Origin of the sequence: Thalassospira xianhensis MCCC 1A02616, assembly GCF_003326475.1 — a bacterium.
Taxonomy (GTDB): domain Bacteria; phylum Pseudomonadota; class Alphaproteobacteria; order Rhodospirillales; family Thalassospiraceae; genus Thalassospira; species Thalassospira xianhensis.
Genome location: NZ_JPWA01000017.1, coordinates 1 through 95,311, shown reverse-complemented (window position 1 = coordinate 95,311; position 95,311 = coordinate 1). Strand labels below are relative to the sequence as shown.

Annotated in this window: 92 protein-coding genes; 42 read left to right on the top strand and 50 right to left on the bottom strand. The window is 55.9% G+C overall.

Annotation, left to right across the window (positions count from 1 at the left end; translation table 11 throughout):
* The 6 genes from TH5_RS14875 to TH5_RS14850 all read left to right on the top strand — a co-directional run.
* Window positions 1-844, top strand: an 844-nt coding sequence (locus TH5_RS14875; RefSeq protein WP_114122473.1) for an Ldh family oxidoreductase, incomplete at its 5' end; no start/stop codon positions are given.
* A 302-nt stretch (window positions 845-1,146) separates the two neighbouring features.
* On the top strand, window positions 1,147-1,986 hold the full coding sequence (phnC, locus tag TH5_RS14870; RefSeq protein WP_097051398.1) for a phosphonate ABC transporter ATP-binding protein: 840 nt from the start codon (window positions 1,147-1,149) through the stop codon (window positions 1,984-1,986).
* A gap of 72 nt (window positions 1,987-2,058) precedes the next feature.
* Window positions 2,059-3,075 carry a phosphonate ABC transporter substrate-binding protein gene (phnD, locus tag TH5_RS14865; RefSeq protein ID WP_114122472.1) on the top strand — a complete coding sequence of 339 codons (1,017 nt, stop codon included), beginning with the start codon at window positions 2,059-2,061 and terminating at the stop codon, window positions 3,073-3,075.
* A 66-nt stretch (window positions 3,076-3,141) separates the two neighbouring features.
* On the top strand, window positions 3,142-3,954 hold the full coding sequence (gene phnE, locus TH5_RS14860) for a phosphonate ABC transporter, permease protein PhnE (RefSeq protein ID WP_062953156.1): 813 nt from the start codon (window positions 3,142-3,144) through the stop codon (window positions 3,952-3,954).
* Window positions 3,955-3,957: 3 nt separating this feature from the next.
* Window positions 3,958-4,605: an LbetaH domain-containing protein gene (locus tag TH5_RS14855; protein ID WP_114122471.1), complete on the top strand. Its 648-nt coding sequence runs from the start codon at window positions 3,958-3,960 to the stop codon at window positions 4,603-4,605.
* A 22-nt stretch (window positions 4,606-4,627) separates the two neighbouring features.
* A complete protein-coding gene (locus TH5_RS14850; protein WP_114122470.1) occupies window positions 4,628-5,323 on the top strand; it encodes a DUF1045 domain-containing protein in 696 nt (231 codons plus the stop codon).
* 61 nt (window positions 5,324-5,384) lie between these two features.
* Here the strand turns inward: TH5_RS14850 and phnN are convergent, their stop codons facing one another.
* The 8 genes from phnN to phnG are packed head-to-tail and all read right to left on the bottom strand — an operon-like array spanning window position 5,385 to window position 11,812.
* Window positions 5,385-6,011, bottom strand: coding sequence for a phosphonate metabolism protein/1,5-bisphosphokinase (PRPP-forming) PhnN (phnN, locus tag TH5_RS14845; protein ID WP_114122469.1), 627 nt, complete (start codon window positions 6,009-6,011; stop codon window positions 5,385-5,387).
* On the bottom strand, window positions 6,008-7,150 hold the full coding sequence (locus TH5_RS14840) for an alpha-D-ribose 1-methylphosphonate 5-triphosphate diphosphatase (RefSeq protein ID WP_114122468.1): 1,143 nt from the start codon (window positions 7,148-7,150) through the stop codon (window positions 6,008-6,010). The genes phnN and TH5_RS14840 overlap by 4 nt, the downstream gene beginning before the upstream one ends.
* A complete protein-coding gene (gene phnL / locus TH5_RS14835; RefSeq protein ID WP_114111155.1) occupies window positions 7,143-7,847 on the bottom strand; it encodes a phosphonate C-P lyase system protein PhnL in 705 nt (234 codons plus the stop codon). The genes TH5_RS14840 and phnL overlap by 8 nt, the downstream gene beginning before the upstream one ends.
* Window positions 7,848-7,857: 10 nt before the next feature.
* Entirely contained in the window at window positions 7,858-8,640 is a 783-nt protein-coding gene (phnK, locus tag TH5_RS14830) for a phosphonate C-P lyase system protein PhnK (protein ID WP_114122467.1), read from the bottom strand.
* Window positions 8,640-9,569 (bottom strand): alpha-D-ribose 1-methylphosphonate 5-phosphate C-P-lyase PhnJ, encoded by a 930-nt coding sequence (locus tag TH5_RS14825; protein ID WP_114122466.1) that lies wholly within the window; start codon window positions 9,567-9,569, stop codon window positions 8,640-8,642. The genes phnK and TH5_RS14825 overlap by 1 nt, the downstream gene beginning before the upstream one ends.
* Before the next feature lie 5 nt (window positions 9,570-9,574).
* Entirely contained in the window at window positions 9,575-10,717 is a 1,143-nt protein-coding gene (locus TH5_RS14820) for a carbon-phosphorus lyase complex subunit (protein ID WP_114122465.1), read from the bottom strand.
* Between the two features lies 1 nt (window position 10,718).
* Complete coding sequence (gene phnH, locus TH5_RS14815; protein WP_114122464.1) at window positions 10,719-11,327, bottom strand: phosphonate C-P lyase system protein PhnH; 609 nt, start codon at window positions 11,325-11,327, stop codon at window positions 10,719-10,721.
* On the bottom strand, window positions 11,324-11,812 hold the full coding sequence (gene phnG / locus TH5_RS14810; protein ID WP_062959386.1) for a phosphonate C-P lyase system protein PhnG: 489 nt from the start codon (window positions 11,810-11,812) through the stop codon (window positions 11,324-11,326). The genes phnH and phnG overlap by 4 nt, the downstream gene beginning before the upstream one ends.
* A 132-nt stretch (window positions 11,813-11,944) precedes the next feature.
* On the opposite strand from phnG, the gene phnF reads away from it, so the two are divergent.
* Window positions 11,945-12,658: a phosphonate metabolism transcriptional regulator PhnF gene (gene phnF, locus TH5_RS14805; protein WP_244204929.1), complete on the top strand. Its 714-nt coding sequence runs from the start codon at window positions 11,945-11,947 to the stop codon at window positions 12,656-12,658.
* A 5-nt stretch (window positions 12,659-12,663) separates the two neighbouring features.
* Here phnF and TH5_RS14800 read toward each other — a convergent pair whose 3' ends face one another.
* A complete protein-coding gene (locus TH5_RS14800) occupies window positions 12,664-14,883 on the bottom strand; it encodes a methyltransferase domain-containing protein (protein ID WP_114122462.1) in 2,220 nt (739 codons plus the stop codon).
* Between the two features lie 75 nt (window positions 14,884-14,958).
* A complete protein-coding gene (locus tag TH5_RS14795; RefSeq protein ID WP_062953168.1) occupies window positions 14,959-15,594 on the bottom strand; it encodes a trimeric intracellular cation channel family protein in 636 nt (211 codons plus the stop codon).
* 276 nt (window positions 15,595-15,870) lie between these two features.
* On the opposite strand from TH5_RS14795, the gene TH5_RS14790 reads away from it, so the two are divergent.
* Together TH5_RS14790 and map are read left to right on the top strand one after the other, a co-directional pair.
* Window positions 15,871-17,538 carry a sensor domain-containing diguanylate cyclase gene (locus tag TH5_RS14790; protein WP_114122482.1) on the top strand — a complete coding sequence of 556 codons (1,668 nt, stop codon included), beginning with the start codon at window positions 15,871-15,873 and terminating at the stop codon, window positions 17,536-17,538.
* Between the two features lie 65 nt (window positions 17,539-17,603).
* The gene (map, locus tag TH5_RS14785; RefSeq protein WP_114122461.1) at window positions 17,604-18,353 is read left to right on the top strand and encodes a type I methionyl aminopeptidase; all 750 of its coding nucleotides are present in this window, start codon (window positions 17,604-17,606) and stop codon (window positions 18,351-18,353) included.
* Window positions 18,354-18,444: 91 nt separating this feature from the next.
* Here map and TH5_RS14780 read toward each other — a convergent pair whose 3' ends face one another.
* Window positions 18,445-20,637, bottom strand: coding sequence for a malate synthase G (locus TH5_RS14780; RefSeq protein WP_114122460.1), 2,193 nt, complete (start codon window positions 20,635-20,637; stop codon window positions 18,445-18,447).
* Window positions 20,638-20,834: 197 nt separating this feature from the next.
* A complete protein-coding gene (locus TH5_RS14775; RefSeq protein WP_114122459.1) occupies window positions 20,835-22,199 on the bottom strand; it encodes an MFS transporter in 1,365 nt (454 codons plus the stop codon).
* Window positions 22,200-22,643: 444 nt separating this feature from the next.
* Here TH5_RS14775 and TH5_RS14770 point away from each other — a divergent pair, with 444 nt between their 5' ends.
* Together TH5_RS14770 and TH5_RS14765 are read left to right on the top strand one after the other, a co-directional pair.
* Window positions 22,644-23,606: a TAXI family TRAP transporter solute-binding subunit gene (locus tag TH5_RS14770; protein ID WP_114111314.1), complete on the top strand. Its 963-nt coding sequence runs from the start codon at window positions 22,644-22,646 to the stop codon at window positions 23,604-23,606.
* 21 nt (window positions 23,607-23,627) lie between these two features.
* Window positions 23,628-25,451, top strand: coding sequence for a TRAP transporter permease (locus TH5_RS14765; protein WP_244204928.1), 1,824 nt, complete (start codon window positions 23,628-23,630; stop codon window positions 25,449-25,451).
* A 58-nt stretch (window positions 25,452-25,509) separates the two neighbouring features.
* On the opposite strand, the gene TH5_RS14760 is transcribed toward TH5_RS14765, so the two are convergent.
* From TH5_RS14760 to TH5_RS14750, 3 genes are all read right to left on the bottom strand, one after another.
* Window positions 25,510-25,692, bottom strand: coding sequence for a PLD nuclease N-terminal domain-containing protein (locus TH5_RS14760; protein ID WP_062953175.1), 183 nt, complete (start codon window positions 25,690-25,692; stop codon window positions 25,510-25,512).
* Between the two features lie 120 nt (window positions 25,693-25,812).
* Window positions 25,813-26,997, bottom strand: a complete 1,185-nt coding sequence (locus tag TH5_RS14755) for a BaiN/RdsA family NAD(P)/FAD-dependent oxidoreductase (RefSeq protein WP_114122480.1) — start codon at window positions 26,995-26,997, stop codon at window positions 25,813-25,815.
* A gap of 69 nt (window positions 26,998-27,066) precedes the next feature.
* Window positions 27,067-28,167: a GGDEF domain-containing protein gene (locus tag TH5_RS14750; protein WP_114122458.1), complete on the bottom strand. Its 1,101-nt coding sequence runs from the start codon at window positions 28,165-28,167 to the stop codon at window positions 27,067-27,069.
* A gap of 160 nt (window positions 28,168-28,327) precedes the next feature.
* Here TH5_RS14750 and TH5_RS14745 point away from each other — a divergent pair, with 160 nt between their 5' ends.
* Window positions 28,328-29,278, top strand: a complete 951-nt coding sequence (locus TH5_RS14745) for a TPR end-of-group domain-containing protein (protein WP_114122457.1) — start codon at window positions 28,328-28,330, stop codon at window positions 29,276-29,278.
* 87 nt (window positions 29,279-29,365) lie between these two features.
* Here TH5_RS14745 and TH5_RS14740 read toward each other — a convergent pair whose 3' ends face one another.
* Entirely contained in the window at window positions 29,366-30,040 is a 675-nt protein-coding gene (locus TH5_RS14740; protein WP_114122456.1) for a D-lyxose/D-mannose family sugar isomerase, read from the bottom strand.
* Between TH5_RS14740 and TH5_RS25635 the strand changes: the two genes are divergently transcribed.
* From TH5_RS25635 to TH5_RS14725, 4 genes are all read left to right on the top strand, one after another.
* Window positions 30,014-30,268: a hypothetical protein gene (locus tag TH5_RS25635; protein ID WP_167443561.1), complete on the top strand. Its 255-nt coding sequence runs from the start codon at window positions 30,014-30,016 to the stop codon at window positions 30,266-30,268. The genes TH5_RS14740 and TH5_RS25635 overlap by 27 nt on opposite strands.
* Before the next feature lie 16 nt (window positions 30,269-30,284).
* Window positions 30,285-31,019, top strand: a complete 735-nt coding sequence (locus tag TH5_RS14735; protein ID WP_114122479.1) for an SIMPL domain-containing protein — start codon at window positions 30,285-30,287, stop codon at window positions 31,017-31,019.
* A 71-nt stretch (window positions 31,020-31,090) separates the two neighbouring features.
* Window positions 31,091-31,816, top strand: a complete 726-nt coding sequence (locus TH5_RS14730) for an rRNA large subunit pseudouridine synthase E (RefSeq protein ID WP_208638455.1) — start codon at window positions 31,091-31,093, stop codon at window positions 31,814-31,816.
* A gap of 5 nt (window positions 31,817-31,821) precedes the next feature.
* Window positions 31,822-32,709 carry a 23S rRNA (adenine(2030)-N(6))-methyltransferase RlmJ gene (locus TH5_RS14725; RefSeq protein WP_114122455.1) on the top strand — a complete coding sequence of 296 codons (888 nt, stop codon included), beginning with the start codon at window positions 31,822-31,824 and terminating at the stop codon, window positions 32,707-32,709.
* Between the two features lie 89 nt (window positions 32,710-32,798).
* Here the strand turns inward: TH5_RS14725 and TH5_RS14720 are convergent, their stop codons facing one another.
* Entirely contained in the window at window positions 32,799-33,503 is a 705-nt protein-coding gene (locus tag TH5_RS14720; RefSeq protein ID WP_114122454.1) for a ChrR family anti-sigma-E factor, read from the bottom strand.
* The gene (locus TH5_RS14715; protein WP_244204927.1) at window positions 33,500-34,090 is read right to left on the bottom strand and encodes a sigma-70 family RNA polymerase sigma factor; all 591 of its coding nucleotides are present in this window, start codon (window positions 34,088-34,090) and stop codon (window positions 33,500-33,502) included. The genes TH5_RS14720 and TH5_RS14715 overlap by 4 nt, the downstream gene beginning before the upstream one ends.
* A gap of 211 nt (window positions 34,091-34,301) precedes the next feature.
* Between TH5_RS14715 and TH5_RS14710 the strand changes: the two genes are divergently transcribed.
* From TH5_RS14710 to TH5_RS14690, 5 genes are read left to right on the top strand one after another with little or no spacing between them, the layout of a single operon-like run.
* On the top strand, window positions 34,302-35,645 hold the full coding sequence (locus TH5_RS14710) for an NAD(P)/FAD-dependent oxidoreductase (RefSeq protein ID WP_114122452.1): 1,344 nt from the start codon (window positions 34,302-34,304) through the stop codon (window positions 35,643-35,645).
* Entirely contained in the window at window positions 35,642-36,463 is an 822-nt protein-coding gene (locus TH5_RS14705; protein WP_114122451.1) for a DUF1365 domain-containing protein, read from the top strand. The genes TH5_RS14710 and TH5_RS14705 overlap by 4 nt, the downstream gene beginning before the upstream one ends.
* A 7-nt stretch (window positions 36,464-36,470) precedes the next feature.
* A complete protein-coding gene (locus TH5_RS14700; RefSeq protein ID WP_114122450.1) occupies window positions 36,471-37,748 on the top strand; it encodes an SAM-dependent methyltransferase in 1,278 nt (425 codons plus the stop codon).
* Window positions 37,735-39,075: an MFS transporter gene (locus TH5_RS14695; RefSeq protein ID WP_114122449.1), complete on the top strand. Its 1,341-nt coding sequence runs from the start codon at window positions 37,735-37,737 to the stop codon at window positions 39,073-39,075. The genes TH5_RS14700 and TH5_RS14695 overlap by 14 nt, the downstream gene beginning before the upstream one ends.
* A gap of 28 nt (window positions 39,076-39,103) precedes the next feature.
* Entirely contained in the window at window positions 39,104-39,652 is a 549-nt protein-coding gene (locus TH5_RS14690) for a DUF3833 domain-containing protein (protein WP_114122448.1), read from the top strand.
* On the opposite strand, the gene TH5_RS14685 is transcribed toward TH5_RS14690, so the two are convergent.
* The 3 genes from TH5_RS14685 to TH5_RS14675 are packed head-to-tail and all read right to left on the bottom strand — an operon-like array spanning window position 39,615 to window position 41,603.
* Window positions 39,615-40,061 carry a nuclear transport factor 2 family protein gene (locus TH5_RS14685; protein ID WP_114122447.1) on the bottom strand — a complete coding sequence of 149 codons (447 nt, stop codon included), beginning with the start codon at window positions 40,059-40,061 and terminating at the stop codon, window positions 39,615-39,617. The two genes, TH5_RS14690 and TH5_RS14685, sit on opposite strands and share 38 nt — an antisense overlap.
* Window positions 40,054-40,830 (bottom strand): SDR family NAD(P)-dependent oxidoreductase, encoded by a 777-nt coding sequence (locus tag TH5_RS14680; RefSeq protein ID WP_114122446.1) that lies wholly within the window; start codon window positions 40,828-40,830, stop codon window positions 40,054-40,056. The genes TH5_RS14685 and TH5_RS14680 overlap by 8 nt, the downstream gene beginning before the upstream one ends.
* On the bottom strand, window positions 40,827-41,603 hold the full coding sequence (locus tag TH5_RS14675) for a DUF6134 family protein (protein ID WP_114122445.1): 777 nt from the start codon (window positions 41,601-41,603) through the stop codon (window positions 40,827-40,829). Before TH5_RS14675 ends, TH5_RS14680 begins: the two co-directional genes overlap by 4 nt.
* A gap of 189 nt (window positions 41,604-41,792) precedes the next feature.
* Between TH5_RS14675 and TH5_RS14670 the strand changes: the two genes are divergently transcribed.
* Window positions 41,793-42,602 carry an RluA family pseudouridine synthase gene (locus tag TH5_RS14670; protein ID WP_114122444.1) on the top strand — a complete coding sequence of 270 codons (810 nt, stop codon included), beginning with the start codon at window positions 41,793-41,795 and terminating at the stop codon, window positions 42,600-42,602.
* Here TH5_RS14670 and TH5_RS14665 read toward each other — a convergent pair.
* The 10 genes from TH5_RS14665 to TH5_RS14615 all read right to left on the bottom strand — a co-directional run bounded on the left by TH5_RS14665 (window position 42,528) and on the right by TH5_RS14615 (window position 57,192).
* Window positions 42,528-43,454, bottom strand: coding sequence for an AEC family transporter (locus TH5_RS14665; RefSeq protein ID WP_114122443.1), 927 nt, complete (start codon window positions 43,452-43,454; stop codon window positions 42,528-42,530). The genes TH5_RS14670 and TH5_RS14665 overlap by 75 nt on opposite strands.
* 66 nt (window positions 43,455-43,520) lie before the next feature.
* A complete protein-coding gene (locus tag TH5_RS14660; protein WP_007089211.1) occupies window positions 43,521-43,967 on the bottom strand; it encodes a methylglyoxal synthase in 447 nt (148 codons plus the stop codon).
* Between the two features lie 1,308 nt (window positions 43,968-45,275).
* Window positions 45,276-46,682: a dihydrolipoyl dehydrogenase gene (gene lpdA, locus TH5_RS14650; RefSeq protein ID WP_114122441.1), complete on the bottom strand. Its 1,407-nt coding sequence runs from the start codon at window positions 46,680-46,682 to the stop codon at window positions 45,276-45,278.
* Window positions 46,683-46,706: 24 nt separating this feature from the next.
* On the bottom strand, window positions 46,707-47,999 hold the full coding sequence (gene odhB / locus TH5_RS14645; RefSeq protein ID WP_114122440.1) for a 2-oxoglutarate dehydrogenase complex dihydrolipoyllysine-residue succinyltransferase: 1,293 nt from the start codon (window positions 47,997-47,999) through the stop codon (window positions 46,707-46,709).
* A gap of 104 nt (window positions 48,000-48,103) precedes the next feature.
* Window positions 48,104-51,016 carry a 2-oxoglutarate dehydrogenase E1 component gene (locus TH5_RS14640; RefSeq protein WP_114122439.1) on the bottom strand — a complete coding sequence of 971 codons (2,913 nt, stop codon included), beginning with the start codon at window positions 51,014-51,016 and terminating at the stop codon, window positions 48,104-48,106.
* Window positions 51,017-51,085: 69 nt separating this feature from the next.
* Window positions 51,086-51,961 carry a succinate--CoA ligase subunit alpha gene (gene sucD / locus TH5_RS14635; protein WP_097051357.1) on the bottom strand — a complete coding sequence of 292 codons (876 nt, stop codon included), beginning with the start codon at window positions 51,959-51,961 and terminating at the stop codon, window positions 51,086-51,088.
* 2 nt (window positions 51,962-51,963) lie between these two features.
* Window positions 51,964-53,193, bottom strand: coding sequence for an ADP-forming succinate--CoA ligase subunit beta (gene sucC / locus TH5_RS14630; RefSeq protein WP_258547382.1), 1,230 nt, complete (start codon window positions 53,191-53,193; stop codon window positions 51,964-51,966).
* A 137-nt stretch (window positions 53,194-53,330) separates the two neighbouring features.
* Complete coding sequence (mdh, locus tag TH5_RS14625; protein WP_007089203.1) at window positions 53,331-54,281, bottom strand: malate dehydrogenase; 951 nt, start codon at window positions 54,279-54,281, stop codon at window positions 53,331-53,333.
* A gap of 572 nt (window positions 54,282-54,853) precedes the next feature.
* Window positions 54,854-55,978, bottom strand: a complete 1,125-nt coding sequence (gene zapE / locus TH5_RS14620) for a cell division protein ZapE (RefSeq protein WP_114122438.1) — start codon at window positions 55,976-55,978, stop codon at window positions 54,854-54,856.
* 137 nt (window positions 55,979-56,115) lie between these two features.
* Complete coding sequence (locus TH5_RS14615) at window positions 56,116-57,192, bottom strand: LacI family DNA-binding transcriptional regulator (protein ID WP_084716590.1); 1,077 nt, start codon at window positions 57,190-57,192, stop codon at window positions 56,116-56,118.
* A 168-nt stretch (window positions 57,193-57,360) separates the two neighbouring features.
* Between TH5_RS14615 and TH5_RS14610 the strand changes: the two genes are divergently transcribed.
* From TH5_RS14610 to TH5_RS14585, 6 genes are all read left to right on the top strand, one after another.
* Entirely contained in the window at window positions 57,361-58,380 is a 1,020-nt protein-coding gene (locus tag TH5_RS14610; RefSeq protein ID WP_114122437.1) for a sugar ABC transporter substrate-binding protein, read from the top strand.
* Window positions 58,381-58,495: 115 nt separating this feature from the next.
* Window positions 58,496-59,461 carry an ABC transporter permease gene (locus TH5_RS14605; protein WP_037990454.1) on the top strand — a complete coding sequence of 322 codons (966 nt, stop codon included), beginning with the start codon at window positions 58,496-58,498 and terminating at the stop codon, window positions 59,459-59,461.
* A gap of 17 nt (window positions 59,462-59,478) precedes the next feature.
* The gene (locus TH5_RS14600; RefSeq protein ID WP_022731365.1) at window positions 59,479-60,255 is read left to right on the top strand and encodes an ATP-binding cassette domain-containing protein; all 777 of its coding nucleotides are present in this window, start codon (window positions 59,479-59,481) and stop codon (window positions 60,253-60,255) included.
* A complete protein-coding gene (locus TH5_RS14595) occupies window positions 60,255-61,229 on the top strand; it encodes an ABC transporter permease (protein WP_114122436.1) in 975 nt (324 codons plus the stop codon). Before TH5_RS14600 ends, TH5_RS14595 begins: the two co-directional genes overlap by 1 nt.
* Before the next feature lie 23 nt (window positions 61,230-61,252).
* Complete coding sequence (gene iolG / locus TH5_RS14590; protein WP_208638454.1) at window positions 61,253-62,251, top strand: inositol 2-dehydrogenase; 999 nt, start codon at window positions 61,253-61,255, stop codon at window positions 62,249-62,251.
* Between the two features lie 14 nt (window positions 62,252-62,265).
* Window positions 62,266-63,228 carry a sugar phosphate isomerase/epimerase family protein gene (locus tag TH5_RS14585; protein ID WP_114122435.1) on the top strand — a complete coding sequence of 321 codons (963 nt, stop codon included), beginning with the start codon at window positions 62,266-62,268 and terminating at the stop codon, window positions 63,226-63,228.
* A gap of 137 nt (window positions 63,229-63,365) precedes the next feature.
* On the opposite strand, the gene TH5_RS14580 is transcribed toward TH5_RS14585, so the two are convergent.
* Window positions 63,366-64,355 (bottom strand): CorA family divalent cation transporter, encoded by a 990-nt coding sequence (locus tag TH5_RS14580; protein WP_114122476.1) that lies wholly within the window; start codon window positions 64,353-64,355, stop codon window positions 63,366-63,368.
* 223 nt (window positions 64,356-64,578) lie between these two features.
* Between TH5_RS14580 and TH5_RS14575 the strand changes: the two genes are divergently transcribed.
* Complete coding sequence (locus TH5_RS14575; protein WP_114122434.1) at window positions 64,579-67,125, top strand: mechanosensitive ion channel domain-containing protein; 2,547 nt, start codon at window positions 64,579-64,581, stop codon at window positions 67,123-67,125.
* A 137-nt stretch (window positions 67,126-67,262) separates the two neighbouring features.
* Here the strand turns inward: TH5_RS14575 and TH5_RS14570 are convergent, their stop codons facing one another.
* The 3 genes from TH5_RS14570 to TH5_RS14560 form a co-directional block, all read right to left on the bottom strand.
* Window positions 67,263-67,691: a hypothetical protein gene (locus TH5_RS14570; protein ID WP_114122433.1), complete on the bottom strand. Its 429-nt coding sequence runs from the start codon at window positions 67,689-67,691 to the stop codon at window positions 67,263-67,265.
* Between the two features lie 74 nt (window positions 67,692-67,765).
* Window positions 67,766-69,043, bottom strand: coding sequence for a hypothetical protein (locus TH5_RS14565; RefSeq protein WP_114122432.1), 1,278 nt, complete (start codon window positions 69,041-69,043; stop codon window positions 67,766-67,768).
* Window positions 69,044-69,047: 4 nt separating this feature from the next.
* Window positions 69,048-69,896, bottom strand: a complete 849-nt coding sequence (locus tag TH5_RS14560) for a CsgG/HfaB family protein (protein ID WP_114122431.1) — start codon at window positions 69,894-69,896, stop codon at window positions 69,048-69,050.
* 286 nt (window positions 69,897-70,182) lie between these two features.
* Between TH5_RS14560 and TH5_RS14555 the strand changes: the two genes are divergently transcribed.
* Entirely contained in the window at window positions 70,183-70,833 is a 651-nt protein-coding gene (locus TH5_RS14555) for a helix-turn-helix transcriptional regulator (RefSeq protein WP_114122430.1), read from the top strand.
* A 263-nt stretch (window positions 70,834-71,096) separates the two neighbouring features.
* The gene (locus tag TH5_RS14545; protein WP_114122428.1) at window positions 71,097-71,621 is read left to right on the top strand and encodes a hypothetical protein; all 525 of its coding nucleotides are present in this window, start codon (window positions 71,097-71,099) and stop codon (window positions 71,619-71,621) included.
* A gap of 36 nt (window positions 71,622-71,657) precedes the next feature.
* On the opposite strand, the gene TH5_RS26010 is transcribed toward TH5_RS14545, so the two are convergent.
* From TH5_RS26010 to nadA, 3 genes are all read right to left on the bottom strand, one after another.
* On the bottom strand, window positions 71,658-72,329 hold the full coding sequence (locus TH5_RS26010) for a response regulator transcription factor (protein ID WP_244204926.1): 672 nt from the start codon (window positions 72,327-72,329) through the stop codon (window positions 71,658-71,660).
* Between the two features lie 848 nt (window positions 72,330-73,177).
* The gene (nadC, locus tag TH5_RS14535) at window positions 73,178-74,017 is read right to left on the bottom strand and encodes a carboxylating nicotinate-nucleotide diphosphorylase (RefSeq protein ID WP_114122427.1); all 840 of its coding nucleotides are present in this window, start codon (window positions 74,015-74,017) and stop codon (window positions 73,178-73,180) included.
* Between the two features lie 79 nt (window positions 74,018-74,096).
* On the bottom strand, window positions 74,097-75,119 hold the full coding sequence (gene nadA / locus TH5_RS14530; RefSeq protein ID WP_114122426.1) for a quinolinate synthase NadA: 1,023 nt from the start codon (window positions 75,117-75,119) through the stop codon (window positions 74,097-74,099).
* Between the two features lie 242 nt (window positions 75,120-75,361).
* On the opposite strand from nadA, the gene TH5_RS14525 reads away from it, so the two are divergent.
* The 3 genes from TH5_RS14525 (at window position 75,362) to TH5_RS14515 (ending at window position 77,225) form a co-directional block, all read left to right on the top strand.
* Window positions 75,362-76,201 carry a c-type cytochrome gene (locus TH5_RS14525; RefSeq protein WP_114122425.1) on the top strand — a complete coding sequence of 280 codons (840 nt, stop codon included), beginning with the start codon at window positions 75,362-75,364 and terminating at the stop codon, window positions 76,199-76,201.
* Between the two features lie 122 nt (window positions 76,202-76,323).
* Window positions 76,324-76,548, top strand: coding sequence for a hypothetical protein (locus TH5_RS14520; protein ID WP_114122424.1), 225 nt, complete (start codon window positions 76,324-76,326; stop codon window positions 76,546-76,548).
* Between the two features lie 350 nt (window positions 76,549-76,898).
* Window positions 76,899-77,225, top strand: a complete 327-nt coding sequence (locus tag TH5_RS14515; protein ID WP_114122423.1) for a hypothetical protein — start codon at window positions 76,899-76,901, stop codon at window positions 77,223-77,225.
* A 48-nt stretch (window positions 77,226-77,273) separates the two neighbouring features.
* Here the strand turns inward: TH5_RS14515 and TH5_RS14510 are convergent, their stop codons facing one another.
* The 8 genes from TH5_RS14510 to fsa form a co-directional block, all read right to left on the bottom strand.
* Complete coding sequence (locus TH5_RS14510) at window positions 77,274-78,662, bottom strand: glutamine synthetase family protein (RefSeq protein WP_114122422.1); 1,389 nt, start codon at window positions 78,660-78,662, stop codon at window positions 77,274-77,276.
* 44 nt (window positions 78,663-78,706) lie between these two features.
* The gene (locus tag TH5_RS14505) at window positions 78,707-79,540 is read right to left on the bottom strand and encodes an isocitrate lyase/PEP mutase family protein (protein WP_114122421.1); all 834 of its coding nucleotides are present in this window, start codon (window positions 79,538-79,540) and stop codon (window positions 78,707-78,709) included.
* 18 nt (window positions 79,541-79,558) lie between these two features.
* Entirely contained in the window at window positions 79,559-80,050 is a 492-nt protein-coding gene (locus tag TH5_RS14500) for a class I SAM-dependent methyltransferase (RefSeq protein ID WP_062953208.1), read from the bottom strand.
* Between the two features lie 97 nt (window positions 80,051-80,147).
* The gene (locus tag TH5_RS14495; protein ID WP_114122420.1) at window positions 80,148-80,753 is read right to left on the bottom strand and encodes a glutathione S-transferase; all 606 of its coding nucleotides are present in this window, start codon (window positions 80,751-80,753) and stop codon (window positions 80,148-80,150) included.
* Between the two features lie 108 nt (window positions 80,754-80,861).
* Window positions 80,862-81,155, bottom strand: a complete 294-nt coding sequence (locus TH5_RS14490; RefSeq protein WP_114122419.1) for a YrhK family protein — start codon at window positions 81,153-81,155, stop codon at window positions 80,862-80,864.
* A gap of 80 nt (window positions 81,156-81,235) precedes the next feature.
* Window positions 81,236-82,198: a tyrosine recombinase XerC gene (locus TH5_RS14485; protein ID WP_114122418.1), complete on the bottom strand. Its 963-nt coding sequence runs from the start codon at window positions 82,196-82,198 to the stop codon at window positions 81,236-81,238.
* A complete protein-coding gene (locus TH5_RS14480) occupies window positions 82,177-82,866 on the bottom strand; it encodes a DUF484 family protein (protein WP_114122417.1) in 690 nt (229 codons plus the stop codon). The genes TH5_RS14485 and TH5_RS14480 overlap by 22 nt, the downstream gene beginning before the upstream one ends.
* A gap of 114 nt (window positions 82,867-82,980) precedes the next feature.
* Window positions 82,981-83,637 carry a fructose-6-phosphate aldolase gene (gene fsa / locus TH5_RS14475; protein ID WP_037990470.1) on the bottom strand — a complete coding sequence of 219 codons (657 nt, stop codon included), beginning with the start codon at window positions 83,635-83,637 and terminating at the stop codon, window positions 82,981-82,983.
* 186 nt (window positions 83,638-83,823) lie between these two features.
* Here fsa and TH5_RS14470 point away from each other — a divergent pair, with 186 nt between their 5' ends.
* Window positions 83,824-86,064, top strand: a complete 2,241-nt coding sequence (locus tag TH5_RS14470; RefSeq protein ID WP_114122416.1) for a primosomal protein N' — start codon at window positions 83,824-83,826, stop codon at window positions 86,062-86,064.
* Between the two features lie 2 nt (window positions 86,065-86,066).
* On the opposite strand, the gene TH5_RS14465 is transcribed toward TH5_RS14470, so the two are convergent.
* The gene (locus TH5_RS14465) at window positions 86,067-86,882 is read right to left on the bottom strand and encodes a substrate-binding periplasmic protein (protein ID WP_244204925.1); all 816 of its coding nucleotides are present in this window, start codon (window positions 86,880-86,882) and stop codon (window positions 86,067-86,069) included.
* A gap of 96 nt (window positions 86,883-86,978) precedes the next feature.
* On the opposite strand from TH5_RS14465, the gene TH5_RS14460 reads away from it, so the two are divergent.
* Window positions 86,979-87,299 (top strand): pyrophosphohydrolase domain-containing protein, encoded by a 321-nt coding sequence (locus tag TH5_RS14460; protein ID WP_208638453.1) that lies wholly within the window; start codon window positions 86,979-86,981, stop codon window positions 87,297-87,299.
* Between the two features lie 20 nt (window positions 87,300-87,319).
* Entirely contained in the window at window positions 87,320-87,958 is a 639-nt protein-coding gene (locus TH5_RS14455) for a glutathione S-transferase family protein (protein WP_114122414.1), read from the top strand.
* Window positions 87,959-88,000: 42 nt separating this feature from the next.
* On the opposite strand, the gene TH5_RS14450 is transcribed toward TH5_RS14455, so the two are convergent.
* On the bottom strand, window positions 88,001-88,477 hold the full coding sequence (locus TH5_RS14450) for a hypothetical protein (RefSeq protein WP_114122413.1): 477 nt from the start codon (window positions 88,475-88,477) through the stop codon (window positions 88,001-88,003).
* Window positions 88,478-88,903: 426 nt separating this feature from the next.
* Here TH5_RS14450 and TH5_RS14440 point away from each other — a divergent pair, with 426 nt between their 5' ends.
* From TH5_RS14440 to atpC, 5 genes are read left to right on the top strand one after another with little or no spacing between them, the layout of a single operon-like run.
* A complete protein-coding gene (locus TH5_RS14440; RefSeq protein WP_114122411.1) occupies window positions 88,904-89,461 on the top strand; it encodes a F0F1 ATP synthase subunit delta in 558 nt (185 codons plus the stop codon).
* Entirely contained in the window at window positions 89,461-90,993 is a 1,533-nt protein-coding gene (atpA, locus tag TH5_RS14435; RefSeq protein ID WP_114111192.1) for a F0F1 ATP synthase subunit alpha, read from the top strand. Before TH5_RS14440 ends, atpA begins: the two co-directional genes overlap by 1 nt.
* Before the next feature lie 30 nt (window positions 90,994-91,023).
* A complete protein-coding gene (locus TH5_RS14430) occupies window positions 91,024-91,914 on the top strand; it encodes a F0F1 ATP synthase subunit gamma (protein WP_062953218.1) in 891 nt (296 codons plus the stop codon).
* A gap of 51 nt (window positions 91,915-91,965) precedes the next feature.
* Window positions 91,966-93,384: a F0F1 ATP synthase subunit beta gene (gene atpD, locus TH5_RS14425; protein ID WP_062953219.1), complete on the top strand. Its 1,419-nt coding sequence runs from the start codon at window positions 91,966-91,968 to the stop codon at window positions 93,382-93,384.
* A 42-nt stretch (window positions 93,385-93,426) separates the two neighbouring features.
* On the top strand, window positions 93,427-93,831 hold the full coding sequence (gene atpC, locus TH5_RS14420; RefSeq protein WP_062953220.1) for an ATP synthase F1 subunit epsilon: 405 nt from the start codon (window positions 93,427-93,429) through the stop codon (window positions 93,829-93,831).
* 283 nt (window positions 93,832-94,114) lie between these two features.
* Here atpC and TH5_RS14415 read toward each other — a convergent pair whose 3' ends face one another.
* Together TH5_RS14415 and TH5_RS14410 are read right to left on the bottom strand one after the other, a co-directional pair.
* On the bottom strand, window positions 94,115-94,561 hold the full coding sequence (locus TH5_RS14415) for a response regulator (RefSeq protein ID WP_062953221.1): 447 nt from the start codon (window positions 94,559-94,561) through the stop codon (window positions 94,115-94,117).
* Window positions 94,562-94,908: 347 nt separating this feature from the next.
* The coding region (locus TH5_RS14410) for a tetratricopeptide repeat protein (protein WP_147250109.1) at window positions 94,909-95,311 on the bottom strand (403 nt) is incomplete at its 5' end.

The window sequence follows — 95,311 nt, the reverse complement described above, 5'->3', positions numbered from 1 at the left end:
GGCCTATGCCGCGCAGGCCCGCGCAGGCAAGGTGGACGGGCATGCCAAGCCGGTGGCCGATCAGCCGTTTCCGGCCGTGTTGCGGATTGATGCGCAGTTCGGCTTTGCCTATCCGGCCCTTGATCTGATGATCGAACGATTGCCCGATATCGCGCGTGCGCAGGGGATTGCGGTGGCGGCAATCCACAAATCGCACCATGCCGGGGTGATGGGCCTTACCGTGGAAAAACTGGCCGAGGCGGGGCTGGCGGCGATGATGTTTGCTAATGCGCCAGCGGCAATGGCGCCGTGGGGTGGGCGCCGCCCGATGTTTGGCACCAACCCGATTGCCTTTGCCACCCCGATTGGCGATGGCGATCCGATCGTGATTGATCTGGCACTGTCGAAGGTTGCGCGTGGCAAGATCATGGCCGCAAAACAGAAGGGCGTTCCGATCCCCGATGACTGGGCATTGGATGCAGACGGCAATCCGACAACCGATGCGGTCAAGGCGCTTGAAGGCACGATGGTTCCGGCAGGCGGGGTCAAGGGTGCGGCGCTTGCCATGATGGTTGAAATGCTGGCCGCCGGATTGACCGGCGCACAATTCGGGCATCAGTCATCGTCGCTGTTTGATGACAAGGGCGCGCCACCGGCACTGGGGCAGATGGTGATTGCCATTGATCCGGTTGCGGTCGGCGGGGCGGGAATCATTGATCATTTGCGTTATATTGCAGATGAAATCGCGCTGGAGGAAACCGTGCGATTGCCGGGGCGGCGTGGGCAGAATGCCCGCCGGGATGCGGAAATTCAGGGGCTGGATATCGAAGATGATGTCATCGCCGCGATTGAGGCGATCAAGTAAAACCATCCGCGATCAGGCGCAATACAAGGCCCCGGCAGTTTCTTTCTGTCGGGGTTTTTCGTTTTTTGGCCCGTTCATATCTATATTTGTGAACGCGGTCACAAGTAATAATTGAATTATTACATTGTTATTTCTTGGCGGACCGGTTTTTCATTTGATAGATATCTTGATGTATAGACAAGTTTGATTGTTGTCGGTGAAATGAAGGCGTCGTAATCATCGAACTGTAACATCACCGTCACCATAGAGTCGCGGATTGTGCGTAGCTTCTTGACCAGCGAAACACAAGCAGGCGGACTTTAATGCTGGTCGTAGATATATCCGGACTGAACAAAAGCTTCTCGCGCGATAAACGGGCATTGAACAATGTCAGTTTACAGGTCCGCGAGGGCGAGATGGTCGCGCTGATCGGTGCGTCCGGTTCGGGCAAATCCACCCTTATCCGTCATATTGCCGGTTTGCTGCGCGGGGATCGCGATGGCGGCAAGATCGAAGTATTTGGCGAAGTCATCCAGCAGAACGGTCGTATTGCACGGGGCGCACGTAAAGTGCGCGCCGATATCGGCGTTGTGTTCCAGCAATTCAATCTGGTCAGCCGCCTGACGGTTCTGACCAATGTTCTGACCGGGATGCTGGGCCGTGTGCCGGCATGGCGCGGGTCGTTATGCCTGTTTACCAAGGCTGAGCGCATGCGGGCGATGACGGCGTTGAAACGTGTCGGCATTGACGGGCATGCAACGAAAAAGGCGCGCAATCTTTCGGGCGGGCAGCAGCAGCGTGCGGCGATTGCGCGCACGATTACACAGGGCGCGCGTCTTATTCTGGCCGACGAGCCGATTGCGTCCCTTGATCCGGCGTCATCGCGCAAGGTGATGAATACGCTGGATCGGGTGAACCGCGAAGACAATGTCACGGTCATCGTGTCGCTGCATCAGGTCGATTATGCCCGCGATTATTGCGCACGCACCATTGCGATGCGCGATGGCGCGGTCGTGTTTGACGGGCCATCCACCGAACTGACGCCGGAGTTCCTGCGCGAACTTTACGGCGAATATTCTTCCGAGCTTTTCGCGTCTGCCCCGGATGACGTTCCGGCCAAGAGCAGGGTCGCGGAGAAGGATCTGGCTTTCGTTTCAAGCTAGATCAGGACGATTTCTCTCTGCCTTACCTCTTTTTATTTCACCTCTACCAACCAACCTGACGGGGGACTTCCCATGATCCGTAAAACAATTGCATCCGCAGCCCTTGCTGCCAGCATGCTGGCTTCGGGCTTTGCCCATGCCGATGTCGAATTCAAGCCGCTTGAAAAAGACCCGGAAACCATCGTGTTCGGCTTTATCTCGACTGAATCCAGCTCGAACCTGAAAGCCCAGTGGCAGCCGTTGATCGAGGATATGGAAGAAGCCCTTGGCAAGGATGTCGAAGCGTTCTTCGCACCAGATTATGCCGGCATCATCGAAGGCATGCGTTTTGGCAAGGTTCACGTTGGCTGGTTCGGTAACAAGTCGGCCATGGAAGCCGTTGACCGCGCGGGTGGCGAAGTTTTCGTCCAGACGTCGAAAAGCGACGGGTCGAACGGCTATTATTCCCACATCATCACCCAGGCCGATAACGACAAGCTCAACACGCTTGCCGACATGCTGAAATGCGATGGTTCGCTCAATTTCGGTATCGGTGATCCGAACTCGACCTCGGGCTTCCTGGTTCCGACCTATTACGTCTTTGCGCAGAACGGCGTTGATCCGAAGAACTGCTTCAAGACCGTTCGCAATGCCAACCACGAAACCAACCTGATGGCGACCGCCAATAATCAGGTTGATGTTGCTGCCAACAACTCCGAACAGCTTGCCCGCACCCAGATGGTCAAGCCGGAAATCACCGACAAGGTCAAGGTTATCTGGACCTCGCCGCTGATCCCGTCTGATCCGATGGTTTATCGCAAGGATATGTCGCGCGAACTGAAATCCGAAATCAAGGCGTTCTTCCTTGGTTACGGCCGTTTGGGCGATGTTGAAGAAGCCAACAAGGTTCTTGGCGGCATTCAGGATGGCATGGGCAAGTTCATGGAAAGCAGCAATGCGCAGCTTTACCCGATCCGTCAGCTTGAACTGTATAAAAACAAGCTGAAAATCGAGAACACCGCCGAACTGTCCGCCGACGAGAAAGCAAAACGCGTTTCCGAAATCGACAAGCAGCTCGCAGAACTCGATATCCTGGTTTCTTACGAGTAACCGGCATCCGAACGGGGAGCCCGATATCAGGGCTCCCCGTTTGTTTTTATTTCCCGGGAAAAGCACATGAACAGCAGCCTTTCGACATCGGCGGTAACCGCCGCAGAACTTCCGCCGCGCGATCTGAAACGTTCAGGCGCAAGTTTCCTTCTTTGGGCGTTCATTCTGGCCATTCTGGCCCTGTCCTGGGAGGGGGCCGACATGCGGCCCATGGCCCTGATTGAAAACAGTGGCAACATGGTCGATTTCGCGGACGGGTTTTTCCCGCCGGATTTCCTGATGTGGAAAACCTATGTCAGCGAAATGTGGATCACGATCCAGATTGCGATCTGGGGCACGGCGCTTGCGATTGTCTGTTCGATCCCGTTTGGCATTCTGTGTTCTGAAAATATCGTTCCGTTCTGGGTTTACCAGCCGGTGCGCCGCCTGATGGATTCCTTCCGTGCGATCAATGAAATGGTTTTTGCCATGCTGTTTGTGGTTGCGGTTGGTCTTGGTCCGTTTGCCGGTGTGCTTGCGCTTTGGATCCATACCACCGGCGTTTTGGCAAAGCTGTTTTCAGAAGCCGTCGAGGCGATTGATCCTGAACCGGTCGAAGGTATCCGGGCCACCGGTGCCAACGGGTTGCAGGAGGTCATCTTTGGGGTGATCCCGCAGGTTCTTCCGCTTTGGATTTCGTATTCGCTGTACCGGTTTGAAAGCAACGTGCGTTCGGCAACCGTTCTTGGCATTGTTGGTGCGGGTGGCATTGGCATGGTTTTGTGGGAATATATCCGCGCATTTTATTACGCGGAAACCGCCGCGGTCATGATCATCATCATCCTGTCGGTCAGCCTGCTTGATGTGATTTCGCAGCGTCTGCGCAAACTGGTGACCTGATCCATGACGTTCAAGATTACGCAGGCCAAGCCGGCAATGAAACACTTGTCGGAGGCCCCGACGATTGATCAGAGTGCGGTTGTTGTTGATTGCGAATTTGGTGTCTGGACCGAAGTTGGTGCGCGCACCAGCATCCGCGAAAGCGTGATGGGTGATTATTCCTATGTCGTCAATGACAGCGAGATCATCTATTCCGACATCGGCAAATTCGTAAATATCGCCGCTCATACACGGATCAATCCGGGGCAGCACCCGATGGACCGGGCATCGATGCATCATTTCCAGTACCGGTCGAGTGCCTATGAGCTTGGCGATGATGATCCGGCGTTTTTTGACTGGCGCCGCGAAAAGCGGGTGAAGCTTGATCATGATGTCTGGATCGGGCATGGCGCGATTGTTCAGGGCGGGGTTACCATCGGGATCGGGTCGGTTGTCGGTTCGGGTGCGGTGGTGACCAAGGATGTGCCGCCCTACACCATCGTCACGGGTATTCCGGCCACGCCATTGCGCCCGCGATTTGACGCGGAAATTGTCGATGCGCTGCTTCGTATTTGCTGGTGGGACTGGGATCATGCAACATTGGCAGACCGGCTTGACGATTTTCGTCGTTTGCCGGTGCGGGATTTCTGTCTGAAATACGATCTGCGATAAATCGAAAGCCAGTCGAGGCCACATGACCGACTATCAGCGTTATGCTGTTTACTATGCACCGAAAGCCGACAGTGATCTGGCGGCTTTTGGCAATGCCTGGCTGGGGCGTGATCCGGTGACCGGGCGGGAAATGGACCGCCCGGCTGCCATCGGCCTTGCCGATGGCGAGGTCGCGGCGATAACCGTTTCCCCGTCGCGATACGGGTTTCATGGCACCCTGAAACCGCCCTTTGCCTTAAAGGACGGGCAGACGCGCGATCAGCTTGAAAAGGCGATTGCCGACTATTGTGCGACGGCGTCTTCGGTGACGTGTGGCCCGCTTTTGCTGAAATCGATTGGCAGTTTTATCGCCCTGATCCCGACTGCGCCGACCGATCAGCTTGGTGCGCTGGCGTCTGGTCTTGTGCGCGGGCTTGACGGTTTCCGGCAACCCGAAGACGAAGCCGCGATGAATAAGCGCCGCGCATCGGGGCTGAGTGACCGGCAGGAAGAATATCTGGTCCGGTGGGGATATCCCTATGTGATGGAAGAATTCCGTTTTCACCTGACGCTGACAGACAAGCTTGACCCGGACCGGATGATGCGGGTGCGTGATGCGGTGGCCCCGATTGTTGCACCGTTGTGCGAGGCACCATTTACGATCAGCGATGTCTGTCTTTTTGGTGATCCGGGGGATGGAAAGCCGTTTGATTTGTTGCGGCGCTTTGCGCTTGGATGACGGGTGATTGCACCTTGGGAAATAAAAAAATGCTGCAGTGTTTTGCTGCAGCATTTTTTGTTCAGACTACCCGGTTGCCGGGTGCTTGGTCCGTGTGTGCCGGGCGGTGGAAAATGGCATCGATGAAGCGGCCAATACCGGTTTCAAGGTCATTGTCATTTTCTACGGCGATCACGTTGGGACCATCGACCTGATAGGCCGATGCGCGCCGCAGGCGTTGTTCGATATCGTCGGAACTTTCACGGCCACGGGCCACAAGGCGTTGGCGAAGGGCATCTTCGTGCGCCCGGATGCTGATGACCCGGACGTGATCAGAACCCAGAAGATCGCGGGCATCGTCAATCACGCTGCGTGATGTGTTGACGACAACGATTTTGCCGTTGGCGACGTCGTTTCGCACATGATTGGGAATGCCGTAGCAAAGATTGTGCGCCCGCCAGCTCAGCAGGAAGGCACCCTGCTTTGCCATGGATGCAAAATCCTCGGCGCGGACCGGAATATGGATTTCGCCAACCGACCCGGCCGGACGGGTAATGCAGCGACGGGGAAACAGGATGGTTTCATCGTCACGCAAACGCGCCCGTGCCGCATCCAATAGGGTATCCTTGCCGACCCCACTGGGGCCGACGACAAGAATCAGTAATCCATTTTCCGAAGCGCCATGATGGATGTCATGGCGCGCGGTCATGACACGCGGCTTCCCAGACGCCACACACCGCGCACAATCGGATGATGCGGCGAATGATGGACCCGGATCAGATCGCCGCGTTTGCCAACCGCAATTTCGCCCCGGTCATCAAGGCCGACCTGTTTTGCCGGGGTCAGGGTCGCGGTGCGGACCGCACGCGGCAGGTCATAGGCATCGAAATCATCGAACAGTTTCATCACGCCGTGCAGCAGACTGTGCGGGACATAGTCGCTTGAAATAATGTCGAGATAGCCGTGCTTTGCCAGATCGCCCGCGGCGACATTGCCGCTGTGTGATCCGCCGCGCACAAGGTTTGGCCCGCCCATCATCACGCCAAGACCGCCTTCGTGTGATGCCTTGGCAGCCGCCAGTGTCGTCGGGAATTCGGCCACCGTCATTTTATCGGCGACGGCTTCGGCGACATGTTCCTCGGTTGCGTCATCGTGGCTTGCCAGCGCCAGATTTTTTTGGTGGGCAAGTTCGACGACGTGACGGCGATGTTTGACGGAATAAAGTTCGGAATCACGTTTGCGGCTGGCGACGAATTTGCGCATTTCCTCGTCCGAGAGGCCGTATTTGCCCTGATAATAGGTGTAATAGGCATCCAGGCTGACGAATTGGCGTTGGCCCGGCGTGTGATCCATCACCGAGAGCATCTTGACCAGAGGCAGATCAACCAGATTATCGAGCGCCTCGACCAGCCCGCCATAAGACGTTTCACAGCGCAGATGCAGTTTGTGATCTGCACGCAAAAGGTTGTTCTCAAGCGCATGCTGAAGGGCGGTCACCGATTCAACCAGTCGTTCGATCCGTTCTGATCCGTCTGAGACGTCGCCGACAGAGATGGCATCAAAGACCGTCGTGATGCCAGCACTGGCGACCTGATTGTCGTGCGCAATCACGGCGGCGGTGGCAGGCCAGCGGGTTTTGGGACGCGGGGTCAGGTGTTTTTCGAGATTGTCGGTATGCAGTTCGACCAGTCCGGGCATCAGGTAATCGCCGCCCATGTCTTCGGCACCGGGCAGATTGGACGGGCGACCCGAGATGTCGGTGATCAGTCCGTCCCTGATCTGAACGGCACCCTCGATGACATCATTTGCCAGGACAATTTTGGCATTGGTAAAAATCTGTTCAGTCATTGGCCCCAACTTTAAACGAAGTCACATCAAATGATCCCGTGCAGACCGCATCGCGGGTTTCGTGATCATGGAAAATACCGGCAATGGCGGCACCGCGTGCCTTGGCTTCTTCAATCAATGCCAGAACCGTGGCACGATTTTGGGTGTCAAGCGATGCAGTCGGTTCATCAAGCAGCATGATCGGATAATCGGCGATAAAACCGCGCGCGATATTCACGCGCTGCTGTTCGCCCCCGGAAAAGGTCAGGGGTGAAAGTTGCCACAGACGTTCGGGGATGCGCAAGCGGGTCAAAAGATCGCGGGCCTTTTCCATCGCCGTTTCACGCGCCGTGCCCAGCGCGATTAGCGGTTCGGCAACAATTTCCAGTGTCGGTACGCGCGGAATGACGCGCAGGAACTGGCTGACATAGCCCATGGTGCGTTTGCGCATATCAAGGATGGCATGCGGGCTTGCGGTGGTGATATCAAGCCAGTCGCCATCGTGCAGCACGCTGATCGAGCCGCTTGAACAGGTGTAATTCGCATAGAGCATGCGCATGAAGGTACTTTTTCCCGATCCGGATTCACCGGTCAGCGCAATGCATTCACCGGCATTGAGGCGGAATTCGACCCCTTCGAAAACCGGGATCGTAACGCTGCCCTGAGTATGCAGGGTAAAGCCCTTGGCGACGTTTTTGGCGTGAAGCATTTCAGACATTTCAATCGCCCTAGTTTTGCAGGATGGAAGAAACAAGCAGCTGCGTATAGGCGTGTTGCGGATCGTCGAGCACCTGATCGGTCAGGCCGCTTTCGATCACTTCGCCGCGCTGCATGACCATCAGGCGATGCGATAACAGGCGGGCGACCGCCAGATCGTGGGTGACGATGATCACCGCCAGATTAAGGTCGTGAACCAGCCCGCGCAGCAGATCGAGCAGGCGGGCCTGAACCGAGACGTCCAGACCACCCGTGGGTTCGTCCATGAAAACGAGACGCGGGCTGGTTACGAGGTTGCGGGCGATCTGCAGGCGTTGCTGCATGCCACCCGAAAAGGTTGAGGGCAGATCATCAAGGCGTTCGGTGGCAATTTCGACCTTGTCAAGCCAGTTTTCGGCGGCATTCCGGATGTTGCCGTAATGACGGTCACCGACGGCCATCAGGCGTTCGCCGATATTGGCCCCGGCACTGACATTCATGCGCAATCCGTCGCGGGCATTCTGGTGGACAAACGCCCAGTCGGTGCGCATCAGCAGTCGACGTTGCGCTTCGGACATCTGATAGATGTCACGGATGCCATCAATGCGGGTATGGTATTCGACTGTGCCCTTGGTCGGTTCCTGCTGGGCGGAAATGCTGCGCAGCAAAGTTGATTTGCCAGAGCCGGATTCACCAACGATGCCAAGCACTTCGCCGGGGCGGAGCTCGAAACTTACATTGCGGCAGCCGACCCGGTCACCATACATCATGGTCAGGTCGGAAACGCGCAGAAGCGGTTCATGTGAACGGGTCATTATTCTGCGGCCTTTCCGTTGCTGTGGCTGGTGCCAAGGGGCTGGTCATGATGTTGCGGGCCGCGATGGCCGGCGTCCTGCCGTTCGCTGCAATAATCGGTGTCCGAGCAGACAAACATCCGGTTGCCTTTGTCATCGAGGATGACTTCGTCAAGGTAGCTGTCGGTTGCGCCGCACATGCCGCATTCGTCCTTCCAGCTTTGCACCTCGAACGGGTGATCTTCAAAATCGAGGCTTTTGACCTTGGTGTAAGGCGGCAGGGCATAGATGCGCTTTTCACGACCGGCGCCGAAAAGCTGCAGAGCGGCCATCATGTCCATTTTCGGATTGTCGAATTTCGGTGTCGGTGACGGATCCATGACATAGCGATCATCAACCATCACCGGATAGGCATAGGTGGTGGCGATATGGCCGTGACGCGAAATGTCCTCATAAAGCTTCACATGCATCAGCCCGTATTCTTCGAGCGCGTGCATCTTGCGCGTTTCGGTTTCGCGCGGTTCGAGGAAGCGAAGTGGTTCGGGGATCGGCACCTGATAGACAAGGATCTGGTCTTCGCGCAGTTCCTTTTCGGGAATGCGGTGGCGGGTCTGGATGATTGATGCCTCGGCGGTTTTTTCCGTGGTCGCGACATTGGCGGTCTTGGCAAAGAACTGCCGGATCGACACGGCATTGGTGGTGTCGTCCGCGCCCTGATCAATAACTTTCAGCGTATCGTCCGGGCCAATCACGGCGGCCGTGACCTGCACCCCGCCGGTACCCCAGCCATAGGGCATCGGCATTTCGCGGCCGGCAAACGGCACCTGATATCCGGGGATGGCAACGGCCTTTAGCAACGCGCGCCGGATCATGCGTTTGGTTTGTTCATCAAGATAGGCAAAATTATAGGCCGAAGATGCTTCTAGCGGATTATTTACGGTCTGTTCCATATTGGTTACTCCGCGGCTTCGGGTTGTGATCTGGCGTTTTCGGCATCTGCTGCGTCCGCCTTTGCCAGACGTTCCAGCACTTCGGCACGCATGCGCCGGACAAGTTCAAGCTCGCCCTGGAAATCGACATAGTGGGGCAGCTTGATATGTTCGACAAAGCCGGTTGCCTGCACATTGTCGCTATGTTCCATGACGAATTCCTCGTCCTGGGCCGGGCCCATGACCTGTTCGCCCATTTCGCGCGCACGCATGGCGCGATCCACCAGCGCCATCGAAATCGCCTTGCGTTCGTTCTGACCGAAGACAAGCCCGTAGCCACGGGTGAATTGCGGCAGTTTGGTTTTCGATCCCTTGAATTTGTTCACCGTTTCGCATTCGGTCAGTTCGATATCGCCGATATCGATGGCAAAGCCGAGTTCTTCGGGTTCGATTTCGACCGCAACGCTGCCATAGCGGATTTCACCGACAAAGGCGTGGCTGTTGGCGTAGCCGCGCTGGGTGGAATAACCCAGTGCCAGAACAAAACCTTCGTCGCCGCGGGCCAGATTTTGCAGGCGAAGATCACGGTCGGCGGGGAATTTGACGGCTTCGCGCGTCAGATCGGCGACCGGGGCGTCATCATTGGTCGGGTTGGGTTCATCCTGTATCAGGCCCTCGTAATTCAGAAGGTCATCGAGAACACGCGGCATGGTTTCATCTACTGGGTGATCGGCGGTGTGGGCGGTTGCCGGTTCCTCGCCATTGGCCATCAGGGTGAAATCAAGCAGGCGGTGGGTGTAATCAAATGTCGGGCCGAGAATCTGCCCGCCCGGCAAATCCTTGAAGGTTGCCGAAATGCGGCGTGCGATATCCATTTCGGCGGTTTTGACCGGTTTGGAAAAGGCAAAGCGCGGCAATGTCGTGCGATAGGCGCGCATTAGGAAGATCGCCTCGATCAGGTCGCCGCGGCCCTGCTTGATGGCAAGGGCGGCCAGATCGCGGTCATAAAGCGATCCTTCGGCCATGACGCGGGTGACGGACAGGGATAATTGCTGTTCGATCTGGCTGGTTTCAATTTCGGCAACGTCCCTGTCGCCACGGCGTTTTTCGGCCAGAAGCCGGTGGGCATTGTTGATGGCGCGTTCACCACCTTTGACGGCTACATACATTTTATCTGACCTCGATCCGGGTGGTGCGCGGAAGGGCGGCGATTTTGCGATCCGCGGCAAAGATGACATCGACACCGCAGGGGAACAGATGATGGTTTTCCGCGCGCCATGTGTGGAAGGCGGCGGGCAAGCCGGGCACGGAAAGGTTCTGGCTTTCCTTGATGCCGGGGCCGCGCAGGATCATGTCGGCCTTGTCCGATATGTCTTCGACCTGAAGGATCAGGGTTGCCGACTGATCGGGATATTCGGCATTGCCAAGCGCCAGATCGGTGATGAAGGCGAGATCCCCATCAAGGCGGGCGACGGCAAAATCGGCAGCGGATGATGTTCCGGTGATCGGGCTGCCGCAATGGAATTTCAGGTGGGCATTGGCAGCATTCGATGCGCAATCGGGGGAGAGCCAGATTGTCGTATCCATATCGGCCATTGCCAGCAGGAACGCGGTTGCGGATTTGTTCAGCCCGGTCGGTGCCGGGACATCAAGCGGCAGATCGTAAATGCGGCCGGGATGGGCCATGGCATCGAGAATGGTGCGGAAAACGGCATTGGACTCAAAGGCAGCATTTTCAAAACCGCGCAGCAATTCGGGGGCCCGGGGTTGCGGGATCATTCGTCTTCTCCTCGGACAAGGGTAAAGAAATCGACCTTGGTGGCGGCGACCTTGCGGGCGTTTTCGCGTTTTGCTTCGGCCTGCTGGTGGGCCAGCATGTCGATGAAATCGGATGCGGTGTCGTCGCGCTGCATGATCGCATCAAACAGGGCGGCATATTGCGCCTGTATCCGGTCGCGTCCCTTGACATAGGCATGGCCGACCGTGCCATCGGACAGGGTAACTGCGCAGCGTGTGACGGTCATTTCGCCAAGGTTGAAGCGCTGCCCGGCGCCACCAGCGCGGCCACGCACCATGACCATGCCGATTTGCGGTTCGCGCAGGTGGCTCCATTGCACATCGGCAAAATGATCGTGCCATTCCTGTTCCAGAATTGCGCGGTCTGTGCGTGCCAGTACCGCCATCCAGCGTTGGCGGGCCTGTGTGGCGGGATCGATGATTGATCCCTGGTCTGATCCGGATTGCGGGGCGGGTTGCGCCGTCATCTGTATGATCCTTCTATGCGGGTATCGACAAATTCAAAATTTGTCTAGACGTCTATACATATTCACGTTATAAGACGATTACGCGCGCTTGGCAAAGGTCTTGCGGTGAAAGTTTTGTGAATGGGGATTTCGATGGATTGGGAAGCCGGGCTATCTATCTGGAAGCAAATCGAAAAACAGCTTCTTGCCGATATTGCCAGCGGGGTCTTTGCCCCCGGCGACAAAATGCCGACCGAGATGGAACTGGTCCGCAGATTCGGCGTGAATCGGCATACAGTGCGACGTGCGATGTCAGCACTTGTCGATGCCAATGTCGTGCGTGTCGAACAGGGGCGGGGCGCTTTTGTTCAGGAACAGATCCTCGATTATCCGCTTGGCAGCAAGACACGCTTTTCCCAGATCGTGTCGGGACGTCATCGTTTGCCCGACAAACGATTGATTTCGTCTGAAGTCCTGAAAGCCAGTGCGACCATCGCCCAGTTTCTGGATGTCAAACCGGGAACGCGGGTTGTCGAACTGTTTTCAGTATCCGAGGCCGATGGCATTCCGCTGGCGGTGGCGACAAGCTACCTTCCGGTGGCGCGGTTCGAGGGGATTGTCGAGATATTTACCCAAACAAAATCCCTGACAGAGGCGTTCAAGCATTTCGGGATTGATGATTACAGCCGAAAAACCACCCGCATCAGCGCCCAGTTGCCATCATCACGGGTTGCCAGCCTGCTGAAACAGGCCAAGAATCGGCCGGTGATATCCACGGAAAGTGTCGATGTCGATGCGGCGGGGGTGCCGATTGAATACGGGATCACCGCCTTTTCAAGCGACCGGGTGCAGCTGATTGTCGAGTAGCCTGCTTAGCTTTTGGGTTTACGGCACCAGAACTGATACATGTTGGTAAAGGTGTTGGGGAATTCGTGTTCGAATTTGTTCCACGGAACAAGGCGTTCATTGCCCTTGAACTTGCTATTGATTTCGGTGCGTTTAGCGGTGAAATGATGTTGCGGGCGGAGTTCAAAATCGATGAATTCCAGACCCAGCTCATCAAGGCATTCCCGGATTTGCAATAGGGTGAAACGGTGCTCCTGCACGTGGAATATCAGATCGCGACAGGCACTCAGACTATAGAAATCCGACCGAATGCCCGGCTTGAAGGCAAGTTCTTCATCGCCTGATAGAATATCCTGTCGGCATTGCCGGATGTCGTCCGCACCCGTGCCATAGCCCTTTTGGGCGATATAGTCCCGCGCAGCCACGATGTCCTGACGTGCCAGTTCGCTGTATAGGCCGATGCGCATGAGCCCGCCGGGCCGTAAAATACGTTCCAGAACGCGCCAGCCTGCCATCGGGTCATCCATGTGATGGAGCACGCCCGAACATTCGACAACGTCGAATGTCCTGTCCATGTTTTCCAGTTGCAGGATATCGGCCTGCCCGAATTCGATATTGCGAATGCCAAGATTTTCGGTTTGGCGTTGCGCATAAGCAAGGCTGGCAAGGCTGAGATCCACGGCAAGCACACGCACGTCAGAAAACCGGGTCGCGGTATGCAGGCTGTGCTGTCCGGTGCCGCAACCGGCAACAAGAATTTCCGGCTTTTCAGGTGTTACGTAGTCCCCCAGATCCATCAGCAACGGATTGCTGCGCAGCAAGTCGCCAACAGGGCGACCTGTTTTGCTGATACCGGCGTGAATCCAGCGCGGATACGGGTTTTCCTCGTATTGGGCGCGGACAATTTGCGAAACCTTGTCCTCGATACCGGTCAGGTTGGGGATTTTCTTGCGCAGTTCGCGTTCCTGCAGCGGTTCGTCACGCTGGCGACGGATGACATCGCGCATCTCGTCGGGCCAGGTCGCCGTTTCAAGATCGGTGGCCCAGTCATAATCGATAAGTGCGCGATAGCAGCACAGAACAGCAACTTCTTCCGGTGCGGGATTTTTACCTGCGGCCAGATTGTCCTTGATGGCCTGCTCGCGTTTTATCAGCGCAGCCCGTTCATCCTGATCAAGGATATAGACATATTCATTGTTAAAGCATTGTGCTGCCAGTGTTGCGAGAAATGGCAGGTGATCGGCAAGTTTTGCGGGGGGATCAAGCAGCAGGGCCCGCCGGATGGCCGTCAGGGCAAATTCGAATTGTGCATTGGAAAATGGCACAATATTTAACAGTCGCAGGAAAAGAGGTTCGGCATTCAAACGTTCAAGGTCGTCGGGGTCAACCCGGTCAGGACGGCTTTGCCGGTCTTCGTAGCGCTCGATGATTGCCCGAAACTCGTCCTTGAGCATCAATACCGACATAACGGGCACAGCAAGACCGCCCGGTGTGATCTCGTCCGAGACGAGCATCTCCAGAAGAGTCTCTTCAAGCTCTTGATTACCCGATTTGAGTTGGCAGCCCTCCAGCGTATTGGCAAATGAAAAGAAATGCCGGTTTTCGCTTTTGTCGAGCCGTCGCGCATTTGTGTGATGGCGGATGGCATCCTCCACCCGGCCAAGGAGTTTCAGGGCAATCCCGGTGTCGGTCTGCAAATCGGCATCGTGGGGATTAAGCTGTAATGCAGCCTTGTAGTGATTGAGGGCTTCGGTCGGTTTGCTTTGCCTCGACAGCGCATTTCCCAACCCCTTGTGTGATGCGAAATGGGTGGGGTTGTGTTTCAGGGCAATCTTGTAATGTTCGATTGCCTCGGCAAAACCTTCCCGGTTGCCGAGAAGGGCTGCAAGGTTGCTGTGCGCCTCTGTATAGGACGGATTGATCCGGATTGAGGTGCGATAATGTTCTTCTGCCGCTTTGGGATCGTTTGCTGCCGCCAGCGAAACGGCGAGATTGTTATGCACCACCGGATTGTTGGCAGCACCCTTTAACGATTTGCGCATCAATTCGATGGCTTTGCGATGGTTGCCCTTTTGATGGTGGCAAAGGCCCATCAGGTGCAGGGCTTCGGGCTGGTTGGGGATCATCTTCAGGATTTTTTGATAAAGAATGATCGCATCGGAAACGCGTCCGGCACGCTGATGGTTCAGTCCCATCTGCAGAACCTGCTCCAGTGTCAGATTGCTTGTGCCATTACCCTTTGCCATCGTTGCTCCGTTCCCCCGAAGTGAATTTCATACTGATCCTTGCCGCATTCTGGCGCGGCAAGCGTTTGTATGACGTTAATATTCCCGCCCAGGACGGGCCTTGTAAACCGGGAAACTCAGTTTGAAGCGTATGGCGCTGGCGCGCAGGGCGAAGGAGCACAGGAACGCGATCAGGGCGACCGGGGCACGGGGAAGTGACAGGATATCGGTGCCGATCACATAGATTGAGGCGCCGAGAAGCGCGCAGGTGATATAGATTTCCGGGCGCAGGATCAGCGGGATTTCGTTACACACCACATCACGCACCATGCCACCAAATGTGGCCGTGATGGTGCCAAGGATGATGGCAACCAATGGTGACACGCCCAGGTTAAGACCGATTGCCGCCCCCGTCACGCCAAACATCGCAAGACCAAGCGCATCAAGCCAGATCAGCGCGACATAACGCCGTTCGACAAGATGGGCGGTGAAATAGGTGAAGACTGCACTGCCGATACAGGTAATTACCCAGGCCGGATCGCGGATCCAGAAAACCGGTGTGGCGCCGGTGATCACGTCGCGCACCGTTCCCCCGCCAATGCCGGTAAAAGTCGCAATCAAAACGAAGCCGACAATATCCATCTGTCGGCGGGATGCCTCCAGCGCGCCGGTTACGGCGAAAACGGCAACGCCGGTCAGTTCAAGCCAGTAGATGATTTGCGTAATGGTCATAATATCGTTTCATCACTGTTTCGATTGCGGATCAAGTCTGGTGTAACGTTTGCGCGCCCGGCTTAAAAGAGTTTTGGAACTGCCGATTTTTCAATATGTTGGAAATTACCCGGCCAAACGGAAGGACATCATGAAAAATGTTTTTATGGTCGGGCTTAAAATGGTCTGTGCGACATCTTATATGCAGCACAAGATAAGCCGTTTCGATTAAAATAGCGGCATATAAATAGGACAGCCATCAAACGTGCTGCCCGATGGGAAGTGTGAGGATTGAAGGTGAAAAGCCTTTCGCGGGTGGGTATTCGTATCCAGATCGCGCTGGCCACGGCGGTGCTTGTCGCCGCTTTGGCAGGCGTCATGAGTTATGTTGTCGGCAAAAGATCGGCAGAAGATCTGACAAGTCAGATCGGTGCTGGAGTTTCCGATCTTGCCCTGCAAATGGCCGACGAACTCGACCGGACGATGTGGACCCATCGCGGTGAAGTTGCGGTTCTGAGTACCCTTCGCGCCCTTCGCAACCTTGACGACATCGAACAGGCCAGCGCGCTGATCAACCGGTTGCAACATGAATTGCCGATTTTCACCTGGATCGGGGTTCTTGACGCGGGCGGTACCGTAGTGGCCGCAACCGGGGATATTCTGGTCGGCAAGGATATTTCCGCGCGTCCCGTCTATGAATTTGGCAGCAAGGGGATGTTCATCGGGGATGTTCATGATGCCAAGCTGCTGGCCGAAAAATTTCCAAGCCCCACCGGCGAGCCAATCCAGTTTGTCGATATCGCTGTTCCCCTGCTGAACGATGCCGGAAATCTCAATGGTGTTCTGGCAACACATCTGAGCTGGGAATGGGCGGACACGGTGCGGCGTAACCTGTTTGCCGGGCAGGGCCTGCATCGCAATGTCGATATTTTTGTCATCGGCGCGAACGGGACGATCCTTCTGGCGCCAGATTTCGCGATGACCGGGCAGAAGCTTGAACTTCAACTGGAGAAAGGGTCGCACAGGTCAGACATTGGATGGGAAATCGCGAAATGGCCGGATGGCCATGATTATCTGACCGGTTTTGCCCCGGCAGACGGGCATTTCGACTATCCGGGGCTTGGCTGGTCGGTGCTGGTCCGTCAGCCGATAGAAGCCGCCCTGATAACCGTTCACGATTTGCAGTCCGATATTCTGGCCCTTGGCCTTAGTCTTGCCGTGCTGTTTAGTGTTTTTGCCTGGTGGGGGGCAGGTTTCATCGTCGGCCCGCTGGTCACGATCGCGAATGCTGCAGGAGAGCTTAAACGTGGCGAGATCGAGAGCCTGCCGCAGGTTTCCGGTGCGCGTGAAATCAACACGCTGTCAAACAGCCTGAACAGTCTGGTCGCCAAGCTGACCGAGAAGGATAGGGCGCTGGGCAAGATGAAGCATATTGCGCATCACGATCCGCTGACCGGGCTTGGCAACCGTCTGGCACTGGACGTTTATTTCGAACATGCCCAGGCACAGGCCAAGCGACAGCACAGTCAGCTTGGCGTTCTTGCGCTTGATCTGGATGATTTCAAACCGGTCAATGACCGGCTGGGACATGCGGCGGGGGATGAGGTCCTGTGTGAGGTTGCGCGCCGGCTGCGCCGCTGTGTGCGCGGTGGGGATCTGGTTGCCCGCACGGGCGGGGACGAGATGGTCATTGTTTCGCATCTGGGTGAGAACGGTGTGTCCGAAGCCCGCGCATTGGCCGAAAGAATCCTTAGTGACATTTTGATGCCGTTCATCACCGGCGGAAACCGGATATCGATCAATATCAGTATCGGTATTGCCGTTTATCCCGATCATGACACCCGCCCGGAGAGACTGTTGGAGCAGGCCGATCAGGCGCTTTATGTTGCCAAAAGCAAGGGCAAGCATCGCTATGTGATTTATGGCGATGAAAACCGTCAGCAGAATTCCGGCTCACGCGCCTGAAATCGGGTCAGATATGACCATCCAATGGCTTGACTTGGCGGGGATTGCTAAGCATTAAGCAATCCATGACCATTTCATCAGAAACCGAACTTGAACATCTGCGCCGTATCGGACGCATCTGTGCGCGTGCGCGTGACGTGATGGGGGCTGCGGCCGTTGCCGGAATGACCACCGCCGAACTGGATGCCATTGGCCGCAAGGTCCTTGAAGATGCCGGGGCGGTTTCCGCACCCGAAAGCGAATATGACTTCCCCGGTGCGACCTGCATCAGTGTGAATGAAGAAGTCGCACACGGCATTCCTGGTGACCGGGTTCTGGCGGATGGGGACCTTGTGAATATCGATGTTTCCGCGTCGCTTGATGGCTATTTTTCCGATACGGGTGCCAGCTTTATCGTCGGCACCCCGCGCCCCGAAATCGTAAAGCTGTGCGACGATGGCAAAAAGGCAATGTGGGCGGGGATCAAAGTCGTGCGCGACAAGGCTCCGATCCGTGAAATCGGCCTTAGGATCGAGAACTTTGCCCGGAAGGGCGGCTACAGCCTGATTAAAAATCTGGCCAGCCACGGGATCGGCAAATCATTGCACGAAGCACCGGAAACCATCCCGACATGGGATGATCCGCGCGAACGCCGGTCGTTGAAAAAAGGTCAGGTCATCACGATCGAGCCGTTCCTGTCGCGAGGTGCCAACTGGGCGCTTGATGGGGATGATGGCTGGACGCTCTATGCTGATACCGGCGCACCCACCGTGCAGTATGAGCATACGCTGGTGGTGACCCAGAATGGCTATGAAATCATGACATTGGGCGGATAAGCCGACCGATTCATATTGCGCATCATGATCGATATGAAAAAGGCCGCCCGACATGTTTCGGGCGGCCTTTTTCGTGCGCTATTGGTGGCTTTTATGCCCCGTATTTCGCCTTTGCTTCGCGGCGACGGGCATGCAGGACCGGCTCGGTATAGCCATTGGGCTGTTCGCGGCCTTTGAACACCAGATCACATGCGGCGGCAAAGGCAACACTGTCATCAAAGTTCGGTGCCATGTTGCGATATTCCGGATCGCCTTCGTTCTGTTTGTCAACGACGGCGGCCATGCGTTTCATGGTTTCCATCACCTGATCCTTGGTGCAAAGACCGTGATGGAGCCAGTTGGCGATATGCTGGCTGGAGATACGCAATGTTGCGCGGTCTTCCATCAGGCCGACATCATTGATATCGGGCACCTTGGAACAGCCAACCCCGGCATCGATCCAGCGGACAACATAGCCAAGGATACCCTGTGCGTTGTTATCGAGTTCTTCCTGGATTTCGCTTGGCATCGGTTTGATATCGCCAAGGCGCGGGATCGAGAGGATGTCATCAAGGCTGGCGCGTTCGCGTTTGCCGACTTCGTCCTGTACGGCACGGACATCAATCTGATGGTAATGCATCGCATGCAGGGTTGCCGCGGTGGGGGATGGAACCCATGCGCAGTTTGCCCCGGCCTTCGGATGGCCGATTTTTGCGGTCATCATTTCGGCCATGCGATCAGGTTTGGCCCACATGCCCTTGCCGATCTGGGCAATGCCCTTCATGCCGCATTCAAGGCCGACATCAACGTTCCAGTTTTCATAGGCCGAAATCCAGTACTGGTCTTTCATCGCTTCCTTGCGAACGACCGGGCCTGCTTCCATGCTGGTATGGATTTCATCACCGGTGCGGTCAAGGAACCCGGTATTGATGAAAACAACACGATCCTGGGCCGCGCGGATGCATTCCTTGAGGTTCACCGTGGTGCGGCGTTCCTCGTCCATGATGCCGACCTTAAGGGTATTTTCCGGCAGGCCGATTTCACGTTCGACAAAGGCAAACAGATCATTGGTCAACGCGACTTCTTCGGGGCCGTGCATTTTCGGCTTCACGATATAAACACTGCCATGGCGCGAGTTTGAAACGCTGCTGTTGCCATCAATATCGTGCTTGGCGATCAGGCTGGTAAACATCGCATCAAGGAAGCCTTCGGGGACTTCGTTGCCATTGGCGTCAAGCACCGCATCGCTTGTCATCAGGTGGCCGACATTGCGCACCAGCATCAGGCTGCGTCCCGGCAGAACAACGTCATTGCCATCAAAGCCCTGATAGGAACGATCCGGGTTGAGGCGGCGGGTAACGGTTTTGCCACCCTTTTCAAAGCTTTCTTCCAGCGTGCCTTTCATCAGGCCAAGCCAGTTGCGATAGACGACAACCTTGTCTTCGGCATCGACGGCGGCAACGGAATCCTCGCAATCCTGAATGGTGGTCAGGGCGGATTCCATGATCACATCGCAAACACCCGCCGCATGGCTTTTGCCAATCGGGTGTGATGGATCGATCCGGATTTCAAGATGCAGACCGTGATTGCGCAGAAGGACTTCGGAAAGGGCGCCGTCTTTTTCGTTATAGCCGATGAATTGCGATGGCTGTGCCAGCGATGTTTCGCTGCCGTCTGACAGGGTTACCGCCAAAGTCCACCATCCAGACCCGTCTTCGCGGACTTCGTATTTGGCGGCGTCTGCATGTTTGCCATTGGCTAGCGGTACTGCCTGATCAAGGAATTTTGCGGCGTAGGCCACAACGGCAGCCCCGCGCTTGGCATTAAAACCTTTGGTCTTTTCCTTGCCATCGGCATCGTCGATGACATCCGTGCCATAGAGCGCGTCATACAGGCTGCCCCAGCGGGCATTGGCCGCGTTGAGCGCGTAGCGCGCATTCATCACCGGCACGACAAGCTGCGGACCGGCGACGCGGGCGATTTCCGGATCGACATTGGTGGTCGAGATATAGAAATCGTCGCCTTCCGGCAGAAGATAGCCGATTTCCTTGAGGAATTCCTTGTAGGCCAGCGGATCGCGGGCCTGATCCTGCCGGGACAGGTGCCATTCGTCGATTTTGGCCTGCAATTCATCGCGCTTGGCCAGAAGCGAACGGTTCCGGGGGCCAAGCTCGTTTACGAGCTTTTCGAACGATGCCCAGAACTGATCGGAGGAGACACCGGTGCCCGGGGTGATTTCGTTGGCAACCAGATCATGCAGAACGATTGCAATCTTAAGGCCGCCTTTGGTGATACGTTGGGTCATGTTTCCTCTCGACAGGCTTGAAGTCTTGCGCAAGGCCGGATGTGACCGATGCATATGTTTGTCACAACATATGGGCTGTAAGCGGGCAGGGTCCACAGCCGGTTTCACTTTCGTGGGATGTTTTCCGTATTGTGGAAACGATATCAAAAGTTGCGAAACGATAGATGGCCGGGCGACATTGCGGCAAAGCCGCGGGTTTACTGTCTGCCGGTATTCTGATCGGCTTCCGGTGCCTTTTCCGCAGCTGTTTCTTCTGTGCTGCGAGGGGCGACATCCTCGCCCCTGTCTGCGGCGTGTGAACCGCTTCCGTCTTCTTCCTCGACGATGTCATCGGTGATCGGGGAAAGTTCAAGTGCCATGGGCGTGGTGCGCGGTACCGCAACAAACTGGCCCTGTTCCTCGATCGAGATACGGCGACCGAAACCGGCACGATAGATGGCAAAGCTTGCGACCAGTATGCCGACAATCGCAAACAGAACCGGCATGCCCCAGGGACCAAAATGCCCGATGGCAAGCGATCCGATGATTGGCCCGGTTGCAGCAGACCCGCCATAAATGATCAAAAGGCCACCGGATGCCGAAACGATCTGATCGGGTTGCAGATAGTCATTCACATAGGCGACCGACAGGCCATAAACCGGCATGATGAAGATGCCGATGATAGCACCCCAGACAGTCAGATTCCCGCGGACAAGTTCGGGCGCGACCAGCGGGAACAATCCGCAGATTGCAAGCCCGATCAGCACGGCGATCATGACATACTGGCGGGGAACCATGTCCGACAGACGGCCAATCGGCCACTGCATGATCATCCCGCCCAGAATGACAAAGGCCATGAAGTTCGCGACGTCATTGGTTGCAAGGCCCAGATTGGACGCAAAGATCGGACCGACACCGTAAATCGCACCGGAAAGAACGCCACTGCCGGCTGCGGCGACAAAACCCAGCGGCGAAATGGCGTATAGTTCGCGGAATTTCATGCGCGCGCCACTGACCGCAGCGGGCGGGGGTTGCCGGGTCAGGGCAATCGGCACCAGAGAAAGCGACAGCAGGACCGATGCCACCGTGAACAGTTCGAAGCTGCCAATCGGTGACACGTTCAGCAACAACTGCCCGATGGCAAGACCCGCGAGAGATACGGTCATGTAGGACGCGATCATGCCGCCGCGCGATGTGTTGTCGACCTGTTCGTTCAGCCAGCTTTCAATCACCAGATACAGGGCCGAAATGCACAGGCCCGTCATGGCGCGGAACAGCGACCAGGTAATCGGGTCAACAAACACGGCATGCAAAAGCGTAATCGCTGATCCGGTCGATGCCAGTGCGGCAAAGGTCCGGATATGCCCCACACGGTTGACAAGCCCGGCCCCCCAGATGATCCCGCCGATAAACCCGGCATAATAGGATGCCATGATGATACCGGTATAGATCGGTGCAAAGCCCTCGGACGAGGCGCGCAAAGCCAGCAACGAGGATTGCAGCGAAGCCCCGGTATTGAGCGTGAAGGCTGCAAACAATGTCGCAGACAATGCGATGATCAGTGCGACCGGCGAACGCGGCATCGGATCCTCTGGTGGTAATGGCGCTTGCAGGTGTTACCCTGCGCGATGGTCGGGAACCCTGTCAATCTTTACAAGGCGCTGATCTGAAAGGTCTTGTCGATCCTGTCGGGTGTGTGATGGATCGAACGTTACGGCACATACGATGTTCCGCAGAATTTCACGGATTGCATTAAAGCCGAAGCCCTGCCGCGAACAGTACCGGTTTTGCGCAACTGCCATGTGAAAATGGGGTAAACTTGCACCGGTGAAGGTTACCTTTGATGAATAACCGGCTTGACCTTCGCCCCTTTGATGCGCTCTATGACTTGCAATTGGATACAATTTGCCAAAATCGGCCCGCTTCGGGGCGGGTTTTTGCGTTGATCGCCACTATTGGCCCGATCCGTACCCAAGTTCGGTATTTGCAAACCGACCGGTGCCCGGGTTCTGCAAGGGGAGGAAACCTTGAACATTCTTCGTACAATCGGCGCAATCGCGACCGGTATTGTTGCCCTGTCGGCGGTAAGTGCCGCCCAGGCAGAAACCCGCGTTACTTTCAAATCGGCCAAGGCCGCGTCGTCTTATTATCAGATGGCCGCCCAGTTTGCCGAAGCAATCAAGACCGGTACGGACGGCGAGATCATCGTTACGGTCGAGGAAAGCCAGGGATCGGTTCAGAACGTGATGGAAGCATCGGTTCGCCCGGGCAATTACGTTTTCACAAGCCCGCCGGCACTTGTTGGCCTTGCACAGGCTGGCAAGGGTGCCTTTGAAGGACGTCCGACCGAAAAGTTCAACGAGGTCCGGGCCCTGTTCCCGATTCCATCACTGACCATGCATTTCGTGATGCGTGCAGATGTCGGTGTGACCGACTTCGCCGGGCTTGAAGGCAAGACCATCCTTCTGGGTAAAGGATCGTTCGGGGCGACCGAGGGTGAAAAGTACCTTGAGCTGTTTGGCCTGACTGACAAGGTTAAACTGTCCGAAGCGGAACTTTCGAACGCCGTGGCCGCCCTTAAAAACGGGCAGATTGACGGCTTTGTAACGGCCGGTTCCTGGCCCGCGCCGAACGTGATCGAGGCCGCGGCAGGCACGGATGTGAATATCCTGTCGCTTTCAGATGAGCAGCTTGCGATGACCAAGCGCGATCTGACGGTGATCCCGGCCGGGACCTATAACGGGCAGAAGGATGATATCCGCACGTCTTCCCTGTCGGTGGTTGCCTATGCAACGACCCAGATGGATGATGAAACCGCCTATCAGCTGACCAAGACCTATTGGGATCAGAAATCCGCCATGAGCTCGAACGCGTCATGGTGGAAAGGTGTGACCCAGGAGATGCTTGCCAATATCAAGGGTAAAATCCACCCCGGCGCACTTCGTTATTACGCCGAAGCCGGTTTCCCGGTGCGCGACGATCAGAATTGATTGCCGCATTGAAATAATGTGATGACAGGCCCGGCCGCCACAGCCGGGCCGTTCTTTATCGGACGTATCAGGATTACGATGTCTGCTGTTTCCCGCCCTTTCTGGATTGCGCTTGGCGCGGTATCCATCTTTTTTCATCTTTGGCTGATTTTTTCGGGGCTTGTCCCCAATCTGGTCAGTCGGCCGTTGCATATGGCTTTGGCCCTGCCGTGGGCGTTGGTGTTTGTTGCCAAAACGCCGTGGCAGAAAATCAGCGGGTTGATCCTGACGGTGATCGGGCTTGGGGCGTGTTTGTGGGTGGCGTTCAATCACAGCATGCTGGGCGATCAATACGGGTTTCTGGTCGGGAATTTGCAGATCGCGATATCATTTGCCCTTTTGGTCATCGTTCTTGAAATGGCACGTCGTGCGATTGGATGGCCGTTGCCAAGTGTGGCGGCGATTGCGCTGCTTTATGGGTTCTTTGGCGAATATATCCCCGGTGAATTCGGCCATGGTGGCCTTCCGATTGAAAGCATGCTGGGCACGCTGACCATTGCCGAGGGCGGCCTTTGGGGCAGCCTGACCGGGGTTTCGGTCAGCATCGTTGCGATCTTTGTGATTTTTGGCGCGATCCTGAATGGCGGCGAAGCCGGGCAGGGCTTTATGAATGTGGCTGGTGCGGCCGCAGGTCGGCTGCGCGGTGGGGCGGCCAAGGTTTCGGTGATCTCATCGGCGTTGTTCGGATCCATTTCCGGGTCCGCATCGGCCAATGTGGCGTCCACCGGGGCGATCACGCTTCCGGCCATGACCAAGCTTGGCTATCCCAAAAGACTGGCTGCCGCGGTCGAGGCGGTGGCATCGTCCGGCGGGCAGATCATGCCGCCATTGATGGGGGCAGGGGCGTTTGTCATGGTCGAGCTGACCGGGCGGCCCTATGTCGAGATCATGGTGGCCGCCATTCTGCCAGCGATCCTTTACTTTCTGGCGGTCTGGGTCGGGATCAATGCCTTTGCGCTGCGCTATGATCTTCCGGGCGTGCCGGAAAAAGACCGGCCTGATACGCGTGCGGTGATTGTGACCTCCGCCTTCTTCCTTGTGCCGTTTGCGATCCTGCTTTGGGGCATGTTTGGCGGTGGCTATACGCCGCAATATGCCGCCTGTCTTGCGATGATTGCCGGTGCGGCGTTGCTGTTTTTGGATGGCAATCTGCAATTCAGCCTGGCCCGGACGGGCGAGAGATTTACCGAGGTGTGCCTGAGTGCCGGGCGGCAGGTATCGATGATTGCCGCGATCATTTTGTGTGCATCGATTGTGATCGGTGTTCTGGGCCTGACCGGGCTTGGCGTGAAGATCACGTCGCTTCTGCTGTCCGGGTCCGGCGGGATGCTTTGGCCTGCCTTGCTTCTGACCGCAATTGCGTGTCTGATCCTTGGCATGGAAGTGCCGACCACGGCGGCTTATGTGATCTGCGTTTCGGTGGCAGGGCCCGCCCTGACCGAGCTTGGGCTTGATCCGTTGCAGGCGCATCTGTTCGTGTTCTGGTTTGCCCTGCTGTCGACGATTACCCCGCCGGTTTGCGGGGCGGTGTTCATTGCTGCGGGCATGGTCGAGGAAAACTGGCTTAAGGTTGCCGGAACGGCCATGGCGCTGGGGATTGGCCTTTATATCGTACCGCTTGCGATGATCGCGAACGGGTCACTGATTGATCTTGCGGCCAATCCGGTTTGGGCGATTGCGGCGGCCCTTAAGGTTGCGATCGGTCTGACGGCAATTTCATACGGGATTATCTCGCCGCGACATATTGCGGTTCGCGCAGGGCTTGTCGCGGTTGGATTGCTTGCGATTTTTGTTGTCGGCATATGACGAAAAACGGGCCGACACAAAATGTCGGCCCGTAAAAATTCAAATATCAGGATACGTTTTAAACCCGGCCACTGCGTGGTCCGGCAAAGAACCATATGATCAGGCCAATAACCGGCAGGACGAGAATCAGGATCGTCCAGATGATTTTCGAGCCGGTGCTGGCACCGCTGCCCATGACATTGATGATGGCCCAGATATCGGCAATCAGAATGATCAGTCCGAGAATTCCACCATATTCCATAACCCAACCTCATTTTTCTGTGTCAGCAGACAGGAAGGCTGTCGGCTGTTCTTGAAAATCAAACGATTGGCAAGGGAAGTTGTTCCCGCGGACTATTTTACGACCAAACGGGGAAATTACCTAGACGACTTGTCCAGCCGACCAGCCCGATGACCAGGCCCACTGGAAATTGAAGCCGCCAAGATGACCGGTAACATCGACGACTTCGCCGATGAAATAAAGACCGGGGACATCGCGACATTCCATGGTTTTTGATGACAGGGCGTTGGTATCGACCCCGCCCAATGTGACCTCGGCCGTGCGGTATCCTTCTGATCCTTGCGGCATGACCGACCATTGATTGACATCGGTTGCAAGCAGACGAAGCGCCTTGTCCCCGGTTTCGCCGATCGGGCGATCCAGCCCGTGACGCGCGGTGATCATCTGGGCCAGACGGTTTGGCAGAATGCGAGACAGCACATTATGCACGGCCTGTTTCGGGCTTTCGGCCTTGGCCGATTTCAGAAGATCAAAGGCGTCTTCTTCGGGGTTCAGGTTGACCGTGATGGCGTTACCTTCATCCCAATAGGATGAAATCTGCAGGATGGACGGGCCGCTTAGCCCGCGGTGGGTGAACAGCAATCCTTCGCGGAACTGTTTCTTGTTGCACTGGACAATCGCATCAACCGAAATGCCGGAAAGCTGACCCATATCGGCCCGCATATCTGGATCAAAGGTCAGGGGCACAAGGGCGGCCCTCGTCGGAACGATGTCGATGCCAAACTGACGGGCAATCTGATAGCCAAAGCCGGTTGCGCCGATTTTGGGAATCGAAAGGCCGCCGCAGGCCACGACAAGCGACTGGCAGGTCCATTGCGCACCAGTGCGTGTGGTGACATCGAACCCGGCATCATCGCGGCGGATGATGTTGCTGATTTCGGTGTTCAGGCGCAGCTCGACATTGGCGGCATCACATTCATCGAGCAGCATGTCGATGATCTGGAACGAGGATTCATCGCAGAAGAGCTGACCCAGCGTCTTTTCGTGCCAGGCAATGTCATAACGATTGACCAGATCGATGAAGTCAAACTGCGTATAGCGTTTAAGCGCCGAAACACAGAAACGCTTGTTTTGCGAAATGAAGTTTTCCGGGCTGGCATGCAGATTGGTGAAGTTGCAACGGCCACCCCCGGAAATCCGGATTTTTTCGGCCGGTTTTGCCGAATGATCGACAATTACAACCGAACGGCCGCGTTTCCCGGCTTCGATTGCACACATAAGGCCGGCGGCACCGGCACCAATCACAAGGACATCAATCTTCTTCACGTCGCAGGCCAATCTATCGAAACAAACGACCTGCCTTATACGGGGAAATTGGCACCCTGTCAGTGCCCGTCAGGCGCAACGCTGCTTTTTGGGTTCGGGCGCGGTGATATCCAGCGTCCGGATTACCTTGTTCCCGTCGGTGATCTGGCGTTCGGTCGCGACCCGGTTGCGGCCCTTGGCCTTGGCCAGATAAAGCGCCTGATCGGCCCGTTCGATGAAACGGGCAAGCGGTTCGCCAAATTCAAACGTGCTGACGCCGATTGATACCGTGACCTTGCCCAGTTCCTGATGGCGGGTGCGGCTGATGATGGTGCGGGTTTCGACATTGTGGCGGATATGTTCGGCCAACTGGCGCGCGCAGCCAAGCCCGGTCATCGGCAGGATGACGGCAAATTCCTCGCCACCGTAACGCGCGGCGGTATCCCGGCCCTTGACGTTCTGCTGAAGGGTCTGGGCCATCAGTCGAATGACCTGATCACCGGCCTGATGGCCGTGGGTATCGTTGAATGTCTTGAAATAATCGATATCGATCAGAAGCAGGCTAAGCGGTTTACCGGTTTCCATCGACTGCATGGCGCAATCGCGCAATTGCAGATCAAACGCCTTGCGGTTGGCGATGCCGGTCAGACAATCTGTCATGGCCTCGCGCTTCATGTCTTCGAGGTCGCGGCGCAGTTTGGAAATTTCGGTCGATGTATTATCCAGCCGGGTTTCGAGAATGCGATTTACGCCTTCGATCTCGCGTGTGGCGCCCAGCAGGGTTTTTAACGCCTGTTCCAGATTGGTGAAGTCCTTGTCGCCGATATATTCGCAGAAATGATCAAGCGCCTCGCCATAGGCGCGGGTATCAATCCCGGCATTGCGGACGGTTTCGAGAACCGACGTCAACTGATTGCGCAGATCGTCGGTGATGCGGGTGACGATTTCGCGTTCATTCACGGTGTCAAAAAACCGTGCGAAAAGGTCGCGGCACCGCAATTCATCGAATTCGCGATTGTTGCTGCGCAGGATATCGATCGTTTGCGTAAGATCGGGTTCTTCGCCGGACAGGTAATTGAAAAAGATCGTATAATTGTTCGGATGCGCGATAACACCCAATTCGGACATCATGGCGAGGGCTGCGTTTGACAATTGCTGTGCCCGATCCGGGCTGGTGCCGTATTCGATCATCGATACCTGCGCGACTTTCCAAAAAATGTATGTTTTGGCAGGGGCAATATATCGTTACAGTCCAATCATAACGTTGATTTGGATCATGGTGGTAGCCGGGTTACAAAGGCGCATCAGACAAAAGCGATCCATTAAAAAAGAAACAGGGAAGCAGCAGGAAATGACGTTAAGGTTTGAGCGGATTGTCGCCGGTATCCTCATGACGATGGTGGTGTTCGCCACATCGCCGGTTTCGGCACAGGAGGGCATGGGGGCAGCCCCTGCCACATCTGAAACCTCGTCTGGCGAGACCCTGCCGCCCGTTGATTTCCGTCCGCTTGAAGCGAGTGAGCGCACTAATATGCCGCCGTTGATGGAACGCTATGTTCTGGACGAGCTCAAGGCATTGCGGACCGAAATGCAGGGGATGCGCGCCGAATTGCTGCGCGAGGTCGTCAACCGGCAGCTTGAGGCCATCGACAAGGCAATTTCCTATTCGTCGAACACGGTGACCTATTTCTTCTATTTCGTGGCCGCGGTCGGTGCGCTTCTGACCATGCTGGGCTGGCAGTCTTTGCGCGAGCTTAAATCAAGTGTGCGCAACCTTGCCGATACGGAATTGCGCCGCCTGTCCGAAGAATTTGAAACACGTCTGAGCGCGCTTGAAGACGAGCTGCGCCAGAAAAGCATGGTGATCAACGATCATCAGCAGGAAATCGAAAATACCCAGACCATTCATGCCTTCTGGCTGCAGGCGAACAAGGTGACCAATCCGCGGTCCAAGATCGAGATTTACGACAAGATCCTTGAACTGTCGCCGGGCGATCCGGAAGTCATGGCCTATAAGGCGGATGCCGCCCTTCAGCTGGGTGATCGTGACTGGGCGCTTAGCCTGTGTAACCGGCTCCTGGCCGAGGCGCCGGATAATGCCAACGGTTATTATCAGCGGGCGTGCGCCAATGCAGGGCTGGGTTATCCGGAAGCCGCCCTTGCCGATCTGCAGCGTGCGGTGGCCCTTTCGGATGCGATGCGTCAGCCTGCCTGGACCGAGGTTGAGTTTGAGCCGCTTCGCAATTTGCCGGAATTTGCCGAAATTCTTGGTAATCCCGAGAGTGCTGCGCCCGCGGAATAACGTCGAGGGCATTTCACGCCCCGAGCCAAAAACAAACCCCCGGCAGTGCGGACTGCCGGGGGTTTGCATATCAGTTGATCGGTGACCTTATCCGGCCAGTTCATTCCAAAGCGGATGGATCGGTGCGACATCATTTTCGATTTCACTGAACCGGGCGTCGCAGTCAAAGAAGTAGTTGTCGGCAAGGTCATCATTGACCTGCGATACTTCGCCGACGATCACCGGGCCTTTGCCTTCTTCGCCATAGAAGCGATGCACAAGGGTGCGCGGCAGGGTGACACTTTGGCCGGGTTCGAGCACGACCTTGCCACCGGCCGGAAGGATGTTGAGCTTGCCATCGGTGCGGACATGCACGTCATTGACCATGTCCATTTTGCCATCTTCGGTCAGGTTGGTCAGTTCGATCACCAGATTGCCGCCACCGCGCACAATGATGTCTTCCATTTTGACCTTGTGGTAATGCCACGGGCATTCCTGATTTTCGCCGACAATCATGATTTTTTCGGCATAGGGGACTTCGCCCGGCTGACGCAGGATGCCATTGCGCAGGCAAAACAGGATCAGGCCGCGACGGGCAAAATCACCTTCGCCGTAATCGGTCACGTCCCAGCCCATCTGATGGGCACGGCACCATTTCGCAAGATCAGGCTCGGCATCCCACTGCGCCGGGGAATAATGCCCCCAGGAGGGCAGCTTGAAGGAAATGGACTCGAACAGTTCCTTGGCATGCGTGATGTGAGCATTGATATCGGAACGGCGCATGGACGACCTCGTAAAGCTTTTGCATGTTTGAATGGGTGGCCGCGCGAAGCGCAGGCGTTGCTGGCTTTTAGCATGTTCGGATACGGATTGCGACCCAATTTGAATGCATTCAAATGTCCGGTGTCTGATTTCGCAAACCTGCAAAATGACTGCCCTGATTTTGTCGATTTTGTTCCGTCTGATAAGCTCTTTGAAGCAAAATTTATGCGTCCAGCGGAACAACAATAATCAAGGAAATACGGGCATGTCTTCTTCTTCGGGATTTGGAAAATTCGTTGCCGCAATCGTGGTCAGTGCCGGTATTGCCGGTGCCGGCTGGCTGGTCGGCAAGGGATTGTCCGACATGCGGTCGCTTGACCGGTTCGTGACCGTCAAGGGATTGGCAGAACGCGATGTCGTGGCGGATCGCGCCGTGTGGCCGATTACCTATGTTGCGACCGATGATGTTCTGCAAAACGCGCAGGCCAAGATCGAAAGCGATACGACGGCGCTTCTGGCGTTTCTTGAAACGCATGGCATCACCAAGGACATGACCGAGTTGCAAAGCCTTCAGGTGACGGATCAGCTTGCGCAATCCTATCGTTCCGGTCCGATTGAAAGCCGTTATATCGTCAGTCAGACCATTCAGGTTCGGACTGACAATGTCGATGCCGTTGTTGGGGCAACGCAGGATATCGGCAAGCTGCTTCAGGGCGGGATTGTTCTGGGCGGGCAGGGTTATAACCCCGGCCCGAGTTTCATGTTCACCAAACTTAATGACATCAAACCGGAAATGATTGCCGCCGCAACCGCCAATGCCCGCGATGCGGCACAGCAGTTTGCGACCGATTCAGGTGGCCGTCTGGGCGGCATTCGCCGCGCAACGCAGGGATTGTTCCAAATCCTTCCGGCCGATGGTGCGCCAAACAGCACGGAAAGCCAGCAGATCAATAAAACCGTGCGTGTAGTCACCACCATGGAATATCTGATCGAGGATTGATCGTATTTGGCCGGGCCTGTTGACCGGGCAGGTCGACTTGTCCGGTTGACTTGTTTGGCAAAAATGGTTCTATGCGGCGCATGGCGCAGCTGATCCTTTTTAACAAGCCGTATGGCGTTCTGACCCAGTTTACCGACCGTGAAAACGGTAGGGCGACGCTGGCTGACTATATCGATCTGCCCGGTGTCTATGCCGCCGGGCGGCTGGATCGCGATAGCGAAGGACTGCTGCTTCTGACAGATAACGGGCCGCTGAATGCCCAGATCGCCCACCCGAAATTCAAAAAGCCGAAAACCTATTGGGTTCAGGTCGAGGGCGAGCCGACCGAAGAAGCCCTTGCCGCCCTTCGTGGCGGGGTTGATTTGAAAGACGGCATGACCCGCCCGGCGCGCGCACGCCTGATGGGGGAACCCGAAAATCTTTGGCCGCGTGATCCGCCAGTGCGGTTTCGCAAATCGGTGCCGACCAGCTGGATCGAGCTTAGCATTACCGAAGGTCGCAACCGGCAGGTTCGCCGGATGACGGCCGCGGTTGGCTTTCCGACCCTGCGCCTGATCCGTTATGCGATTGGCGAATGGACACTGGATAATCTGGCACCCGGTGACTGGCAGTCTATCGAGGTCAAGGCACCCGAGCCCGGCCCGGTTCAGGTCAAACCCCTGCCCGGGAACATGCAGGCCAACCGGCGGCCCCGTAACGAGGGTGACGGTAAAAATACATTCCAGTCTGCACGACCGCAAAAGTCGCGCAACCCCAAAAATTTACGCGGCGGCAAGCCCCGCGCACCCAGAGGATAAAGGCAATGCTGAGCTATCTGCACGGCTTTCACGCGGGCAACTTTGCCGATATTCACAAGCATGCTGCGATGCGGATCATCCTTGATTATCTGTGCAAGAAGGAAAAGCCGTTTTGCGTGATCGACACCCATGCCGGGTCAGGCTGGTACGATCTTGGCAGTGCGCAGTCGGCAAAAACCGGTGAATGGAAAAACGGCATCGCCGCCGCACAGAAAAAGGGAAATGCGCCTAAACAGATGCAACCCTTCCTTGATCAGATCGCAGCATTTGATCCGATTGCCAAGGGCCGTGATTACGGGGTGTTCGAGGATGACGACCTTAAGGGGCCGTTTTATCCGGGATCGCCATTTATCATGCGCGAATTGCTGCGCGAGCATGATGAAATGATCCTGATGGAATTGCATCCGCGTGAATATGACCTTCTGGAATACAGCGTTGAGCGTGATCCGCGTATTCACCTGCATAAGCGCGATGGGTATGAGGGACTGGTTGGCATGATGCCACCGGCCATTCGCCGTGGTCTGGTCCTGATGGACCCGAGTTACGACGTCAAACAGGATTATCAGAAGGCGGCAAGTTCGATCAAACGGGCGTGGGAACGGTGGGAAAACGGGATTTTCATGCTGTGGTATCCGATCCTTGAGGCCGGATTTGATGCCGAACTGCGTGAAAACTTTGCCCAGATCAAAGCCAAGGGTGGCGTGCTTTGTGCGGAGCTTTCGACCAATCAGGGCGGGGCAAAGGGACGCATGCGCGGCACGGGACTTATGATCATCAACCCGCCTTATGGATTTGATCAGCAGTTTGATGAAATCGGCCAGTGGCTTTGCGATGCGGTCAAATTGCCCGGTCCGGCAACGCATCGAACCCACTGGCTGGTGCCGTCGCAATAAGCCCGCGGGCGAGACGGGGCAGGATTCAAATTAAAAGGCCGCGGACATCGGTGTGTCCGCGGCCTTTCTGCGTTGGGACGCAGTTTGACTTATATGCCGATGAAGGGCTGCAACAGTTTGGGCAGCAGACGGTTGAACTTCATCGGGGCATCGGTGGCAATCAGGCAGATGCATTCTTCGGCCGTGTCGGCAATCGGCTGATGATCGACATCGTTGCCAAGGTCGGCGACGTCACCGGCACGGAACCGGCCGATTTCATCGATATAGGACCCTTTAAGCAACAGGGTCATTTCATGGCCATGATGCCCGTGATCAGGGATCGACACACCCGGTGCGATTTTCATCAATCGCACGGTGCCTTTGCTTTCGATCGATTTCAGCTGGTAATGCTTTACACCCGGTGCCAGCGACTTCCACGGAATGTCTTCGAGTGAGAGAACATTATCAGGCAAAAGGTTGGCCAAGGGGCGCGGTACCGACGGAATGGCAGACCCGGTGATGCTTTCCCCGACGGCGACGCGCCGCGTGGATGGCATTTCGCGGAAGACGACATTCTCGTTGGCGGTTTCGCGTTCGATCATTGCCATGACATGGTCAAGCGCATGGGCATCCATCGACATGACGTTTGCCGTTTCGAGCGCCGCACCACCAAGGGCCTCGAATTCCGCGACCTTTTCACGGCATTTCGGGCACAGTGTCATATGCGTTGCCACAAGCAATTCCATTGCCTGCGACATCTTGCCACTGGCGTAATCCATCAATGTCTGGTCTGTCGGGTGGTGTTTGATATTCATGATACACCCTCCAATCCACCACGAAGTTTGGTTAAGGCCAATCGCAACCGCGATTTGACGGTGCCCAGCGGAATATCGAGCTGTTCGGCAATTTCGCTGTGCGATAGATCTTCAAAAAACGACAATTCAACTACCACTTTCTGATCGGCGGGCAATTCTTCCATCGCAGATTTGACGAGAACGGCATGTTCATCCCGGTCGACGATTTCGTCGGCAAGCGGGCTATCGTCAATAATCAGCGTCGGATCGGAATCATCCACCTCGATATGTTTGCGTTGCCGGAAACGATCAATACGAAGGTTTCGGGCAATCGTAAAAATCCATGTACTGGCGGCGGCCTTTTGCGGATCAAACAGATGCGCCTTGCGCCAGACCTGCATCATGGCTTCCTGCGCGAGTTCTTCGGCATTTTCGGAATTGCCGCCAAACCGGAACATGTAGGCTTTGACGCGGGGTGCGAAATGGGCAAACAGCTGTGCAAATGCCTCACGGTCCTGCGTCGCCGCAACCGCAACAATCCAGCTGGCACATCGCTTGGCCTCAGCGGGGTCAGCCGGACCGGGCCTTGTTCTTGTCGTGCCGCTCATTTTCGTTTCTGGTCCCCTTCGGGGCCGCGTCATGATCGTGTTCATGGATCATCATACGTCGGCCGGAAAATTTTGGATCAAACGAATTTGTACGTTTTCTGCCAATTACTTACAATTATCAGCATTCGTTGTTATGCAGTGATCCGCAACTTGCTGTCATGCGTAATCATATGTAGTTCAAACAATAACACTGCAAGCAGGCGCGGCACATATGACGCTTCGATCATCGGGGAAACTCAATATAGCTGTTGTTGGGTCGGGTATTTCCGGCCTGTCGGCGGCCTGGTTGCTCAGCCAGTCCCATAATGTCACGCTTTATGAAAAGGATGATCGCCCCGGCGGGCATTCGAACACCGTGGATGCGGGGCAAACACCGGTCGATACCGGTTTCATTGTCTATAACACCCGTTGTTATCCCAATCTTTGTGCCCTGTTTGATCATCTTGGCGTTGAAACGGCGGCGACCGATATGTCCTTTGCCGCCTCGATGGACAGGGGTGGACTGGAGTATGGCGGATCGGATCTGGCATCGTTGATCGCGCAGAAACGCAATATTTTCCGTCCGCGTTTCTGGCGGATGGTGCGCGATATCCTGCGGTTTTATCGCGAAGCGCCGCTTGCGCTTGAAACCGGACAGGCGGAAACGCAAAGCCTTGGCGATTATCTGACGGCCAATCGTTATTCAAAATCCTTTATCAATGATCATCTGCTGCCGATGGGGGCTGCGATCTGGTCCACCCCCGTCGATACGATGATGGATTACCCGTTGGCGGCGTTTGTCCGGTTCTGTCAGAACCACGGGCTTTTGCAGATCAAGGATCGGCCGCAATGGCGCACGGTTGTTGGCGGATCGCGCCAGTATGTCGGCAAGATGATCAAGGGCATTTCCGGTGGTGTGATCCTTGATAGCGCCATTGCCCAGGTCGGACCGAACGGCAAGGGTGGGGTCTTTATCGAAAACCGTTACGGCGAGCGGACGGACTACGATCATGTTGTTCTGGCGTGTCACGGTGATCAGGCGCTTGCGCTTCAGGCCAATCCGGCGCCAGCGGTGCGCGATCTTTTGTCAGCGTTTCAGTATGAACGCAATCTGGCGATCCTGCATGATGATGACAGCCTGATGCCACAGACGCGCAAGGTCTGGTCAAGCTGGAACTACCTTGCCGAGGAGCATGACGGGGAACAGAAAGTCTGTGTGACTTACTGGATGAACCGGTTGCAGCATCTTGACGAAGGCCAGCCGCTTTTTGTGACCCTGAACCCGGCACGCCCGCCGCGCGAGGGCAGTGTCATTCGATCTTTCCTGTATGACCACCCGGTTTTTGATGCCGCGGCGATGGATGCCCAGAAACGGCTTTGGTCGATCCAGGGGCAGGATAACATCTGGTATTGCGGCAGCTATTTTGGCTATGGCTTCCACGAAGACGGCATTCAGTCGGGCCTTGCCGTTGCCGAGATGCTCGGCAATGTCCGGCGGCCGTGGAACGCTGAAAATGAAAGTGGTCGTATTCATCTGGGACCTATCAATATAGCACAAAAAGAAGCAGCCGAATGACAGGCACATGGACATCCGCCCTGTTTGAAGGATCGGTGATGCATCATCGCCTTCGCCCGCGCGACCACAAATTGCGCTATCGGGTGTTTTCCTTTTTGTTCGATCTTGATGAAATCGATGGCTTGGCCGGATCGCTGAAACTGTTCAGCCGCAACCGGTTCAACCTGTTTTCGTTCCATGACCGCGACCATGCGGACCACGATCACCGGGATATCCGCAAACGCATCGAAGATATCCTGAAAAAGCACGATCTGGGAGATTGTACTCATCGCATTGAATTGCTGTGTTATCCGCGCATTCTGGGCTTCGTTTTCAATCCGCTGTCGGTTTATTTCTGCCATCGGTCGGACGGTTCGGTCGGCGCGGTCCTGTATGAGGTTTCCAATACTTTCGGGGACCGGCACAGCTATCTGATCCCGGTGGGTAGCGATGCGATTGATGAAAAAGGCGTGCTGCGGCAAAGCTGTGCGAAGGCGTTTTATGTGTCGCCCTTTATCGATATGCAGGCCGATTATCATTTCCGCATTTGCATGCCAGACGAAAAGGTCGCGGTGGCCATTCGTGAAACCGACAGGGACGGCGCATTTCTGAATGCGGTCTTTGTCGGTGATCGAACCGCCCTTTCTGATCGTAATCTGTTTATGGCTTTTGTTCGCTACCCGCTGATGACGCTTAAGGTGGTGGCGGGCATTCATTACGAGGCGCTGCATCTGTGGCGCAAAGGCATGAAGTTCCATAAACGTCCAAAGCCGCCAGCACATGATGTGACTTACGTGTTCGCAGCCAATAGCCAGACGGCCGAAGCCGCAAAAAGGTAATTAGGAAATGCCGGAACGCAATCGATCTTCTTCGACCATTGTTCGCCCGTTTCGTGACAGGTTCCTGCCCGTTATTGGTGGCATGACCGGAAGTCGCAATGTGCTGAAAATCATGCTGAAACGCATTCTGGCGCATTTGCATTATGGCCGGCTGACGATTGTTTTGCCCGATGGGGACACGTTGCAGTTTACCGGGGAGGAGCAGACCGAAATCCGCGCGGTTCTTCATATTCATGACTGGAAGGCGATCCGCAGGCTTGCGACCGGGGGCGATGTTGCCTTTGCCGAGGCCTATATGGATGGCGCCTGGAGCAGCCCCGATCTGACCAAAGTGATGCGGGTGGCGATGTTAAACGAAAATATCGTTCGCGCCCGGCTGGCAGGTGGCATGATTTCGCGGCTGGTCGCCCGGATCGGGCATCTGCGCAATGCCAATACGGTCGAAGGATCAAAACGCAACATTGCCTATCACTATGACCTTGGAAACCGGTTCTATCAGGAATGGCTTGATCCGGGGATGACCTATTCATCGGGTCTTTATCGTCGCAAGGACATGACACTTGAAGCCGCACAAGATGCGAAATACCGCCGGATTTGCGACCTTGCATCCCTGCAGCCGGGTGAACGGGTTCTGGAAGTCGGATGTGGTTGGGGCGGTTTTGCCGAAATGGCGGCGGGGCAGCATCGTTGCCATGTCACGGGGTTGACGCTTTCGCGTGAACAGCATGCTTTTGCACGCAATCGCTTGTTAACAGTTGGCCTTTCGGATCGTACCAAAATCGAGCTTCGTGATTATCGCCATCAGGACGGCCAGTTCGACAAAATCGTTTCAATCGAGATGTTCGAGGCCGTTGGCGAAGAACACTGGCCGATCTATTTCGATATGATCCGCAAGCGTTTGCGACCGGGCGGCAAGGCCGTTTTTCAAATCATCACCATCGATCATGACCGGTTCGAGGATTACCGCAAGGGTGCCGATTTTATCCAGCGTTACATCTTCCCGGGCGGCTTGCTGCCGTCGCCGGAGGCACTTGGCAAGGCCATCGACAAAGCCGGTCTTTCGCTGCGTCATTCCGAATTTTTCGGCAAATCCTATGCCCGGACACTGGCCGAATGGCAGCGCCGTTTCCAGCATGGCTGGGACAGCATTGCCGAGCAGGGATTTGACATCCGTTTCAAACGGATGTGGGAATATTATCTGTCCTATTGCGAAATCGGATTTGACGAAGGATCAATTGATGTCGGGTTCTTTGTAATCGAACATCCCGAAAATGCCGCAACCTGATCGGGCCCGCAGAACCGCAATTTACTATGCGCTGCCAGCAATGGCGGCCGCGGTGCCGACCATTCCTGCCTATGTCCTGCTGCCCAGTTATTACGGCGATGATCTTGGCCTTGGGCTTGCCCTTACGGGGGCGATCCTTCTGGCGGTGCGGATCATCGATATGCTGACCGATCCGTTGGCCGGGTGGCTTTCGGATTATACGGGACGACGCAAAATATGGGTCGGGTTCGGGGCGGTGATTGCCGGGATCGGGATCTGGATGCTGTTTGTGCCGCCCGATCAGCCGGGTGGCTGGCATCTTTTTGTTTCGGCAAGCACCCTTTTCCTCGGCTGGACGCTTTTTCAGGTGCCCTATCTGGCCTGGGGGGCGGACCTTTCGGGGGATTACCGGGAACGGACATTGATCACGTCCCTTCGTGAAGGGGCGGGGTTGATTGGCATTGTCATTGCCGGGGCAATCCCGGTCGTGATGATGAACGCGACCCGGGCCGAAGAAATCCGGACCCTGGCGTTCATGACGATTATTGCCGGGGCGGTTTTCATTACCCTGCTGATCATCAAGGTCCCCGACAGTGCGACCCGTAACGAGCGGCGTGATATCCCGGATCAGACGGGGATTTCCCTTCGCACCCGGTTTGGCCAGTCACTGCGCAGCTTGCGTCAGAACCGGCTGTTTGTCAGGCTTCTGGCGGCATGGATGATCAATGGTCTTGCCGGTGGATTGCCCGCCGTCTGTTTCCCGCTTTTTGTGCGCTATTACCTGAAGCTTGATACCGATGCCGAAAACGCCCTGATCCTTTTGTATTTTGTTGCAGCCATCGCCGCCATTCCGCTTTGGGTGCTGCTGGCAGGGCGAACCAGCAAACACCGCGTCTGGTGCATGGCGATGATCATGGCGGTTTCGGCGTTTGCGTTTGTGCCGTTTCTGTCGACCGGCGACTGGATCGGGTTTGCGGTGATCTGTGTGGTTACCGGTGCGGCCTTGGGGGCGGACTTGGCGCTGCCACCGGCCATTCAGGCCGATGTCGATGACTGGGACCGGTACCGGTTTCATGCCAGCCGGACCGGTGTTCTGTTTGCGCTTTGGAACATGACCAACAAGCTTGCGATGGCGTTGGCGGCGGGCATTGCCCTGCCGATTTTGGGGGCTTTTGGCCTTACCGATGGGGGCACTGAAAATTCCGCGGCTTTGATCGCACTTGTCATGATCTATGCAGTGCTGCCCATCGTACTGAAAGCAGGAGCAATCGGGATGATGTGGCGTTTTCCATTGGATCGCGTGCATCAGGTTGCCATTCGTCGGCGTCTGGCTCGCCGCACCTTCTGATCCTTGTATCCTTTGCGGGAGAAAGCTGATGCTGCGATCTTTTACGGCGCTTGTGATGGTTTTGATACTTACCGGGTGTGGGTCAATGAAACCGCAGGATTTTGCGCAAAAAGAACCCCGCTTCGATGTATTTGAATACTTCGAAGGCAATAGTCGGGCCTGGGGAATTTTTGAGGACCGGTTCGGAAAACTGCGTCGTCAGTTCACGGTTGATATCACCGGGACCATCGATGATGGCGTTCTGACACTAGAAGAAGATTTTCTGTATGACGATGGTGAACAGGACCGCCGTGTATGGACAATCCGCAAGACCGGTGAGCACAGCCTGAGCGGGGAGGCCGATGATATCATCGGCACGGCCGCGGGCGTGCAGTATGGCAATGCGCTGAACTGGAGCTATGAAATGGACCTGAAGGTCGGTGACGGTAGCTGGCGGGTCAGTTTCGATGACTGGATGTTTTTGCAGGGCGACGGGGTTCTTGTGAACCGGGCACGCGTGCGCAAATGGGGGTTCGAGATCGGCGAGGTGACCCTGTTCTTTACGAAACAGCCATCCGCTCTGCGAGCCGCCGAATAAACCAGCCCAATACCGGGATGCGCGCATAAAAGGCCATGCCGGAATCCCAGTGATCGACATGGGATGAAATGCGCGTGCCATCATCGGAAAATGTCACGGCCGACATGCCGGTGACATCCCAGTTCCCCAGAATCGAAATCCCGGCCGTAAAACGCCAGCGCAGAAAACCGAGATCGTTATCAACCGCGTGATGGGTGACGATGAATTGCGGATTTTCGGTATCGCGAAACATCTTGTCGAGATATGCGCAAACCCGATCCGGGCCGTTGATGGTGTTGAACGGATCGGTAAAGCTGTAATCGGGCGTAACGTGATGATGCAGGTTTTCAACCGTTTTCGGGCCCAGATTGGCAAAGTAATCGCCATAGGCTTTCAGCGTTTCAAGTTTGGCTGATTGCACATCATCCATCGGATTTTCCCATCACTTTACGGATCAGTTTGAAATAAAGCCCATAGGGCAAAATGCGGGCAAGCTTTAGCTGCCGGACAAAGGGCGGCGGGAAGGCGATTTCAAATCCGTTGCCACGCGTGAGGCCCTGATAGACATAGCCCGCGGCCTGTTCCGGTGTTTGCAGATAGGGCATATCAAAATCGTTTTTGTCGGTCAGACGTGTTTTGACAAAGCCCGGATTGATCACCCGAAGATAAACGCCCGTGCCCCCCAATTCCGCATGCAGGGTTTCGCACAGATTGATCAGGGCGGCCTTGGTCGGGCCATAGGCCCCGGCCTTTGGCAGGCCGCGATAACCGGCGACCGAGGCGACAACCGCGATCTCGCCCGAACCGCGTTGACGCATTTTCGGGATCAGGATTTCAAGGCAGTTGACCGTGCCGAAATAATTGACATCGAAATGATCGCGGATGGTTTTGGCCGAAAAATCATCGACCGGCATCGGGGAATAAATCCCGGCGGCCAGAACCACCAGATCGGGCAGGCCAAACCGGTCTTCGATCAGGGCAATTGCATCGCGAACCGCATCGGGTTTAGTCACATCAAGCGGTACGGCATGGATGTTTTTAGACGATGCCGCCTGATCGGACAGCGCATCGGCGGAGCGGGCCGAGGCGATAATCGTCGTGCTTGCATCGGCATCGGATTTTGCGAATTTTTCGACAAGTGCCGCCCCGATCCCGGCGGAGGCACCGACGATCCAGATGGTTCCGAAATGTTTGGTCATCCACGATGGTCCTTTTGGGCATTGTCGGTCTGGCAGCTTGTGCAGCGATAGGTGATTTCAGAGCCATCCCGCGCCTTGAAGCGCAATCCAACCCAGCGACCATCGGCATCGTACCATGCATTGGTTTGCAGCTCGCCGTCATAGGTGAAGTGGGTCGCGTTGATCATGCCGTTGCCAACAGCCAGACGTTCGCCCCCCGTCTGGGATATGGTGACCGCGTTGGGATTGCCGGTCAGGGTGTTGAGAACCTGGGTGGTTTGCAGAACGCCGCAATGCCAGTGATCGGTGGGGAAAATTCCGGGCGGCAGGGACTTCTGACCATCGGGGCCATCGACGACAAGCTGATCGTTTTCGCGCTGTGCTGTGATGCTGGTCTGATCGCCATCATCATCGACCTTGACCGACAGGGTGGATAATTGACCATCCTGCCAGATGCTTTCGGAGCGGTAGCGGAAGCTATAGGCATTGAAGCCCAGGAACGAGATATCGATATTGCTTTGGGCGACGACCTGAAGGCCGTCCTGGCCGCGATTGAAACGCACGATATGCTGCCCGACCGGGGCATCGTTGCGGCGGATCTGAAACACCAGTTCATTGCCGTAACGCGCAATCGGATCGAAGTTTCGGCAGGCCGCACTGCGGTCAAGGCCATCGGATTGTGCGGGGGTAAGGGCCGATAATTCACCGTTCTGCGCGAAGGCCGAACCGGCATTCTGGGCCGCCAGAATGGCAAGGGTGGCAAGCAGATATTTAAAAGGTTTCGGGCGTGGCATGTGATGGCGTACCCTGCTTTTGGCCCCGGCGAACAAAGCGCGTCAAAGCCAGATTGCGAAGAATGAATTCTGTGTTTCCTTACGCAGATGATTGCCGTCTGGATCAGGTTTGGGGGTGGGGCCGGTTGCTGCGCGATTGCAGCATGTGTGGCTTTGCGGTAAAGCAGGGCCAACAATGAAAGGCCGACCATGCCCCATCCGATTGCCGAAGACCTGATCGCAAGCGTTCTGCATCGCGATTCAAACGTCATCGTTCTGAACAAGCCGCCGGGATTGGCGTCGCATGGCGGGCCGAAAACCTATTTTCATGTCGATGCGTATCTGCCCGACCTTAAATTCGGCATTCAGCCCGAGCCGACCCTGGCGCACCGGCTTGACCGCGATACGGCCGGGTGCCTGTTGCTGTGTCGGCATCCGAAATCATCGAAAAAGATCACCCGCCTGTTTACCGAAAAACTGATCGGCAAAACCTATTGGGCGGTGGTGCGCGGTGCGGTTGCCGATGATCACGGCTTTATCGATGCGCCGATTGGCAAGACCAATGATGAAAGCGGCTGGCGGATGCTGGTCCATGAAGACGGGCAGCCATCAAAGACCGAATATCAGGTGCTGGGGCGGGGCAAGGACGAGGATGGTCAGGACATCACCTGGCTTGCCTTGACGCCCCATACGGGCCGCACACACCAGCTTCGCGTGCATCTGGACCATATCGGTCATCCGGTTCTGGGCGATCCGTTTTATGGCCGGGGGGATGAACCGCCCCTGTTCGGGCAGCCGCCGACCTTGATGCTGTTGTCACGTCAGATTGTTGTACCGTTCCATGCCGACCGGGAGCCGGTGGTGGTCGATGCACCGCCGCCGGAGTTAATGCGGCCGGGGCTTTCGGCCTGTGGGTATGCGGGCGACTATGCCCCGCATGCGGCGTCAGTTGATGCTCAGTATGGCGGCGATGGCAGCGACGCTGAAGGCGGACAGGAGAGTTTCGAGGGTGATGATTGAGGCCATGGCCTCCGGATCGCCATTAAGCTGCCGGGCGAGAATATAGGCGTTCCCGGCGCACGGCATCCCGGCATACAGCACCCCCATCGCCAGCACCATGCCCTCCACCCCGGCCAGATGCAGCGCAATGCCGGTGATCAGCGGCAGGATGGTAAGCTTGATCGTGGTTGATAGCGCAATCGCGCCCAATGCCTGTTTGCTGAGGATAAAGCGAAGCCCCGCCCCGACCGACAGCAGGCTGAGCGGCAGGGCGGCGGTTTTGAAAAGGGCCGCGGTATTTTCAATCGGCAGCGGCACGTGAATGTTGCTGATATTAAGCACCGCACCGGCCCCGGCGGCGATGATGATCGGGTTTTGTGCAAGCCCGATCATGATGCGTTTAAAGCTGCCTTTCCCACCCGCAAAGGCATTCAGGACCACGACGCCCAGCATGTTGGTCGCAATCACCATCACCGCGACAAAGACAATCGCCAGTGCCAGGCCTTCGCTGCCATAAAGCGCATCGGCAACGGCAAGCAGCACATAGCTGTTATAGCGAACCGATCCCTGAAAGATCGAGGTAAAGAGCGGTGTGTTGCTGGTAATCAGGGGCCGCAACAGCAGGAGTGCCGCCGCAAGGAAAAGGGTCGCGCCCAAAGTGACCATGACGGCAGTGCCGGCATGCCCGGAACTGAAATCCGCACGGTAAATTTCAACGATCAGAAGCGATGGCAACAGCAGGTAATAGGTCAGCCGATCAATCCCGGCCCAGATGTCAGAACCGGTGATCAGATAACGTTTGAGTGCTGCCCCGACCAGAATGGCGGCGAAGATCGGGAAAATGGCGGCGATCAGGTCATAGGCGAGTTGCATGGGGCGGTCGTATCAGTTTGATGTGGAGTGGGCCAAGCCGGGTGGCAGAGCGGGCCGGGGGGTGTCTCAAACCTTGCGGTTCTGGTATTCGGCAAAAACCTGTTCGGGGGAATGGCCGCGATACTGTTCGCAGATTTCCTCGAATTTCGGGTTGCTGATCAGAAGGTCGGCGGTGCTGCGGTTGCACGCAATCGGCACTTCATACATGTTGGCCAGCCGGATCAGGGCCCGGACATCGACATCGTGGGGTTGGGGCGTCATCGGGTCGGTGAAGAAAAACATTGCCTGCAATTCGCCATGCGCAATCATCGAGCCAAGCTGCTGATCCCCGCCGAACGGGCCGCTTTTAAGGGCCACGATATCAAGATCGGGGAAGCGTTCCTGAAGCACGCGCCCGGTGGTGCCGGTGGCGAAAATCCGGGTGCCGGAAAACTGTGATTTGTGGGTTTCCAGCCAATCGGCCATTTCGCGTTTGCGACGGTCGTGGGCGACAAGTCCGATCGAAAGCGTCATGGGTGGTTTCTCCTGCGTCTTGATCCGGGCAATCCCGGCGGATGATCTTAGCGGACCGGTCCTTCATACCGCAATATGATGGCATAATTTATTGAGAATAAACGAGAATTTTTGCCGGAGCCGGACAGCGAAGATTTTTGAAAAATGTTCTTGATTTGTTCTTTTGTTTGTGGCATAAAGATAAAGTCAACAGGACAAATGGGTCCGGAGACATAACCTGCCAGGCGTGATGCGCTTTGGCGGGTTTTTGCGTTTTCGGGGGCGGATTGTTCGTCAAAGCCAAGGGGATGACGTGAAGAAAAAGCGACGATGTTGAGTGGTTGAGTAACAGGTGGTTTCCGCCAAGCGCGGAAGATCCGTGTGGAGCAAAGTCATTACGGTGGGAGTGCGTCCGGGCATTGAAATGGCCCGGAAATGGACGGCGTAAAGTTTGACGAAACGAAAAGGCAGAACGGGAGAGGTGCGCCTGCCGGGAAGGGTGCGGGGAGATTTGCGGGGCCGGATGCGGATCGAGTGGTCAGCAGCGGAGCAGGGGCGGTTCGGGGCCGCGATGTCATCACGCCAGCGCCGGGATCGGAGCGTTGGTCACGACGGGACCGTTCCGTTCAGGCTGCACCATCTGGCGAGAGTGGAGGCAGGAGAGGTCGGCGGAGCCCCGTCGCCATCGGTGGGAAGACCAGCATGTGCAATCGCATCTGTCGTGTCGGTGTCGGTGGCACCAGCGGCATCAACGACGAGACCCGATAGCTCGGGCTCCGTGCGGTGTGGAATCCGGCTTGGGCTTTGGGGGGTGTTGCGTCTCGGAGGCAAGGCAGGTTTCGGTTTGGTGTCGGGCTAGTGGCGGGGCCGAGTTGCAATCCGGGCTTTGGTCCGGTGTCCGGAGCAGCATCCAAATCTGCCCGATGTCACCCTTGATGCCGTTTTGCATGCTGGAGGCAGCGTAGGGCAGTGGCGGAGCGCTGCGGGGCAGAGCTGACTGGGGGCTGACGGGGCGAGGCATGGCAATTGTGACGTGGCGGTGCTGCGGGCGAGGGGAGCGTCATGGACCGGGCAGCAGAACCCACCCTCCGTCACACCCGCGAAGGCGGGTGTCCATGCTTTGGCAGGTTGGGTCTGTCGGGTTCGGATAAGAGCGCGCATATCGGCAACTGTGCGTTGCCGGACGGTTGTCTGGATTCCCGCCTTCGCGGGAATGACGGTTAGGGGAGTTTATGGGGGCGGTTAAGGGAGCGGGCTGGAACGTCGGGCACAAAAAACGGCCGCCCCATTGGAGCGGCCGTTTGTGGGATTGGGTTGCCCCGGATCTTGTTACATGTGGATCGCGCGTTTGTCGGCGTCCAGGGCGGCTTCCTTGACGGATTCGCCAAGGGCCGGGTGGGCGTGACAGGTGCGTGCGATGTCTTCGGCAGAGGCGCCGTATTCCATCGCAAGGACCACTTCGGCAATCAGATCACCCGCAGCCGGGCCGACAATATGTGCGCCGACGACGCGGTGCGTTTTATTGTCTTCGATGATCTTCACGAAGCCCTCGGTGCTTTCCATTGCCTTGGCACGACCGTTGGCGGTGAAGGGGAATTTGCCGACCTTGTAGTCAACGCCTTCTTCCTTCAACTGTTCTTCGGTCTTGCCGACAGTGGCAACTTCCGGCCAGGTGTAAACAACACCCGGGACCTTGCCGTAATCGACATGGCCTTCTTCGCCTGCCAGCATTTCGGCAAGGGCGACACCGTCTTCCTCGGCCTTGTGGGCGAGCATCGGACCGGCAATCGCATCGCCAATCGCAAAGATGCCCTGCACGTTGGTCTGGAAGTGTTCGTCGGTTTTAACGCGACCGCGTTCGTCAAGTTCGACGCCTGCCTTGTCAAGGCCAAGGCCTTTGACAAACGGACGGCGACCAATGGCGACCAGAACGACGTCAGCCTTGATTTCCTCGGCATCGCCGCCCTTGGACGGTTCAACCGTGAGGGTCACGCCAGACTTGCCCGATTTCGCACCGGTGACCTTGTGGCCCAGTTTGAAGTCGAGGCCCTGTTTGGCGAAGATGCGCTGGGTCTGTTTGACCAGTTCGCCATCCATGCCCGGCAGGATGCGGTCGAGATATTCGATCACGGTGACTTCGGAACCAAGCCGACGCCAGACCGAACCCAATTCCAGACCGATCACGCCTGCGCCAATGACGACCATCTTTTTCGGCACTTTCGGAAGAACCAGCGCGCCGGTCGAGGAGACGATGTTTTTTTCGTCAATTTCGACACCCGGCAGCGGGGTGACTTCCGAACCCGTGGCGATCACGATGTTCTTGGCATTCAGGGTTTCTTCGCCGCCATCCAGAAGGGCAACCTTGACCGTGGTCGGCGAGGTGATTTCGCCGGCACCCTTGACGTAGGTGACCTTGTTCTTCTTGAACAGGAATTCAATGCCCTTGACATTGCTGTCAACGACCTTGTCCTTGCGGGCCATCATCTTTTCGAGATTGACCTTCGGCTTGGAGACTTCGATGCCGTGGGTATCGAAATGCTCGGTCGCCTCTTCGAAGAGGTGGGACGAATGAAGCAGGGCCTTGGACGGGATGCAGCCTACATTGAGGCAGGTACCGCCAAGGGTGCCGCGTTTTTCAACGCAGGCAACCTTGAGACCAAGCTGTGCGGCGCGGATGGCGCAAACGTAACCGCCAGGACCGCCACCGATCACGACAACGTCGTAGTTCTCACTCATGAGTTCTTTGATCCTTTTGTCTGATCAGATGTCGAGCAGGATGCGTTCCGGGTTCTCGATGCATTCCTTGACGCGTACCAGGAAGGAAACGGCTTCGCGGCCGTCAATGATACGGTGGTCATAGGACAGTGCGAGATACATCATCGGACGGATTTCGACCTTGCCGTCGATCGCGACCGGGCGCATCTGGGTTTTGTGCATGCCGAGGATACCGGACTGCGGCGCATTCAGGATCGGAGATGACAGGAGCGAGCCAAACACGCCACCATTCGAGATGGTGAACGAGCCGCCGGTCATTTCATCCATGCCCAGTTTGCCGTCACGCGCACGTTTGCCGAAATCGACAATGGTGCTTTCGAGGTCGGCAAAGGTTTTCTTTTCAGCCGAACGGATCACCGGAACAACCAGACCCTGCGGGGTACCAACGGCAACGCCGATATCGCAGTAGTTCTTGTAGATGAAGCTGTTGCCATCAATCTCGGCATTGACCGCCGGCCATTCGTTCAGTGCGGTGGTGCAGGCCTTGATGAAGAAGGACATGAAGCCGAGCTTCACACCGTGTTTCTTTTCAAAGCCGTCCTTGTACTGATTACGGCAAGCCAGAAGGTTGGTCATGTCCACTTCGTTATAAGTGGTCAGCATGGCCGCGGTGTTCTGGGCTTCTTTCAGGCGGCGCGCGATGGTCTGGCGCAGCTTGGACATTTTGACGCGTTCTTCGCCTTCGCGCAGTTCGCGTTCCGGCTTCGGAGCAGCAGGTGCTGCCGGTGCAGCCGCAGCCGCGCGCGGAGCCGATCCACCACCTTCGAGGAAGTTCAGAACGTCGCCCTTGGTCAGGCGGCCGTCTTTGCCGGTTGCCGGAATTTTCGACGGATCGAGATTTTTGTCTTCGACCAGTTTGCGAACGGCAGGCGGCAGCGGATGATCGGTATTGGCCGAGGTCGAAGCCGCCGGTGCGCTTGCTGCCGGGGCAGCAGCCGGTTTGGCTTCTTCTTTTTTCGGTTCTTCTTTCTTCGGTTCTTCTTTTTTAGATTCTTCTGGGGCTTCGGCTTTTTCTTCCTTGGCCGGAGCAGCGCCTTCGGCACCTTCCTTGATCATGGCGATCAGGGCGCCGACTTCGACTTCGTCACCTTCGCCGGCAACCAGTTCGACAATCGCACCAGCGACCGGTGCGTTGACTTCGACGGTAACCTTGTCGGTTTCAAGTTCGACAATCGGTTCATCGGCTGCAACTGCATCACCGACTTTTTTGTACCATTTCGCAATTGTTGCTTCGGTAACAGACTCGCCCAGCGTGGGAACTTTAACTTCAGTCGCCATTTTTTCCTCGACCGTTTTTTCTATCAGACAGTTTGGGCCTGCCCGAATACGAATGAATTCTGAATGTGCGGGCAGACGGGCGGTTTCCCGCCCGTCTGGTAAAGTTATTTTACGCTCAGCGCGGCATCTACCAGTTCGGCCTGTTCGCGCAGGTGAGCCTTGAGCAAGCCCGTTGCCGGGGACGCGGCAGCCTTGCGACCGACATAGATCGGGCGGCTGGCCTTGTGTTTGATTTCAGACAGCACGCCTTCGATACGACGATCGACGAAGTACCACGAACCCATGTTTTCGGGTTCTTCCTGACACCAGACCACATCGGCATTCGGATATTTGGCAAGTTCTTCTGCCAGTTCCTTGGCCGGCCACGGATAGAGCTGTTCGACGCGCACCAGGGCAACATCGTCAATCCCGCGGTTTTCGCGTTCAGCGAGCAGATCGTAATAGACCTTGCCCGCAGACAGGACGACGCGTTTGACCTTTTTGGCATCAGTCAGCTTGCCGGTTTCGCCGATCACGGACTGGAAGATGGTCCCCGGTCCGAAGTCGGACAGCGGCGAGACCGCCTGTTTGTGACGCAGAAGCGATTTCGGCGTCATCAGGATCAGCGGCTTGCGGAACGAGCGGCGGATCTGGCGGCGCAGGATGTGGTAATAGTTTGCAGGGGTCGTGACGTTGGCCACCTGCATGTTGTTTTCACCACAAAGCTGCAGATACCGTTCCAGACGGGCGGAACTGTGTTCCGGACCCTGACCTTCGTACCCGTGCGGCAACAGCATCACCAGACCGGACATGCGCAGCCATTTGGCTTCGCCCGAACTGATGAACTGGTCGATGATGACCTGTGCACCGTTGGCAAAATCACCGAACTGGGCTTCCCACAGAACCAGCGAATGCGGTTCGGCAAGGGTGATGCCATATTCGAAGCCCAGAACACCGGCTTCGGACAGGGGCGAGTTGAGGACTTCAAGCTCGGCCTGGCCGGTACGGATGTTGTTGAGCGGGGTGTATTTTGCCTCGTTGGTCTGATCGACCAGTTTTGCGTGACGCTGCGAGAAGGTGCCGCGCTGGCAATCCTGACCGGACAGACGCACCGGAGTGCCTTCGCACATCAGGGTGCCGAATGCGAGGGCTTCACCGGTTGCCCAGTCAATGCCTTCGCCGGTTTCGAACATCTTGGCCTTGGCCTTGAGCTGGCGCAGGATTTTCTTGTTGATGTCATAGTCGCTGGGCGGGGTCGAAAGAGCCCGGCCAACTTCCTGCAACAAGTCGTTTTCCACACCGGTCTGACCGGTCCAGTCTGCATCTTCGCCGTGCGAGGATGCGAGGCCCGACCATTTGCCTTCAAGCCAGTCTGCCTTGTTCGGGCGGTAGGCTTCGGAGGCCTTGAATTCATCGTCAAGGTAGTTCTGGAATTTCTGATCCAGTTCCTTGACGCGTTCTTCGGTCAGAAGACCTTCCTTGACCAGTTTCTGCGCATAGATGTCCTTGGTGGTCGGGTGTTTGCCGATCACGTCATACATCTTGGGCTGGGTGAAGGCCGGTTCGTCGCTTTCGTTGTGACCAAAGCGGCGATAGCAGAACATGTCGATCACGACGTCCTGTTTGAATTCCTGACGGAATTCGGTCGCGATGCGTGCGGCGTGAACCACGGCTTCGGGGTCGTCACCATTGACATGGATGATCGGCGCCTGAACGACCTTGGCAATATCCGAGCAGTAAGGCGAGGAGCGCGAATCGGACGGCTTGGTGGTGAAACCGATCTGGTTGTTGACGACAAAGTGGATCGTACCGCCGGTACGATAGCCTTTGAGGTGCGACAGATCGAAGGTTTCAGCAACAAGACCCTGACCGGCAAAGGCCGCATCCCCGTGAAGGAGGATACCCATGACCTGTTCGCGTGCCGTGTCCTTGCGCTGTGCCTGTTTGGCGCGGACCTTACCCAGAACGACGGTGTTTACCGCTTCGAGGTGGGACGGGTTCGCAGTCAGCGACAGGTGAACAACGTTGCCGTCAAATTCACGGTCAGCGGACGTTCCAAGGTGATATTTAACGTCACCCGAGCCCATCACGTCGTCTGGCTTGGACGGGTTGCCCATGAATTCCGAGAAGATCGCCTGGAACGGCTTGTTCAGAACGTTCGCCAGAACGTTCAGACGACCACGGTGCGGCATGCCGAACACGACCTCGCGGATGCCAAGCTGGCTGCCGCGTTTAAGGATCTGTTCGAGAGCCGGCATCAGGGCTTCGCCACCGTCGATGCCGAAACGCTTGGTGCCGACATATTTGGTGTGCAGATAGTTTTCGAAACCTTCGGCTTCGACCAGGCGCTCAAGGATGGCTTCCTTGCCGCGCGCAGTGAACTGCGTCTGGTTGCCGATGCTTTCGACGCGCTGCTGAATCCAGGATTTCTGTTCAGGTTCCTGAATATGCATGAATTCGATGCCGATCGAGCCGCAATAGGTTTTGCGGGCCAGCGATACGATCTGGCGAATGGTTGCCGTTTCAAGGCCAAGAACATTGGCGATGTAGATCGGGCGATCCATGTCGGCTTCGGTGAAGCCATAGGTTTTCGGATCGAGTTCCGGGTGCGGATCACGCGGGGCCAGGCCCAGCGGATCAAGGTTCGCTTCGAGATGGCCGCGCACGCGATAGGAGCGGATCAGCATCAGGGCGCGAATGGAATCATGTGCCGCGGCACGGATGGCGTCGGAACTGACCGGCGCACCCTGTGGTGCCGCATGAGCCGCCGGTGCGTAGCCGCCATTGGCGGGACGTTCGGCGTGACCCTGGGAGACGTCGTATCCTTCCATACCGCCAACAACCTTGGTTTCCCGCGGCTGCCAGCTGGGTCCCTGCATTTCGGCAAGGAGATCGGAAGCGTCGTCCTGCAACCCGTCAAAAAACTCAGCCCAGCTCTGATCAACCGCAGACGGGTTGCTCTGATACCGGGCATAAAGTTCAGCGATATAAGTTGCGTTCGACTCGTTCAGAATCGTGTCGATATCTTGAGGTTTCATTTGTGGTCTTGGAAGGCATGGTCCCGAAAGAGACCACGCCTCCCCCTGCCTTTCCTCTGACTACCCTGATTACCCTTTCAAAGCCTTGAGCATGGTCGAGCCAAGGCTTGCCGGGGAATCGGCAACAAGAATACCAGCGCTGCGCATTGCTTCCATTTTCGCATCCGCAGTGCCCTTACCGCCGGAGATGATCGCACCGGCATGGCCCATGCGTTTACCCGGAGGCGCGGTTACACCAGCAATAAAGCCGGCAACCGGTTTTTTGACTTTGGAAGCCTGCAGGAATTCACATGCTTCTTCTTCGGCAGAACCACCGATCTCACCGATCATGATGATGCCTTCGGTTTCCGGATCCTTCAGGAACAGGTCGAGGCAATCGATGAAGTTGGTGCCGTTGACCGGGTCACCACCGATACCAATACAGGTCGACTGACCCAGGCCAGCGGCCGTGGTCTGTGCGACTGCTTCGTAGGTCAGCGTACCGGAACGTGAAACGATACCGATTTTGCCGCGACGGTGAATGTGGCCCGGCATGATGCCGATCTTGCATTCGTCAGGCGTGATGACGCCCGGGCAGTTCGGGCCGATCAGACGGGTTTTCGAACCCGAAAGGGCGCGCTTGACGCGAACCATGTCGGCAACCGGAATGCCTTCGGTGATGCAGACAGCCAGTTCGACTTTGGCGTCGATGGCTTCGAGAATTGCATCAGCCGCGAAGGGCGGCGGAACATAGATGACCGATGCGTTGGCACCGGTAACATGGACCGCTTCGTCAACGGTGTTGAAGACCGGCAGGTCAAGGTGCTTGGTGCCGCCTTTACCCGGGGTCACGCCGCCAACCATTTTGGTGCCATAGGCAATTGCCTGTTCGCTGTGGAAGGTACCCTGCGAACCGGTGAAACCCTGGCAGATAACTTTGGTGTTTTTATCGACGAGAACAGCCATAGTTACGCGGCCTCCTTCACAGCTTTGACCACCTTTTCGGCGGCATCGGCAAGGTTGTCGGCCGAAACAATCGGCAGACCCGATTCTTCGAGGATTTTCTTGCCAAGTTCGACATTGGTGCCTTCGAGGCGAACGACCAGCGGAACGTTCAGGCTGACTTCGCGGGCTGCTGCCACAACGCCGTCTGCGATCACGTCACAACGCATGATGCCGCCAAAGATGTTGACCAGGATGCCTTCGACATTCGGGTCAGACAGGATCAGTTTGAACGCGGTTGTAACGCGTTCCTTGGTGGCCCCGCCGCCAACGTCGAGGAAGTTTGCCGGTGCGCCGCCATAAAGCTTGATGATGTCCATGGTTGCCATGGCAAGGCCTGCGCCGTTGACCATGCAGCCGATGGTGCCATCGAGCTTGATGTAGTTGAGGCTGTGTTTTGCAGCTTCGAGTTCGGCCGGGTTTTCTTCGTCTTCGTCGCGCAGTTCTTCGATGTCCGGATGACGGAACAGCGCGTTGTCGTCGAAGTTCATTTTGCAATCGAGCGCGATGATGTCGCCGTCGCCGGTAACGACCAGCGGGTTGATTTCAACCATGGCAGCATCGGTTTCGAGGAAGCAGTTATACATGGCGGTCATGAATTTGACGGCCTTGGAAACCTGTTTGCCTTCGAGACCCAGCGCGAATGCCAGTTTGCGACCATGGAAGCCCGAGAAGCCGGCAGCCGGATCGATGTCAACGGTGACGATCTTTTCCGGGGTTGCTTCGGCAACTTCTTCGATGTCCATGCCGCCTTCGGTGGAGGCCATGAAGATCACGCGCGAAGTGGCACGGTCAACAAGCAGCGAAAGGTAAAGTTCGCGTGCGATGTCGCAGCCTTCTTCGATATAGACGCGTTTGACTTCCTTGCCATCCGGGCCGGTCTGGTGGGTGACCAGAGTGGCGCCGAGCATCTGACCGGCATTGGTGCCGACTTCCTCGACGCTTTTGACGACGCGAACGCCGCCTTTATCGCCAGCGGTTGCTTCCTTGAAGGTGCCTTTACCGCGGCCACCTGCATGGATCTGCGATTTCACCACGTAAACCGGACCAGCCAGGGACTGGGCAGCTTCGGTGGCTTCCTGAGCGGTGTAGGCAACCTTGCCGTTCGGCACGGTCACACCGTATTTGCGAAGAATTTCTTTCGCCTGGTACTCATGAATATTCATGTTCGGTCGCTTTCTTGCCTTCCGTACGATTTCCTGTGGGTCAGAAATCGTGGTTTCAATGTCCCTGTCAAAAAGGGGACGTTGTTGCGAGGCCCGCGTTCATTGACGTTATAATAACGACAATGAATGAAAAACGGGCCGGTCACTGACCAGCCCGCTTCGCGATCTTAGAGCATGCCCTTGGCAGCTTCGACGAGGCCGCGAACTGCGTTCACGGAATTGTCGAAGTTTGCCTTTTCGGACTCGTCGAGATTGATTTCGACGATGCGTTCAACACCGCCTGCGCCCAGAACAACCGGGACGCCGACATAAAGGCCGTCAACGCCGTATTCGCCGCTAAGGTAGGCAGCAACCGGCATGACGCGTTTCTGGTCTTTCAGGTAGCTTTCCGCCATCGCGATTGCCGAAGCAGCCGGGGCGTAGAAAGCGGAACCGGTTTTCAGAAGAGCGACGATCTCGGCGCCACCGTCACGGGTGCGCTGAACGATCTGGTCGATCTTTTCCTGGGTGGTCCAGCCCATTTTGATCAGGTCGGGAACCGGGATGCCGGCAACGGTCGAATAACGGATCGACGGAACCATGGTATCGCCGTGACCGCCAAGAACGAAGGCGGTGACATCCTTGACCGATACATTGAATTCTTCGGCGAGGAAGTAACGGAAGCGTGCAGAGTCCAGAACGCCAGCCATACCGACAACTTTCTTCGGATCGAAGCCGGTTGCCTGCTGCATCACCCAGACCATCGCATCAAGCGGGTTGGTGATGACGATGACGAATGCGTCCGGGGCATGTTCCTTGATGCCCTGACCAACCTGGGTCATGACCTTGGTATTGATGCCGATGAGGTCATCACGGCTCATACCCGGTTTGCGGGCCACACCGGCAGTCACGATAACGACATCAGCGCCTGCGATGTCTTTATAGTCACTGGTGCCCTTGAGGTCGGCATCAAACATGTCGACGGGGGAGGATTCAGCAATGTCGAGAGACTTGCCCTGTGGCATGCCATCAACGATGTCGAAAAGGACGACGTCGCCAAGCTCTTTCAGGCCGACGAGGTGGGCCAGAGTACCACCAATATTGCCGGCACCGACGAGCGCGATCTTGTTGCGGGCCATTCCGTTACCTTCTTCCCTATTGCGCTTCCTGGGGGTCGAAACTCAACTTGGGAGCGCGATTGAAAATTTAAACCTGCGAACGCGAAAGAATCGTTCGTAAACACCGAGTGTCGTAAACTGATTCGGCCGCTTTTACAAGGGGAAACGCCGCTGTTTTCACGAGGAAAACCGCCGGTTCCCGGTTTGTTGCAACTATTGTCTAAACGCTTAAAAACCAATCATGTTGCAGATGCGAATAAATGCAAATCGGCAGCAAAACCAAAGCCTGTTTGCGCCTTGGCGCTGCCTAAAGGAAAGGCACAACACGCTTTTGCCGCGAATTGCGGCGCATGATCTTATCTTTTGACGTCCAGCCTTGCAGGAAACGGCCATCTGCCATGCGGCAGGCGGTGCATAAGGAAATGGTGCTTTAGGCAGATTCTGCATTTTTGGAAAGGCAAATGCGCGCCCCACGCAAGAATCGGCATGCCAACCCTCACCTGATGGTGATTTTTTGTGCCGAAATTAAACCTGTGTGGGTGGAGTCGTTTTTGAGGGGTTCAAATTCGCCCGACGCGTACCCGGTCGGGGGGTTACGTCAGATGCGGCATGTCGAGATATTCCTGACTGCGCATTTCGGTCAGGCGCGACACGGTGCGCTGGAATTCAAATGAATAATCGCCGTCGGTATAGATTTCCGACGGATCGCATTCAATCGCACAGATCAGCTTGGTTTTATGTTCATACATCGCATCGACCAGCGTTCCGAACCGTTTGGCCCAGTCGCGCCGCGAGTCCGGCAGTTTCGGGATCAGGTCAATGACGATGGTGTGGAAATGGGTGGCAATCGCGATGTAGTCACCCGGTCCGAGCGGCTTGGTGCAAAGCTCGTCAAAGGTGAAGCGCGCCACACCGGCCCCGGCGGCGGAAATTTCGATCTTGCGGCCCTTGTTGGTCAGGCTGTCGGGGGCGACGCGGGCACCTTCGGTGACGGTTGCGAACATCTCGTCGATCTTGGCTTTCGCATCGGGCCCGGCCGGGAACAGGAACACATCGGCCGCCGTCAGGTTGCGCATGCGGTAATCGGTCGGGCTTGCGAGTTCGAGCACATCAAGTTTCTGTTTGATCATGTCGATGAAGGGCAGGAAGTTCTGGCGTTGCAGGCCGTCCTTGTAAAGATCATCGGGCATGCGGTTGGATGTGGTGACAATCACCACGCCATGATCGAAAAGCTGTTCGAACAGGCGGCCCAAAATCATCGCATCGGTGATGTCGGTGACCTGCATTTCATCAAAACACAGAAGCCACGCATCATTGGCCAGATCCTTTGCGATCGGCGGGATCGGGTCGGCATCGTCCTTTGATTTGGTTTTGCGGAACCGGTGCATGCGGTCATGCACATCCTGCATGAAATCGTGGAAATGCACCCGGCGTTTGCGATCCACCTGCACGGTTTCGTAGAACAAATCCATCAGCATGGATTTGCCGCGTCCGACTTCGCCGTAAATATAAAGGCCCTGCGGTGGTTGGGGTTCTTCGCGGCGGCGTGTCAGGCCAAACCGTTCGCGCCAGCCGCCCGAACCGGTTTGCGGTTCATAATGGTTCAGCGCCTTGAACAGGCTTTGCAGTTTTTCCGCACAGAGTTCCTGCATGGGATCATGGGACAGTTCGCCCGCTGTGATTTTCGCGCGGTAACGTGAAAGCGGGCCGTCGGACATCAAGGATCTCGTCATGCAGTGAAAGGGAATAAGGAGGCAAAGTCATAGCGCCAAGCAGCTTTGCAATGCAACATGCTGATGTGACATAGGTGTTTGCGCCATGTGCAGAAGTGTCCCCGTGCCGCAAAAGATGACATTCAGAAGCAGTTATATTTCGTGAAAATGCGAACCGGCATTGACGGAATGTTTGGGAGGTCCTGTTTCTTGAGGCTTGCGCGCAAGCATTCGATACTGAAGCTGATTTCCCGATCCAGGTCGTGACCGATTACAAAATCCATTCCGCCTGTTTCGAGAAGGATTCTGGAGTTACTGTTAAGTTCGTGGCCAATAAACGTCACTTCGCCACTAAGCCCCTCATCACGTAAAGCTTCCGCGATCCCCGTATTGCCACCTGCGACATTATAAATGCCGCCAGGGGGGCCGTGATCACGAATATAATTTCGGACGTTCCTGTAGGAATATTCGAAATCATCATTGCTGCTGACGCGCTCTTCTACCGTCAGGGATGGGTATTCTGAGCGAAGAACCCGTCTGAAGCCCAGTTCACGTTCTTCCTGGCAACGATACGGGGCGCTAATGACAAGCAAAACTCTGCTGTTGGAAGAACTGATCGATGTTCCCATGAGGCATGCTGCCGTCGAACCTGCTCCGGTTTGATCGTTGCCGATATAGGCTATTCGCCGGGAATTCGGCAGATCGGTTGTAACACATACGACAGGCACGCCGCGCGCTGATACTGCACGAACGGCTCGATTGATTATCAAGTCTTCGCGCGCGACCAAAACCAGACCGTCGACATCCTGTGAAATTCGCTCGATCTGTTGGGCAAACTGTACGGGTTTAACTTCTGTCGTCAGAACAGAATAGAAGGATAGTTCAAGGTTGGGGTAAGCAGCCTGATAGGCATTAACACCTTCCCTCAGCGACTGATTGAATGCTGCGCCAGAGTCCGAGAGAAACGCGATTTTCAAGCAGGATGAAGCGTCAGTTGGGCTTTCAATCGTCAGAGATGAGAGGGCATCAAGCACCCGTTTGCGTGTGACTTCGCGTACGCCGGGTCTTTCATTCAGAACCCGGTCAACGGTTGCTGTGCTGCAGCCCGAAGCGCGTGCGATTTCGGTGATCGTGGGAGATCGCCAATTGCCTCGTTCATCAAAAATGTCGGTCGCATCAATTTTATCAGCCATTTGATGGATTATTCCTGAAACTAACATCACGTCAATGTGAATATCGATTCGATATAGCGTGGGACCAAATATCGGCTCTATTTTGATGTGATTTCAATCAAAATAGAGCGATTTTCTGATTATTTGATTTTTAAAGATGTGTTTTGATGTCTTCGTTATCCATCAATAAAAATCAAATATCGGGAGGATACCAACATGAAAAAGGTTATAAATGCGCTGGCAGCGTGTGCCATGCTGGCAATGGCAGCACCGCAAACAGCAACGGCCCAAGAGTCCGAAAACAACTATCGCTTTGTTATGGTGTCGCATATCGGATCAAACGATCCGAATATGAAATGGCTGACGCTCTCGCTTGAGGAGTTCGAGAAAAAGTATCCGAACGTCAAAACGGAATATATCTCGACCAATAACTACTCGGTTCAGGAGCATGTGCGACTGCTTGAACAGGTAATTGCCACGAAGCCGGACGGCATCGCGGTGCCCATTGTCAGTACCGATGCGTTTGAAGTGCCACTGCGCAAAGCAATTGAACAGGGCATCCCGGTTGTTGCTTTCAACATTCCGGATCCCCGCCCGGAAGGCGAACGTATTCCCTATCTTACCTATGTCGGTGGTGATGAATATCTTACCGGCAAGAAGCTGGGCGAATATGCGCTTTCCCGAGCCGACCTGCCGGCCCCCAAACGCGTAGTTTGCGCAACTCATGACTCCGCCCATCAGGGGCTGAAGGCCCGTTGTGCCGGCATGAAGGATGCCATGGAGGCCGCCGGGGCAGAGTTTGAGGAGCTGTTTATTTCCGCAGAGCCAGCGACTGCACGCAATACCTTGCAGTCATATCTTCAGGCCAACCCTGACACCAACTACATTTTCACTGTTGCAAGCTGGTCTGCTCCCTGGGCCTGGGGTGTTGCAAACGATATGGGGCTTTCTCCTGATGTCGATGACAAGGGCGTGACCATCATTACGGTGGATGCGAGCCCGGTTGCCTTGGCTGGTATTAAGGCGGGGCATGTTCTGGCGACCAACAGTCAGGGCTTCTGGTTGCAGGGCTATGCGCCAATGGAATGGCTCTATTGGAAGCATGAACTGGGGTATGAGCCGCAGTCTGATATCCTGACCGGCCCGATCGTTGTCGACATCGAGAACATTGATCACTGGGAAGGCTTGGTACGCAATATTTTCGGCGATGCGTACGACGAACAGAACACCTGGTAACCGAGCATGATAGCGCCGGACCGAAACTGCCAGCTCGTGCCGTTTCGGTCCGGATGATGCCCGATACGTGTGTTCGAATGTCCAGCCACAGGTAATGTGCCGAAAGTAAGTTTCCATGTTTTTTCCGACCTCTCTTTCTCGCGGTGCCGGTTTTGGTGCTGTCGTCGGTGTCGCGTTAATGCTGTCCGTCTTTACGGTCATTGATTTTGACGGCTGGTGGACAGTTCAGACCGTCACCAACGTGCTGCACTTTGCCTCGATATTGGGGTTGATCGCGATGGGCCAGGCATTGGTCATCATGTCCAAGGAAATCGATCTGTCTGTTGGATCGGTTTATGGCCTTGCGGGTATCGCCTTCATCACATTGCAACCCGGCCTCGGTGTTCCGGGCGCGATTGTTGCGGCACTTCTGATTTCGGCATTGATCGGTTTTCTTCAGGCAATGGCCGTACTGAAAGGCGCCCTGCCGTCGATGATTGTCACGCTGGGTGGTTTGTTTACTGTCCGCGGGATCATTTATGTCTGGACGGGCGGTTCGGTCCGCGCATTTCCGGAAGAAGCCAGATCACATTGGATCACCCGAATGCTGGGTGGGGAGTTTCTGGGGCTTGAAGCCTCGCTTTTCTGGCTGCTTGTGCTTCTTGCAATTCTAAGCGTTCTGCTATGGAGAACGAAGTTCGGGAACCATTTGCTGGCGGCTGGCGGTGATCTCGACAGCGCCAAATCCCAAGGTGTTCAAACAGACAGGACCAAAACGATCGCCTTTGTGATCTGTTCGCTGCTTGCCGGTTTTGCCGGGATTGTGACCCTTGCAGACCGTCCTCAAACCCATGTCACACTCGGAGAATTGCTGGAGCTGGAGGCAATCGCCGCAGCCGTTATTGGCGGCTGTCTTCTATCGGGGGGGCGCGGGTCCTTGCTTGGTGCCGTTCTTGGCGCGCTGATCGTTGTGAGTTTCCGATATGAGCTGATTGCGCTGGGCGCTCCATCCTCGTGGTTCATGACCTTTGTCGGGATCGTTTTGATTATCGCCGTCATTTTCAACCAGAAACTGGCGCGCGCGGCCGGACATAGTCTGTGACCGGGAAGGAGGAAACAATGAACAAACAAACACCCCTTATCCAGATCAAGAATCTGGACCTTCATTTCGGTGCTTTTCACGCACTTAAAAATGTGTCCGTAGACTTTCATGCAGGGGAATTGGTGGGGCTTGTCGGGGACAATGGTGCGGGTAAAACCACATTGATCCGTGTCCTTTGCGGTATCCACACCCCTTCTGCCGGTGAAGTTTATTTCGATGGAACCCGTGTGAAGACGTTTCATCCAAAACTGGCCATAGATCAGGGAATTGAAACAATCCAGCAGTCCGTCGGGCTTTGCGACAACCTGTCCATTGCACGCAACTTTTATCTTGGGCGAGAGCCTGTGAAACGGTTCTGCGGTTTGCCGCTGCTTGATTTTGCGAAGATGCGCGAGATGAGCGGCAGAGTGATAAGGCAATTCGGTCTTCGTGAAAATGTCTCGGTTGATGATGAGGTCGAACGCCTGTCAGGTGGGGAACGTCAGTCGGTCAAAATTGGCCGGGCCGTGGAATTCAAGAACCGTGTTGTGATCATGGATGAGCCGACAAACCATCTTTCGGTCCGCGAACGCGAGCATGTCAACGAACTGGCGCTTCAATTGCGCGATCAAGGGTTGTTGGTGATCTATATCACCCACGACATCTTTCAGGTCCACAGGCTGGCTGATCGTATCGTGATTATGGAGAACGGCGAAAAAATAGAAGACGCATCCACTGAGACAATGTCTGCCGAGGCACTGGAGGAAGTCATTCGCCAGGGTGGGCGCATTGTCGAAAAACGGGATGCGGTCTGATGCTGAAGAGCGAAATCAAACGTCTCGTAAGGCGTCATACCGAGATCGGTATTCTGGTCATTTCCCTGTGTCTGGTGTTGCTGTTTACCCTTACGTCCGAGGGACGATGGGCCAATGCCTATAATATTGGCACCATCCTTCAGGTAACTGCCACGTTGGGGTTGATGACGCTTGGCGTTGCGCTGGTGATCGGAACGGGTGAGATCGATATTTCGGTGGGATCAACCTTTGGCATAGGTGCCCTGATTTATCTGTGGTTTGCCGTGCGCATTGATCCTGTCTTTGCCGCGCTTCTTGCCATCGGCGCAGGTGCTTTGATCGGGGCCTTCAATGGCATTTTGGTAACCCGTACCAAAACCCCGTCGCTGATCATCACGCTTGGTTCTCTGATGATCTTCAGGGGGCTGGCAATTGCGCTGACAGACGGATTTTCATTCTCGGTCCCTTACAAGGAGCGGGATGGATTTTCGTACTCCGTTCTTGGGGGAACCGAGTTCCTAGGCATCAATACCGGGTTCTACTGGTTGGTGGCCGGACTGGCAGTTTTGCTGATTGCTCTGAAAATGACGCCTTGGGGTAATCGGCTTCTGGCTGTCGGGGGCTCCGCCGCCAGCGCACATTCGCGCGGTGTTCGTGTCGAACGCATAAAACTCTCGGCTTTTATTGTTTGTGGTGTGCTTGCCGCCTTTGCCGGGACCCTCGAGGCCAGCAAGCTTGGCTTCGCCGATGGCTCCATGGGCCGATTGATGGAACTTCAGGCAATTGCGGCCTGCGTGCTTGGCGGATGTGTTCTTGCTGGTGGTCGCATATCGCTGCCCGGAGCTGTTTTGGGCGCGTTCGTGTTGTCTTCGGTTCAATCCTATCTCGTGGTGACCGGTGTTCGCCCGCAATGGTTCATTTTTCTTCTTGGCCTGATTGTTGTTTTTGCAGCACTGGGCGACCGAACACTGCGCCGTTGGTCTTTGAAAAACTAATCTCAACTCGGAAATCTAAAAACATGACGGACAAAATTTATAATATTGCGCTTTTGGGCGCAGGCCGAATTGGGCAGGTGCATGCTGCAAATATCGCCGCCCATCCCTTATCAAGGTTGTCCATTGTCGTGGACCCGCAGGAAGGGATTGCCCGGCAACTTGCAGAAGCTTACGGGGCCTCGGTACGTTCTTTGGAAGATGCCCTGTCGAGCAGCGATATTGATGCAATCGTAATCGCCTCGGCTACCAGCACGCATGCGGATTTAATTGAACGCGGGATACGCGCGGGCAAAGCAGTGTTTTGCGAAAAACCGGTTGATCTGTCCATCAGTCGCGTGAATGCCACGCTTGAGGCGATCAAAGGACAGGAAAACAGGCTCTTTGTCGCATTTAATCGCAGGTTTGATCCGGCAGTCGCGGAATTGAAACGCCGGCTTGATGCGGGGGTGATTGGTGATCTGGAACTGGTCACCGTTGTTTCAAAGGATCCGGGTGCGTTGCCCATCGACTATATCAAAGTATCGGGTGGTATGTTCCGCGATATGACAATTCACGATTTCGATATGGCACGCTTCATTCTGGGCGAAGAGCCGGTACGTGTGACTGCTCTGGCATCGACGCTAACGGACCCTGCTATCAAGGCGGAGGGTGACATTGATACGGCATCTGTAACCTTGCAGACAGCCAGCGGTAAAATTGCCGTCATCACCAATTCGCGGCGTGCGTCCTTTGGATACGATCAACGTGTCGAGGCCCACGGTTCGCTTGGTACCTTGCGCACGGAGAATGTCCCCAAAACCATGCTTGTGCAGGAACGTGAGGACGGCGTTACACGTGAAAAGCCACTGTTCTTTTTCCTTGAACGCTATGCGGAATCCTATGCCGAAGAATGGAAAGAATTTGTCCGTGTTCTGAAGGGCGAAGTTGCGCCGGCACCATCCGGTGAAGATGGGCGCAAAGCTTTGCTGCTTGCCGAGGCGGCCTATCAGTCTCTTGAAACCGGTCGCACCATTGCGCTTTGAATGAGGATACAAAAATGAAAATCGGGATCGTGTCAGACTCTTTGTCCAATCAACCGTTTGAAACGGCGCTGGATACAATCGCGGGAATGGGAATAGAAGGTGTTGAAATCAACACGGGCAACTGGTCGTCCGCGCCACATATGGATTTGGACGCGATGCTGGCGAGTTCTGACGCACGCAAACGATTCATGAACGCGATTACCAGTCGCGGTTTGAGTCTCATTGCGTTGAACTGCAACGGCAATCAATTGCACCCAACGGACGGACAACGCCAATCATCCGTGGTCGAGAAGACAATCAGGCTCGCCTCTGAACTGGAGTGCAGCAAAGTTTGCCTGATGTCTGGTCTTCCGGCCGGGGCACCGACGGACAAGAGCCCGAACTGGATTATTTCCGCATGGCCACCGGAGACGAGTGAAATACTTGCCTGGCAGTGGAATGAGGTTTTGCTGCCGTACTGGCGCAAACTTGTCGACAGTGGCAGGGAGCTTGGCATCGACAAGTTTGCCATCGAACTTCACGGAAATCAGCTGGTGTATAATGTGCCAACCCTTTTGCGGTTACGTGATGCAGTTGGCAAATCGGTTGGCGCGAACCTTGATCCGAGTCATCTGATGTGGATGGGGGCTGATGCGCTGCAGGCTGTATCCGCACTCGGGGATGCCATTCATCATGTCCATGCCAAGGATACCTGGATCAATCCCGACAAGGCCGCAACAATTTCACGGCTAGATACCGGACCGATGATCGATGTCGCCGAGCGCGCATGGTCCTATATCACCATCGGTTATGGTCACGGTGAAAGCTGGTGGCGAGAGTTTTGCTACAGGTTGCGGCTTGTCGGGTATGACAGTTGGCTGTCAATCGAACATGAAGACCCCGTGCTGTCATGTGCGGAAGGGGTTCAGCGTTCGGTGAATGTATTGAAATCAGCCGCACCAGAGAAAGTAAGTGATTTTTCTCTTCAACCGATCTGATGCTCAGCCTCCCTTAGAGCATTAACTCTCCCCTCGCGTGGCATTTTCCTTTTGGGGTCAATCTGCTGTGTGAGGGGAGCTTTCTTTGAGCGCTTGTCAGTGATTCCCTTGTTTATCGGGGGGTATTTAAAGAATGGTCAGATCAGGCGCATCTTTTTGAACAGCCAGATTTCAAAGACGACGATTGCGGCGAGAATGAGCGATACGCCAGCAAAGCCAAACGGGCTTTCAGCCGCCGGAACCCCGCCGACATTGATGCCCAGAAGGCCGGTCACGAAACTGATTGGCAGGAACAAGCCGGCAATCACCGTCAGCCAGTACATGGTGCGGTTCATGCGTTCGGTTTCCAGCGCCATCATGTTTTCATTGACGATCTGGATGCGTTCGCGAAGGGAATCAAATTCTTCGACCAGACGGATGGTTTTATCGGTCAGCGAGCGCGCACGGCGTTTATAGCGTTTATCAAGCCATGCGGTTTTATGTTCGACATACTGCCCCAGCGCATCGCGTTGCGGGGACAGATGGCGGCGCAGGCGCGAAAGCTGATTGCGGACATCCGAACAGCGGCGGCGCAATGACAGGGTCTTGTTTTCCGGGGTATCTTCCTGATCGTCTTCGATGGTATCGACGTTTTCTTCAAGGCCGCGCACGACATTATCGACCCGGAAAATCAGTCGTTCGGCAACGGTCAGGACAAAATCATCGGGATTGCGCGGTGCGTTGTCCTGCGCGATCGCGCTTCGGATATCGTCAAACGCCTTTAGCGACTGATTGCGCAGCGTGATGACCATATTGCCCGATACCCAGAAGCGCACCGAAATCATGTCGGCGGGATCATTTTCGGCATTCAGGTTTACCCCGCGCAAATTCATCGAATAGCCATGATCGTAAAAGAAGACGGATGGCCGGGTGCCGCGAGTGGACAGGCCATCGGCGATGGTGGGATCGAGCCCGACAATATCGATCAGCCAGCGCCGGACACCTTCCGCCATCCAGTCGAGATGCACCCATAGAAACTGGTTTTCACCTGTCTGGGGAAGGGATTTGACGATGTCCTGCCATTCAAGGGAAGTTCCCTTGCCGTCACTATCGAGGATGAAAGCATTGATCAGGGCGGATGAGGACATCGGGCGGGCTCCGTCTGGTGCGCTACTTTGCGGGCCGGAAAGGCCGGGACAGGCATGGTGCCGGTTCGGGAACGAAACGGTACGTGATTCGTTATCGCGGACAGTGTAACCTGTTTGCAAATCAGGAAAAACGGGTTTCGGTCATCGGCCCGACAGGGATAAGCATGGAATATCTATCATGACGACAGTTCGTCCTATTTTGTTTTGGATTATGGCGACAATAATGTCGGCCTTCCTGATTGGTGGCAGCGCGCAGGCGCAGGATACCCCGCAGGAAAAAACCCAGAAGATTGAACTGGAAAAAAGCCAGCAATTGATATCGGGCTGGAATGACCGTCTGGACGAAGTCGATACGGCCCTGACCGGGGACGAGATTACCGGCCGTTTGTTGAATGAAAGCCGGTCGAAGGTCGAAACCGTGACCGAGGGAGCGGCGATCCTGCAATCAAGTGCGGCGGACCGGTTGAACCGGTTGAATACCGCACTTGGCAAACTGGGCGAACCCCCGGCAGAGGGCAAAACCGAAGCCCCCGCCGTTGCCGCCGAACGCGAGCGGCTGAACAAGGATATCGCCGAGATCAGCGGCGTGATCAAACAGGGTGAACTGGTTGATTTCCGCGCGACCGAAATTTCCGACCGTCTGGCGCAGATTTCACGCGAAAGATTTACCCGCCGCATTCTGGGTCGGGTTGATGTGCCGTGGGACGCGGAAAGCTGGGGGCAGGTGTGGTCAGGTGCCATTGAACTGCCCGATATGGTGCGCAGCCGGTATGCCGACCTTGATCTTGAAGGGCCGATTGGCGACCAACTGACGGAAATCGCGCCGGGTCTGGTATTGCTGGCCTTTGTGGTGATGGCGGCCCTGATCGGGGGCGAGGTTGCTGTTCTGCGCTGGTTGCCGGAACGATGGCGCAATGCCCCCAAGGAAGACCGGGTGTCGCTGATATCGGGGACGCGGTTCGTGTTTACTGCACTGGTGCCCGGGGTTGCGTTGCTGGTGGCCTATCAGATGGTGGACCGGCAGCCCGACCTTCTGGTCGGCAGCATGGGCGATTTTGTCTATCAGTGTTTTGCCGCCCTTTTGTTCCTGCTGTTTGTCGGGGCGGCGATCCGCAGCATCTATTCACCGTTTTCACCGGGCATGCGACGTGCCGGAACGACGGCGACCGGATCGCGGGTTGTCGGGATTCTGTCGCTGTTTGCGGCGGTGATTTACGCATCCGATCTGGTGCTGTTGCAAGGGGCTACGACACTTGGCACCTCGCTTGAAATTGCGCTGGTGCAGAGCGTTTCGAACGTTTTCCTGATTTCGGTCATCCTGTTTGTCAGTTCGCTTGGCGTGTTCTGGGAACATGGCGGGCCGGACCGGCATGAATTATGGGCCAAGGTTGAAAGACGTTTACGCCGCGGATTGCGGAGCGTGTCGATCCTGCTGCCGGTGCTCAGCATTCTTGGTTATGTGGCGCTGGCGCGCTTTATCCTTGAAAACCTGATGATGGCGATGGCGTTTGTCACCAGTTACTGGCTGCTGCGCGGTTATGCGCGTGCGCTTGTTCATACCTATCTGGTGCGGCCATCCGCCCCCGATGATGACGGGACCAGCGATGCGGTGCACGGGACGCTTTATTTCTGGTTACGCGTGACGATTGATGTCGTGATGTTCACGGTGGCCGTGCCGCTTGCGGTTCTGATCTTTACCGATATTGCGTGGGCCGATCTGATTGATGCCGCCGAAAAGGCATTTATCGGGATACAGGTGGGCGGGATCAATTTCTCGCTCCGTGCGATCCTGATTGCGATCCTGCTGTTTCTGGCGGTTCTGGGCGTCATGCGGTTTTTCCAGCGGATGCTCAATACGCGCGTTCTGCCCAATACCAAGCTTGACGAAGGTTTGCAGCATTCGGTTTCGGCGATTTTCGGTTATGTCGGGATCTGTCTTGCGGTGTTGCTGGCGATTTCGGCGGCGGGCATGGATTTGTCCAACCTTGCGATCATTGCCGGTGCGATTTCGGTCGGTATCGGTTTTGGCATGCAAAGTATCGTCAGTAACTTTGTATCGGGCCTGATCCTTCTGATCGAACGGCCGATCAAGGTGGGCGACTGGATCGTGGTCGGGGCCGATCAGGGTCTGGTCAAGGATATCCGGGTGCGCGCGACCGAGATCGAAACCTTTGACCGGTCATCGGTGGTGATCCCGAACTCCGAACTGATTTCCAACCGGGTGATGAACTGGACGCTTAAGGATCGCAGCGGGCGCGGGATTATCCGGATCGGGGTTTCGTATGGATCGGATGCCAACAAGGTGCGGGAAATCCTGCTTGAGATCGCCGATAAGCGCCGCGAAATCCTGAGTTATCCGGCGCCACAGGTGGTGTTTATCGATTTCGGCGCCAGTTCGCTTGATTTCGAATTGCGCTATTTCCTGCGTGATATCGGTGATGTTCTGGCGGTGGGCAGTGCGGTGCGGTTCGAAATTCTTGAACGGTTCCGGGCCGAGGGTGTTGAAATCCCGTTCCCGCAGCAGGATGTGCATTTCCGCGATATCGAGAAACTGGCAGCCGCCATCCGCGATGCCGGGCGGGGGGATCCCAAGCCGGTGATTGAGGCGAAGGATGATGTGCCTGATGCGAGTGCTGAAACAGGTGATGGCGAGGGCACCGAGCCGGCCACACCGCCATCCGCTGCCAAGGATGAGAACCGCGACAAGGACGCGGCTGCGCGCAGTATCCCCGATGCCGGGGGTGACCCGGACGGGGATGGGCCGCGTTAAGCGGTAAAGGTGTTGCTCAAAAAAATCCCGGCCCTAGGGGACTAGAGTGGCCGGGAGATATGCTGCCTAGGGGGAGCAGCGTGATGTGCCGTGTGGGGTATAGGAGTTGACGGCACGTGCCAGCGGATTGTTTTTGTTTAGTTCTCGCCGGATATGTTTTCGAGCGCATCGCTCAAATCTGCGTTGTTGGTCGTTGTTTCGGTTGATCCGTTGGCGGTTTGATCGCCAGTCGAGTCCTGGCCTGTATTGATGTCGCCATTGGAGTTGTTCAGAATGATGCAGGCGGAGTTTGCCGTGGCTTCGGACTGACCACCGCCGCCGCCGCAAACAAGTTGTGTCAGGCTACTGCTACCCGATGCACCGGCAGTTGCGCCATTTGTGCCGTCCAGCAGACCTGATTCCGCCTGTTTCATAATGACGGCGATCTGGGCCCTGTTCTGGGCGGTTGCGGCCCAGGGTTTTTCAAACATCTGTCCGAATGCGGATTGCAACGGTAAGGCAACGATAAAAGCCGCCGCCAGAATACCGGTTTTCAACGCAACGTTCGGCGTTAATGCGGTTTTCATAGGATGTTCCTTTCGCGCACTTTCCGGGCGAAAAAGGAGGGGCAATTTGCCCCTCCGTTTCGTCACAAGGCGGTTTATTCGACGTCAATGGCAGGAGCGCCGACTTTGATCGACAGGTTGTTGCCGATTGCCGTTGCCGTACCGTTGATGACCGGCTGATCAAGCGTACCCAGATTGGTGTAGCTGTTCAGATTGATGTGATGCACGTTCGAGGTTGCCGAAACATCGGCATAGGCGAACTGGGTAACATCGGCGATGAGAGCAACGTCAGGCTGGATGCCATCGTTGTCGTCGCCATTGCCACAGCCCTGGAAGCAGAATGCCGATGACATTGCTTCGGTGTCGGGGTCTTCAACATCCGGGGTGCCACCAGCAACCACAGAGATGTTCATGTTATTGGCAAGTGCAGTGGCACCGGCATCAACCGCAAAATTATCGATATGGTGTGCATTCGACGTTGCGGTGATTGCCGACGGACCGATATCACCATTCAAAGCAAGAGCGGCCAGAGCAAGGGCACCCGAGAGATTGGAATTCGGGTTGGTCGGATCGTAACCGAAGCTGGCAAGTTCTGATTCACCGCCATTCGGTTCTTCAATTTCCCCACCAGTCCCGGCCGGGTCAAAGGCAAACTGACCGGCATGAACATTCACAACGCCCTGACCCTCGATCGCAGCGTTGTTGGCAAGAGCCGTTGCAGTAGCGTCAAGCGACGGCAGTTCTGTTGCGGCATCATAGGAAGCGCCTTCGACTTCCAGTCCGTCAACCGTAACGGTGAAGATTACGCCGTTCGGTTCGTCGGCCACACCATTGCCCGCGCCAATACCGTCGGCACCAAACGGATCGGTAACCGCGCCGTTAACTGTAATGTTGGCATTGGTGAAGGCCCCGGTTGCATCACTGATGCCGCCTTCGATGTCGGGGGAACCCGCAACGTTAGCACCATCGGTGGTGAAAGTGGCCGGGTTGGAACCCTGGCCGGCGGCGATGCCATCGACATTGCCACTGGTCTGGTTGCTGAATGCATCCACGGGCGGTTCGACTTCACCCAGAACGTCATTGTCCCAGGCTTCGCCTTCAAAGCTGAAGGTGCCTGAGGCGGTGCCGCTCATTGGCTGATTGTTGAAAACGTTGTTGACGTTGGAAGTTGCGGTGGTGTCCCCCAGTTTGATTTGAAGGGATTCAACCATCGCAAATTCCGACGGATCAAGGATGTCGAGATCAAGATCGACATCGGTGTCGACTTCGGCATCCCAGGACCATTCGACATAATCAAAGGCCTGGGCGGGGGCCGTCAGCATCAGTGTGCCGGCTGCCAATACGGTGCCTAGCAACAATTTGGACTTAAACATTTGGTTACTCCTGTTGACCATCTGTAGGTGTAGAGAACCGCTCAAGATGCTCGCTCATATCGCTTCCTTTATTGAGCTTGCATTCCGGTGTTTGTGGCAGTCCCAGAAAGTCGGTCATGATCTGATAGACCCCCATTTCTGCAACGGCCCTGACGCCAAGCTGAAGCGGCTCGTTCCGGATGCGCCCGGCGTCAAACTCGACTAAATTGATTCCGAAAAAGCGAAAAATGCCGGCGCTGATCTCGTAGCCGAGGACCTGTTTTTGCAGGGAACTGACATAGCGCACGGCGAAATTGCGTGAATCGATAACGCGTAAATCCATGGCGACATTGATGACGACGGTACGTCCGCCACCGCCTATGCCGCGTACAAACAGCTGCGCGCCTTCGCTGAGAATGTTGTAGTTAAGTTCGGTCACCGCGCCGACCAGGATGAAGTCGGATGCCGGGATTTTTCCGTATTCCTCGACTGTTCGGGTGAGGCGCCCCTGTTCGGCCAGCCTGACTTCGGCCAGCGGAATACGCAGGTCGAAACGTTCGACGAGATTGGCGCGGCCCGATTTGTAAAGCGCGCTCATGACCATTTCAGTCGTGCCCTGTGACACGGCGTGACCATTTTCGTCGTAGTTGATCTGCCCGGTTTTGTCGGAAATTTCACCGACTGCAAAAATCGGCAATCGCTTTGCATCGATCTTGGAAAGTTGTCTCAGGCAAAGGCTATAGGGTGTTTCATTATCCGTGACCGGAAAGGAGATCATCGGGTCAATGCCCTTGCCAGAATATGATCCCACGCCAGCGGCGCACCCGGAAAGGCTGGTAAGCGTTAATGCGGCTGCGGCAATTTTACGAAACATCTTTTCGACCCCTTAATGAAAAGACGGACTGTGTCTTTCAAATTATGTCGTTCGATGTTTTATTATTGCATTATTGTCGGGTTTGTTCTGTTTTATAAAGTATTGGTGGGGTGGAAATTTATAGATGAAATTTAATTACATTATATATGTAAGTAATTATTTTTAGATTTATTTCCTATTAGGAGTTAGTCACAAAGAGATATCTTTTCTACTGAAAGGTGATTGTCTTTAGGGGGTGAAATGCTTGATTCTTATGAAATTAGTTTTCTGTCAGATCGGGTATTTCATGAAGGCGTTAGAAGATCGGGATGTTTATGGCCAAGGCTTGCTCGTTGTCGGCTATGAACAGGCCGATGCGCAGGATCTGTTCGGGTCATATGCACATTTCGATCTGGTGGCAGATCCCGATTTCAATCACATCAATCGCGAGACGGATGCCTTTGCCGCGGCAATAATCAATCACAAAAGACTGGGACTTCTTCACAATACTCAAATCCGCTATCTGGTCAGGCTGTCGCGCAGTATGCCGTTGATCTCGTTTGTCGAAGACGGTCTTTATTTCGATGCGCGAAACTGTGCCTATGTTCCGGATGGGCTTTTATATCGGTGTCGGCGCGACCTTCTTGCCGATGTTTGCGGATTTGGTCGCGGGGGCTACTGGATATTGCCTGGCAAAATCAGATGTGCCGATTTGTTGCTCGGAAACAACCGGGCCGCATTACGCGAGAGTCTTGACGGTCGGGAGCAGCGTTTGCTGCGTCAGCTTGTGGCCGGATACGGCAATACGGAAATCGCCCGTTCTGAAAATATATCGATTGGTATCGTGAAGACCCGATTGCTTGAAATTTATCAAAAGCTGGGTGTTGAAACCCGCACACAGGCGGCAATCATCGGGTTCTATCTTGGTTACGACGGTAATAATGATCGCGTGATCTGACGGCCTGACCTGGCCTGTATCAAGTATTTTTATTTAAATATGCTGATCTGCGGGTAAGCGACGCCTTGGAAAGAAGGTTCTTGCGGATCATTATAGTTAATTTTGTCGTCGAATACTCCTGCTGGTCGGATGATATCCGGATTTTAAGGTGGAAACCATTTGCGCGGGCTGTTTTCTTGCCGAAGCTGTTCCATATCTTGAGCATGGATATTTTTTGGCGGTAAAGCTGTTTTACAGGCCTTCATGAAACATGAGGTGAAAAAATGAACCGTTTTTTCGGGTATGTGCAGAAATCCTGTGCAGTGATTCCCGCTATGACTTTTGTCTTTGTGCTGATGTGGGCGCAGCAAGGCCACGCCCAGTTCAACAACAAACCCTATTCCTTTAATACGCCGACCGGGTCACCGGGCATGAGTACGGCCGGTCGACAGGCGATGCTGAACGATCAATTGTTTGATATACGGCCACGAAACATGTTGCGTGCCGAGAACGGAGATTTGCTCTCGATCGAGAAAAGCAAAGGCGGGAGTGCGATTGTTACCGACAGTTCGGGCAATATTCTACCGGGCTACAGGGGGATACGCGTTTTCGATGTGAATGTGTATGCCGGTGCTTTCAACAGCTATTTTACCCTGAACGGCGCGGACGGACGTGTGTCCTATGGTGGTTACAATAATGATACGATTACAGGCTGGATAAATCTGGTTGATCAGCAGAACGGACCGATGATTCCATATTACACATCGTCTCCGATAGATGCCTGGACCATGATGGTGGCGCGGAACTGACATCATAGTGCAGCCGGGGCAGGAAACAGGACATTCCTATTTCGGGCTCCGGCTGCAGAGTGCCCAGATTGCGGCCTGGGTCCGGTTGTCGACCTTGATTTTTCTCAGGATGCTTTTGACGTGAACCTTGACGGTTGCCTCGGAGATATTGAGGCGGATGGCGATACGCTTGTTCGAATCACCGCTGGCAAGGCAGCCGAGGATTTGCTGTTCGCGTTGTGACAGTTCGATATTCTCGAATGTGCTGTCAGACATCGCAATCGAAGACATATATTGAAAGCGCTCCATCATCACATTGGCCAGATTGGAGGGATAAATCTTTTCCCCTTCACTGATCAGGCGCAAAGCAAGTTCGATGGTGGTTTTTGAAACATCGTCAAGCAATGCGCCGCTGACACCGATTTCAAACAGTCGAAACAATTCTTCGGCTTGATAGTCGCTTGCGAGGGTCAGGATTTTGACGTCAGGCGAATTGCGGTGGAAGTCTGTCAGTAGGCCGATCTGGCTTTCAAAATGGTCGATACTGTAAAGAATGGTATCGAGGCTCTCGTTGCTTTGGACATCATTGACGAGCTTATCGAGATTTGCCGCACCGCTGATCAGGGTGCCGTTCATATTACCCAGAATGGTGGTCAAGCCGCTGCGCAATAGCGCGCTGGAGTGAACCACAGTAATTCTTGATATTGAATTGTCGTCTCTTGTCAGCATGATCCGTGTCCCTAATTGCTTTACGGGTCTCACTCACGCTGGTGTAGCGAGGACCCCCCCGGGGATATTTCTTCCCCCCCCTTCAGAATAGAAACGATATGGGTTCGATAGCCTGTGGCTTTGCGCGATGCTGTCTCCAACCTGGTCAATTTGCTCAAGATAATCTGGATATATTCTTCGATCTCTAATCCAGATCAGTGTCCCTGATTGCGGTAGGGCTTCATTCACATTGATGCTTCAAAGACCTCCGGGAAAATTATTTCCACTCGGAATAGAAGCGATGCAGGTCCGATAAGCCCAAAGTTTTAATAATGTCGTTTGCGCTTTGATCGATATGATCACGATAGTCTGGATCTTATTTTTGATCTATAATCCAGCAGGGTTAAACAACCTGTGATGCGCCTCAAAAGAGTTAGTCGTTGTGTCTATTACGGGTATTTATATTTTAAAATACAGCCATCGCGAAAGATCGGGGTGCTGTTTTTACATCTTTTGGCTGGTGTAACATCGCGGAATTTCAGTTTAGAATCCGCGCAGTTATTTTTGTAATCCTTTGATAATAGTTGCTTTTTATTTTGACGATTTCTGAGGCAGGGAATTTGTTTCAAGAAATTCTGTGTTTTGGCACCTGAATGGATGCCAATCTTTTGACGAAGATTCGATACAATTTGCGCAAAAACCAAGTCGCGACTCGGAAGATTGCCGTAAATATTTTCAAATAGAGATATGGAAAATACTGAGTATTTCTGTCCTGAAGGATTAGCCGTGACCTATGGTTCATGGCTATCCTGAGAATAGCCAAGCGGGCGTGATGTCCCATATAGCTGCAACAACCCGTGGATCAAGCGTCAGAGAATGACGACATCCAGCCCGATATCGACCGCCGGGGCCGATTGGGTGATGCGCCCGACCGAGACATAATCAACACCCGTCGCGGCAATCGCGCCAATGGTCTGAAGGTTCACACCACCCGATGCCTCGGTCTTGCAGCGTCCCGCGACAATCGCGACGGCCTGACGGAGCATATCCGGGCCCATATTATCAAGCAGGATGATGTCGGCACCGGCATCGGCGGCTTCACGGACCTGATCAAGCGTGTCGCATTCGACTTCGATCTTGGGAAGGTTTGCAGCACGGGCCGATCTGACGCATTCGGTGATCGAGCCGACAACGCCGATATGGTTGTCCTTGATCATCACCCCGTCATACAGACCCATGCGGTGGTTTTGAGCACCCCCCATGCGGGTGGCGTATTTTTCCATCTTGCGCCAGCCCGGAAGGGTTTTGCGGGTATCAAGCAATCTGGCGGTGGTATCGCCCATTGCCGTGACATAGGTGCGCGTGGTGGTGGCGATGCCCGATAGATGTTGCAGGGTGTTAAGGGCGGTGCGTTCCGCGGTCAGGATGCCGCGTGCATTGCCTTCGACCACGGCCAGCACGTCCTTGGCCTTTATCGCATCGCCGTCTTCGCAATGTTTGGTGATTTTGGCATCAGGGACCAGTTTGCGGAAACATTCAAGGGCAATGTCCAGGCCGGCGACCACGATATCCTCGCGCGTTTCAAGGGCGACGCGCAGCCGCGCATCGGCTGGGATGACATTATCCGATGTGATGTCGCCGGTGCCGATATCCTCGGCAAAGGCGCGGTCGATGAAGTCCGAAATTTCAGCCGGGGTCAGGACGGTCATGGTTGGGCCGTATTCTTTGTGGGATGGGGGATGGAAAACAGCCCCGCAAGTTGCTGCGGGGCTGCTGATTTCTGCGGGCCTAGGCCGCGTGATCCTTTTTCAGCGGAATGCCTTTTGACATTTCCAGCATCCGTTCAAGCGGCTTGACGGCTGCAACACGCAAATCTTCGGGCATGATGATCTGCGGGCCGTTATTGACCAGGCACAGATACAGCTTTTCAAGCGTGTTCAGTTCCATGAACGGGCAGTTGTTGCACGCGCACGACCCATCGGCACCGGGCACGGGAATGAATTCCTTGTGCGGGGCGGCCTTTTCCATCTGGTGGATGATGTGGGGTTCGGTCGCGATCAGGTATTTCTGATCCGGGCCGTTGATCACATATTCCAGAATGGCGCGGGTCGATCCGATGTGATCGGCATGTTTGAGAATGCCGTCATGGCATTCCGGGTGGGCGGCGATTTTCGCATCGGGGTTCTGGGTTTTAAGGCGGATCAGTTCGCGTTCGGAAAACTGTTCATGCACGATGCACGAGCCGTTCCACAGCGTCATGTCACGGCCGGTTTTTTTCGCAAGGTACGCGCCAAGATGACGGTCAGGTGCCCACAGGATCGGTTTATCAAGCGGGATCTGATCGATGATTTCGGCAGCATTCGAGGAGGTCACGATGATATCGGACGCGGCCTTTACCTCGGCCGAGCAGTTGATATAGGTGACCGATACGTGATCGGGATGCTGTTCGCGGAATTTGCGGAACGGTTCGGGCTGGCACGAATCCTCGAGCGAGCAGCCGGCCTTTGAATCGGGCAGCAGCACGGTTTTGTTCGGGCTGAGGATTTTGGCGACCTCGGCCATAAAGCGGACACCGCAGAACACGATGACATCGGCATCGGTTTCGGCGGCCTTGCGCGAAAGATCAAGGCTGTCGCCGACAAAGTCGGCCAGATCCTGAATTTCGCCGTCCTGATAATAATGGGCCAGAATGATCGCGTTTTTCTCTTTCTTCAGGCGGGCAATTTCCGCCTCAAGATCAAGGGTGGGATCAATCTGCATCTCGGACATTGCGCCGGGCTTCGCCTCGGCGATGGTGGCAATCTGGTTCATGGCGTCGTCTCATCTCGCCTGTTGCAAGCCGGAGATAAGCAGCGGGTCCCGGCATTGCAAGTTAATGACAGTTTGAAACCTGAATATCGCCATTGGGCCGGTATGGCAAGGAATTGGGCGGCGATGAAGGGCAGCCATGCGTTCGCAACGGCATTTGTGAATACGCGATCATCAGTTTGCGGCGGTTATGCTATTCTTGTTGCGGGACAATTTGCCACAGATCGCCAGAGAGGGGGCCGGGCATGAAATCGTATCGGGGATATGGGGTTTGGCTGCTGCTGTGTGTTTTGCTGCCGTTTGTGGGCAGGGCCGCCAGTGCCGCCGAATTGCAGGTGACGACGCCCACGGGCGCGGTTTCGGTTTATCAGACCGATGAATTGTTAAGCCACGCGGCGGCACGCGAGATCAGGGTTACCGATGATGCGGCCTATGGGCAGGATATGACCTATCGCGCGGTGCCGGTTGCATCCCTGATCGGGGATGCGGACGCGATTGACGGCGAGACGGGGCTTGAGGTCATCGCCCTTGACGGGTTTGTCGCCAATATTCCCCTGCCGCTTGTGCTGCTTGACGGCGATGAAACTGCGCAGGCGTGGATCGCCATTGAGCCCGAAGATGCGCCCTGGCCGAACCTGCCGGGCAAGGAGGTTTCGGCCGGGCCATTTTCATTGGTGTGGGTCGATGCGGCGGTATCGCATATCCGGTCCGAACAATGGCCTTATCAGGTGGCGAAAATCGGTTATGCCGCCTTTCCGGCAGCACGCTGGCCGCAGTTGGCACTTGGTGACGATGCAGCGGAAGATGCCAAACGCGGGCAGGCAGTTTTCATTGATCAGTGTTTTGCCTGCCACCGGATGAACGGGGCGGGGATTACCGAACTGGGGCCGGATCTTAACCTGCCGATGAACCCGGTGGATTATTTCAAGCCCGAGGCGCTGGTGATGCTGATCCGTGATCCGGCATCGGTGCGCCATTGGCCCGATATGCAGATGCATGGCTTTACAACCGATCAGCTTTCGGATGCGGAAATCCGCGATGTGATTGCCTATTTGCAGGCAATGGCAGGCAGGAAGGCCGAATAGGAATCTGGCGCGCCAAGCCAGTCGGGACGGATGGTACATATCAGCGTTGCAGAACGCGAAGTGTGCATTTGCGCAGGATGCGGCCATAACCCACTGATCTGATGCACTAGGAAGTCTTTGATATGGATTGGGTTCCGTTCGTTTTCGGTACGATCAAGGTTGTCGCGTTGGGCACGGGCATGTTTTTTGCCATCAAGTGGCATTACGATCAGGGCAAGAAGATCGGCATGCGGGCTGTACTTCGCGCGAGCGCCAAGATGGTCGCGATCTTTGTGCTGGCGGTTGTGGTGCTTGGGGCGGTGACCTTCGGGCTTGCCAGTATGCTTGGTCTGGATCTGAGCTACTGATCATCGCCGGGCTAAAGAGCCGGATAAATAAATCGCAAAATAAAATCGGATTGCCGCGCGCCGGATCATTTTTGGTGCGGTGTTTTTCTGTATTTATTCAAGGCGATATAAAAATAAAAAATATGTTCGTTGTATAAAATCAAAAAATATTCATATGATCAGACTTGGATATTTATTTCCAAATTTCATGGCAAATTCAATTTTTGTTTGAAATCAAACGTGGCGATGCGGGTTCACCAAGAATTCGCAAGGATCGCGCGTGAGGAAAACAAAAGCTGAAAAGCTGGCCACGGGAATGATCCCGTTGATTTTCCCGGATCAACGCGCCCTTGCGCGGTAGGAGCACTTTTTTGACAAACCGTACCACATCGAAAATCCTGAATTTTGCGCGGCCGTTCAGCCTGCGCGGGCTTGCGGAAGTTCTGCCCGCCGGGGCCTATAAGGTGATTACCGAAGAATCGCTTCCGGAAAACGTGACCTATCCGACCTATCAGTGGGTTTCGACCAAGATGCACCTGCATGCCAATGCGGACCGTGCGGGCGACATCCGCATGATGAATGTTGATCCCCGTGATCTTGAAGTCGCACATCTGCGCGATCAGAAAATGATTGATTCCCGCCCGCGGGTCGCGTTTTCAGCGCACAAATCCAACAACCGCGCCAAACGCGTCTTCTGATTCTGGTCCCCGGTCAGCAAAGCCTGACCGGCACACCGGCCCGATCAATCAGACACAAAACCCGTAATATTCCCATTCCGCCGCACTGACCTTGAGCGCCATATGTTCGTATTCGGCCTGCTTTATGCGGGTAAATGCGGTGTGGAAGCGTGCGCCAAGGGTGCGTTTGTTGAAGTCGGATGCACCGAAGCGGTCAATGGCGTCCAGCCAGTGACGCGGTAGGTCGTTCGGCGCCTTGTCATGGCCGATTTCATCCTGGCAGGGTTGGCCGGGATCGATCTTGTTTTCGATGCCGTCAAGGGCAGCGCCGAGGGTTACGGCAGCAACCAGATAGGGATTGGCATCAACGCCCGCGATGCGGTGTTCGAAATGGCGTGTTTTGCCCGGTGTGCCCGGCACACGAAGCGCCACGGTGCGGTTTTCAACACCCCAATCATCGGACGCCGGGGAATACATGGCCGATGCGAACCGGCGCCATGAATTCATGAAGGGGGCCAGGATCAGCATGGTGTCGCCAATCGTGCCGCGAATGCCGCCAATGGCGTTGAGCATCAGCGGGCTTAGGGCCCCGTCCGGCTGATCGGCAAACAGGTTGTTGCCGTTTTTATCCGCCAGCGAGAGGTGCAGGTGCATGCCAGAACCGGCTTCGGTGCCAAACGGTTTGGGCATGAAGACGGCTTCCATCCCGAAACGGCGGGCCGCGGTGCGGATCAGGCGTTTGGCGATAATGACGTCATCAGCCGCGCGCATCAGATCGCGATAGCGGATGGTCATTTCATACTGGCCCGGACCATATTCGGAAATCAGGGTTTCAAGCGTCAGATCAAGATGCTTCGCACCTTCGTAAACCGCATCAAAAAGCGGCGACATTTCATCGATTTCATCAACCGACATGGTGTTGCGCAGCGATGACCGGCGTTTGGTCATCGCGTAGGATGCCGGATGATAAAGCCCGCCCGCGTCCGCATCGCGATCCACCAGATAAAATTCCAGTTCGAACGCGCCCATCGGAGTAAGCCCGAGATCATTGGCGCGCTTGACCTGATTTAAGAACACATTGCGCGGATCGACATCGTGCGGGGTTGCGTCCTCGTTATACATGCTGATCAGAAGCTGACCCCGGCCCGTGTGGGGCAGATAGCCAAGCGTGCCCGGCACCGGCCAGCAACGACCATCGCCGCCGCCCCCGGTCTGCACCAGCCCGCAATCATCAACATCCTCGCCCGTGACATCTTGGCCAAAGATCGAGGTCGGAAGACCGCGCCCGGATTTATAGATCGAGGCCAGTTCATGACGGCGGATCATCTTGCCGCGCCCGATGCCGTGAAAATCGGTCAGGATGATGTCGATGGCCTCGACATCGGGGTATTTGGCAAGGAATGCCTCGGCCTCGGCGAGTGTGGAGCCGCTTGGGGATCGTGTTTCTGACGTATTCATTCTTTGCCTTGGTCGCTATGTCGATGTCGCGGGAGGGTACAGGTTTATTTTTTGGCCGTGTTGAATATGTATGCTTCTGCCTCGGACGAAGACAACGCATCTTTGGCGTAGGTAAAGGTACCGTGGTCCTTTACCTCCCGCGCGGCGTGCATGAGGCCACCAAGAGCGGCCCGAGCGAATGATCCGCCAACGCTAATGCGTTTGACGCCAGCTTCTTCCAGTTCGTTAACGGTGAAAATCTGCCCGGAAAGTCCCATCACGACATTGACGGGGCGACTTACGGAATTGCAAACCGCCCGTATTGCGGTGATATCGGGCAGGCCGGGGGCATATAGAACATCGGCCCCGGCCTTTTCAAAAGCCTGAAGACGCAGGATGGTGTCATCCAGATCGTATTTTCCATGCAGGAAGTTTTCTGCGCGTGCCGTCAGCATGAAGGGGTGCTTGCGAGCTTCTTCTGCGGCGGCGGCAATACGTTCCACCGCAAGGGTGAAATCAATAATCGGATTTTCCGGATCGCCCGTGGCGTCTTCGATGGAGCCGCCGACAAGCCCGGCTTCGGAGCCCAGTGAAATCGTCTTTGCGCACGAAGCCGGATCCAAACCAAAACCGTTTTCCAGATCAGCAGAAACAGGCAGGTCTGTTGCATCGACGATATTACGCGCATTCTGCAAGATTGCTTCTCGTGAAATGCTTGCCGCGGAATCCTGTTGCCCAATGGAAAAGGCAAAGCCGGCACTGGTGGTTGCCAATGCCTCAAAGCCCAATGCAGCAAGAATACGAGCGGAGCCTGTATCCCAAGGATTGGGAATCACAAATGCACCGGGGCGCTGATGCAATTCCTGAAAGACCTGATATTTGCCCGTTTGATCTGTCATGACGCCCCTTTTTGAGAATTAACCCTGATAACGGCGGAAGAAATAGCGATCCTGCGGGACGCCTTCGGGGAGTGGTTCGGCGATGGTGCCGGGCACGTCGATTTTCTGATCGGAGGCGACAATCGCGCCCTTGATCAGGGACGGCGGCAGGGTTTTGCCGATGAAGGATGCGATTTTGGCATTGAGTTCCTCGTCCCCGGTGCCGACATCGGAATGAACCAGTGCGACCTTGCCGGCGAAGCGTTCAACCGCCATTGGCAGGGTTTCGAAAATGTCGCCCAGAAACAGGTGATCATCATCGGGGATGCATTTGGGGTGGGCGGCGATTTGACGATCAAAGACGAAGATTTCGCGATCGGGCATGATTTCACGCAAATGATCGAAGGTGCGACCATTGCCAAGCCCGATTTCAAGAACAATACCGTCATGGTCCTTGATCATTTCGGCGGCGGCATTCAGGCAGTCGCGCTGGGCCTGCAGGCGGCGGATGACGCTGTTAAGGCGGGACATTTATTCGTGTTCTCCGGGCGGTGAATGTGAAATCGCGATGTAATCCGAAAGCGGCCCGGTGCAAGCAGGATTAAGCCGCACCGGGGCGTAAGTCCTATCAGCCCTTGAAAACGGTGGCATCAAAGGCCGGAACGCGCGCACGGAAGGCATCAAGCCATGTGACGAGTGCGCCGTAAGTTTCACGCCATCTGCCGTCAAAACGCAGATCAAGATAGCCCAGTGCACAGGCAACGGCGACATGGCCGATGGTCAGATCACCGGCAAGCGACGGCGGGTTGGCGTCAAGGTGATCCATGGCGCGTTTGACCTTGTCGGACTGATAGGAAAGCCAGTCGGATGAACGTTTTTCTTCGGGGCGCATGCGGTGTTCGTAGACCTGCAGGATCGAGGCATCGATGATGCCATCGCCAAGTGCCTGAAGGGTCAATGCCTCCCACCGGGCGTCGCTTTCGGTCGGGTGCAGGGTGATGCCATCGACCTGCGCGTCAAGATATTCGCAGATCACGCGGCTATCGAAAATCTTGCGGTCATCATCAAGGATCAGGATCGGGATTTTGCCCAGCGGGTTCTGTTTGCGCAGGGTGTCTTCCGGATCGTTGGTATTGGACATTTCGATGGTGAGCTGATCGTAAATGCCAAGAATTTTGGCGACGATTTTGACCTTGCGGCCAAAGGGTGACGGGTCGCTGGAGCGCAGGATCATGGGGTTCCTCCGATGAATTTCAACAAGTTGCCCGCAGTGTAAGGGGGAAATGCCGTTTCGAAGAACCCCAAATTTCGCGATTCTGGAAATCCTGCCGGGAAAGGGGCATCAGCCCCGGCGGTAATCAGGGGAATTGCCGGGCTCCATGACGTCTTCGCCCAGTCGGGCAAGGTGCAGTTCACGGGCAAGCCGGATGGAAGGCCGCAGGGCAAAACATACCGACCCGATGATGAAAAGCCAGGTTCCGGCCTTCATCAGGTCATCATAGAGGAACATGATGCTGCCGATGGTAAACAGCACGGCGGCCAGCCAATCGACCGAGGTATAGGCGATTTCATAGGCGCTATAGACCTGGCGGTGGCGTGAAGATGCGTCAAAGCGGCGGCTTCGGAAAAGCTTCATGGCGGACTCCCGTTTATGTTGGGTTGCTTTGTCCGTAACGCATGAAGGCGGTAAACGTTCTTGAAGGATGTGGTGGCAGATCAACGCCGTGCGCGGGGATGGGTCCCCTGATAGACGGCCATCAGGCGTTCGGTATCGACCGAGGTATAGCGTTGGGTCGTCGAAAGCGAGGCGTGGCCCAGCAAATCCTGAATGGTGCGCAGATCACCGCCACCGGCCAGAAGGTGGGTGGCAAAGGAATGGCGCATGGCGTGCGGGGTGGCGGTATCGGGCAGGTTCAGAAGGCCACGGATTTTGCGCATTTCGCGTTGGGCGACCTGTGCGACCAGCCGACCGCCACGTGCACCGACAAAGAGCGGCTCATTGCCGTTCGGGGCATAGGGGCAGGTGCGGACATAATCCTCGATCGCGTCGCGCACGATCGGCAGAACCGGGACAAGACGCTGTTTGTTGCCCTTGCCGGTGATGACCATCGAATCGCCCGTCGGGCGTTGATTGGCGTTAAGGTCCAGTGCCTCGGATATGCGCAACCCGCAGCCATAAAGCAGGGTGAACAGGGCAAGGTTGCGTTTGGCAAGCCAGGGTTCATCCTGCCACGCGCCGGCATTATCAAGGACGGCGATGGCATCCTGCGGGCTAAGCGGTTTGGGGACCGATTGCGGCAGTTTCGGATTGCGGATCGAATTGACCGCAGCATTTTGCCCGCGCCCGGTGCGATCCAGGAAGCGATAGAAATTGCGCAGTGATGATAGCGCGCGCGCGGTGGAGCTTTTGGCCATGCCATCCATGCTGCGCCGTGCCAGCCAGCTTCGGAAGTCGCGCGGGTTAAGCGCCAGAAGATCGGCAATATCGGGTGTATCGCCGCGATGTTCCCGGACAAAACCAAGGAAAGCATACAGATCGGCGAGATAATTTTCGGTGGTGTGGTCCGATGCGCGCCGTTCGGCGGAAAGCCATTGCCGCCAGTCGGCAATGGCATCGCGCACGTCATCAGGCAGGGTCAGGGCCAGCAGGCCCTTGTTCATTGCGGTGCTGTCAGCCATCGGCGGGCACCAAATTCGATCACGGAGGCCAGGAACATGATCAGGTCATGGGCCTGTGCCGGGCTGAAATAATCGGGTTCGGCAACACCGAATGCGACAAGCCCGACCGGATCGCCATAAAACGGTGCGACGCGGACGATGGCAGCAGATCGGATGTTATCGGCCTGCGGGCCAAAAATCGCCTCGTCCCCGGCATTGTCGGGCAGAAGCCAGACGTCGTTTTCCTCGCCCAGGACCTGATCAACTGCGCCGGCGGTCAGGCGACGGACACGTCCGCCGCAACGCGGCACCGGGGCATCTTCGCTTTCTTCAAAGCACAATGCGATGGCATCAAGGTCAAGCAGTTCGGGCACAAGGTCCTGAAGGGCTTCGACGAAGACCTCGAAGCCGCGGGCATTGAGAAGGGCCAGAACCGCGCGATGGATGCGGCTTTGGGTTTCGAGGTTGGATTTGGAAATATTGATCAGCTCGCTGGTGGCGCCGCGCAGCTTTTCGCGTTCATCGCGCAGGCGGGCGACGACATATTGCTGCATGTCGGCAACCCCGGAACCCAGTTCGCGCACCGGCATGTCCAGACTATCGAGAAGGTCTGGCCGATTGGCAAAAAAGTCGGGATGTTCGGCGAGGTAGGCCGCGACGTCGTCGGCGCGCAATGCTGTCTTTTCCATCTGATCCGGTAATTTGCAGTGAAATGAAAAACCCGGCAGCCACAATGCGGGCTGCCGGGTTAAATGCGTGTTAAGGACCGGTGATAAAACCGATCAAAAGCCGGGTTTTCGACCTTAGAGGATCGACTGACCGGTTTTCGCCCAATCGGCGACGAAGGTTTCAAGACCCTTGTCGGTCAGCGGGTGTTTGAAGAGCTGACCAAGAACCTGCGGCGGGATGGTGACGACGTCGGCACCGAGACGGGCCGAATCGACAACATGCTGCGGGCCGCGTGCGGACGCGACAAGGATTTCGGTCTGCCAGTTCGGATAGTTGTTATAAACTTCGGCGATGTCGGCAATAAGCTGCATGCCATCGGACGAGATATCGTCAAGGCGGCCAACGAACGGCGACACATAGGTCGCACCGGCTTTGGCGGCCAGAATGGCCTGACCGACCGAGAAGCAAAGGGTGACGTTGGTCTGGATGCCTTCATCGGTGAAGGTGCGGCAGGCTTTGAGCCCATCCGGGGTCAGCGGCAGTTTGACGACGACATTGTCGGCGATTTTCGCAAGTTTGCGGCCTTCGGCAACCATGGTTTCATAGTCGGTCGCAGCAACTTCGGCGCTGACCGGGCCGTCAACCACGTCACAGATTTCCTTGATCAGATCAAGGAACGAACGGCCGGTTTTGGCAACCAGCGACGGATTGGTGGTCACGCCATCAACGAGGCCGGATTTGGCGATTTCGCGGATTGCGTCGATGTCGGCGGTGTCGATGAAAAACTTCATTGGATTTCCTGCTCAGGAGCTTTTGAAGATCGTTGTTCGATGATGCGGTTAGCTGATAGGGTCCGGTTCCATTCAAATGACGGTACCAGACGCCCTGTGCTGTGGGACCGTTTTCTTTTGTGCCACAAGCCGGTTATGCATAATCATGCGACCAACCCAGAGGCATCCTGACGGGGTTTATAATATATGAGCGCCGCAAAGGCCATATCGGGAAATCTGTTTGATGATGATCCAGCCTTTCAGGTAACTGGTGAAACGATCTCTGTTCTGCCGCCACTGCCCTTGGCGGGCCCGTATGATTATCTTGTCCCCGAGGGTCTGAACGTTCAGCCGGGGGATTTCGTTGAAATTCCACTGGGCCGTCAGACCCAGCGCGGCGTCGTCTGGGGTAAGGCCAGGGGCGACGTCGATCCGGCCAAGCTGCGCGAAATTTATGGCGTTTTGCAGGCACCGCCAATGGCCGATGTGACGCGAAAATTCGTCGATTGGGTGTCGGCCTATACCATGGCGCCGCAGGGGGCGGTGTTACGCATGGCGATGAGTGTTGCCGACGCGCTTGAGCCGCCCAAGCCGATTTTCAGATTTACCCTTGCCGATCCGGCAGATGGCGATGGCGAAAGCAGCCTTCGCATGACACCGCCGCGCAAGCGGGTGATGGCGTTTTTGCGCGACCATCCGCCGATGGAACAGGCCGATATCATGCGCGAAACCGGTGCCGGGGCGAGCGTGATCAAGGGGCTGGTCGAGGCAGGCGTGGTGCGGCGATTGATGGTCACACCGCCATCGCCGTTTGAGGCCCCCGACCTTGAAATCGCGCGTCCGCATTTGTCCGAGGCGCAGGAACGTGCGGCCGATATGCTGTGTGCCAAGGTGGCGGAAGATGGTTTCTCGGTCACGTTGCTTGATGGTGTGACCGGGTCGGGCAAGACCGAGGTATATTTCGAGGCGATCCGCACCGCATTGGAAAGTGGTAAGCAGGTGGTGGTCCTGTTGCCGGAAATCGCGCTTTCGGCGCAATGGTTGCAGCGGTTCCGCGACCGATTCGGCGTTGAGCCGGCCCTTTGGCATTCCGAAGTCGGGCAGGCGCGGCGGCGTGACACATGGCGGGCGGTGGCCGATGGATCGGCAAAGCTTGTGGTGGGGGCACGGTCCGCGCTGTTTCTGCCCTATGCCAATCTGGGCCTGATCGTGGTCGATGAAGAACATGAACATGCGTTCAAGCAGGAAGACGGCGTGATTTATCATGCGCGCGATATGGCGGTGGCGCGGGCGCATCTGGGGGGGATTCCGGCCATTCTGGCGTCCGCTACCCCGTCGCTGGAGACGTTGGCGAATGTGGAAGCCGGACGGTATGAGCGGGTCGAGCTTTCGGAGCGGCACGGCATGGCGGTTCTGCCAAGTGTCGAGATCGTCGATATTCGGCAGGACAAACCGGAACGGCAACGCTGGATCACGCCGACCTTGAAAAAGCGGCTGGCGGAGACATTTGCCGCCGGGGAACAGGCGATGCTGTTCCTGAACCGGCGTGGTTATGCGCCGTTGACCCTTTGCCGGGCCTGCGGGCACCGGTTCCAGTGCCCGAATTGTACGGCGTGGCTGGTCGAACATCGGGCATGGGGAAAATTGCAATGTCATCATTGCGGTTATCAGGCCAAGGCCCCCGATAGCTGCCCGGCCTGCGGGGCGGAGGAAAAGCTTGCGGCATGCGGGCCGGGGGTGGAGCGGCTTTATGAAGAAGCGGTCGAGACATTCCCGCAAATCCGTATTGAGGTCGCGACATCGGACAATATCGCCGGGCCGAAGGCCGCGGCCGAACTGGTCAACCGGGTGCATAATCACGAAGTTGATTTGCTGATTGGCACGCAGATCTTGGCCAAGGGCTATCATTTTCCGATGCTGACACTGGTGGGGGTTGTTGATGCGGATCTTGGCCTTGCAGGCGGGGATTTGCGTGCGGCTGAGCGTAGTTATCAGTTGATGACCCAGGTGGCCGGGCGTGCCGGGCGTGGTGACCGGCCAGGCATGGTGTTGCTGCAAACCGCCGACCCGTCCAACCGGGTGATCAAGGCGATTGCCGCGGGCGACCGCGATGCGTTTAACGAGGTTGAACTGTCGCAGCGCATGACGCATGGCATGCCGCCGCATGGAAGGCTTGCCGCCCTGATCATTTCGGGGAAAAAGGAAAACGAGGTCGATGAAGCTGCATGGCGGATTGGCAGGGCAGCCCCACGGGGGGATGGCATTGTCGTGCTGGGACCGGCCCCGGCCCCGTTATCGTTGCTGCGCGGGCGGTATCGCAGGCGTTTCCTGATCCGCACGGACAAACAGGTCCGATTGCAGGCGATGATCCATGACTGGCTATCAAAAGTGAAAACACCGGGCAGTGTCCGGGTGCAGATCGATATCGATCCTTACAGCTTCATGTAGGATCAGTTCTGATATTGGGACTGCCACCAGTCCAGGCCGTCCGGGCCGAGGTAATCCTGAAAGATGGTGGCGAGGCGGCCGTCATCGCGCATGGTGCGGATGATCTGGTCATAGCGTTTGAGAAAACCGTCCTTGTCCGGATAGTCGGAGGCGGTTGTGAAGACGTTATAATAAGGCGCGCGGCGAAGCGGCGGATAGATGAAGGCGATTTTTTCGCGCTGTCCGCTGCGCAGGGTTTCGTAAAGCGTGCTGAGGTAATTGACCGGCACGACGTCAAAGCGGTTCTGAAGCAGCATCGGGATCAGAAGATCGTTCTTGGCGACGACTTCGATATCAAGCCCGGATTGCCAGAAGGTATCGGTATAGGAATATTCCGCCGCCGCACCGACGCGATGGCGGGCGAGATCGGAAAAATCATTAAAGGTGATCCGGTCGCGGTCCTCGGCCCGGACGGCAAAGCGCCAATCGAGCAGAAGATGGGCTTCTTGGGGATATTGCAGATACTGGCTGCGTTCGCTGTTTTGCGACAGGGTCAGGACGATGTCGCTGCTGCCGGTCTGGGCATTATGCAAAAGGCGGCGGCCATTATCGACAAGCTGAAAGCGGTAATCGGTGATGCCCATGTCGTTCAGGACTTCGGTCATGATGTCGATATCAATCCCGCGGGGGTCGCCATCGACCATCCATTTCAGCGGGGCTTCGGACAGGCCTTCGATGATCAGGGTGCGGGCGGAGACTGCGGTTGAAAAGGCCGCGATCAGCATGGCCGCAATCAGGGCGCATATGCCCGGCAGATGATATCGGAATGATCCTGCCATCAGCACCAAGTCCCGGCATCGCGGCATATATTGTCTCCCGTCGTGAATGCGGGTTATGGATATCGGTAACTTTTAAAATCCCATGGATAAGATTTGATGACGAATGTTAAAAATTCAACAAACATGACCGAAAGCCAGCAAAGCATTTGTGAGTGGGCCGAGGGCATTTTGGGCCCGGTGACTGATCCCCGCGCGCTTGTCACGCGGGCGATGACGGAAATGAAAGAGCTTGATGAGGCGGTTTCTGACCGCGATCTTTCGGAAATCGGTCGCGAGGCGGCAGATGTGATGATTTTGCTGTATCGGCTGGTGGATCAGTTCGGGCTCGACCTTGATCGCGAAGTACAGGCGAAAATGGCGATCAACCGGGCGCGCAAATGGTCGGCCAAGGGCGATGGCACCGGATCGCATATCTAGAGATATCTGGGGATCATAACGTGAGCTATAAGCTGTTTTATGCGCCGGGGGCCGCCAGCATGGCGGTGCACTGGATGCTGATCGAGCTTGATGTGCCGTTTGAGACGGTGCTGGTTGATATCGATAGCAGCGCGCCGCGCGATCCGGAATATCTGCGGCTCAATCCGACGGGGCGGGTGCCGACACTGGTGATTGATGGTGTGGCATATGGCGAATCAGTCGCCCAGATCATGATGCTGGCGGAACGCCATCCGGGGTCGGGGCTTCTGCCTGATGCGGGAAGTCCGGGGCGGGATGAATGGCTGCAATTAACGATATATATTGCCAATACACTGATGCCGGCGATGCGTGACTGGCTTTATGCCGCCAAGGATGGTGATCCCGACGGGGCGCATGCGGTCAAGGCGTTGGCGGAGAGGCGAATCCGGTCCGTGTGGGATGATTTCGAAAAGCGCCTTTCGGGTGATGGCGATTACCTTTTGGGGGATCGCTTCGGGACGGTTGATATGCTGGCCGTGATGCTGATGAGGTGGTCACGCCATATGGAATGTGCCGCGACCGGGCGGCCGGTTTTGCGGCGCTATATTGATCGGGTCATGACGCGCCCGTCCTATATCGAGCTTAATATCCGCGAAGGATTGTCCGGCTGGCCGCTGTGACGGGCCAGCCAGACCGGTGATCGGGGGGGCTGCCAGCCAATATCAGTTGGCGCTATAGACCTTGCTGGACTTGCTAGTGAGCCAGGCCGGGATTGATTGCTTGTTCGGGCCGACGGTGGCGCTGCTGAAATTGTCGGCTTCGAGATAGACGTGGGTGGGGTTGATGCCCTCCGGGCTCATCCAGCTATCGGATGGCACATCTTCGGCCGGGGTTTCGGACAGCGGGGCGGTGACCGCGTCGCAGGCGATCTTATAGACCGTGGTTTTACCGCCAAAGACATTGCGGCGGGTATCGGCCATGGCCCTGTAATCGGCCGATGTCAGATCAAGGAAAACGGAAATGGCGGTGCCGGGTTCATCCTGATCGTCGTAATAGGCGCGCGAGGCGGATGGCACGAAGGGGCTTGCAGTGCCGGTTTCGACGAAACGGAAATAGCCGCTGCTGCAGGCAAAGGCGTTGATCGGTGCCAGCAGGGTGGCGCCAGCGACCAGCAGGCTGATCATTCGGGGCAGTTTCATTGAAATCTCCTGAGCGATGACATGAAGGCTCGTGATCGACGTCTGAAGGGCCCGAATGTGATGTCGATTACACTTTTTGACGGCAAAAGAAGGTTATCGACCCGCGGTTGCACGGCAGCACTTGAAGAAAAAATCGGGGATTCGTCCGTTAAAGTCGATTTCACCAAAGCGAAATCCGCGGACAGCGCGAGAGACGCTATTATAAAATAGTTGTAAAAAGCCTCGAAAAGTAAGCGATCCGGCCCGGTTTTGCCCCAACTTTAGGCAAGAATGAAAAAGACCGCCCAAATGGCGTTGCGCGGGGGTTGCCCCTGTCATGGACATGTGATACCAAACGCTCGCTTCTCGGCGGGAACACCTTCCGAGAGACCATTTTTTTATACGTATCCGAGTCGTTCTCATAACCAGAATTGAGGGCTTTCACCGGTGTCCCAAAATACTGCCGCGACCGGGCTTCAAGGGCGTTACGCCACAGCATTATTCGAATTGGCCCAGTCGGCCAATGCGCTTGATGCTGTCAAAAGCGATCTTGAATTGCTCGACCAGGCCATCGTCGAAAGCGATGACCTGCGGAATGTGCTCCGTAGTCCCGTGATTTCCCGGGATGTGCAGGCCAAGGCAATGGCGGCCCTTCTGGACAAGCTTGGCGTTTCCGAGTTGACCAAGAAGACCGTCGGCGTTCTGTGTCAGAAGCGCCGCCTGTTCGTTCTGCCGGATGTTATCAGTTCCTACCTTTCCATGCTCTCAGCTTTCAAAGGCGAAGTGACCGCACAGGTGACCTCGGCTTCCGAGCTGAAAAAAGAGCAAATCGAAGCCGTTACCGGCGCTCTTAAAGAAGTTGTTGGCGCCACTGTCAAAGTGGACCTGAATGTCGATCCGGCGGTTCTTGGCGGCCTTGTCGTCAAGGTCGGTTCCCGGGTTTTTGATGCCTCGCTTCGTACCAAATTGCAGAAGCTCGAGCTCGCTATGAAAGGGGTTGCGTGATGGAAATCCGCGCCGCGGAAATCTCCGCTATTCTTAAGGATCAGATCGCCAATTTTGGCGCTGAAGCCGAAGTTGCCGAAGTCGGTCAGGTTCTTTCTGTCGGTGACGGTATCGCCCGTGTTCATGGTCTTGACAATGTTCAGGCCGGTGAACTGGTCGACTTCCCGGGTGGCATCAAGGGCATGGCCCTGAACCTTGAGGAAGACAACGTCGGTATCGTTATTTTCGGTTCTGACCGTAACATCAAGGAAGGCGACCAGGTCAAGCGTACCGGTGCCATCGTTGACGTGCCGGTTGGCAAGGAACTGCTGGGCCGCGTTGTTGACGCGCTTGGCAACCCGATCGACGGTAAAGGTGATCTGGGTGCAAAAGAACGTCGCCTTGCCGACGTCAAGGCACCGGGCATCATCCCGCGTAAATCGGTTCACGAGCCGGTACAGACCGGTATCAAGTCGATTGACTCGCTGATCCCGATTGGCCGTGGCCAGCGCGAGCTGATCATTGGTGACCGTCAGACCGGTAAAACCGCGATCATCATCGACACCATTCTGAACCAGAAGCCGGTGAACGATGCTGCGAAATCCGACAGCGACAAGATGTTCTGCATCTATGTTGCGGTTGGTCAGAAACGTTCGACCGTCGCACAGGTTGTGAAGGTTCTTGAGGAACGTGGCGCGATGGAAAACACCATCGTTGTTGCCGCGACCGCTTCGGACCCGGCACCGATGCAGTTCCTGGCACCGTTCGTTGCCTGCGCAATGGGTGAGTATTTCCGCGACAATGGCATGCATGCCACCATCTTCTATGATGATCTGTCGAAACAGGCTGTTGCCTATCGCCAGATGTCGCTGCTTCTTCGCCGCCCGCCGGGACGTGAAGCTTTCCCGGGCGACGTTTTCTATCTGCACTCCCGTCTGCTGGAACGTGCTGCGAAAATGAATGACGAAAACGGCGCTGGCTCGCTGACCGCACTTCCGGTTATCGAAACCCAGGGTAACGACGTTTCGGCGTTTATTCCGACCAACGTGATTTCGATCACCGACGGTCAGATTTTCCTTGAAACCGACCTGTTCTATAAGGGCGTTCGCCCGGCCGTGAACGTTGGTCTGTCGGTTTCGCGTGTGGGTTCGTCCGCTCAGATCAAGGCAATGAAACAGGTTGCCGGTTCGATCAAGCTGGAACTTGCCCAGTATCGTGAAATGGAAGCCTTCGCACAGTTCGCATCGGATCTTGATCCGGCGACCCAGAAACTGCTGGCACGTGGCGCACGTCTGACGGAACTGCTCAAGCAGCCGCAGTATTCGCCGCTGAAAGTGGAAGAGCAGGTTGTTGTGATCTATGCCGGTGTTAAGGGTTACCTTGACGGTGTGGCAGTCGGCAAAATTCGTGCTTTCGAAGAACAGTTCCTGAGCGACATCCGTTCGTCGGGTGCCGACATTCTTGATGCGATCCGCACCGAGAAGGTTCTTTCGGAAGCCACCGAAACGAAGCTCAAAGCGTTCCTCGACAAGTTCGCGAAAACCTTCGCGTAAGTCTGAACTTTAGGCGAAGGAGGAAACGCAATGGCAAGTTTGAAGGATCTGCGCTCGCGCATTGCCAGCGTCAAGTCGACGAAGAAAATTACTTCGGCGATGAAGATGGTGGCAGCCTCCAAGCTCCGCCGTTCGCAGGATGCAGCGGAAGCAGCCCGTCCCTATGCGGATCGCATGGGGACGATGCTGGGCCGGCTTGCAGCCGCGGTTGGTGGATCACAGGGGGCACCGAAGCTTCTGGCAGGTACCGGCAAGGATGATGTGCATCTGCTCGTCGTCTTTACCGCGGACCGTGGCCTTTGCGGCGGTTTCAACGCATCGATCATCAAAGCGACCCGTATCAAGATCCGCGCTCTTCGGGCGGCGGGCAAAACGGTGAAGCTGATCTGTGTTGGCCGCAAGGGTGCCGATGCGCTCAAGCGTGAATTTGGTGACGCGATTGTCGCCCGGTATACCGGCGTCGAAGGCAAGAAGGGGATTGATTTCTCTGCTGCTACAGACGTTGCCGATAAAATTCTGGCGCTGTATGACGAAGGCGAATTTGACGTCTGCTCGATCTTCTATAACAAGTTCGTGTCAGCAATTTCGCAGGTCGTCACCGAACAGCAGCTGGTGCCGTTCGCGGTGCCGGAAGCCGACGGGCAGGAAGAAGCTACCGGTTCTTCTGCGGTTTATGAATATGAGCCGTCTGAAGAAGCCATTCTGGCTGATCTGCTGCCGCGTAACGTCGGGGTCCAGATTTTCGGTGCGATGCTGGAAAGCAGTGCATCCGAACACGGTGCGCGTATGTCCGCGATGGATAACGCAACCCGCAATGCCGGCGATATGATCGACCGACTGAGCATTCAGTACAACCGCTCACGTCAGGCCCAGATCACCAACGAACTGATTGAAATCATTTCCGGCGCCGAGGCTTTGTAAGCGGGTCGCAGGAACTAACGGATAGTTTTGTCCGAGCAGGAGACAATACCTATGGCGAACAAGAAGGCGGGGAAAATTTCCCAGGTTATGGGCGCCGTCGTCGACGTTAAATTCGACGGCGATCTGCCTCCCATTCTGAACGCGCTGCATGTTGACAACAACGGCCAGCGTCTGGTTCTCGAAGTTGCACAGCACCTTGGTGAGAATGCCGTCCGTACCATCGCGATGGACACCACCGAAGGTCTGCGTCGCGGTCAGGAAGTCATCGATACCGGTGACGCGATCTCGGTTCCGGTTGGTCCGGAAACCCTTGGTCGTATCCTGAACGTCATCGGCGAGCCGGTTGACGAACGTGGTCCGGTCAACGCGAAAATGACCTCCCCGATCCACCGTGAAGCTCCGTCCTTCACCGATCAGGCAACCGACACCGAAATCCTGGTTACCGGCATCAAGGTCATCGACCTGATCGCGCCGTACACCAAGGGTGGTAAAATCGGTCTGTTCGGCGGTGCGGGCGTGGGTAAAACCGTTCTCATCATGGAACTGATCAACAACGTGGCAAAAGGCCACGGTGGTTATTCGGTTTTCGCAGGTGTTGGTGAACGTACCCGTGAAGGTAACGACCTCTATCACGAGATGATGGAATCGGGCGTTATCAATCCGGAAGGTGCATCCAAAGCCGCACTGGTTTATGGCCAGATGAACGAACCCCCGGGAGCCCGTGCACGTGTTGCTCTGACCGGTCTGACGATTGCGGAATATTTCCGTGATGAAGAAGGCCAGGACGTTCTGTTCTTCGTCGATAACATCTTCCGCTTTACCCAGGCTGGTTCGGAAGTGTCGGCACTTCTCGGTCGTATCCCGTCTGCTGTGGGTTATCAGCCCACACTGGCAACCGACATGGGTGCGCTTCAGGAACGTATTACCTCGACCAAAAAAGGTTCCATTACCTCGGTCCAGGCCATTTACGTCCCTGCCGATGACTTGACCGACCCGGCGCCGGCAACCTCGTTTGCCCACCTTGACGCGACCACGACGCTCAACCGTCAGATTGCCGAGCTTGGCATCTATCCGGCTGTTGACCCGCTCGACAGTACCTCGCGTGCGCTTGATCCGGGCGTTATCGGCAAGGAACACTACGAGACTGCCCGTGAAGTGCAGCGTGTTCTTCAGACCTACAAGGGTCTTCAGGACATCATCGCAATTCTCGGCATGGACGAGCTTTCGGAAGAAGACAAACTGGTCGTGGCCCGTGCCCGTAAGATCCAGCGTTTCCTTTCGCAGCCGTTCCACGTTGCAGAAGTCTTTACCGGTACTCCGGGCGTGTTCGTTCAGCTCGAAGACACCATCAAGGCGTTCAAGGCCATCTGCGCTGGTGAATATGACCATATGCCCGAACAGGCATTCTACATGGTCGGCACCATCGAAGAAGCCATCGAGAAAGCCAAGAAGATGGCCGAAGCTGCCTAAGGCAGCTTCGGACCCCCTTCCCATACGGGAGAGAGGACTGTCATGACTGATACGACTGTACTGGAACTTGTTTCGCCGTCTGCCCTGCTCAAATCCGAGCCGGTCGAGATGGTCGTTGTTCCGGGCACGGACGGGAATTTTGGCGTGCTGCCGAAGCATGCGCCGATGATCTCGACCATTCGTCCGGGTGTCATCGACATCTATGCAGGTGGCAAGGTTTCCGAACGTATCTTCGTTGCCGGTGGCGTCGCCGAGGTTAACCCCGAGCGTTGCACCATTCTGGCCGAAGAAGCCGTTCCGGTTGCCGATATCAAGGCCGATGAAGCCCAGGCACGTCTTGAGACCGCAGAAGCGGATCTGAAGGCAGCAACCACAGCGCATGACAAGGCGAATGCCGAACGTGCGCTTGAAATTGCCCGTGCGCAGATTGCTGCACTGTCCAACTGATCATCGATCTTTGATCTTCGATTTTGAAAAGGGCCGCTGTTTCAAACAGCGGCCTTTTTTGTTGCCGACATGCCCGAAGGGATGATCGGGGCGGCGGACGCACATCATCCAGATATCGCGCAATGCGTCGGGGGACTGGCGCGGGATTGCTGGTTTTCAGGGCGTGGCCGGGGCCTTGGGGGTCGTGCACAGGAAGCAGAACGACAAAGTCTCAGATGTGATGTGAGGGGCGTACGGGGCGCACGTGTTGGGATCCGAGAGCGGTGGCGCCAGCGTGGCGCGGTCAGGGGGAAGGGGTCAGCGCGAGCCCCAGCCAGAATGATTCAATCATTTTCATCAGATCGATAAATTCCGTGACATCAACCGGCTTGCGCAGATAGCAATTGGCCCCGGCTGCATAGCACAGATCGACATCATGTTCGGCACCGGATGTGGTCAGAACGATCACCGGGATCGAGGCGGATGACGGGTCATTGCGGATTTCGCGCAGCATTTCCCGGCCATCCTTGCGCGGCATGTTGAGATCAAGCAGGATCAGGCGCGGTTTGGGCGCGTTGCGATAGGGACCGTCCTGTTGCAGGAACTGGCGCGCGGTCATCGCGTCCTTGACGTGATGCAACTGAACCGGATGGGTGAATTCGCGCAGGGCTTCCTGAACCAACCTGGCGTCGCCCGGATTGTCTTCTATCAGCAGCAAATTGCTTACGGTCCCGTTGGCACCCGCGATCATGCGATGTCCTTATTCTTTTGGGTGGGGGATTTTGCCATGCTCCCCTTTTGATGGATAAGAATTATAATCAATCTTTGTCACGAAATGAAGAAAAAGAGAGAATAATTTCAATATTATAGATGAAATTGTTGTTTTTCTGAACCTTGTTCATTTTTAGCCTGACGGCAATTTGGGCAAACAGAATGACAAATCAATAGGATGCAGGCGAAAGTTTTATCAAAAATACTATTCTTGCGTATGGTCTGCAAAGGGTTCGTTCCATCCGGATACAGAAAAACGCACCGCAGTTTTTCACGGTGCGTTCGACTCTGGCGGGAGATGGCGATCATAACCGAGAGGCGCGGTGCCTAGTTCCCGGGAATACCAAGTTCGTCCGCGAGACCGGCAAAGCGGGTCAGAAGGTCGGTATCGCCCGCAAATTCCTGTCGGGCGGTATCGTAGGCCTGCTTTGCCTGATCAGGTTGGCCGATCACCATATAGGCGCGCATCAGACGTGCCCAACCTTCGGGGTCTTCGGGATTTTCCGCCAGTTTATCGGCCAGTTGCGACACCATGCCAAGGATCATTTCCTGACGTTCTTCGGGGGTCATTTCGGCGGCGGCTTCCATATCCTCGCGGGATGGTCCGCCGGGGGCATTGGATGCCATGGGCGGGGTAACCGTGATCCGGCCGGTAATGTCGATACCCTGGGCGAGAGCGGCTTCTTCGATCCGGCCCAGCACCATTGGCAGCCAGCCCGCATCGGCCGGG

What these genes read in the sequence shown, in the direction of transcription:
- phnC (WP_097051398.1), top strand. Translation starts at nt 1,147, where the DNA reads ATGCTGGTCGTAGATATATCCGGACTGAACAAAAGCTTCTCGCGCGAT.
- phnD (WP_114122472.1), top strand. Translation starts at nt 2,059, where the DNA reads ATGATCCGTAAAACAATTGCATCCGCAGCCCTTGCTGCCAGCATGCTG.
- phnE (WP_062953156.1), top strand. Translation starts at nt 3,142, where the DNA reads ATGAACAGCAGCCTTTCGACATCGGCGGTAACCGCCGCAGAACTTCCG.
- TH5_RS14855 (WP_114122471.1), top strand. Translation starts at nt 3,958, where the DNA reads ATGACGTTCAAGATTACGCAGGCCAAGCCGGCAATGAAACACTTGTCG.
- TH5_RS14850 (WP_114122470.1), top strand. Translation starts at nt 4,628, where the DNA reads ATGACCGACTATCAGCGTTATGCTGTTTACTATGCACCGAAAGCCGAC.
- phnN (WP_114122469.1), bottom strand. Translation starts at nt 6,011, where the DNA reads ATGACCGCGCGCCATGACATCCATCATGGCGCTTCGGAAAATGGATTA.
- TH5_RS14840 (WP_114122468.1), bottom strand. Translation starts at nt 7,150, where the DNA reads ATGACTGAACAGATTTTTACCAATGCCAAAATTGTCCTGGCAAATGAT.
- phnL (WP_114111155.1), bottom strand. Translation starts at nt 7,847, where the DNA reads ATGTCTGAAATGCTTCACGCCAAAAACGTCGCCAAGGGCTTTACCCTG.
- phnK (WP_114122467.1), bottom strand. Translation starts at nt 8,640, where the DNA reads ATGACCCGTTCACATGAACCGCTTCTGCGCGTTTCCGACCTGACCATG.
- TH5_RS14825 (WP_114122466.1), bottom strand. Translation starts at nt 9,569, where the DNA reads ATGGAACAGACCGTAAATAATCCGCTAGAAGCATCTTCGGCCTATAAT.
- TH5_RS14820 (WP_114122465.1), bottom strand. Translation starts at nt 10,717, where the DNA reads ATGTATGTAGCCGTCAAAGGTGGTGAACGCGCCATCAACAATGCCCAC.
- phnH (WP_114122464.1), bottom strand. Translation starts at nt 11,327, where the DNA reads ATGATCCCGCAACCCCGGGCCCCCGAATTGCTGCGCGGTTTTGAAAAT.
- phnG (WP_062959386.1), bottom strand. Translation starts at nt 11,812, where the DNA reads ATGACGGCGCAACCCGCCCCGCAATCCGGATCAGACCAGGGATCAATC.
- phnF (WP_244204929.1), top strand. Translation starts at nt 11,945, where the DNA reads ATGGATTGGGAAGCCGGGCTATCTATCTGGAAGCAAATCGAAAAACAG.
- TH5_RS14800 (WP_114122462.1), bottom strand. Translation starts at nt 14,883, where the DNA reads ATGGCAAAGGGTAATGGCACAAGCAATCTGACACTGGAGCAGGTTCTG.
- TH5_RS14795 (WP_062953168.1), bottom strand. Translation starts at nt 15,594, where the DNA reads ATGACCATTACGCAAATCATCTACTGGCTTGAACTGACCGGCGTTGCC.
- map (WP_114122461.1), top strand. Translation starts at nt 17,604, where the DNA reads ATGACCATTTCATCAGAAACCGAACTTGAACATCTGCGCCGTATCGGA.
- TH5_RS14780 (WP_114122460.1), bottom strand. Translation starts at nt 20,637, where the DNA reads ATGACCCAACGTATCACCAAAGGCGGCCTTAAGATTGCAATCGTTCTG.
- TH5_RS14775 (WP_114122459.1), bottom strand. Translation starts at nt 22,199, where the DNA reads ATGCCGCGTTCGCCGGTCGCACTGATCATCGCATTGTCTGCGACATTG.
- TH5_RS14765 (WP_244204928.1), top strand. Translation starts at nt 23,628, where the DNA reads ATGACAGGCCCGGCCGCCACAGCCGGGCCGTTCTTTATCGGACGTATC.
- TH5_RS14760 (WP_062953175.1), bottom strand. Translation starts at nt 25,692, where the DNA reads ATGGAATATGGTGGAATTCTCGGACTGATCATTCTGATTGCCGATATC.
- TH5_RS14750 (WP_114122458.1), bottom strand. Translation starts at nt 28,167, where the DNA reads ATGATCGAATACGGCACCAGCCCGGATCGGGCACAGCAATTGTCAAAC.
- TH5_RS14745 (WP_114122457.1), top strand. Translation starts at nt 28,328, where the DNA reads ATGACGTTAAGGTTTGAGCGGATTGTCGCCGGTATCCTCATGACGATG.
- TH5_RS14740 (WP_114122456.1), bottom strand. Translation starts at nt 30,040, where the DNA reads ATGCGCCGTTCCGATATCAATGCTCACATCACGCATGCCAAGGAACTG.
- TH5_RS14735 (WP_114122479.1), top strand. Translation starts at nt 30,285, where the DNA reads ATGTCTTCTTCTTCGGGATTTGGAAAATTCGTTGCCGCAATCGTGGTC.
- TH5_RS14730 (WP_208638455.1), top strand. Translation starts at nt 31,091, where the DNA reads ATGCGGCGCATGGCGCAGCTGATCCTTTTTAACAAGCCGTATGGCGTT.
- TH5_RS14725 (WP_114122455.1), top strand. Translation starts at nt 31,822, where the DNA reads ATGCTGAGCTATCTGCACGGCTTTCACGCGGGCAACTTTGCCGATATT.
- TH5_RS14720 (WP_114122454.1), bottom strand. Translation starts at nt 33,503, where the DNA reads ATGAATATCAAACACCACCCGACAGACCAGACATTGATGGATTACGCC.
- TH5_RS14715 (WP_244204927.1), bottom strand. Translation starts at nt 34,090, where the DNA reads ATGAGCGGCACGACAAGAACAAGGCCCGGTCCGGCTGACCCCGCTGAG.
- TH5_RS14710 (WP_114122452.1), top strand. Translation starts at nt 34,302, where the DNA reads ATGACGCTTCGATCATCGGGGAAACTCAATATAGCTGTTGTTGGGTCG.
- TH5_RS14705 (WP_114122451.1), top strand. Translation starts at nt 35,642, where the DNA reads ATGACAGGCACATGGACATCCGCCCTGTTTGAAGGATCGGTGATGCAT.
- TH5_RS14700 (WP_114122450.1), top strand. Translation starts at nt 36,471, where the DNA reads ATGCCGGAACGCAATCGATCTTCTTCGACCATTGTTCGCCCGTTTCGT.
- TH5_RS14695 (WP_114122449.1), top strand. Translation starts at nt 37,735, where the DNA reads ATGCCGCAACCTGATCGGGCCCGCAGAACCGCAATTTACTATGCGCTG.
- TH5_RS14690 (WP_114122448.1), top strand. Translation starts at nt 39,104, where the DNA reads ATGCTGCGATCTTTTACGGCGCTTGTGATGGTTTTGATACTTACCGGG.
- TH5_RS14685 (WP_114122447.1), bottom strand. Translation starts at nt 40,061, where the DNA reads ATGGATGATGTGCAATCAGCCAAACTTGAAACGCTGAAAGCCTATGGC.
- TH5_RS14680 (WP_114122446.1), bottom strand. Translation starts at nt 40,830, where the DNA reads ATGACCAAACATTTCGGAACCATCTGGATCGTCGGTGCCTCCGCCGGG.
- TH5_RS14675 (WP_114122445.1), bottom strand. Translation starts at nt 41,603, where the DNA reads ATGCCACGCCCGAAACCTTTTAAATATCTGCTTGCCACCCTTGCCATT.
- TH5_RS14670 (WP_114122444.1), top strand. Translation starts at nt 41,793, where the DNA reads ATGCCCCATCCGATTGCCGAAGACCTGATCGCAAGCGTTCTGCATCGC.
- TH5_RS14665 (WP_114122443.1), bottom strand. Translation starts at nt 43,454, where the DNA reads ATGCAACTCGCCTATGACCTGATCGCCGCCATTTTCCCGATCTTCGCC.
- TH5_RS14660 (WP_007089211.1), bottom strand. Translation starts at nt 43,967, where the DNA reads ATGACGCTTTCGATCGGACTTGTCGCCCACGACCGTCGCAAACGCGAA.
- lpdA (WP_114122441.1), bottom strand. Translation starts at nt 46,682, where the DNA reads ATGAGTGAGAACTACGACGTTGTCGTGATCGGTGGCGGTCCTGGCGGT.
- odhB (WP_114122440.1), bottom strand. Translation starts at nt 47,999, where the DNA reads ATGGCGACTGAAGTTAAAGTTCCCACGCTGGGCGAGTCTGTTACCGAA.
- TH5_RS14640 (WP_114122439.1), bottom strand. Translation starts at nt 51,016, where the DNA reads ATGAAACCTCAAGATATCGACACGATTCTGAACGAGTCGAACGCAACT.
- sucD (WP_097051357.1), bottom strand. Translation starts at nt 51,961, where the DNA reads ATGGCTGTTCTCGTCGATAAAAACACCAAAGTTATCTGCCAGGGTTTC.
- mdh (WP_007089203.1), bottom strand. Translation starts at nt 54,281, where the DNA reads ATGGCCCGCAACAAGATCGCGCTCGTCGGTGCCGGCAATATTGGTGGT.
- zapE (WP_114122438.1), bottom strand. Translation starts at nt 55,978, where the DNA reads ATGTCCGACGGCCCGCTTTCACGTTACCGCGCGAAAATCACAGCGGGC.
- TH5_RS14615 (WP_084716590.1), bottom strand. Translation starts at nt 57,192, where the DNA reads ATGTTAGTTTCAGGAATAATCCATCAAATGGCTGATAAAATTGATGCG.
- TH5_RS14610 (WP_114122437.1), top strand. Translation starts at nt 57,361, where the DNA reads ATGAAAAAGGTTATAAATGCGCTGGCAGCGTGTGCCATGCTGGCAATG.
- TH5_RS14605 (WP_037990454.1), top strand. Translation starts at nt 58,496, where the DNA reads ATGTTTTTTCCGACCTCTCTTTCTCGCGGTGCCGGTTTTGGTGCTGTC.
- TH5_RS14600 (WP_022731365.1), top strand. Translation starts at nt 59,479, where the DNA reads ATGAACAAACAAACACCCCTTATCCAGATCAAGAATCTGGACCTTCAT.
- TH5_RS14595 (WP_114122436.1), top strand. Translation starts at nt 60,255, where the DNA reads ATGCTGAAGAGCGAAATCAAACGTCTCGTAAGGCGTCATACCGAGATC.
- iolG (WP_208638454.1), top strand. Translation starts at nt 61,253, where the DNA reads ATGACGGACAAAATTTATAATATTGCGCTTTTGGGCGCAGGCCGAATT.
- TH5_RS14585 (WP_114122435.1), top strand. Translation starts at nt 62,266, where the DNA reads ATGAAAATCGGGATCGTGTCAGACTCTTTGTCCAATCAACCGTTTGAA.
- TH5_RS14580 (WP_114122476.1), bottom strand. Translation starts at nt 64,355, where the DNA reads ATGTCCTCATCCGCCCTGATCAATGCTTTCATCCTCGATAGTGACGGC.
- TH5_RS14575 (WP_114122434.1), top strand. Translation starts at nt 64,579, where the DNA reads ATGTCGGCCTTCCTGATTGGTGGCAGCGCGCAGGCGCAGGATACCCCG.
- TH5_RS14570 (WP_114122433.1), bottom strand. Translation starts at nt 67,691, where the DNA reads ATGAAAACCGCATTAACGCCGAACGTTGCGTTGAAAACCGGTATTCTG.
- TH5_RS14565 (WP_114122432.1), bottom strand. Translation starts at nt 69,043, where the DNA reads ATGTTTAAGTCCAAATTGTTGCTAGGCACCGTATTGGCAGCCGGCACA.
- TH5_RS14560 (WP_114122431.1), bottom strand. Translation starts at nt 69,896, where the DNA reads ATGTTTCGTAAAATTGCCGCAGCCGCATTAACGCTTACCAGCCTTTCC.
- TH5_RS14555 (WP_114122430.1), top strand. Translation starts at nt 70,183, where the DNA reads ATGAAGGCGTTAGAAGATCGGGATGTTTATGGCCAAGGCTTGCTCGTT.
- TH5_RS14545 (WP_114122428.1), top strand. Translation starts at nt 71,097, where the DNA reads ATGAACCGTTTTTTCGGGTATGTGCAGAAATCCTGTGCAGTGATTCCC.
- TH5_RS26010 (WP_244204926.1), bottom strand. Translation starts at nt 72,329, where the DNA reads ATGCTGACAAGAGACGACAATTCAATATCAAGAATTACTGTGGTTCAC.
- nadC (WP_114122427.1), bottom strand. Translation starts at nt 74,017, where the DNA reads ATGACCGTCCTGACCCCGGCTGAAATTTCGGACTTCATCGACCGCGCC.
- nadA (WP_114122426.1), bottom strand. Translation starts at nt 75,119, where the DNA reads ATGAACCAGATTGCCACCATCGCCGAGGCGAAGCCCGGCGCAATGTCC.
- TH5_RS14525 (WP_114122425.1), top strand. Translation starts at nt 75,362, where the DNA reads ATGAAATCGTATCGGGGATATGGGGTTTGGCTGCTGCTGTGTGTTTTG.
- TH5_RS14520 (WP_114122424.1), top strand. Translation starts at nt 76,324, where the DNA reads ATGGATTGGGTTCCGTTCGTTTTCGGTACGATCAAGGTTGTCGCGTTG.
- TH5_RS14510 (WP_114122422.1), bottom strand. Translation starts at nt 78,662, where the DNA reads ATGAATACGTCAGAAACACGATCCCCAAGCGGCTCCACACTCGCCGAG.
- TH5_RS14505 (WP_114122421.1), bottom strand. Translation starts at nt 79,540, where the DNA reads ATGACAGATCAAACGGGCAAATATCAGGTCTTTCAGGAATTGCATCAG.
- TH5_RS14500 (WP_062953208.1), bottom strand. Translation starts at nt 80,050, where the DNA reads ATGTCCCGCCTTAACAGCGTCATCCGCCGCCTGCAGGCCCAGCGCGAC.
- TH5_RS14495 (WP_114122420.1), bottom strand. Translation starts at nt 80,753, where the DNA reads ATGATCCTGCGCTCCAGCGACCCGTCACCCTTTGGCCGCAAGGTCAAA.
- TH5_RS14490 (WP_114122419.1), bottom strand. Translation starts at nt 81,155, where the DNA reads ATGAAGCTTTTCCGAAGCCGCCGCTTTGACGCATCTTCACGCCACCGC.
- TH5_RS14485 (WP_114122418.1), bottom strand. Translation starts at nt 82,198, where the DNA reads ATGGCTGACAGCACCGCAATGAACAAGGGCCTGCTGGCCCTGACCCTG.
- TH5_RS14480 (WP_114122417.1), bottom strand. Translation starts at nt 82,866, where the DNA reads ATGGAAAAGACAGCATTGCGCGCCGACGACGTCGCGGCCTACCTCGCC.
- fsa (WP_037990470.1), bottom strand. Translation starts at nt 83,637, where the DNA reads ATGAAGTTTTTCATCGACACCGCCGACATCGACGCAATCCGCGAAATC.
- TH5_RS14470 (WP_114122416.1), top strand. Translation starts at nt 83,824, where the DNA reads ATGAGCGCCGCAAAGGCCATATCGGGAAATCTGTTTGATGATGATCCA.
- TH5_RS14465 (WP_244204925.1), bottom strand. Translation starts at nt 86,882, where the DNA reads ATGGCAGGATCATTCCGATATCATCTGCCGGGCATATGCGCCCTGATT.
- TH5_RS14460 (WP_208638453.1), top strand. Translation starts at nt 86,979, where the DNA reads ATGACGAATGTTAAAAATTCAACAAACATGACCGAAAGCCAGCAAAGC.
- TH5_RS14450 (WP_114122413.1), bottom strand. Translation starts at nt 88,477, where the DNA reads ATGAAACTGCCCCGAATGATCAGCCTGCTGGTCGCTGGCGCCACCCTG.
- atpA (WP_114111192.1), top strand. Translation starts at nt 89,461, where the DNA reads ATGGAAATCCGCGCCGCGGAAATCTCCGCTATTCTTAAGGATCAGATC.
- TH5_RS14430 (WP_062953218.1), top strand. Translation starts at nt 91,024, where the DNA reads ATGGCAAGTTTGAAGGATCTGCGCTCGCGCATTGCCAGCGTCAAGTCG.
- atpD (WP_062953219.1), top strand. Translation starts at nt 91,966, where the DNA reads ATGGCGAACAAGAAGGCGGGGAAAATTTCCCAGGTTATGGGCGCCGTC.
- atpC (WP_062953220.1), top strand. Translation starts at nt 93,427, where the DNA reads ATGACTGATACGACTGTACTGGAACTTGTTTCGCCGTCTGCCCTGCTC.
- TH5_RS14415 (WP_062953221.1), bottom strand. Translation starts at nt 94,561, where the DNA reads ATGATCGCGGGTGCCAACGGGACCGTAAGCAATTTGCTGCTGATAGAA.